The organism is Nocardioides sp. (genome assembly GCF_036267815.1).
In the GTDB taxonomy this organism is placed as follows: Bacteria; Actinomycetota; Actinomycetes; order Propionibacteriales; family Nocardioidaceae; genus Nocardioides.
This window is the reverse complement of record NZ_DATAVI010000038.1, coordinates 1-114,551: the sequence shown is the minus strand read 5'-3', so window position 1 is coordinate 114,551 and position 114,551 is coordinate 1. Positions and strand designations below refer to the sequence as shown.

The following is a 114,551-nucleotide window of genomic DNA, read 5'->3' as shown; positions in this document are numbered from 1 at the left end:
GCACCGCTGGCTCGCGGCCGGCGGCTCGGAGGGTGGCCTGATGGCCGTGGCGGGCTGGACGCGGCCGGACATGCTCATGCGGTACACCAAGGCCCAGGCGTCCGCGAGAGCGGCCGAGGAAGCGCGCAAGCTGAACCTGGGAGAACTCTGAATCCCCCCGTGACCTCCTGGGCCGCGTCGAGCAGCTCGAAACCGAGGTCGAGTCACTGAGGGGCTCGAAGGCATGAGGTCAAGAACGCTGGGGCGCCATGAGCTTCATCTGACGTGAACGCGCGCGCCTGCCCTTCGGTCTGCCAGAGGCCATCCTCAGGCTCGACACGGACGTCGCGCGGCTGGTCGACCAGGCACAGCGCGCACTCGACCAGCTTGTGTGGCAGGAGCAGACGTCGTGAACGACGACGGGCGGCGCGGGGTGACTTACGAGTCGAGCTCGCCACAGGCGTTACCGGCACAACCCATTGACTGCCGTGTCATGATCGGCACGTGTCTGAGGGAGACCCGGTGACGGCCCAGCAGGAGATCACCGTTTCGTGGAACGGTATCGAGTCCGTGCCCGTACACATGGCCAATCAGTTCCTCATGCAGATTGACGCAGCGGGCCTCAACCCAGACCAGGTGGTGCTGGCCGTCGGTCAGGCGACCCCTCCTGTCGTGCTGGGGACGCCTGAACACAAGGCAGAACAACTACGGGGAGTCGCCACGGTTCAGGTCATCCCGCTGGCTCGGTACAGCCTCACACCGACACGGCTGAAGGAACTCGTTGAGATGCTCACGAAAGTGGTCGACGCTTTCGAGCAACTCAAGGAGACCGGGAAGGTACCCGAGCTATGACAAGTTCCTACGCCCTTGAAACCGGGTACCTGACCATTGCTGCGGGTGGCTCTGTAACAGGAACGGCGAGCGATGCGTCGAAGGGTCCGGTCGACTTTGGAGCCGAGACATCTGAACCGCGGCATCTGCACGTGGTGGTGGCGGATCAAGACGCCGAGCGCGCGCGATTCACGCGGATGGCAGAGCGCGCTCGGCGACGCGCCGCGGAAACGCCGACGGAGCCGGATAGCGATGAACATGCCCGCCGGCAGTTGGAGATCACGACCGCTCTGACGGCTGGTCAGCAGCAAGCGCTCGGCCTCGAGTAGCCGTGCCGCTCGAGCGAGGTGCCGTCTACCTCGCACCCTTTGAGGGCATGGGGCCGGGCGGAGTAGGGACGCAGGTCATCGACAAGTATCACGTCATCCTTCAGGACGCTGCCTCGATGGACGTGAACGCTTCACAGTTCGCCTTCGCGGTTGGGTCTAGCCCCACTGAGGGACAACCCGTAAGGGCGTTCGAAGTTCTTCTGACCGTCGCCGAACCTGGCTTTCCACACGACACCCTGGTGGATGGCCGCTGGGTCTACACCCTGCGCAGGGACGGGCTAGACGAGGCGAACTACAAGTTCACGCTCGAAGAGAAGGCGATGGACGACATCTCAGTGGCCATCTTCATCGGTCTGCAACTCAACGCTCCGAGCGAATGAGACCGCCCGCCGGCAGAACCGGCGGACGTCGTTCTGTGTTCGCCACTCCCCGTGGATGACGAGTCACTCGGGAGGTTCGGCGCACGCCAACGATCGGATTGAAGTTGAGCTTGGGCACGCACCGGTCCAGCCTGGAGGGTCGCCCTTCCGGTTCGGGGCACGGCAGGGCGAGCTTCGCACACCACAACGCCCGCCGCTGCGAGAGCGACGGGCGTTGCTGCTGGTTGGCTGTGAACGTCCCCAGCCGGGTCAGGCTATAGGCTGCGCACCTTCCCGCCATCCTCCGCGCCCACGTGCCGGCCCAGCTCGAACGCGGCCTTCTCGCGCGTCACGACCGCGCCTCCTGGTCCGCCAACTGCTCGAGCCCTAGAAGCGTGTCGCGTGCCGCGGTCAGCGCCGCGATGGCCTGGGTCAGCAGATCTGACGTGAGGCCGTGGTGGCCGATCCCAGGCGAGTAGTGCACCTCGTCATGGTCGCCACGGTCGACCCCGATGGAGACGGCCACGAGCCCGGCGTCCTCGACGTTCGTGGGCACACGATGGCCCGACTCCACGTCCTCCTGTCCGCGATCCAGGATGACGCCCAGGTCGTCGTTGCGGACCATGCTCACAGGGCGCGACGAGCCCGCCATGTGAATGCTCATCTCATAGGGCTCCATGTAGTCGACCTCGTAGCGGCGTGGGCCCCAGGTGCTCGGGTCCGGGATGACGGGAGCCGCGCTCATGCCTGCGCCTCCAGCCACTCGGCCGCCGCCACGAGGGCGGCCTGAAGCTTGCCGGCCAGGTCTCGACACTCAGCCGCGGTCAGGTCGTCGATGTAGATCTCACCCGCTCCAGGGGTCTCGACCCTGATGTTCGCAAGCACGATGGCGAGGGACTCTGAGTGCGGATCGCCGTCCTGGAGGACACTGCCCCACGCCTGGACGATGGCTCGAACTGATGGGCTCTCGAAAAGCGTCCGCGTGTGGGGACGCTCGTCCCTGCCGTCGACCTCACCCTCGTAGGGATGACCCGGCGGCATCGCGCACCAAGGCGGGCACGCTGCCCTCGCGCGAGGGAGTTCGTCGATGAGTCGTGTGGTGGTCATGGCTTCCTCTCAATCGGAGATATTGCAGCCCACACCGCTCCTGACCTGCACGTTTGGAACGCTCAGGACTACAGCGCTCATGCGTCCCTAGTGCGCGACTACCTCGACTGAGGTCGTCGAGCCCTGCGGGGCTCCTTGTCGTATGACCGACGGCTGCCGGGTGCCGTTGCTCCGGCCGTTCGAGGACCTGAATCCCGACGGCAAGGTCTCGGTCCCGAGCCGTTCGACCGATCTCCCAGAGGTACGGAGTCCGAACCCCACGAGAACACCGGTTCACGCTCGTGAGAGGTACGCCTGTACCCAACCGCAGTAGCAGGCGACCACCTGGTGTGCGAGTGCCACGGCCTCCACGACTGCATCACCGTGACCGACCACCGAGAGACCGGATGAGCGCGCGGGTCATCTCTCTAGACGACCACCCTCGCAGACCGGCCGCCGGCCGCCGGCCCGCGGCTGTGCAAGACACCTGCTCGGCTCACTCGCCGCTCGGCCTGTGACCAGGCTCGGGGGTGCAGAGGGCGGACTGCGGGTCGCCGATTCGAGCCTGACGCTCTCGTCGAGGACGTCACAACCACGGTCACAGCCGCTTTCCAGGCAAGCGGGGTGGCCCGATAGCCGCCCGCTCGTTCCGCTGCGCTCTCCTCAGGCGGGGGCCTCTTCTGCGTCGGGGTTGGCAGGTGGCGTTGCACCCCGCGGGGGTGCGTCGGGCCCGAACTCGTCCTCGATGTCGTCGACGCGCTCTTGAGCCGCGGCAACAACCTCCTCCTCGTTCGCGCCTTCCGCGGGCATGTCCTGGCTCACAGGGTGTCGCTGCCGATCCAAGGCTTGTCCGGTCTCACCTGGGGTTCTGGCTCGTCGAGCTGTTCGGCGTGGTCGTCGGGGTCTCTCCGCTCGGGCGCTGGCAGGGTGCTGACTTCCTGCTCGTCGACCATGTCCACGCGGTCGAGGGCCTCCTGGAGGGTGCGACCCTCTCCGTCACCGGAGCCGTCGCCGTGCTCAGGGGTCTCCTCGTCCGGGGCTGGGTCGACGCCTGGGTCGTGGCCGGGGTCGACGGGTTCGGGCTCGGTGGCTGGTTCGGTCATGGGTGGCTCGTACCCCGTTCGGCGCGGTTGCGACGGGGATCGGTCTCGTGATCCTGACGCCTCGCGAACCCGGCTCTTCTTCGTCGTCCCGGAGAGGTGGCCATGCGCGCGCCAGGCTGGTGCCGCCGGCCCAGCCAAGCCCTGCGGCCGCGGGCTCAGGCCGTCGCGCGGGGCGTGCCCAGCCCGTACCATCCCCGACGTGCGCTCACATCGACTCGGCAGCATCGCAGGTGCCCTTCTGGCTCTCTGCATCTGCGCCACGGAGCTCCCCTCCGCATCGGCCGGAACGCAGCACAGGTCCGGAGGGGCGTCGAGCCTGTGGCCACGGTCCACCCGAGTCATCGAGTCGATCGGCCACTATCTGCTGTCGGTCGACCCGGCCACGGGCAAGCACGTGGTTCTTTACCACAGCCCGTCCAAGATCACGGACATCTCCACGTCCGCGGACGGCCGACACGTGACGTTCACCTCGGCTGGTCACGTGTGGGCTCGCCGCAGCAAGAACCACGCGAAGGTCCATCGGATCTACGGCGGGCACGGCTCCTTCGGCAAACCGGTCTTCCAGGAGATCAGAGGCGACCACCTCTACGTCATCACGAACAACACCAACTCCATCGTCAGGATGGACCTTGACGGAGCCCATCAGGAAGTCATCGGAAGGCTTCCCCGCGGTTGGCACACTTTCGACATCTCGCCGTCAGGGAAGAAGCTCATCTACGACGCCTACGGCAAGAACGTCAATCTCAAGGCGCCCCGGATCGAGTCACTGCGCACGGGTCGCAAGGGCAAGCCGCTCAGTCTGAGCAACGTCGATGGTTTCGACTGGAACCCCAACGGGAAGAAGATCGAATACTTCCTCCAAGGGCCGGCGCGCTACGGCGTCGGACTGATGAACGGTAACGGCACGCACGCCCACCTCGTCGTCCGTGGCGCCCAACTCGGGACATCGCCGACGCTCCCGCAGGTCGTCGGGCTCGAGTGGGCACTGGGCGGCCGACGTCTGTTGGCCGCCGTGGAGGACGAACAACACGACGGCTTGTATCTGGGCTGGATCAACCCCTTCGCGGCCCACCCCCACGTGACGTCGGTACCCGGCCAAGTACTGCACTTCCGGGGCGCGCCCCTCTACGACATGGACTGGGCGCGGGTCGGCCACTAACCCCCTGGCCACGCGGCTGGGGGCTCTGCGGCCGCCGGGGGTTGCGGCCCTTGAGCCGACTCCTCAGGGTTTGAGAAGAAGTCGCTCACATGAGCACAGATCTGCCGGACCAACGGCAAAGTCTCGGCGGTCGGGTCAGGGTCCTGGTCGGGAGAACCCGAACCCGCCCAGCAGTCGAACAACGACGACGACGACGAGAGTGATGACCAGCGTGTCGGCAGCAGCGCAGGTGGACCGAACGGAACTCCACCCGAACGGCTGAGACTCACCAGTCATGCCCGTGACCGAACATGACGATGCCCACCGCCATGGGAGTGCGGCGAGCATCGCTGCCGAACGGCGCGCGAGCCTGCGCAGCAGGTCGTCGACACTACGACGACGCAGCGCCCTCGACGTCACCAATAGGGTGGAGGTTCGTTGACGTCAGGTCAGCCAATCTCAGTGGATCGCGGGCTCCAGCACGTGGAACTGGAGCAGTTCGGGTGGGGTCAGCTGGGGTCGTTCGGGTTGGCCTCCGGGTCTCCGCCGGGGGGCAGGTCCGGGTCACCGTCTCCGCCGTCGGGCAGGTCAGGGCCGTCGCCAGGCTCTTGTGGTGTGGTGGTCATGTTCTGCTCCCTCCCAGACGTGGCCCGGGGATGACGCCCCGCCCCGAGCGTCCTCCAGGGCGAGGCGCCACCGTTTTCCGAGGCCCCTCGGACGTCTGCGCGCGGTGTAGAACGAGCACCCGGCAGACCCTCCCAGGGTGCGCCCAGGACGAACCCGCCACATCACCCAGGAAGGTGGACCATCCTTTACCTAGACCGAGGGTGCCGATCAGGTGGTCCGGCGTCGTCACCACAAGACGACGCTGGCGGTCAGGGCCAGCAAGAGGAACGTCAGGAGAGACGCCGGGCCATCCATGCTCTCGCGCCAGCTGACGTCTTCGTCGGTGCACCCTCGCGCGATCCGGTGTGCGCGGGACGGCATGGGGCGGTCCTCGTGCGGGCTATCGTGAAAGTCATGGTCTCGCTCCCCGGCGGAGACATCGCCCCCAACACCGGTTCGCACCGACACGTCTCGAACGCCCAGGACCACGGCGCTCCGGCGTTCCCGGCGTGCGTCCACCACACCTGAGTGCGCAGTCTCGACGGCGAGAGGTGGATGTGGACGAGCGCTACGAGCGGCTTCGAGCCAAGATGCTCGAGCAGGTCGCCGAACACGAGCGCGGAGACCTCGACGACGCCGGTCTGCGGCTCGCCGTGGAAGGCTTCCTGAGCTCCCTCGACCACACGCACGACGACGTGCGGCAGGTGCTCTTCGAGGCCGACATCGCGCTGGAGTACGCGCAGTACGGCCATCCGCTGGATGGCAGCGACCCGCGAGCGCCGCTGCGCAGGATGCGCCGAAACCTGCGGGAGGCCCTGCGGTGACCTGTGTCCGCGCCTCGGGACCGCCGAGGACATAAGGACGCCCGCCTCCGGCGGTCTCGTGGGGTGCACCGGGAGCAGCGCACGCACTGCACTGCTGACGCCGTTCCTCAAGTCAAGTATTCAGCTCGGAGTTCTCCCACGAGGATCAGCGGCACTCCTCCTTGACCAGCGGCAGCACCTTCGGCACAGGTCTGGGGTGGCCAGGAGACGACGACGCCCGCCGACCGAGGCCGGCGGGCGTCTGTGCCGATTCCCCGCGACACATGGGGAATGCCACGGAGTGTCGGACCTCCGGCACGGGGGTTGCCGGAGCACTCCAGACGCTAGGCCGTGCACACTCCTGGCCGGTTCGCCCATTCTGGGGAGGACCGTAAAATCCTGCGCGCCATGATCGCCAGGGCCGAGCGGCAGACGTGTTCGGACATAGAGAAACCCGCCGGCGTCTCGGGTCACCGGCGGGTTTCGTCCGCAAGAATAGGCAGATCGATCAACCGCAGAGAAGCCCCGTGGGCCGAGTCGGGTCGTTCGGTCTCGGCTGGGGGACCTTGGTCCCGCACGAGGGTCAGACGGAAGAGACCCCGCCCTCGCGCGCCGCGAGGTGTTCGGCACGCGAGGGGGTCCGAGCCCCTCCGCACGTTCGCGCGGCCCGGAGTGGCCTAGTCGGCGGCTCTGTCGTGCGGGCGCCCCATGCGCGGCCGCAGGACAGAGCCGCCGTCAGTCCGAGGCCTCCTCGTACGTGGCCAGAAGGGTGAGGGCGAGCGCCTCGGCGCCAGCCAGGGTCAGGCCACCACTCGTGGTGACGTAGACCTGCGGCTCGACGTCGACCGTCTGGCCCTCCGCGTCCGTCGCCGACGTGTGCCGGATCTCCCAGCCCTCGCCGGTGCGGGCGTCGCTCCAGTGGAGGGCACGCCCTTCCCAGCGCAGCTCGCGCAGGTGCGTGCTCTGGCTGACGCTGCACCATGCGGGGCAGACAACGGCCGACAGCGGGGTCGCGCCGAGCGCGGTCATGCCGCGCTCCTCGGGCAGTGCACTCCGAGCGCTGCACCATGACGGGGGGATGTACTCATGGTTCGGGCCTCCTCTGTGCAGATGAGACGAGGCCGACCGCAGAGCGTGACGCGGAACTGGCGCAGGAAAATCGAGAAACTTTTGCCGCCTGTCTCCCGACGGTGAACGGGGCCCTCAGCCGAGGGCGACCAGGACCACGGCGGCTCCGCACAGTGCCAGCCCCCAGGCCTGGACCCGGTGGATCCGTTCGTGGAGCACCAGGGCCGCCAGCAGGACCGTGAACGCCGGGTAGAGCGAGGCCAGGACGGCCGAGACGCTGAGCAGGCCGTGGTGGGTGGCCGCCACGAACGCTCCCGTCGCGGCGCCGCCGAGCAGACCGGCCAGGACACCGCCCCAGGCCCTCCCGCGCGGCACCCACACAGCCCCGAGCGCGGTGGCGCAGACCGCGATGACCACCAGACCGACCAGCTGGTTGAGGACCAGGGGCCAGAACCCCGCATGCGCCGGCACCTGGCCCAGGCAGGCAAACAGCGCGCCGAAGCCGAGCCCCGCGAGAACGCCGTCCCGAGCCCCCGAGCCCGCCGGGGGATCCGCGTCGTCCCCGGCCCGCCGACCGGGATCGGGCGCGCGGGCCACCAGCCAGATCGCGGGCACGGCCGCGGCGATGCCGAGCCAGACCAGCACCCCGGGTCGCTCGCCGGTCGCCACGCCGACCGCGACGGGCAAGGCGACCGCGAGCACGCCGCTCACCGGCGCGACCACTCCCATCCGGCCCGAGGACAGACCGCGGTACAAGAACGCCGTCCCGGTCCCGTTGCCGACGCCCGCTGCCGCGCCCCAGGCCAGGCCCGAGCCGACCGGGTCGCCGGCGGCGAGGAGCGCGAGCACCGTGGCGCTGACCGCGCCGCCCACCGCGCCCGCGGCAGCGACCGCCCAAGGGCTCGCGCGTTGACCGGTGACGCCGCCGACGAAGTCCGAGACGCCGTACGCCGCGGCGCCGAGCAGGGCCAGGAGCACCGCGATCACCGGGCCGGCACCCCGAGCGCGAGCGGGCACGAGGCGACGGTCCCGGACATGGGTGGAACCCTGGCACACCCGCTGTGGTCTACCGGCCCGGCCGGGTCGGGGACGACGAAGGCCCCCGACCTGGCGGTCAGGGGCCTCGGTGGGCTCTGCGTGATGGGAGCCCGACGTCTGTCGCGCTCAGCGCTCGTCGTTGGGAGCGGTGGGCTGCGTGTCGTGAAGCTTGGCGGTCTCGTCGGTCACGTGCGCGGCGACCTCGCGGAGCTTGTCGCCGTGCTCGCGGGCGTGGTGGGCGCAGAACAACAGCTCGCCGCCTGACTGGAGCCCCACCCGCAGGTAGGCCTGGGCTCCGCAACGGTCGCAGCGGTCTGCCGCGCTCAGTGCGGCGCTCGGGGCAACTGCGGTATTCACAATCGGCCTCATCTCTGGTTCGTCTGTGCCGGTTCCAACGTAGCCGGGAAGGCGAAGATTCCCCCGACCCCCCTGTCACGACGTGTCATCCGACACGCGGATCCCATCACGTCCGGCGCCCCCGGCTCGGTGGTTTCCCACTCTGCGGGAACCTCGGCGGCGAGCGTCGGATCCGTGCTGACGAGTGTGACGCGTCGTGCTCTGGTGCGGTGCACTTTGCCAGAATCGTTAACGGTTTTCTGTCCTGTTGATGACGCTGCCACGCTAGAGCAGGCCGACGGTCCACCCGGGCAGCGTGCCTGCGCCTGGCTCCGGCGTGTCGCGGGTAGGGTCGAGGTCTTGACGAGCCCCGCACCGGACGGGCTCGAGCTCGTCGGCCCGGCCGGACCGACGAGAGACCCGCAGGAGCCCGACCATCGCCGACAACACCTACACCGCAGCTCATCTCCTGGTCCTCGAGGGCCTGGAGGCGGTGCGCAAGCGCCCGGGTATGTACATCGGTTCCACCGACACCCGCGGGCTCATGCACTGCCTGTGGGAGATCATCGACAACGGCGTGGACGAGGCCCTGGCCGGGGCATGCGACCTGATCGAGGTCACGCTCCATCGCGACGGGTCGGCCGAGGTCCACGACCACGGGCGGGGCATCCCCGTCGACAAGGAGCCCAAGACCGGCCTGCCCGGCGTCGAGGTCGTCTTCACCAAGCTGCACGCGGGCGGCAAGTTCGGCGGCTCGTCGTACGTCGCGACCGGGGGCCTGCACGGCGTCGGCGCCTCGGTGGTCAACGCCCTGTCCGCCCGGCTCGACGTCGACATCGACCGCCCTCCCTCGCAGCAGGGCATGAGCTTTCGGCGGGGAGTGCCCGGCGTCTTCGACGGGGACGGGGTCGCCGCCGAGTTCACGGCCCGCTCGGGGCTGTCCCGCAAGGGGGCCCGAGTGGCCAAGGCCAAGACCGGCACCCACATCCGGTTCTGGCCCGACCGCCAGATCTTCACCAGGGATGCGCAGTTCGAGTGGGACGGCCTGATCGGGCGGGCTCGCCACACGTCGTTCATCGTGCCCGGCCTCGAGCTGGTCATCCGTGACCTGCGCGGTGGCCAGCCGGTCGAGGAGAAGTTCCGCCACGACGGCGGCATCGCGGAGTTCGCGGAGTTCCTGGCCCACGACGAGAAGGTGACCGACATCCTGCGCCTTCGGGGCACCGACACGTTCACCGAGACCGTGCCCCTGCTCGACGAGAAGGGCCACATGACGCCGCAGGAGGTCGAGCGCGAGCTCGGCGTCGACGTTGCAGTGCGCTGGGGAACGGGCTACGACACCGAGATCCGCTCCTATGTCAACGTCATCGCCACGCCCAAGGGCGGCACCCACCTCGCGGGCTTCGAGTCCGCGGTGACGAAGACCTTCAACGAGGTGATGCGGTCCACCAAGGCGCTGCGGGTCAACGACGACAACGTCGTCAAGGACGACGTCCTGGAGGGCATGACCGCGGTGGTCACCGTGCGCCTGGCGGAGCCACAGTTCGAAGGCCAGACCAAGGAGATCCTGGGCACACCCGCGGCTCGGGGGGTGGTCACCAAGGTCGTCTCGGCGGAGCTCAAGCGCTTCCTGACCTCGACCAAGCGCGACCAGAAGGCCCAGGCGCGGCTGGTGATGGAGAAGGTCGTCGCCGCGTCGAAGACGCGGCTCGCGGCCCGCCAGCAGCGTGACACCCAGCGCCGCAAGAACGCCTTGGAGTCGTCGGCGCTGCCTGCCAAGCTCGCCGACTGCCGGGCCACCGACAACGACCGCACCGAGCTGTTCATCGTCGAGGGCGACTCGGCCCTCGGGACCGCCAAGATGGCACGCAACTCCGAGTTCCAGGCCCTGCTGCCCATCCGCGGCAAGATCCTCAACGTCCAGAAGGCCTCGGTCGGCGACATGCTGAAGAACGCCGAGTGCGCCTCGATCATCCAGGTGGTCGGGGCCGGCTCCGGCCGCACCTTCGACCTCGAGGCACGACGCTACGGCCGGATCATCTTCATGGCCGACGCCGACTCAGACGGCGCCCACATCCGGTGTCTGCTGGCGACGCTCTTCTTCAAGTACATGCCCGACCTGATCCGCGAGGGCCGCGTGTACTCCGCCGTGCCGCCCTTGCACCGCATCGAGCTGACCAACCCCAAGAAGGGCACCGAGCGCTACGTCTACACCTACTCAGACGCCGAGCTGCAACGCAAGCTCGCCGAGCTGGCCCGCAAGAACCTGCGCTGGAAGGACCCCGTCCAGCGCTACAAGGGCCTGGGGGAGATGGACGCCAAGCAGCTCGCCGAGACGACCATGGACCGCCGGCACCGGACGCTGCGCCGGATCACCATCGACGACGCCGAGGCGGCCACCGAGGTCTTCGAGCTGCTGATGGGGTCGGAGGTCGCACCCCGCAAGGAGTTCCTGGTCAGCAACGGAGGTCACCTGACCCAGGAGGACCTGGACGTGTGAGCAGGGCGTGAGCACGTCGTACGACCTGGTCACCTCGGTGACCCAGGACGACGGTCGCGAGGTCTTCGCGGTCTACGACGAGGTGTTCGGCGACCAGCCCGACCAGACCGCCTGGCGCCGGGACGTGTGGGACCGGCACGCTCGGCGCGAGGGGTTCCGGGTCGCCCGGGCCCACGCCCGGGGTCGGCTGCTGGGGTTCGCCTACGGGTACACCGGGGCCGCGGGTCACTGGTGGACTGACCAGGCGTCGAGGGTGCTGGGGCCCGTGGTGGCGGGCGCCTGGCTCGGCGGCCACTTCGAGCTGGTCAGCATCGGGGTCAGGGCCGACGCGCGCCGGCGGGGCACCGGGCAGTCGCTGATGGAGCTGCTCTGTGACGGGCTGCCGCAGCAGCGGTGGGTGCTGATGACCACGGCGGACGCCGACGACCCGGCCCGGCGCCTCTACGCGCGGCTGCGCTGGGAGGTGCTCGGGCCGGGTCTTCGTGACGGTCAGGTGATCATGGGCAGGCGGCGCTGACCACGCAGGGCCCCTCTCAGATGCCCTGGGGGCAGTGAACCCTGGGGTTCCACATCGTGAAGCGACCCATCGGGTTGGGGTGCCACACCCAGGCGTGGAGCGAGAAGAACGCCGGGAGCCCGAACCTGTTGCCCTTGGGCGTCAGGTTGAACCGATGCCCGAACAGCGCCGGTCGCCCGGTGGGGTGGTCGACGCGCCAGGCCTGACGGGTCACGAGGTACTCCAAGGCGGCCAGTCGCAGGTGGCCGTTGGTCGTGAAGCGGTAGACCAGCGCCTCGGGGTGACGCAGCTGGATCTTCCCGTCCACCAGCGCCCCGTCGACGTAGTGCACCCCCATCGCCCCCATGCCTCTCATCGAGATGCAGGCGATGCCTTGAACGTCCTTGAACAGCGCGTAGCCGCCGGCTCGCGCGGCCGGCGTGTGCTGGAAGCCCCGTGTGGCGGACCTGGCGACGGCGACGTCGTGCCGGGTCGCCCGCGACTCGTGGTGGCCCATCCCGCCGCCCATGTGATGACCTGCTCCGGCGTCCGCCGGTGCGGTGAACGGCGCGAGCAGGGCCGCGACGCCGAGCGCGGCAGCCCCGAGGGTGGCCGCCCCGCGCATCACGACCCCTCCTTGACCTCGTGGACCTCGTCGGCGACCAGTCCGTGCGCCTCGCGGTGCACGGTCGTGGCGGCGTCCGCCGAGGGCGCCTCGACCAGGCAGAAGATGGTGTTGCTCGACTCGTCGACCCAGTAGCGCTGGTAGCTCACGTCGTACTTGTCCTGCACCTGGAGATCGGCCATGTGGGCCTTGGCGACGTCGTCGGCGCTGACCGGACCGTCGAGGCGGTGTACGTCCATGTAGAGCGGCATGAGGTGTCTCCTTGCTCGTGTGGTGTGAAGTCGCGGTGACTCACGAGCACGGTAGGGAGACTCGGCCCCTCGGCTCATCGGGTGAACTGCCCAGGTTCGGCCCGGACGACTACCCAGGTTCGGCAGGCTCAGGCCTGGGCGGGCACCAAGCCGAGGCGTCGAGCCTGCGCGGCGGCAGCCCCGCGTGAGCCGACGCCGAGCTTGCCGAGCACCGCCGAGACGTGGTGGTCGACGGTGCGCGGCGACAGGACGAGCCGCTCGGCGATCTCGTCGTTGGTCAGACCGTCGCAGACCAGTCCGAGCACCTCGCTCTCGCGGCGGGTCAGGCCGAGGGGGTGCTGCCGGGTGCTCGCGCGGGCACCCGACGGCACGGCGCGATGTCCGAGCTCCCGCATCTTCTGCCGGGTGCGTCGGGCCGCGGCCTGGGCGCCGATCGCCTCGAAGCCGGCGATCGCCCGTCGCAGGCTCTCGTCGTCCCCGGTGTCGTAGAGCGACATCGCGGCGTCGTAGGGGCAGCCCAGCCGGTCCCAGTGCACGGCTGCGGCGATGTGCTCCCCGGCCAGCGACGTCGCCCAGGGGCCCGGCGCAGGCGAGCTCGGGCTGGCCTGACCGAGCAGCCGCTGCTCCCAGACACTCAGGCGCGCGTCCTCGTGGTAGTCGAAGGCCGAGACCCGCGAGCGGACGACGGCGAGGTCGGCGACGGCGGCGTCCTCGTCGCCGGCGAGCCAGTGGGCCTCGGCGCGAGCGAGCCTGGTCGCCGCGACCCACTCGGTCTCGTCGAGGTCGTCGGCCGCGGACACCCCCGCGTCGAGCACGTCGAAGGCGCCCTCGGCGGCCCGACGCGCCAGGACCAGCCCCAGGGTGATCTGGGAGGTCAGCAGGTTGACCGGGCTCGCCTCCGTCGCCAGGACGCCTTCGGCGATGGCGACGGCGTCGTCCCATCGGCCCATGTCCATCAGGGCGACCGCCCGGTGTCCGCGCAGGCAGGTCCCGAACGTCGGAATGTCGCGCTCGTCGCAGTAGGCGATGCCGTCGCGGTAGAAGCGCTCACCCTCGGCGAAGCGGTACTGCATGCCGTAGAACGTGTAGGCGTTGGCGTAGGCCCGACCGGCCTGGGCCTCGGCGCCGGCCTCCAGCGCGAGCCGCAGTGCCTCGTGCATGGTGCGCGTCCAGTCGCGACGCAGCATGAGCTCGCCGGCGGCGACGTTGTTCAGCACGTCGCTCAGGACGACGGGGTCGCCGACGCGCCCGGCCATCGCCTGGGCCTTCTGGAGCATCGCTGCGGCCGCGTCGGGATCGCTCGGCCAGAGGTCGTAGGCCTCGATGGAGTAGGCGAGGGCGAGCTCCGGGTCGTCGCCGAGCGGCTCGAGCAGCTCGATCGCGGTGCGGATCGCCGCGACGGACTCCGGTCCTCGGCACAGCCTCCAGTAGACCGACGTCAGCTTGCGGTGGTCGTAGCCCTCGCGGCGGGCGTCTCCCAGGTCGTGCCAGATCGCGACGGCGCGCTCCCGCGCGGCCACTGCCTGGGGCCAGCTGTCGACGTAGGCGAGGACGTCGGCATAGGCGTCGTACAGGTCGGCCAGCGCTCGCTCGTCCACCGGTGCGTGGCGGAGGGCTCGCTCGTACTGGGCGACGGCCTCCCGGTAGGCGCCGAGCTCCGCGGCACCACGCGCCGCGACCGGGGCGAAGCGGCGTACGAGGTCGGCCTCGCCCGAGGCCTCGGCGTGGTAGGCCAGGCGGGCGTCGTCGTCACACCCCTCGTCGATCAGGGCTCGGAGCAGGTCCTGGTGTCCCGCCACGCGTCGGTGCGGCGGCACCTCCGACTCGATCGCCCGCCGGGCGAGCTCGTGCCGGAAGCGCAACGTGGAGACGTCGGCGGTGAGCAGTCCCGCTGTGATCAGCTCGTCGAAGGTCTCCAGCTCGACCCTGCCGGCGCGGGCCACCAGGCCAGGATCGACGCGCCAACTGTCGAGCGAGGCGAGGTCGAGCGCCGCCCTGGCGGCCCCCGACAGGCGCGCGGCCCTCGCGAGGACGGCATCGCGGGCCGAGGGCGGCACCTCGGTGCCCGGGTCGCTGACCACCTCGACGACGAAGAACGGGTTGCCGCCGGTCAGCTCGTAGAGCCGGTCGGGGGAGTACGCCGTGCCCTCGGCGAGGCGGCGGACGGCGGCCTTGGTGAGGGGAGGGACGTCGATCCGGCGGGTGTACCGCTGGCCGGCGAGCTCGCCGAGGGCGAGCCGGAGCGGGTCGTTCGGGGCGAGCGCGTCGTCGCGGAACGTCGCCAGCAGCAGGACCGGGAGCTTGGCGACCCGGCGGCCCAGGAACCGCAGGAGGTCCAGAGTCGCCTCGTCGGCCCACTGGACGTCCTCGATCACCAGGACCGTCAGGCCCTCGATCGCGGAGGCGCACTGGAGGACCGCGTCGAAGATCTCGTCGCGGGTGGCGACGCCGCGGACCGTGTCCAGCAGGCTGCCCCCGATCTCGCGGGCGATGTCGTGGAGGGGAGCCAGCGGTCGCGGGGTGAAGAGCCCGTCGCAGGCGCCCCAGGCCCACGTGGCGTCCGGCAGGCGCCGTTGGAGCTCCTCGACCAGGGACGACTTGCCGACTCCGGCCTCGCCGGAGACCAGCACGAGGCGCCCCGTGCTGGCACGGGCCTCGTCGGCGTACTGGAGCAACGTCCCGAGCTGCGGCTCTCTCTCGAGCAGTGGCACGACTGGATTCTCCCCCTGGCGGCTCGGAACGTCTATGGACATCCTCGGTGGCAAGGAGCCGCGGCATGCTCGGGTGGATACGAGGGAGGCGGGCTCGGGGTTCGCCCCCGGCTCGGTCAGGCGTGGACGGCGTGGCTCAGGCGTGCCGGGTCAGGAGCCCGGTGTCGACGTCGTACAGGAAGCCCCCGACCTTGGCCCGGTCGCCGATCAGCGGGTGAGCGCGGACCCGACGGACGTCCTCGGTCAGCGCCTCGAGCTGGTCGGCCACGACGTGGAACCGCTGCCACGACGCGTCGACGCCGGCGGAGGCCGAGACCCGCTCGTGGAGCTCCTCCTCGGTGCTCGACGCCATCGCGCAGCGGGTGTGCGGGACCACGAGGATCCGCTCGACGCCCAGCAGGTGCACGCCGAGCGCCAGCGCCTCGAGGGCCTCCGGCGTGACCCGGCCACCGGGGTTGCGGAAGATCTTCGCGTCGCCGTGCCCCAGCCCGAGCATCTCCAGCGGCAGGATCCGGGAGTCCATGCAGGTCACGATGGCCACACCCGCATGCGCGACGCCGTCGAAGCCGGAATGGTCGAAGTCTGTGGCGTACGCCGCGTTCGCCTCGAGCAGGTCGGCGAACTCGTCGGCACTGCCCGTTGTCAGGGATCCACCCACGGTCGCGAGGGTAGCGCCCTGACCTCGACTCCCCGGAACAGCACCAGCGCGAGCGCTCCCGCGATGAGCGCCAGCACCGCGGCGCCGGCGAAGACCGTGTGCTCCTGGGCGATCCCGGCCTCCTGGAGCAGGTGGTCGAAGGCATCGCATCGCGTCGTGCCGCCACCGCACACCTGGAGCGGCGGCGGGAGGTCGGAGGTCTGTTGGTAGTAGTGGCGCAGGCCGAGCGTCGTCAGGGCCGAGACCCCGACCAGCATCCCCATCATCCGAGACACCACCACCCCGGCGCCGGCCAGCCCGTGCACACCCGGCTCGGTCGCGGCCAGCACAGTGGCGTTGACCGGGGCGAGGGCGAGCCCGAAGCCGAGGCCGCCCAGGAGGAGGGGGAGGTTGGCCGGCCACGCCGACAGCGAGTCGAGGTCCCACCGGGTCATCAGCGCGAAGGACAGGCTCGCCAGCAGCATGCCCACCGCGGTGACGATCCCCGGCCGGAGGACGCGGGTGAGGTAGCCACCGAGCACGGCACCGGCCGGGAGAGCGACGAGGAAGCGGACCAGCACCAGCGCAGCGAGGACCTGGGAGTCGCTGTACACGGTGGTGCGCGCGAAGATCGGGATGTCGATCAGGGCCGCGACCAGCGCCGCCCCGACGAAGAAGCTCACCGCGAGCGCCCCCCAGGCGGGCGTGCGTCGCAGGGCGCCGGTCGGGACGAGGGGGTCGGGGTCGGTGCGCAGGTGGCGCACGAAGACCACGGTCGCGACGACGGCGACCAGGAGGTACCACCACCCCTGCCGGGCGAACACCTGCGTGCGGGGGTCGGCGGTCGAGAAGGCCAGGATGACCCCGCCGAGGGCGGCTGCGAGGTAGAGCGCACCGGGGAGGTCGGCCGATCGCGCGGCGACCCACCACCCGCGGGCGTCGACCAGGGGACGCCGGGCCGTGCCACACCGGAGCGCGAACACGAGCGCCGCGGCGATCGCGACGAGCCCCAGCGGCGTCAGCCAGCGCCCGCTGCCCCAGACCGGGATGAAGAGCCGGCCCCAGGTGACGTCCATGACCAGCGACGTGGGCGCGACCACGACCAGCCCCGCCGCCCCCAGCAGCACCAGGCCGGAGACGATTCCCAGCCAGTCCAGCTCCCGCAACCGGGAGTAGCGGTTGCGGGAGCCGGTCTCAGGCGACAGCGTGCGCAGCGCCGCGGCCAGGGCGAGGGCCACCAGCAGGTTGACCACGAAGATGACCCGCCAGTCGGAGACGGCCAGGATCAGCGCGCCGTACAACGGGCCGATGACGCTGCCCAGCTCCTGGACGGCGGAGACGACGCCGAGGGGGACCCCGCGCCGGTCGACGGGATAGAGGTCGGCCACCAGGGCCAGGGTCGCGGGCACCAGGCCACCGCCCCCGACTCCTTGGAGGAAGCGGCCGGCCACCAGGCTCGGAAGGTCGTATGCCGCGGTCGTGACCAGGGAGCCGGCAGCGAACAGGCCCAGCGACGCGACCAGCACCGGCAGCCGGCCGCGCAGGTCGGTGAGGCGGCCGATCAGGGGCAGCATCGCGACGTAGCCGAGCAGGAAGCCGGACACGATCGGAGCCCCGCGCTGGAGCTCGTCGAGGGGGATGCCGACGGCGTCCATCATGTCCGGCAGCGCGAGCACCACGACGTAGGTGTCGGCCGCCGCGAACGCGACCGCGACGGCGGCGAGGCCCAGCAGCAGGCGCGGCCGGCCCGTCACGAGACGCTCACGCGGGCTGTCACCAGGACTCTCACCAGGCCGTCACGGGGCGGTGACGTGCTTGGTGGCGCCGTAGTCGGTGAGCACGAGGGAATAGGTGTTCGCCGCGTGCCCGGAGTAGAAGACACCCTTGAGCTCGACCTGGCGCAGCTCGCCGTCGGAGGTCAGGGCATAGGTCGCGGTGAAGTCTCCGGTCGCTCCCGGGATGATCGCCGACACCGCGGACGCGGGGACGCTGCCGTGGACGGTGGAGAGCACCTCCTTGTTGTCGGTGCCGCCCCGGATCTGGCCGCCGCCGGTGGCGCCGGTGGTCGCCGCGAGGATCGAGGGCACCCCGTGGGCTGCGCTGATGAGCTGCGAGGGGTCGGGTGCGCCGTAGTCGGCGGGGTTGACCTCCGACCAGCCGGGGGTGAGCGGGATCTGGGCGTAGACCTTGCCGCCGACCGCCCGGACCGGGACCGAGAACGAGCCGATGCTGGTCACGACGCCCAGCGTGCCGTCGTACGCCGGGGCGTCGGTGACGGTGCCGGAGGCAGACCGGAGACCCTCGACCCCGCTCGGCAGGTCGTCGGTGCGCAGAGAGAGGGTCAGTCCGCTGGTCTGCTCGAGCTTGTGCTGGGCAGTCTTCAGCGCGGCGGCAGGATCCTTGGTCGAGCCGGACCCGCCGCCGCAGGCGCCCGCCAGAGCCGCGACCAGAGCCAGTGTGACCACCAGCCCGAAGCCTCGCCAGGAGGCACCTCTGAGCGGCATGGGGTCACCCTGTCACAGCTGCGCGGCCACCGGCCCGGCACACGCGGCGATCGGCTGTGGGGCGGGAACGCCGCTGCCGTCTCGGCGACCGACGGGCTCGGGGAGCTCCACCGGGGCGCCGCTCGAGGCGGCGGCGCGGGCCGGGGCGGTGCCCGCCCAGGCGAAGATCACGGTGTCCTCGCCCTTGAGGAAGCGGTGGCAGCGCACCCCGCCGGTGGCCCGCCCCTTGCCGGGGTACTCGGCGAACGGCGTGACCTTGACCGAGCCGGCCTCCGTGCCGGGGAGCGCTGTGGACGAGCCGCTCGCCGTCACCACGACCGACGACCCGGCGTCGAGGGCGCCGAACCACATCACCGACCCGCCGGCGACCAGCTTGATGCCGGCCATGCCGCCCCCACTGCGGCCCTGAGGTCGCACCCCGGCCGCGCCGAAGTGGAGCAGCTGCGCATCGGAGCTGATGAAGCACAGCTCCTCCTGGCCCGTGTGGAGCTCGACCGCCCCGACGACCTCGTCGCCGTCCTTGAGGCCGATGACCTCCCACTCGTCCTTGCCGAGCACCTCCGGGTTGACCCGCTTCACCACGCCCTGGCGGGTGCCCACGGCCAGGGCCGGCCCGTCGGCGCGCAGCGTGCACAACGCGAGCACGCGCTCTCCGGGCCGCAGCGAGCGCACCAGGTCGAACGGCAGCCCGCCCTGAAGGTGGGGGTGGGTCGAGGAGGCCGGAACCGCGGGGAGGTCGAGCACCTGGAGACGCACGACCCGTCCGCCGGAGGTGAGGGCGCCGATCTCACCGCGCGCGGAGGTGCGCACGGCGGAGACCACGACGTCGTGGTTGGTGCGGGCGCCCTCGCTGCTGGGTGGCTCGTCGGATGTCGAGCGGGCGAGCAGCCCCGAGGACGAGAGGTAGGCGAAGCACGGGTCGTCGGCGACCTCGAGCGTCGTCGCCGCGGCCGAGACGCTGACCCCGCCGGACTCGAGCAGGACCGTGCGCCGCGGTGTGCCGTAGGTCGTGGCCACCTCGGCCAGCTCGTCCGAGACGACCTTGCGCAGCAGCTTGTCGTCTCCCAGGATCGCGTCGAGCGCCTCGATGGTGCGCTCGAGCTCGGCCTTCTCCTTGTCAAGCTCGATCCGGGAGAACCTCGTCAACCGGCGTAGCGGCATGTCCAGGATGTACTCGGCCTGGATCTCGGAGAGCTCGAAGACGCTGATCAGTCGCACCTTGGCCGCCGCGGCGTTGTCCGAGGACCGGATCAGCTGGATGACCTCGTCGATGTCGAGGATCGCGACCAGCAGTCCCTCGACCAGGTGGAGCCGGTCGGCCGCCTTCTTGCGACGGAACGACGAGCGCCGGCGTACGACGTCGAAGCGGTGCTGGAGGAAGACCTGGAGCAGCTCCATGAGGCCCAGGGTGCGGGGCTGGCCGTCGACGAGGGCGACGTTGTTGATGCCGAAGGTCTCCTCCAACGGGGTCAGCCGGTAGAGCTGCTCGAGCAGGGCCTCGGGGACGAAGCCGTTCTTGATCTCGATCACCAGGCGCAGCCCGTGCTCGCGGTCGGTGAGGTCCTTGATGTCGGCGATGCCCTGGAGCTTCTTGGCCTGCACGAGGGCCTTGATCCGCTCCGAGACCTTCTCGGTGCCCACGCCGTACGGCAGCTCGGTGACGACGATGCCCTTGCGCCGGCCCACCGGCTCGACGCGCGCGGTGGCGCGCATCCGGAAGGTGCCGCGGCCCGTGGCGTAGGCGTCTCGCACGCCATCGAGGCCCACGATCATGCCGCCCGTCGGCAGGTCCGGACCCGGGATGAACCGCATCAGGTCGTCGAGGCCGGCGCCGGGATGCGTGATCAGGTGTCGCAGCGCCTGCACCACCTCGACCAGGTTGTGGGGCGCCATGTTGGTCGCCATGCCGACCGCGATGCCGCTGGCGCCGTTGACCACGAGGTGCGGGATCGCCGCGGGGAGGACGACCGGCTCGAGCTCGCGGCTGTCGTAGTTGGCCTTGAAGTCGACGGTGTCCTCGTCGATCGAGGCCGTCATGGCGACCGCGGGTGGCGCCATCCGGCACTCGGTGTAGCGCATCGCGGCCGGGGGGTCGTCGGGGGAACCGAAGTTGCCGTGACCGTCGACGGTCGGCAGGCGCATGGACCACGGCTGCGCCATCCGCACCAGCGCGTCGTAGATCGCGCCGTCGCCGTGCGGGTGGAGCCGGCCCATGACCTCGCCGACGACGCGGGCGCTCTTGACGTGGCCGCGGTCGGGACGCACGCCCATGTCGTTCATCGTGAAGAGGATCCGGCGCTGGACTGGCTTGAGGCCGTCACGGGCGTCGGGGAGGGCTCGGGAGTAGATGACGGAGTAGGCGTACTCCAGGTAGGACGCCTGCATCTCCTGCCGGATGTCGGTGTCGAGGATGTGCTCCTCGAAGTCGTCGGGGACGTCGTGTCGGGTGCTGCCGCGAGCCATGCGCGCATTCTCCCCGGTGCCCCCGACCCAGCCCCGCTGCCCACGCCGACCTGTGGATGGCCGGGTGTCGGAAACCCCGCTTCAGCGGGGGAGTTGACACTTATTGGCCGTTGCAACCCCCAATAAGTGTCAACTCCCCCGCTGAAGCGGGCTTTCCGACACCAGTCGTGTGCAACCGGAGGGTTGACCAGGGGGTGGGGTGGGGTGGGGTCGGGTGGGTCAGGTATTCAACCAATGAGATGAATACCTGGCGGATTCGTGGGACGAAGACCAGGAGACGCTCGTGGCCACCGTGATCGTGCAGGCCGTCGCCTCGCTCGACGGGTTCATCGCCCGTCCCGACGACCTGCCGGGCCGATCTTCGACTGGTACGACGCCGGCGGGGTCGAGCTGCGGTTCAACCTCCAGCACGTCTTCCACGTCTCGGAGCAGTCCGCGGCGTATCTCCAGCACGCCGACGTCCGGTGCCAGCCGATCGGACGGCGCCTCTTCGACCTCACCGACGGCTGGTCCGGCCTCCCGATCGTGGGCGACCGCGTCTTCGTCGTCACCCATCGAGACGACGTCGCGGAGTGGCGCTCTCGCTATCCCGAGGCGCCGTACACGTTCTGCATTGACGGTGTCCACGACGCCTGCCGACGTGCGGCCGAGCACGCACGGCGCCGTCATCGTCAGCGTGGGCGAGGTCGCTGGCCAGGTCGTGTCGGCCGGGTGGCCGACGAGCTCGCGATCGACATCGCCACGGTGCTGCTCGGCCGGGGCCGGCGCTTGCTCGGCTCGTCGACCGACGAGCTGGTCCTGGACGACCCGCACGTGGTGATCGCGGGGGAGCGGGTGCTGCACCTGCGCTACCGGCTCCGCTGAGCCCGACCACCTGGGGACCGATCGACGGGTCGGCCACCCGCGCGGCCCTAGTATCTCGGGGGTGAGCGCCAACGCCGACGAGCACGTCGCTCCGCGCCACTGGGAGTCCGATGTCCTGCTGCGAGACGGCAGCACCGCTCACATCCGCCCGATCCGCTCGGGCGACGCCGAGCTCCTGGTCGAGTTCTACGGCCGGGTCTCCGACCAGTCGAAGTACGACCGGTTCTTCTCCCCGATGCCCCATCTGTCCGAGCGGGACGTCGCCCGCTTCACCCACGTCGACCACGTCCACCGGGTGGCGTTCGTGGTGATGCTGTCGGGCCGGATGATCGCCCTGGGCAGCTACGAAGGGCAACCCGGCGACGCGGCCGGCCCGGAGTCGGCCCCGGCAGCGCAGGCGGAGGTGGCCTTCCTGGTCGAGGACGCGCAGCAGGGTCGCGGCATCGGCCAGATCCTCCTCGAGCACCTCGCCCAGGCGGGTCGGGAGCGCGGCGTGGAGCGCTTCGTGGCCGAGGTGCTGCCCGACAACCACCGGATGATCCAGACGTTCCGCGACGCCGGGTACCGCCTCGTCAGCGGCTTCGAGGACGGCGTGATCACCCTGGAGTTCCCGATCGAGCCCACCGACACCGCGATCGGGGTCATGGCCGGCCGCGAGCACCGCGCTGAGGCGGCGTCGATCGAGCGCTTCTTCAACCCGCGGTCGGTGGCGGTGATCGGGGCCTCCCGACGCCAGGACACCGTCGGCCGGGCGCTGGTGCGCAACCTGGTCCTGGGCGACTACACCGGCCGGGTCTACGTCGTGAACCCGACGGCCAACTCGGTGTCGGGCCTCCCGGCGTACTCCACGGTGGGGGACATCCCCGGCGACGTGGACGTCGCGATCGTCGCCGTGCCGGCGGAGTCGGTCCAAGACGTCGTGCTCGACTGCGCGGCCAAGGGCGTGCACGGCCTGGTGATCATCTCGTCGGGCTTCGCCGAGACCGGCCAGGAGGGGCGACACCGCCAGCGGCGGCTGGTCGGCCTCTCGCGCTCCTACGGGCTGCGGGTGATCGGGCCCAACGCGCTCGGGATCATCAACACCGACCCCGCCGTCAGCCTGAACGCGTCGCTCTCCTCGCAGAAGCCGGCGCGCGGACGCGCGGCCTTCTTCTGCCAGTCCGGGGCCCTCGGCACGGCGATCTTGGAGAAGGTCAACAACCGAGGGCTGGGACTCTCCACGTTCGTCAGCGCCGGCAACCGCGCCGACGTCTCGGGCAACGACCTCCTCCAGTACTGGGAGGAGGATGCCTCGACCGAGGTCGTCCTGCTCTACCTGGAGTCGATCGGCAACCCCCGGAAGTTCAGCCGGATCGCCCGCCGGGTATCGCTGCGCAAGCCGATCATCGCGATGCGCTCGGGCCGCACCACCCAGGGCGTGCCCCGGGGCCGGGCCGTGCACAAGGTCGGGGTCCCCCCACAGGCGGTCGACGCGATGTTTCGGCAGGCCGGCGTCATCCAGGTCGACACCCTCGACGAGATGTTCGACGTCGCCCAGCTCGTCGCCCACCAGCCCCTGCCGCGCGGACGCAAGGTCGCGATCGTCGGCAACTCCGACGCCCTGGGGCTCCTCGCCGCCGATGCCGCGGTCTCGGTCGGGCTGGTCGTGAGTCGCTCGGTGAACCTCGGAGCGGACGCGTCAGGACCGGACTTCGAGGATGCCATCGACGCGGCCATCGACGACCCCGAGGTCGATGCCGTGGTCGCGGTCTACATCCCGCCCATCGACGTCTCCGGCGTCGAGGTGGCCGACGTCCTGGCCGCGGTGGGGGAGCAGTCCGACAAGCCGCTCGTCTCGTCGTTCCTCGGCGCGGAGGGTGTGCCGGAGCTGCTCCGGGTGCCCGACGTCGCCGGCGCCACGGCCGGCCGCGGCTCGGTGCCCTCCTATCCCGCGGTCGAGGGTGCTGTCCGTGCCCTCGCCAGGGTCGTGGAGTACGCCGTGTGGCTGCGCACCCCGAACGGCCCGACGCTCGTTCCGCCGCGCGTCGACCAGGTGGCCGCCAAGGCCCTGGTGCATCGCCTCCTGGTGGAGCACCCGGACGGCACCGAGCTGGCGGCGGCGGACCTCACCGCCCTGCTGGCGGCGTACGGCGTGCCGCTGTGGGAGGCGCGGCCCGTCGTCACGCTCCAGGAGGCGACCAAGGCGGGCCGTGACCTGGGGTGGGGGGTCGTGCTCAAGGCGACCACCCACCGGCTCCGCGAGCGTCCGGACCTCGCCCACGTCTGGCGCAACATCGACCGGCCCGCGGAGATGAAGGACGCGTGGGAGAGCCTCGGCCACCTCATCGACGACGCCGACACGGCAGGCTTCGTGGTACAGAGGAACGCCCCGCCCGGCGTGCCCATCAGCATCCGCAGCACCGAGGACGCGCTGTTCGGCCCGGTGGTGTCCTTCGGCATCTCCGGCCCGCTGACCGAGCTGCTCGAGGACCGGTCGTACCGGATCCCGCCGCTGGGGGAGCGTGACCCCGCCGCGATGACGCGCGAGATCAAGGCGGCGCCGATGCTGTTCGGCTACCGCGGCTCGGAGGTCGTCGACGTCGAGCCGGTCGAAGACCTGATCTCCCGGGTCGCCCAGCTCCAGAACGACCTCCCCCAGGTGGCCGAGCTGGAGCTCTCGCTGGTGCTGGCCGGCGCCGACCACTGCACCGTCCTCACGGCCGCGGCACGCGTCGACCCGGTGGCCGACCCCCGCTCCGACTGGTTCGTACGGCGCCTCCCGGCCGCCGTCGAGGACACCATCCCCAACTGAGCCGGCGGCCGGCTCGTCGTGACAGACTCGGCACATGCAGGGTCTGAAGGAAGCGATCGACCGCACCGGGTACTACCCCGACGTCGTCGCCGACGGCGTCATGCGGGCGCTCTCCGGCGAGGACGTGGTGTCGTTCTTCGTCCACCACGAGCCCACCTTCGACCGCGACGAGGTACGCCGCCACCTCACGGTCGTCGTCCTCACGCCGAGCCGGCTGATCCTGGCCCACACCGACGAGCACGAGGGCGACGACATGCTGCCCGCGCCGTACACGTCGACCTCGACCGAGGCGATCGCGCTGGCGACGGTCAAGTCGGTCGTGGTCACCCGGATGGTGACCAACCCCAGCGACGGTCCGAAGCCCCCCGCGGAGGCCGTGCTGACGATCGGGTGGGGCGGCCTCGCCCGGGTCGATCTCGAGCCCGCCACGTGCGGCGACCCGGAGTGCGACGCCGACCACGGCTACACCGGCACCCTGTCGGCCGACGACTTCTCGATCCGGGTCTCGGCCGCCGCCGACGGGCCGGACGCGGTGCCCTCCCTGCTGGCGTTCGCGGAGTCGCTGTCGGCGCGGACGCGTGGCTGAGCACCGGCGCCGGTGACGGCATGACCGGGTTCCTCGAGCCGGCCTACGGCGACCGCTCGCTGGCCGATGTCCTCCCCTCGGTGGCCGCGGCGCTCGGCGTCGCCGTGCCCGGCTGGACCGAGGCCGCGCCGCTGGCGCTGCCGCCCGCACCCGCGTACGTCGTGTTCCTCGTCGACGGCCTGGGTGCCGACCTGCTTGCCGCCAACCCGCACGCCGCGCCGTACCTCAGCTCGCTACTGCTGCCCGACACGGTCGGGACGGCCGGTGTCCCGTCGACCACCGCGACCAGCCTGACCTGCTTGGGCACGGGCCTGACGCCCGGTCAGCACGGCGTCGTGGGGTTCACCTCACGGGTCCCCGGCTCGGACCGGCTGCTGAACGCGCTGTTCTGGGACAAGGACGTCGACCCGGTGCAATGGCAGCCGCATCGCACCGGCTTCCAGTCGCTCGCGGCCGCGGGTGTGCAGGTGACGACGGTCAACAAGCGGGAGTTCCGCGGCTCCGGCCTCACGCTGGCGGCCAGCCGCGGTGGTGACTGGGTCGACGCCGACCGGGTCGGCGAGCGGGTGGCCGGCGCGGTGGCGGCCGCGGCCGCCAGCCCCTCGCTGACCTACCTGTACGACGGAGACCTCGACTGGACCGGACATCGCTACGGCGTCGCCTCGGCGCAGTGGCTCCAGCAGCTGGCGATCATCGACGCCGAGGCCGAACAGCTCCGAGAGGCCCTGCCGACGCACGCCCGGCTCCTCGTGGTCGCCGACCACGGCATGGTGGACGCCGGCCCCGGCCACCGCGTCGACATCGACCAGGACGCCGCGTTCCGCGAGGGGGTGGTGCTGCTCGGAGGTGAGGCACGGTTCCGCCACGTCTACTGCGCCGCGGGTGCCGTCGAGGACGTCCGCCACTGCTGGCAGGAGCTGCTGTCGCAGGCCGCGCTGGTGCTGACCCGCGACGAGGCGATCGGGTGCGGGTGGTTCGGCGAGGTCTCGGCGCCGGTGCTGCCCCGGCTGGGCGACGTCGTGGCCGCCGCCCGCGGCGACTGGGGCCTGTTCTCCTCGGTCGACTTCGCCTACGAGACCCGGTTGATCGGGCTGCACGGGTCGCTGACCCCGGTGGAGATGCGCATTCCGCTGCTCGTCGACTGAGCGGCCGGACCGGCAGGTGAGACGCCTGACTTGCCACCCGACCGCCTCGGCGTGAACGCTCCGGCTGTGACCGATCGGGAGGCCTGCGTCGTCGGCATCGACTTCGGCACCATGTCGGGCCGGGTCGTCGTGGCCCGCGTAGCTGACGGCGCCGAGCTCGGCTGGGCCGTCCACGACTACCCCCACGGCGTGATGGAGGACCGGTTCGACCCGACGGGGCAGCGGCTCCCGCCCGCGTGGGCGCTTCAGGTCCCCGAGGACTACCGCGAGGTTCTGCGCACGGCCGTGCCTGCCGCGCTGGCCGCGGCCGGCGTCGAGGTCGACGCCGTCGTCGGCATCGGGATCGACTTCACCGCCTGCACGATGATCCCCGTGCTCGACGACGGCACGCCGCTGTGCGAGGTCGACCGCTTCGCCGACCGGCCGCACGCCTACGTGAAGCTCTGGAAGCACCACGCCGCACAGCCGCAGGCCGACCGCATCAACCGGCTGGCGTCGTCCCGGGCCGAGCCGTGGCTGCCGCGCTACGGCGGGCTGGTCTCCTCCGAGGGAGAGTTCGCCAAGGGCCTGGAGCTCTTCGAGGGCGACCGCGAGGTCTACGACGCCACGGCGCTGTGGGTCGAGGCCTCCGACTGGCTGGTGTGGCAGCTCTGCGGCCGCCTCGTCCACAACGCGTGCGCCGCCGGCTTCAAGGGCATCTACCAGGACGGGCGCTTCCCGAGCCCGGACTTCCTCGACGCACTGGCGCCGGGCTTCTCGTCGTTCGTCCCGGACAAGCTGCGGCCGACCGTCGTGCCGTTCGCCCCGCTCGGAGCGGTTGCCGGGCGGCTCACGGCCGAGGCGGCCGCCTGGACCGGGCTTCTCGCAGGCATCGCGGTCGCGGTGGGCAACGTCGACGCCCACGTGACGGCGCCCGCGGCGCAGGCTGTCGAGCCCGGCCAGCTCACGCTGATCATGGGCACGTCCACCTGCCACATCATCAGCTCCGAGGAGCGGCACGAGGTGCCGGGCATCTGCGGGGTCGTCGACGGCGGGGTCGTCACCGGCCGGTGGGGCTACGAGGCGGGGCAGTCGGGGAGCGGAGACATCCTCGGGTGGTTCACGCGCACCGGCGTCCCCGCGTCGTACCACCAGGAGGCGTGGGCCCGGGGCGAGTCCGTGCACGAGCTGCTCACCCGGCTCGCCGGCGACCAGGCGGTGGGTGAGCACGGCCTGGTGGCGCTGGACTGGCACGGCGGCAACCGCTCGGTGCTCGCCGACCACGAGCTGTCCGGTGCCGTGGTGGGGATGACGGTGACCACGAAGCCGGAGGAGGTCTATCGGGCCCTCATGGAGGCGACCGCCTTCGGGACGCGCGTGATCGTCGAGACCTACCGCGCCCACGGCGTGCCGGTGGGTGAGTGCGTGGTCGCCGGTGGACTGGCCAAGAACTCGCTGCTGATGCAGATCTACGCCGACGTGACCCGGCTTGCTCTCTCCGTGCTCGACTCCGAGCAGGGCCCGGCGCTCGGAGCGGCAATCCACGCCGCCGTCGCCGCCGATGCCTACCCCGACGTCCCGACTGCTGCGCGGGCGATGGGGCGGGTACGTCGCGACGTGTACCGCCCCGACGAGGCTCGCGCCCTGGCCTACGACGGGCTGTTCGCGCTGTACCTCGAGCTGCACGACCACTTCGGCCGCCACCCGCGCCTGATGCGCAGCCTCGCGGCGATCCGCCGCGACGCGAGGTCAGGCGCCGGTGGCGACCGGGCGTGACGGGTCGGTGATCCAGCCACTCCAGCTGTCGGGATACAGCGCCGCGTCGGCGAACCCCGCCAGCCGCAGGGCGAGCAGCGTCTGGGTCGCGGTCACCCCCGAGCCGCAGTAGGCAGCCACCTCGACGCCCTCGGCCACCCCGAGCCCCGAGAAGCGCTGCCGCAGGTCGGCGTCGGGCAGGAACCGCCCGGACGCGTCGGTGTTGCCGGTCAGCGGAGCGTTGACCGCGCCCGGCACATGTCCGGCGACCGGGTCGATCGGCTCGTGATCGCCGCGGAACCGCTCGGCCGCGCGGACGTCGATCAGCACGCCGTACCGGGCCAGCCCCGGTACCTCGTCGGAGCCGACGACCGCGAGGTGACCCGGCGTGCCCGTCCAGTCACCGGGCGTCGGGAGGAAGGGCTCGGTCGAGAGCGGCCGTCCCGACTCCGTCCAGGCCGCCAGCCCGCCGTCGAGCACCAGCACGTCGTCGTGGCCGTAGTCGCGCAGCAGCCACCACAGGCGTGCGGCCGCGGTGCCGGGCCCGTCGTCGTACACCACGACGCGCGAGCCGCGCCTGACCCCGGCCCGGCGGACCGCTGCGACGAGGTCCGCGGGCGCCGGCTGCGGATGCCGGCCACCGGTGCCCGGCGGGGCGGCCAGGTCGTGGTCGATGTCGAGGTACGCCGCCCCGGGGAGGTGGCCCGCGTCGTACTTGTCCCGTCCGCTGGTCCCGGTCAGTGCGAGGCGGGTGTCGACGAGGACGACATCTGTGCGGTCCACGTCGTCTGTGAGGTCGGTGAGGTCGGTGAGGTCGGTGAGGTCGTCGAGGTCGTCGACGGCGAGCAGCAGGCCCGGACGGATCACGGCCAGGACTCTAGTGGCGTGCGCGCCGCCCCAGGGTCGGCTGATGGCAGGATCGCTCCCGTGGCCGAACTGACGTTCTGGACCGGCACGATGGATGCCGGGAAGTCGACTCTCGCTCTCCAGACCAACCACAACCATGCCGCCCGGGGGCGGGTGGGGCGGCTGTTCACCTCCAACGACCGAGCCGGGGAGTCGGTGCTGTCCTCCCGGCTGGGGCTGACCCACGACGCCATCGAGGTCGGCCCGGAACTCGACTTCTGGCGCTTCGTGGTCGACTCGCTCACCGCCGGCGCCCGGATCGACTACCTCGTGTGCGACGAGGCGCAGTTCTACACCCCGACCCAGGTCGACCAGCTGGCGAAGGTCGTCGACGAGCTCCAGATCGACGTGTTCTGCTTCGGGATCCTCACCGACTTCCGGACGCGTCTCTTCGCGGGCTCGGCCCGGCTCGTGGAGCTCGCCGACCGCACCGAGGTGCTCCAGGTCGAGGCGCTGTGCTGGTGTGGCAAGCGGGCGACCCACAACGCGCGCACCGAGGACGGCGCGATGGTCATCGAGGGCGAGGTGATCGTCGTCGGTGACGTGGACGACGTGCTCGGCCCGCCCGCGGAGATCGCCTACGAGGTGCTGTGCCGCCAGCACCACCGCCGGCACCTCACCGCTGCGCGAGCGCGGGCCGTGTCGCTGAGTGCCGAGCCGCTCCCGTTCGGGTCCTAGCCGGACCGACGTGGCTATGGCGTGGTTCCGAGGGGCTCGGCCTCCCCGTGTCGGTCGAGCCCCTCGGCGTTCGCGCGTGTCTCTGAGCACCCCTCTGCCCAGAGCCAGATCTCGAAGGTAAACGCCTCTGGGGGCCTCGCATGGCGCTTCGCAGGTAAAGCGACCGTTCGGTCGACCGGTACTAGTCGACCCGGGTCAGACGGGCTCGGCGAGCGGCTACCGCCCGCTCCGACTCGATCGCTGGCCCGGCCAGACGGCACGCCGTCCCTGACTTCCTGGCCCGTTTTGGCACTTCTTGGCCGCTGCATCCCCCAAGAAGTGCCAAATCCCCCGCTTCAGCGGGGGATTTGACAGAGCCCGAAGCACCAGATGGGGGGTCACTCGTTGGGGCCACCGAACATGATCTCGTCCCAGCTCGGCACGGAGGCGCGGCCGCGGGTCTTCTTGACCGGCTTGCGGCTCGGCGGCTCGGAGCGGCGGGGGTCGTCGGGGTCCCGCTGGTTGGTGGCACCGGCGTCGTCGTCGTCGGCCACGCCCTCGAGCATGGCCTGCTCGGCCTCCGGCGAGTCGTCCGGCGAGTCGTCCGGCGAGGCATCTGGCGAGCTGTCCGCTGAGACCTCGTCCTTGGTGCCTGCCGGCGCGTCGAGGTAGGCCTCGACAGGGGCCTCGGAGCCGAGCGCCGCGGACGACTCCAGGTGGGTGCGGGCGGCCTCGTGCTCGTGGTCCTCGCTGACCAGCTCGATCGCGTCGTCGCCGAGCGGCAGCTCCTCGGCGGGTACGGCGGACAGCCGGCGCCGGCGGGCGTCGCTGAGGTCATCACGCGTGGCGTCGACGTCCTCGCGCGCCGAAGGAACGTCGTCGTCGGGGACCTCGCCGAGGAGCCAGTGCGCGTCCTCGTCGTCGGCGACGACGTAGTTGCCCGGCGCGTCGAAGGAGAAGTGGGCCGCGCCGACCCTGCTGGCGGACGTGAAGGAGCCGGTGAGGGTCCAGCGACCGTCCTCGCGCCGCCAGGCGTCCCACGCCACCGTCTCCGGGTCGACGTTGCGCGAGCGCAGGTGGCTGCCCACGGCCTCGTCGAGGGTGCGGGCCGACGGACCCGCGGCCCCCTCTGCGGGGCGGCGCCGGACCGAGGCGCGCTGGGCACGCTGGGCGACGTGGGCCCGCTCGGCCAGGACCGGCGCGGCGTACGGCATCACCTTGTCGACCGAGGTGCCGGCCACCTGCGCCACCGCCTCGGCGGTCTCCCCGGCGCGGATCCGAGCCTGGATGTCGCGTGGGCGGAGGGTGAATTCCATCGTTCTCTCCAACTTGCCGGTCGCTGGCTGCTCAGCTTCGGGTGCGGGCCACTCGCCCGCCACCGCGGCCCGGAGCCGGTCGTCGACGTCGACGGTGAACTCCACCCTGGCGTCGCTCACGAGCACGAGCCTCCGGCCGTCCCCGCTCACCCCGGTGAGCCTGAGGTGAACCATGGCCGTGTTCGCTCCCGCTTCGCTCCAGGCGTCCTGCTCCGGATGCGCCGAGCCTACGCCAGCGGGCGCTGCTCGCCCGGGTGCCCGCACGGCGCGCCCACGGCCTGTCTGACCTGCGAGATCAGGGCCCGGTCAGTCGCCCAGGACCCGCCGGAGGTAGTCGTTGGCGAACAGCCGGTCCGGGTCGAGCCGCTCTCGGAGGGCGACGAACTCCACGAAGCGGGGGTACGACGGGGCCAGGTCGGCCGCTGTCCGGGTGTGCAGCTTGCCCCAGTGCGGCCGGCCGTCGTGGTCGCGCATGACCGACTCCATCGCCGCGAGGTACGCCGCATGGGTGCGCCAGTCCGACCTGTGATGGGTGTGGAAGGCGAGGTAGAGCGCGTCGCGCTGGTAGGCGGTCGACAGGGCGACGTCGTCGGCAGGAGCGACGCGGATCTCGACCGGGAAGCTGATCCGCCAGTCGGACGCCTCGACGAGGCGGCGAGCCTCACGCAGCGCATCCAGGCCGGCCGCGCGCGGCACGGCGTACTCCATCTCGCGGAACACCACGCGGCGCGGGGAGGTGAAGACCCGGTGGGCGACGTCGCTGTACGAGCGCGCCGACAGCGCCCGGGCCGAGACCTGGTTCATGCGGGGGATCACGCCAGGAACCCGGTTGGCCGCCGCGGTGAGAGCGCCGAAGACGGTGTTGGACAGCAGCTCGTCGTCCACCCAGCCGCGCAGGCGAGACACGGGTTCGGCGTCGGAGACCTCGGCCGCGAGCCGGGTGTTGCGCTTGGTCAGCATCCGGTCGGTGTGCGGGAACCAGTACATGTCGCAGTGGTCGCTCTCCCCGACCATCTGGTCGAAGGACCCGAGGGCTGCGTCCCAGGACATCGGCTCCTCGTGTGCTCGCAGCAAGAACAGCGGCTCGACCGTGAAGCTGACCGTGGTCAGGATGCCCAGTGCACCGAGCCCGACGCGGCCGAGCTCGAAGAGCTCCGAGCCGTCGGCCCGCGAGGCCGACAGCACCTCCCCGGTGCCGGTCACCAGCTCGAAGCCCGCGAGCTGGGCGGCGAGCCCGGCAGCGTGACCCCCGGTGCCGTGCGTCCCGGTCGACACGGCGCCGGCGAGCGTCTGCTCGGCGATGTCGCCCATGTTGTGTAGCGAGAGCCCGAGCCGCTCCAGCTCGGCGTTGAGCACCTTCAGCTGGGTGCCGGCGTACGCCGTGACGGTCATCGCCTCACGGTCGACCGACACGACCCCGCTGAGCCGGTCGGGTCGGAGCATCACGTCGCCGGGGGACGCGATGCCGGTGAAGGAGTGCCCGGTGCCGACCATCTTGACCGTCGAACCGGACTCCCGAGCCGCGCGGACCGCGGCCACCACCGCGTCGGGCGAGGCCGGCGCGGCGACCTCCCGTGGCTCGGCCGACTCCAGGCCCGACCAGTTCTGCCACCTCACGGCGCTGAGCCTAGTGTCGCGTTCCCTAGGGGACGGGCTGCCGGAGACTAGGGCCGGGTTGGCTCGTCGCGGGCGGCGAGGGCGGCCACGGCCGCGACCAACCCCGCCGCCAGCGAGATGAGGTACGCCGTGGAGGGTCCGTGGCTGTCGATGACCCGGCCGGCGATCGCGGCGCCGGGCGCGATCCCGGCGACGAAGGAGGTCTCGAGGATGGTCATGCCCTCGGTGAGCCGCGACTGCGGCGCCGTCTTCTCCACCAGCGAGATCGCCGCGATGATCGTCGGGGCGATCGCGAAGCCGGCGACGAACAGCCAGCCGCCCATCACCCACATCGAGCCGATCAGGCTCAGCGGCACCATCGCCACGAACATCGCCACCGCGCCGAGGCGGAGCCGCCTCGCCGGGCCGACCCGCCAGCCCACCAGGCCGGTGACCACGCCCGCGATCAGGCTGCCCGCCGCCCACAGCGCGAGCAGCAGGCCGGCGTACCCCCGCAGGCCGCGGTCGGAGGCGAAGGCGACGGTGCTGACCTCCGCGGCACCGAACAGCGTCCCCAGGGCCAGGCCGACCAGGCAGACCGGCCCCATCACCGAGGCCTGAAGCCGCTCGCGGCGCTCGCCGCGCACTCGTGGGGTGGGCGCGGGGGCGGTGGCCCGCTGTGCGGCGAAGGCGAGGGTGCCGACCGTGCCCGCGATGATCGCCGCGCCCAGCCCGGCCACCGGCGACCAGGTCGTGGCCAGGACGGTGACCAGGATCGGGCCGGCGATGAAGACGACCTCGTCAGCCGCCGACTCCAGCGCGTAGGCGGTGTCGAGCTCGGCGCGGTCGTCGAGCACGTGCGACCACCGGGTGCGCACGCTCGACCCGAGCTGGGGGAAGGCGCCACCCGCGATCGCGACGCAGCCGAAGGCCGACCAGTCGGCACCTCCGGATCGCACGACGACGACGAAGGCCGACAGGGCGACGGCGAAGACCAGGCCGGCCACGGTCAGCACCCAGCCCTGACCGACGCGGTCGATCAGCCGCGCCTGGGGGATGGCCAGGGCAGCGGCGGCGACCAGGTAGGCGCCGGACATGGCGCCGCCGACGCCGTAGGAGCGACCCGACGCGGTCACCAGCAGGACGATGCCGATCGTGTCCATGGAGTTCGGCAGCCGCCCGAGGAGCGCGGTCGCACTGAACCGCAGGGTGCCGGGCAGGCCGAGGACGTGGCGGTAGCGAGCGAGCACTCAGACCACCGGCACGTCGTGGGCGGTCCCGTGCGCGGACGCCGCCGCCGTGAACGACGAGGGGAGGGCCAGCGATGCCAGGGCCGCCACCACCCCGCCTCCGAGCGCCACGAGGTACGACGGGGAGGCGCCGTGCGCGTCGATGACCCAGCCGGCCAGGCCCGCTCCGGGGGCCAGCCCCGCCGCGAGCCCGGTGTGCGACAGCGCGATGCCCTCGGTCAGCCGGGCCGCGGGCACTCCCTGCTCGATCGCCGAGAAGATCGCGATCAGCGTCGGGGCGATGGCGAAGCCCGCGACGAAGAGCGTCACTCCCATCACCGCCATCGAGCCGACGAACGACATCGGCACCATCACCAGGGCCAGCAGGAACGAGCCCACCCGCACGCGCGTGGTCGCCGAGCGACGCCAGCTCAGCGTGCCCGTCGCCAGCCCGGCCACCATGCTCCCGGCCGACCAGCACGCGAGCAGCACTCCGGCCAGGCTCTTGGCGTGCTGCTCGGCCGAGAACGCCACGGTGGCGACCTCGGCGGCGGCGAACATCGACCCGAGCGCGAACGAGACCCCCGCCAGCACCAGGACCGGGAGCCAGGGCATGGCCGGGCGAGGACCGCTCTGCTGCCGACCCTGGAGCGGCACCGGCTGCGAGTCGCGCAGGGCCGCCAGGACCAGGAGGCCCGGGACTCCGGTGACCAGGGCCAGCCCGAGGCCGGCCCACGGGTGCCACTGGGTCGCCAGCACGGTGGCGACGGTCGGGCCGATCACGAAGATCAGCTCGTCGACCACGGACTCCAGCGCATAGGCGGTCTGCACGTCGCTCGGTCGGCCGGTGAGGACGTGCGACCACCGAGCGCGCACCACCGAGCCGATCGGCGGGTAGGCGACCCCGGCGACGAACGCCGCGCCGAAGGCGAGGACGGCGGGGGAGTGGGACTGGGTGGCCGTGACCAGTCCCACGAGCCCGATCGCGTACACCCCGGTGACGACGGGCAGGACGACGGACTGGCCGAGCCGGTCCAGGAGCCGGCCCTGGACCACCGAGGAGAGGCCGTTGGCGATCGTGTACGAGGCGGAGAGCGCGCCCGCGAGCCCGTAGGACCTGCCCAGCCCGGTCACGAGCAGGACGATGCCCAGCGTCGAGATCGAGATCGGGAGGCGTGCGACGAACGCGGCGAGGCTGAACCGCCACGCCCCGCGGAACGTCAGCACGGAGCGGTAGCGGGTGAACATGCTGCTCGGAGCGTAGGGCACGATGGCGACATGCCGTCGTCCGCATCGAGCACTGTCGCGCCGTACGACGGCCTGCTCCTGGTCTCCTTCGGCGGGCCCGAGCGGCCCGAGGACGTCGTGCCGTTCCTGGAGATCGTCACCCGCGGACGCGGCATCCCCCGCGAGCGGCTCGAGGAGGTCGGCGGGCACTATCTCGGGTTCGGGGGCAGGAGCCCGATCAACGACATCAACCGCACGCTGCTCGACGCCATCCGCGCGGACCTGGCCGCACACGACGTCGCGGTGCCCGTCTACTGGGGCAACCGCAACTGGGACCCGTACCTCACCGACGCGGTCGAGCAGATGCGACGGGACGGGGTGACCCGGGCCGCGGGCTTCGTCACGAGCGCCTACTCGTCGTACTCCTCGTGCCGGCAGTACCGCGAGGACCTCGCCCAGGCGACCGGCTTCGGGCGCGGCCCCGAGGATGGGGCCGGCGGCCCGCAGCTGGACCGACTGCGGTCCTACTACAACCACCCCGGCTTCCTCGGTCCCGTCGTCGACGCCGTGGTCGCGGCCGTCTCGGGGCGCCCGGACGCGCGGCTGCTGTTCGTGACCCACTCCATCCCCGTGTCGATGAACGACGGCAGCGGGCCGCAGGGTGGGGCGTACCTCGCGCAGCACCGCAACGCCGCGGCGTATGTCGCAGGCCGCGTCTCGGCACTGACGGGTCGCGAGCACGCCCACGACGTCGTGTTCTGCTCGCGCTCGGGGCCGCCCCAGGTGCCGTGGCTGGAGCCGGACGTCAACGACCACCTCGAGAAGCTCGCCGGAGATCTCCCGGACGGCGCTTCCGGGTCGGTGGTCATCGTCCCGATCGGCTTCGTCTCCGACCACATGGAGGTGGTCTACGACCTCGACACCGAGGCCCTGGTGACCGCCCGACGGCTGGGGCTGGACGCGGTGCGCGTCTCGACGTCCGGCACCGACCCGCGGTTCGTGGCGATGGTCCGCGAGCTGCTGCTGGAGCGGGCGGCGACCGAGCGTGGCGAGCACGTCGACCGGGTCAGCGTCGGCGGCGACCCGCCCTGCTGGGACCTCTGCGTGCCCGGCTGCTGCCCCAACCCGCGCGGTGACCGCCCGGCCCTCGGCGGAGCGGCGTGAGCGCACCGCCCTCGGCCGCTGACCTGGGCGACCTCGCGCTGGGGACCGCTCGCGACGCCGGCGAGCTCGTGCTGCGCCTGCGCGACCGGGGGGTCGAGGTGGCGGGCACCAAGACCAGCGCGACCGACATCGTGACCCTGGCCGACCAGGCCGCGGAGGCGCTGGTGAAGGAGCGACTACTGGGCGCCCGGCCGGACGACGGGATGATCGGCGAGGAGGGCGATGACCTGCCCGGCACCTCGGGGGTGGTGTGGATCGTCGACCCGATCGACGGCACGGTGAACTACCTCTACGGCCACCCGCACTTCGCGGTCAGCATCGCGGCCGAGGTGGACGGCGAGGTCGTGGCGGGGGTCGTCGTCGCGCCCCGGCTCGGCCTGGAGTACGTCGCCACCCTGGGCGGCGGGGCGACCTGCAACGGCCGGGCCGTCCGGCCACGGCTGGGAGTCGTGCTGGCCGAGCGCCTGCTCGCCACCGGCTTCAGCTACGAGCAGCCCGCTCGAGCCCGGGCGGCGTCGTACATCGCGCGGCTGCTGCCGCGCGTGCGCGACCTGCGACGCCAGGGCTCGTGCGCCCTCGACCTGTGCGGGGTGGCCTCCGGGCTCCTCGACGCCTACGTCGAGGAGGGTCCCCACATCTGGGATCACGCCGCTGCCGGCCTGGTCGTCTTGGAGGCGGGTGGCATCCTCGAGGTCGCCCGGTCGCCGGTCGGCAAGCGCGTGCTGATCTGCGCTCCTCGGGATGGTTTCGCGGAGTTCCGGGAGGCCGTCGTCGAGGCCGGCTTCCTGGCCGGAGAGGGCCCGGAAGCAGGCGGGACGAGCGGATCGACCCGCGGGGAATAGGCAACCCTCACCCTCTGTTCATGAGACACCGCAGGGGCCGAGATGCGCACCGCGCGGTCTTGAGGCACAATGCGGCGCGCCGACGAGCGGCGGCGACACGGGCGCAGGATGGGGAGAGAGAACACACGAGCATGGCCACCGACTACGACGCACCTCGCAAGAACGAGGAAGACCAGTCCGAAGAGAGCATCGAAGAGCTCAAGGCGCGTCGGCACGACAAGAACTCCGGGAAGGTCGACGAGGACGAGGCCGAAGCGGCCGAGTCCTTCGAGCTGCCCGGCGCCGACCTGTCGCACGAGGAGCTGGCGGTCGAGGTGATGCCGCGCCAGGAGGACGAGTTCACGTGCATGAGCTGCTTCCTGGTGCACCACCGAAGCCAGCTGGCCGACGAGAAGCGCCTCATCTGCCGCGACTGCGCTGCCTGACCAACGCCGACCCGGTTCTGCCGGGTCGGCTCAGTCCTTCTGGAGCTGGGGTGGGAGGTGGCCGGCCGAGCGGCGGTAGTAGTCGGCGGCGCGCCGCTGGGCGAGCATCCGGGCGAGCGCCACGAAGGTGCCGCTGACGGCGGCCCAGGCCACGGCCTCGGCCATCCTGACGTCGGGGTCGGCGGGGTTCACCGGCGGCTGCTTGCCCGTGGCGGCCTTCCACCCCGTGTCGAGGGCCTTCTTCGCCAGGGTCGCGGCACCGAGCGCCGAGATCAGCGAGAACACTGTCCAGAGCTTGCTGCCACCAGAGTCAGCCATGCCCTCAGGCTATCGCGGCTCTCGCGGGCCGGTGATCACCCCGATGGCTGCCGCCAGGGCGGCGGGGTCGCGGGTGCTGAGCAGCCAGTACGGCGCCGGGTCGCGGTGGTCGCGCACGGTCACCCGGACGCTGCGCTTGAGGTAGGGCCGGATCAGCAGGTAGGCGCGGACGTCGGCGTCACGCCCGGCCACCCGCCGCGTCTCCGCGGCGTCCAGGGGCTCGGCCCGACCGAGGTACGCCGCGGGGATCCGGGCCCGGCCCGCACGCAGCCAGCCGTCGGCGACCTCGATCCGGGCCGAGCCGTAGCCCCAGAAGACCGCGATCATCACGAGCATCAGCACCGCGGTCGCCGGCCAGGCGACGACGGCGGGTGTCGAGACCACGAAGGCCAGCCAGAAGGTCGCCACCAGCATGGTTCCCTGGACCCACCAGCGCAGGGGCACGCTGAGCCGCTCGCGGTAACCGGTCGAGACGGTCCCGCCCGGTGTCTGCGGAGAACTGGGTCCAGGCACGGACCCAAGCCAACCATCCCGGTGTCCCGGCTGCGGCGGATAGGGTCCGCACATGGCAGATCCCGAGGCCGTACCCGGCCTGCCGGTGGCGGTCGTCAGGCTCGATCCCGGCCTTCCACTGCCGTCGTACGCCCATCCCGGCGACGCCGGCGCCGACCTGATGACCAGCGTCGACGTGACCCTGGCGCCGGGGGAGCGAGCCCTGGTGCCGACCGGGATCGCCCTCGCCCTGCCACCGGGGTTCGTCGCGCTGGTCCATCCCCGCTCCGGACTGGCGTTGCGGCACGGCCTCTCGATCGTCAACGCCCCGGGCACGGTCGACGCCGGGTACCGCGGTGAGATCAAGGTCCTGCTGGTCAACCACGACGCGACCTCGGCGGTCGAGCTGCGGCGCGGCGACCGGGTCGCCCAGCTGGTGGTCCAGCGGGTCGAGCAGGCGGTCTTCACCGAGGTCGAGACCCTGCCGGACTCGATCCGGGGCGCCGGGGGATACGGTTCGACCGGAGGCTCCGCCGGCCTCGCCCAGGCTCGGCGAGAGCCCGCACCCGACCACTCGTGACCCACAGCTGGGAGCAGCACTGATGTTCCGCCGAAAGGCTCGCTCGGAGCCTGACAAGGCCTCCGCCGACGAGGCGACGAACGACGACCTGGAGCACACCTCGGCGCGGGCCGGCACCGGTCCGTGGGACTCCGGCGAGACGCCCGACGACGGGCTCGACCGGGTCGACCTCGGCTCGCTGCGCGTGCCCGGCCGCGAGGGGGCCGAGCTTCGCCTCCAGGTCGACGAGACCACCGGGGAGGTGCAGTCGGTGATGCTGGCCGCGGAGGAAGGGGCCCTGGAGCTGCGGGCCTTCGCCGCTCCGCGGGGCGGCGACCTGTGGTCCGAGATCCGTCCCCAGATCGCGGCCGACGTCGCCAGGCACGGCGGCACGGCCACCGAGCGCGAGGGCCGGTTCGGTCCCGAGCTGGTCTGTCAGATGCAGGTCGTGATGCCCGACGGGACCCAGGCGCTCCAGCCCTCCCTGATCGTCGGGGTGAACGGCGCCCGCTGGCTGCTGCGCGCGACGTTCCTCGGTCAGCCGGCGGTCGAGCCCGAGCTCTCGCCGGAGTGGGAGGAGGCGCTCGCCTCCGTGGTGGTCCACCGGGGGACGCACGCGATGCCCTCCGGAGACGCCCTGCCGCTGAGCCTGCCCGACGATGCCCAGCGGCTCGCCTGACCTGGCCGGTATCCTGAGAGCATGGGCGAGAAGAGCAAGTTGCGACGCTCGATCAGCAGCTGGGCGAACGCCGAGGACCAGCACGCCCGCGAGCTCCGGGCGACCACCCGGGCCGGACGGTGCGACCTGATCGTCGACTGCGCGGAGCGCACGCCGGTGCGCCTGCGCGGCACCCTGAAGAACGTGACCCTGCGGCCGCGCGGCGGCGTCCCGGCACTCGAGGCCGAGCTGTTCGACGGGTCGGACTCCCTGATGCTGGTCTGGCTGGGCCGGCGCGAGATCGCCGCCATCACGCCCGGCCGCTCGATCGAGGTGCAGGGCCGGATCGGCCGGCAGGGCACGGACCGCGTGATCTACAACCCGCGCTACACGCTGCTGGCCTGACCGCCTGACCGCCAGCCGCCGTCCCGCGGGGACCCGGCCACCCGACGTACGGACACCCGATGACCTCTTCGCCGCCACCGACCGACACCGTCGAGGCCTTGGTGCGGCATCAGCTCGGCGTGGCCCTGGGCGGGGTGCGAGGCGTCGTCGAGACCGCGGTGCCGACCCTGACCTTCACCACCGTGTGGCTGCTGAGTCGCCAGCTCGGTGTCGCTCTCGGCGCCAGCGTCGCCGTCGGGGTCGTGGAGCTGGCGGCGCGCCTGGTGCAGCGGCAGACGGTGAAGTTCTGCGTCAACTCCCTGGTCGGCATCGCCGTGGGCTCGCTGTTCGTCTACCTCGCCGCACGCCGCGGCGGCAGTGCCGACGACCAGGCCCTGGCCTACTTCGTCCCGGGCCTGCTCTACAACATCGGCTACGCCATCGCGATCGCCCTGACCTGCCTCACCGGCTGGCCGCTGGTCGGCTTCGTGATCGGCAGCGTCACCGGCGACCCGACGGCCTGGCACGACGACCGGCAGGTCGTGCGGCTGTGCAGCCGGCTCACCTGGCTGCTCGTGCTGCCGTGCGCCGTGCGGGCCCTGGTCCAGGGGCCCATCTGGCTGGCCGGACACTCCGGCAGCATCTCGGCCGACAGCGCGGTCACCGCCCTCGGCGTGCTCAAGGTCGTGATGGGCTGGCCCCTCCAGCTGGCCGCGCTCGGGGCCATGTCGTGGCTGCTCAGCCGCAACCACACGCCACTGGACGCCGGGGAGCCGGTCAGTCCTGCGAGTGGTCGGGGTTGAGCAGCAGCTGGAGCTCGTCCTCGACGTCGGCCGAGACCACGAAGAGGAGCTCGTCGCCGGCCTCGAGCGGCTGGTCGCCGTCGGGCGCGTAGACCTGCCCGTCGCGCAGGATCGTCACCAGCGCGGCGTTGTCCGGGAACGGGATCAGGCCCGACGGCCGGCCGACGTACGGCGAGTCGTGCGGCAAGGTGAGCTCGACCAGGTTGGCGTTGCTCTGCCGGAACGTGAACAGCCGGACCAGGTCGCCGACCGTGACGGCCTCCTCGACCAGCGCCGACATGATCCGCGGGGTAGAGACGTTCACGTCGACCCCCCAGGCCTCGTTGAAGAGCCACTCGTTGTTGGGGTGGTTGACCCGTCCGACCGTCCGGGGCACGGCGAACTCGGTCTTGGCCAGCAGGGCCGTGACGAGGTTGGCCTTGTCGTCGCCGGTCGCGGCGATCACGACGTCGCACTGGTCGAGGTGGGCCTCCTCGAGGGAGGACAGCTCGCAGGAGTCGGCGAGGAGCCACTCGGCGTCCGGGACGCGCTCGGGCCTGATGGCCCGGGGGTCCTTGTCGACCAGGAGGACCTGGTGCCCGTTGGTGATCAGCTCCCGGGCGATGGAGCGGCCGACGGCTCCGGCCCCGGCGATGGCGACGCGCATGCGCTCAGTCCTCTTAGTCCTCGGGGCCTTCGTTGATGACGTGGTAGGCGCCGGCGGCGTTCTCCTCGCGCATCACCAGGTGGAGCAGGTCGCCCTCCTGGATGACGCTGTCGATCGTGGGCAGCATGCCCTCCCCGAGCCGGTCGATCCAGGCGATCCGTGACTTGGAGGCCGCCTGGAAGTCGATGGTGCGGTGGCCGACCCAGCTCGTCGGCGCGGGCACCTGGTCGACCCGGATCGTGCCGGACGGGTCGCGGAAGTCGGGCTCGGCCCCCACCGGCAGGAGCCGTCTGAGCACTTGGTCAGCGGTCCACTTCACCGTCGCGACGGTGGTGATCCCGAGCCGCTGGTACACCTCGGCCCGGCCGGGGTCGTAGATGCGGGCGACGACATGGTCGATGCCGAACGTCTCGCGGGCCACCCGGGCGGCGATGATGTTGGAGTTGTCACCGCTCGAGACGGCGGCAAACGCGTCTGCACGGCGGATTCCCGCCTTCTCCAGGACCTCCTGGTCGAACCCGTAGCCGGTGATCTTGTCGCCGTTGAAACCGGGCCCCAGCCGCCGGAAGGCGTCGGGCTCGCTGTCGATGACAGCCACGGTGTGGTTGCGCTCCTCGAGGCTGCGCGCCAGGGTCGAGCCCACCCGGCCACATCCCATGATCACGACGTGCACGGGGGAACCGTATCCTGTCCACTCGTGGGTGTCGGCGATGTATCGAAGCGGATCCTGTTGGGCAGGAAACTCCGCAGCTCTCAGCTCGGTGAGACGCTCCTGCCCAAGCGGATCGCGCTCCCGGTGTTCGCCAGCGACGCGCTCTCGTCGGTGGCCTACGCGCCGGACGAGGTGTTCATCATGCTCTCCCTGGCGGGGGCCTCGACGTACGTCTGGTCGTGGAAGATCGGCATCGCGGTCGCGGTCGTGATGCTGACCGTGGTGGCGTCGTACCGGCAGAACGTCCACGCCTACCCCAGCGGTGGCGGCGACTACGAGGTGGCCACGGTCAACCTCGGCCAGACCGCCGGCGTCACCGTCGCCTCCGCGCTCCTCGTCGACTACGTGATGACCGTGGCCGTGTCGGTCTCCTCCGGCGTGCAGAACGCCGGCTCGGCGATCCCCTGGGTGGCCGGGCACGAGGTCGTGACAGCCGTCGTGCTGGTGGTCGTGCTGGCCTCGCTCAACCTGCGCGGCGTCCGCGAGTCGGGCGCCTACTTCGCGGTGCCGACGTACAGCTTCATGGTCGGCGTCATCGGCATGGCGCTGTTCGGAGCCATCCGCAGCGCCCACGGCACGCTGCCACAGGTCCAGAGCGCGCATTACCAGATCATCCCGGCCCCCGGGCACAGCGGGAACCTGACCGGGCTCGCCCTGATCTTCCTGCTGGCGCGGGCGTTCTCCTCGGGCTGCGCGGCACTGACCGGTGTCGAGGCGATCTCCAACGGCGTGCCGGCGTTCCGCAAGCCCAAGAGCAAGAACGCCGCCTCGACCCTGCTGCTCCTCGGCACGATCGCGGTCACGATGCTGCTGAGCATCATCGTGCTCGCCCGGCACATGGGGCTGCGGTACGTCGACCCCACCGACCTGTCTCGCCTGCGCGACGCGCACGGCCACCCGATGCCGAGCGGCTTCGACGAGCCGACCGTGATGGCGCAGCTGTCCAGGGCCGTCTTCAACGACTTCACGCCCGGCTTCTACTTCGTCCTGGCCACCACCGGGGTCATCTTGATCCTGGCGGCCAACACGGCGTTCAACGGGTTCCCCGTGCTCGGCTCGATCCTCGCGCGCGACGGGTTCCTGCCGCGGGCTCTCGGGTCGCGCGGTGACCGGCTCGCCTACAGCAACGGCATCATCCTGCTCGCCGGCTTCGCCATCGTCTTGATCATCGCCTTCGACGCGCAGACGACCCGGCTGATCCAGCTCTACATCGTCGGGGTGTTCGTCTCCTTCAACCTCAGCCAGCTCGGGATGATCCGGCACTGGACCCGACATCTGAAGACCGAGACCGACCCGCAGACACGCCGCCGGATGATGCGCTCGCGGCTCATCAACACCTTCGGGCTCGCGATGACCGCCGTGGTGTTCGTGGTCATCCTGCTTACCAAGTTCCTCGCGGGCGCCTGGATCGCCATCCTCGCGATGTGCGTCTTCTTCGCCCTCATGAAGGCCATCCGCCGCCACTACGACAACGTCTCCCGCGAGCTCGCCGCCGACGACGAGGACAAGATCCTGCCGACCCGCGTGCACGCCGTCGTGCTGGTCTCCAAGCTGCACAAGCCGACGCTGCGCGCGCTTGCCTACGCCAAGGCGAGCCGGCCCAACGTGCTCGAGGCGGTCTACGTCTCCTCCGACGACGCGACGACGAAGGCGCTGGTGCAGGATTGGGACGACCGCAACCTCGGGGTGCCCCTGAAGGTGCTCTACTCGCCGTACCGCGAGATCGTCCGGCCCATCGTCGAGTACGCCATCCAGATCAGGAAGGCCCAGCCGCGCGGCGTCGTGGCGGTCTACATCCCGGAGTACGTCGTGGGCCGGTGGTGGGAGCAGGTGCTGCACAACCAGACCGCCCTGCGCCTGAAGGGCAAGCTGCTGTTCACACCGGGCGTCATGGTGACCTCGGTGCCCTACCAGCTCCAGTCGTCCCAGATCGCGCGCGACCGTGCTCGTCGCGACCTCGACCGGGTCAAGGCCGGCGACCTGCGGCGCGGGACCGTGCGCACCGGCGGCCAGGTGCCGCCGCCCCGCACCCGCGTCCCCCGGTGAGCCGGTCCGGTCGGTGAGCCGGGCATCGCGTCCCCGCCGGTCGCGGGGGATCTCCCACGCCGGGGAGACCTTCGAGGTGGAGGTCGGCCCCGTCGCCCACGGTGGGTTCTGCGTGGCTCGCCACGGTGGCCGCGTCGTCTTCGTCCGGCACGCGCTGCCAGGGGAGCGGGCCGTCGTCCGGGTCACCGAGGGCCACGAGGGCGACTCGTTCTGGCGAGCCGACGCCATCTCCGTCGTGGTCGCGTCGCCGGACCGCGTCTCGCCGCCGTGCCCCTACGCGGGTCCGGGGCTGTGCGGCGGCTGCGACTTCCAGCACGCGTCGGCTACGGCGCGGCGTGCCCTGAAGGCGGCGGTGGTGCGCGAGCAGCTCCAGCGCCTGGCCGGGCTGGAGGTCGACGTCGCTGTCGAGGAGGTGCCTCCCGACCTGAGGTGGCGCACCCGGATGCGGTACGTCGCACTGCCCGGCGGTGCCCGGGGGCTGCACGTGCACAGGTCGGACGAGGTCGTCGAGCTCGACGACTGCCTGATCGACGCGCGCCACGCCGAGGTGGCGCGCGAGACCGTCTCCACGTCGTACGGCGAGCACGGCTTCGAGGTCGAGCCGGACGGCTTCTGGCAGTCGCACGTCGAGGCGCCACGGCTGCTGGTCGAGACCGTGCTGGGCATGCTCCACCCGGAGCCGGGGGAGTCGGCCCTGGACCTCTACGCCGGAGTCGGGCTGTTCGCCGCCTATCTCGCCGACGCCGTGGGCCCCGAGGGCCGGGTGGTGGCCGTCGAGGGCTCGCATGCCGCCTGCCGCAACGCCCGGGCCAACCTTCCGCTCTGGGCCCGGGTCGAGCACGGACCCGTCGACCGGGTCCTGGCCTCGGCGCACGACGCGCCGGTCGACGTCGTGGTCCTGGACCCTCCGCGCGAGGGGGCCAAGCAGCGGGTGGTGCGCCAGATCGTCGACCGCGCGCCTCGAGCGGTCGCCTACGTCGCCTGCGACCCCGCAGCGCTGGCGCGGGACCTGGCCACGTTCGCCGAGCTCGGCTACGCCCTGGACGCCCTCCGGGTCTTCGACCTGTTCCCGATGACTTCCCATGTGGAGGTCGTTGCGCATCTTGTCAAAGGCGACTCTGGCCTGCGGTGATGTGATCGGGGCTCGTGAGTTCGGGCCCCGAGGACGGGCCATCAGGGCTCGCTTTGGCTCGCTTTGCAATCCCGGGCGGTCTTCCACAATCCTTGAAACTCTTCTAGGATTGTGGGCATGGGAGCAGTCAGCGTCGCGCAGGCCGCGGAGCGGCTGGGCGTCAGCGTGCCCCGGATCCACCAGCGCATCGCGGACGGTTCGTTGTCTGCTGAGCGGATCGGCTCCCAGTGGGTGGTCGATGAGCGCTCTCTCCTGCGTATCCAGGAGCGCAGCAAGGCAGGCCGTCCGTATTCGGCCCGTTCTGCGTGGGCGGTCATCGCGGCGTCCGAGGACGCCCGCGACCGGGTGGGCGTCAGCGGGCTTGCGGTGTCGGCGCGGGCGCGGGCGCAGTTGAGGCGTTTGCTCGAGCCGGCCGTGGAGCCCGTCGCCGATGAGGAAGTCGTCAGGCAACTTGTGGTGTCGCTCCGGTCGGTCTTCCGCAACCGGGCCCACCGGCGACTTCTTCGTGCGGCGCCGGCAGATCTTGCCGATCTCAGGGCCGATGGTCGCTGGGCGATGGTCGTAGACCTTGGGGCCAGCGGTATCGCCTCTGCAGATGTCGAGGGATACCTGGCCGAATCGGATGTGGACGGATTCGTGAGGGACTATCTCTTGGTGGAAGCCGACAACGATGCGAACGTCGTGCTCCACGTCATCTCCGACTCGCAGGACCCCTATCCGAATTCACGACTCCGACTCGCGGCCGATCTCGCGGAGCATCGTGGGCCGCGCGAGGAGGCCAGAGCAGTTGAGCTGCTCCATGAGTTGGCGGTCGCGTGGAAGGAGGTAGACCGATGATCGTCCTGCCTGCGATGCCGGCGGAGCAGACCGCCTCCTGGCTGGGCTTGCTGGACTTGCACGAGCAGCTCGCCGCGGGCTGGACCCTGATTGGCGGCCAGCTCGTCCACCTGCATTGCGCCGAGCGTGGCCAGTTCCCGGTGCGACCGACGAACGACGCAGACACGGTGATCGACGTACGAGCCGACCCGACGATGCTCGCCACCTTCACCGAGACACTGGCTGACCTCGGGTTTGAGTCGGCTGGCATCTCGGCAGAAGGCCTCCAGCATCGCTGGGTCCGGGGCGACGCTTCGATCGACGTTCTCTTGCCGGACGGGATCGGTGAACGAGCCAGCCTTCGTCAGGGAGTTACGGGAAGTCCGACCCTCCCGACGGCCGGCGGGACCCAAGCGCTGCAGCGCAGTGAGACGATCGCGGTGATGGTCGCCGGCCGCGAAGGCGCCGTACGGCGGCCGAATCTCGTCGGCGCTCTCATCGGCAAGGCAGCAGCGCTCAGCAACGCGGGCGACCCCGGCCTCGGTCGGCACCGGCGCGACTTCGTCATTCTCGCCGGTTTGCTGACGGCCCGCGATTTCCGGGGCGTGGAGCTCACGAAGAAGGACCGCCAGCGACTGCGTGCGATGGTGGCCGCGGCCAGAAGGGACCGCGCGATGCTGCTCGAGATGCACGACGCCGAGACGGCACTCGATCGGCTCGTCACGGCAGGGGAGTTGTAGCCGTGCCGGACGATTTCGTCATCGCTCGCAACACCGAACCCGGATCAACGCTGCCCTACCTCCTCCGGATCCCGCTCGGGGACGGGATCATCCTCAAAGCCAAGGACACCTGGCCGCGCACCGGCAAGGTCTACTGCCACCGCGTCGAGGAGTGGCCGGCCGACGCGGAGGTCGTCGAGCGGGTGCCGGTGCGGTCCTGCGTGCGCCGTGGCGCCGCGATCGACCTCGTGCTCGACCGCGGCCGGGAGAACCGCTCCCAGGTCGTTGTCACCAACGGGCGGGGCCGGCAGCTGATCTTCTGGCAGACCGCCCGCACCTCAAAACAAGCTCGACCGGCGGTGCACCTTCCCGGTGCCCGTGCCAGTGGAGTCGCAGACCTGGAGATCGTGGTCGATGTCCGCGAGCGTTACCCGTTCACGTTCGCCGACCGGCAAGCTACGACTCGACGCGAGCCGCTCAGCGCCGGCGACTACGGACTCATTGTCGATGGGCTGCTGCGGGCGTCGGTCGAGCGGAAGTCACTGGCAGACCTCGTCTCGTCGCTGACGACGGGCAGGCTGAAGTTCCAGCTCACCGAACTGGCTGCGATCCCGCGCGCCGCGGTGGTCGTGGAGGAGCGCTACTCGCAGGTCTTCAAGCTCGACCGCGTCCGGCCCAGCGTCGTGGCCGACGGGATCGCCGAGTGCCAGATCCGGTTCCCGACCGTCCCGATCGTCTTCTGCGAGACCCGCAAGCTCGCCCAGGAGTGGACCTACCGCTTCCTCGCTGCCGCCCGGGTCGGGCTGTCGGAGGAGTTGGTCGGCGACCTCGCCGTGCGCGGCCTCGAAGCGGCCCCGCCGCTCTCGCCCGCGCCCCCTACACCGGCCGACGTACGTCGCTGGGCGACGGCGAACGACATCGTCGTCTCCGACCGCGGCCGAATCCCGGCGGCGGTGATGGACCGATGCCTCGAGGCCCGCGCTCGCGGCGAGATCTGAACCTGCTGTCGTTTGCGACCGTCGGCGCCCGATGACCGGAGGGCTCGGACTGGGCTCGGTTTGATTCGCAACCTCCCGCAAAGGCGTGCTGACGATGTCAAGGCGTCACAGCGGCATCGCCGCAGGTCAGGGGTTGGTTTCGCCTCCTGAGCGCAGCCGCTTGCAAAGGATCGCGTTTAGGCTCAGGACCGTCGGTGTCTTCCCGATGACCCACCACGTCGAATGTGTCGCTCTGCTGATGAAAACCGGCTCTGACCTGCGGTGATGCGGTTCGCGATCGCGCCGACGACCGCCCTCGACCCCCCCGATGGCTCACTGTGGGCACACTTTGCGCGGACGAGCCCAGGAGCTGTGCCAATGAGGACCGTTTGCAGGCCACAGCGAGGCGTGACGCCCGCACCCGGGCCCGGAGCACGCCAGTGGACTCTGGGGGTCCTTTGGGGGCGGCAGAAGGGGCCTCGGAGCCCAGCGCCGTCGCTCGCCCCGGAACCGGGAGCAAGGCGCTCGGTCGCCGCCGTCCGTCGAAAGGGCGGGGCCCGACATCGTCGAGATGCTCCTCGCTACCGGCCTTCGCATCGGTGACGTACTCGTCGAGGTTGCGGAGTCGGACGTGGGAATCGCCGGGGCGCGGCGCGAGCAACGCAGGGCCAAGGACCAGGAGCGACTGCGGCAGACGTGGGGCAGGCTCGGCGGGATTGCGATGGCGCTCTCCGACGAGAAGCAGAGCACGAAGACCTGGGCGACGGGTGCGGTCGGCGAGGAAGGCGCTTGGGTTGGGCAGAGGCCGGAAAGCCCCGGATCGGATGTCGAAGTTCTGACTTTGCACGTGGCCTGACCTGCACGGACACTCAAAGTTCGGTGCCTCGGGTTTCGCTAGGGCCGCCAGGGACCGAGAGGCAATACACCTTGTCGCCCGCCTGGGAGGCGATCGACCCACTGCGACGCGGTCGAGATCACAAGGGGTCGCTCACGGTGGGCTGATCCTGTGACCACTGTTCGATCGAGTGCGAGGCGATCAACGCGTCGATCTCGGGCTCGCCGTACCCGGCTCCGGCGAGGATCTCTCGGCTGTGTTGACCTAGGACGGGAGCGACCGCGATGTCGGGAAGCTCCCCGAAGGAGAACAGCAGCGGAGACCTCACCCGCCGGATGGTGTTGCCCAGGACGTCTTGTCGAGTCTCGAAGAGCCCGACGCCCTCGGAGTGCTCGTCGGTCACCACGTCAGTCAGGCTCTTGACCGGGCCGTGTGGGATGCCGGCAGTCTCGAGTGCCGAGGTCCACTCTGCCGACGTCCTCCGAGCCAGCTCGGCCTCGAGCAAACCGTAGAGATCGTCGAGGTGAAGGTTCCGCGCCGTGCCGGTCGCGAAGCGGGGATCGCCACTCAGCTCGGGTCGTCCGATGAGCTCGAAGAACGCCACCCAATGTCGGTCCGTGTTGGGGAGGACGCTCAGATAGCCGTCGCTGGTCCGGTAGGGGCGGCGGTACTCGGAGATCATCCGGGGATAGCGCTCCGCACCGTAGGGCGGCACGAAGGCCGAGCTCCCCATCTGCTCGGCCATCAGGTAGTCGACGAGCGTCTCGTACATCGGCACCTCGAGAATGGCGACCCGTCCGGTCCGCTGCCGTTCGAACAGCGCGGCTAGGATCGCATACGCCGCAACCGTGGCCGCGGTCTTGTCCGCGATCGCGGACTTAACATACTGCGGCTCGCCGGTGACGATCCCTTGGAGATGCGCCAGTCCGCTGATCGCCTGCATGGTGTCGTCGTAGGCCAACCGACCACCGTAGGGACCGTCCTTGCCGAAGCCGGTGATCTCGCAGTAGATGGTCTCGGGCGAGGCTGCGCGTACGTCGTCGGCGCTCAGCCCAAGGCCGGTGATCGCCCGGGGGCTCATGTTGTGGACGAAGATGTCCGCCGTCGGCAGGAGCCGGAGCACCACGTCGCGCGCCTCGGGTCGCTTCAGGTCGGCAACCAGACTCCGCTTTCCGTGGTTCAGGGCCAGGAACACGCTCGACAGCCCGGGAGTCGGGCTGGGCGCGGCGACTCGCATCAGGTCGCCCGCGGGAGGCTCGACCTTGATGACGTCCGCGCCCAGCTGGGCCAGCATCCGTGTCGTCAGGGGGCCGAGGACGAATGCCGTCAGGTCGAGGATCCGGATGCCGCTCAGTGGCCCTGCGTAGGGAGTGGAGACGTCTGCGGGCATGTGACCTCCAGCGGGTTGCGTACTTGCCGTTTCATTCTTAGTACCGTATACAGCATCCCAGAAGTCGAAGAGACCGTCGACCGTCCGGAGGAGTAGCTGATGGCAACACCCGCCGGCCCGATCCCCGACGTCCGGCCGGACCTCGCGGGCCAGGTCGCCGTCATCACCGGGTCGACGCGAGGAATCGGTCTCGCCTCGGCTCACCGCCTGGTCGCGGCAGGCGCGCAGGTGGTGCTCAACAGCCGGACGGGTGCCGATGAGTCCGACTCGCTCGGATCGTTTCCGCCGGATGCGCCGGTGGCCTTCTGTGCCAGCGACGTGTCGACCGTCGCCGGCGCGGAGCACTTGGCGCACTTCGCACAGGAACGCTTCGGTCGGATCGACCTCTTGGTGAACAACGCCTCGCCAGGGGTCAAGGTCGACTTCTTCGATCGTCTGACGCCCGAGGACTGGCGCTGGACGATCGACGGGAAGATGTTCACCACCATCAACTGCATCCACGCCGTCCTGCCGATGATGAAGGTGCAGGAGCGCGGCTGCATCATCAACATCGTCTCCGATGCCGCGCGCGTCGGGACGGCGGGCGAGTCGATGGTCTCGGCGGCGTACGGCGGGGTCATCGCGCTGACGAAGTCGCTCGCGCGCGAGTTCGCGCGGCACCAGATCCGGATGAACTGCGTCTCGATCACGTTGACGACCGACACGCCCGCCTACGAGCGCATCATCGCTGACGAGGTGCGCTCGAAGATCTTCACGAAGATCGCGAGCAAGATGCCGTTCGGCGTTCTCGACCCGGATGACACCGCCCAGGCCGTCGAGTACTTCGCTCTCGCCAGGCGCGTCACAGGTCAGACGCTCAGCGTCAACTCGGGGCTGAGCTTTCCCGGTTAGTCCCCTGCAGAAGGTGTGGTGAACTCATGACAGACTTCTCCCAGGCGCTGAAGGGCGTCACCGTCCTCTCGCTCGCCGAGCAGTTTCCAGGACCTCTGTGCACGCGACTGCTCGGTGACCTGGGTGCCGAGGTCATCCAGCTCGAGCGCCCCACCGGCGGAGATCCGCAACGAGACGCCAATCCGTGGTTGTTCCGCTTCGCAGGTATCGGCAAGCGCAGCGTGACGCTGGATCTGAAGGATCCCGCCGCGCTGTCGGCAGCCAGACTCCTGGTCGAGAAGTGCGACGTCCTCGTCGAGGGCTTCCGGCCAGGTGTGATGGAGCGGCTCGGGCTGTCCTACGAGGCAGTCCGCGAGCTCAACCCCACCATCGTCTACTGCTCCATCTCGGGATACGGGCAGGACGGGCCCTATCGCGGGCTGTCGGGGCACAACATCAACTACGAGGCGGTCAGCGGCTACCTCGAGCCCTACCTGTCGGGGGAGTACGAGTACTTCTCCGGCGGACCGCCCTGGGGTGATGTCCTCAGCGGCTCGCTGGCCACGTCCGCGATCATGGCTGGACTGCGACAGGCAGCGACGGGGGAGAGCTCCTACATCGACATCTCGATCACCGACAGCCTGGTCTTCGGCCTCGGCGGCGTGCTGACGCGCTACGAGAACGGCGGCCCCGCGTGGCAGCTCCGGGAGGGTGGCTACGGGCTCTTCGCCTGCCAGGACGGCCACCTGGCGCTGGGCATCTCGCACGAGGACACCTTCTGGAGGTCGATGTGCTCGCTGCTCGGTCTCGACGAGTACGCCGAGCTCGACCATCTGCAGCGCATCGAACAACGCCATGAGCTGCGCTCGAAGATCGCGGAACGGCTCGCCGTCGAGACCGTCGATCACTGGCTCGCCGCGATGGGCGAGGGGATCCCGTGCTCGCGAGTCAACCGGATCGCGGAGGTCTCCAGCGACCCTCAGCTCCGAGACCGCGGACTCTTCACCCAGGCACGCGCTCAGGACGGCGAGCCCTTCACCACCATTCGCTCGCTGTTCGGCACCGCGGACCTCAGGTCGACGACCGTGCCGGCCCTGGGAACCGCGACGATCAGCGTCCTGGAGGAGCTGGGTCTGTCGGAGCAAGACATCAGCGCCCTGCTGGCCCAGGACCGGCCGGGGGCGTGACGAGTGTCGTTGACGCGTTCTGGTGAATGCTGTAGACCACTGACATGCGAGGGCAGGCAACGACGCACTCGGCCTTCGTCCTCAGCTGTGGGAGTTCTGACGACTGTGAGCCACGACGTACGTCGGCACGAGTTGAGGCAAGCACCGTCCGATGCGCTCGCCCCGGGGCCAGCGCGGTCAGCGAACGGGCATTATTAGCGCATGGCAGCGAATAGCTCGGAGGTCATCACCCGCCACCACCTGAACGACCAGGTGGCTGCGCGCATCCGCGAGGAGATCCTCTCGGGCGCACTGCGTCCGGGTACGCGCATGGTCCAGAGCGACTGGGCGGCCCGACTGGGCACCAGCCGGATGCCGGTCCGTGACGCGCTGCTCCGACTGCAGTCCGAAGGCCTGATCACCGCGTTCGAGAACGGCATCGCCCACGTCGCCGATCTCTCCGAGGAAGACATCGTCGACGCCTACACCTTGAGCAGCATGGCCGCAGGCATCGCGGCCCAGCGCGCCGCGGAGCGGATGGCACCGGAACGCGTCGACCACCTCGCGGCACTCCACCAGGAGTTCGCGGCCGCCGTGGAGCGAGATGACGTCGATGCCGCGACCCTGGCCAACAACGCGTTCCACCGGCTCCTGACGGTCGAGAGTCGCTCGCCGCGGCTGATCGGCATGATGCGCGTGCTGTCCGCAGGCACCCCGCATGTCGGCACCCGGGAGTTGCCGAGCTGGCGTCGGCGGTCGGTCATCAGCCATGAGCTCATCCTGGCCGCGGTCGTGGCCCACGACGGGGACCTGGTCGCCAAGCTGATGAGCGAGCACGTGCTCGAGGCGGCCGAGGTAGTGAGCGGGTACCTGCGTTCGCGCGGGTTCTGGTCCGTCGACGGGGCGCCGTAGCGCGGCACCGGGCGTCGTCGAGGGGCGTGGCCCGACCGAGCCTGCCCGGGCGGCGTAGGCCCGTCGTGGCGCGGGCGGAGCGGCCCGGCACCTTCGAGCTCGTGGGCGGTCCGGCGACAGCGTGATGCCTAGCTCTCTTGACAAGATCGGTATGTTGGATACCGTATCCGAAGAGAATGCAACCGATGGCGAGCAGCCTTGTCCCGCCCGCGCATCCTGGGTCAGCGCCCGTCGTGAAAGGCACCATTGATGCTCACCGAGCCGATCGTGAACGAGCCGCGTGCCGCTGACATCAGCCCGGAGATGCTGGACCGTGCCGAAGCGCTCATCGGTGTATGGCTCCGCAGGGACGTGCACTGGCCAGCGATGGCCGAGGACCTTGCGCCGATCGACGTGCGGCGTTGGGCCCACTACAGCGTCGGTGACGACAACCCGCTCTGGTCCGACGAGGAGTACGCGCGCCGGACGAGGTGGGGTGGCATGATCGCGCCGCCGACCTTCCTGTACAGCGTCGACAGCACGATCGTGGCTCCCGGTCTCCCGGGGATCCAATGGATCTACGGCGGAACGCGGTGGGAGAACTTCCGTCCGGTCAGGGTCGGCGACCGGATCACCGCGCGTGCCCGACTGATCGGGATGAGGAGCAAGTCGGGCCGGCATGCCCGCAACCTGGTGATCCAGACCGGCGAGATCCTCTACTACAACCAACGTGACGAGCTGGTCTCGCGCGCCGAGTCCGACGTGCTCCGGGTTCCCCGTCGACGGAGCAGCAGTGGCCTCGTCGGCTTCGAGGAGCGGCGTACCGAGGGGCGGCACCAGTACTCCGCGGAGGAGATCGAGACCGTCCGTCAGGCCTACCTCAACGAGGAGCGGCGCGGAGCCGAGCCCCGCTACTGGGAAGACGTCGAGGTGGGTGACCAGCTGCCAACGATCCCCAAGGGGCCGCTCACGCTGGTCGACATCCTCGCCTTCTACGTCGGACGCAGGAACACCTACCCGCCGCTGAAGCTCGCGTTCGCCGAGCGCGAGCGTCATCCCGCGAACGTCTACGTCAGCCCTTCCACCGGCATCCCCGTGCACCCTGCCGCGGGTCACATCGACGACGAGATCGCCCATGAGGTCGGCATGCCGGGGCCCTACGACCAAGGCTGGATGCGTGCGAACTGGATGGGTCACCTGGTGACCAACTGGGCCGGCGACGACGCGTTCGTCCGTAGGCTCTCCGTCCGGCTGGCGACACCCAACCTGGTCGGTGACCTGACGTGGTGCAACGGAACCGTGACCGCCAAGCGGGTGGTCGATGGCGAGCATCTCGTCGATCTGGACTGCTGGGGCGAGACTCAGCGGGGCGAGCGCAACACTATCGCCAGGGCGACGGTGCGGCTGCCGTCCCGCTCACTCGACGTCGATGCCCACGAAGGCGGGTTCTGATGGCAGCGCTCGACGGCATCCGGGTCCTCGACCTGACTCACGGCGTGGCCGGTCCCTACGCGACCATGCTGCTGGCAGACCTCGGCTGCGACGTCCTCAAGGTCGAGATGCCAGGACGCGGCGACGCCAGCCGCTACATGAACGTGAGTACGCGCTTCGAGTCGCAGATCCCGCGGGTGGGCGGCGACTACTTCATGTCGATCAACCGGAACAAGCGGTCCGTCACCCTCGACCTGAAGAGCGAGCGCGGAGCTGATCTGGCGCGTCACCTGGCCGGCAAGGTCGACCTGGTGGTCCAGAACTTCCGGCCCGGCGTCGTCGAACGTCTGGGTCTGGGAGTGGAGGACCTGATGGCGCAGAACCCGGCCCTGATCTATGCCTCGCTCAGTGCCTACGGCAAGGTCGGCCCCCTCGCCGGACAGCCGGGGATGGACGTCGCCATCCAGGCTCGCTCCGGGGTCATGTCGATCACCGGCGACGCCTCCTCGAGCGACCCGATCAAGCCTGGGGTCTCCCTGGCGGACTTCTCCGGCGGTGCGCATCTGGTGATCGCGACCTTGGCCGCACTCGTCCAGCGTGGCGTGACCGGCAAGGGGACTCACGTCGAGATCTCGCTCCTGGACGCCACGATGTCGATGCTCAGCAACTACTGCGTCGCCGTTCGCGACGGTCATGCCGAGATCACCCCGATGGGGTCGGGTCACCCGCAGCTCGCCCCGTTCGAGGCCGTGCGGACCAGTGACGGCTACCTCGTCATCGCACCCGGGACCAACAGCCTCTTCCGCGAGCTGTGCCGCGTCCTGGAACGCACCGAGCTGACCGAGGACGAGCGCTTCAGCAGCAACCCGAAGCGAGTGCGGAACCGGCGCCAGCTCATCGACGAGCTGGAGATCGAGTTCACCAAGCGCACGATGGCGGAGTGGCTGGTGACCCTCGAGCGCGAGCGCATTCCGTGCGCGCCCGTCAACACCCTCCGCGAGGCCTATGACGAGCCGCAGCTGGTGGCCGACGGACTGCTTCGCGAGGTCGTGCACCCGGAGCTGGGTGCGATCAGCCAGCTCGGAGCGCCGTACCTGATGGGTGGCGAGCTGCTCCCGATCCGGATGCCGCCGCCCATGCTGGGTGAGCACACCGCACAGGTGCTGACCGAGCTGCTCGACCTGACCGGCGACCAGCTCCAGGAGCTGGCCGAGGCCGACGTGATCAGTGTTCTGGAGGACTTGCCGCACCACGCGTGACCGAGGAACCCGAACCCATGCACCACTGCCGGCACCTGTCGGCGACTCAGTGGAATTCAAGTGGGATACAGTAGCCAAGACCGGAAGGCGATTGTCCGTGGACTTCACGATCGACCAGGAGACGCAGGAGAAGGCGCGTCTGACCCGCCAGTTCTGCGAGAAGAACATCGACCCGTTCGCGGCTGGCTGGGACCAGGGCGAGACGATCTCGACGTCTGTGTTCGAGCAGATGGCAGAGCTCGGCCTGATGAGCCTGAGGATCCCGTCGGAGAACGGCGGTGACTCGGCCTCGTTCGTCGAGTGCGGGTCGCTGGTCTACGAGGTCGGACGCTCCGACGTCGGCCTCGCGCTGATGGTCGTCAACGGGGTCTTCTTCGGCGAGATCATGCCCCTGATGACCGAGGCCGTACGCGATCGCTGGGCACCCCGCGTCGCCGCCGGCGCTCCGTTCGCGATCACGCTGACCGAGCCCGAGGCGGGCTCGGATGCGGCCAACATCAAGACCACTGCCAGGCGCGACGGCGACGAGTACGTGATCAACGGGGAGAAGGGCTCGGTCAGCTACGCCGGCCTTGCCGAGTTCGGCCTGATCTTCGCTCGAACCGGTGGGCCCGGTGCCCGCGGGGTCTCCATGATCGCGACGCCGTGGGATGCCCCCGGCATCGAGAAGCGTCCCTACGCCTCCGTCGGAGAGCGCGTCACGAAGCGCGGCCAGGTGGTCTACACCGACCTCCACGTCCCCGCCGACGGTCTGGTCGGCGCCGAGAACGAGGGCTTCCGGCAGGCCATGCAGTTCTTCGACTACAACCGGGCCTTCCTGACCCTGGCGTGCATCGGCGCCGCGGAGCGCTCTCTGGAGGAGGTCAGCGAGCACGTCCGGACGCGGCAGGCCTTCGGTGGCCCGCTCGCGAGGTTCCAGGGCGTGAGCTTCCCGATCGCAGAGCACCTGACGAAGCTCGAGGCGGCCAAGCTGCTCGCCTACAAGGTGTTGTCGCTCAAGGACGCGGGGCTGCCGCACTCGAAGGAAGCGGCCATGGTCAAGTGGTTCGGGATCCGCGAGGCGTACGAGGCCATCCACGACTGCCTGCTGTTGGCAGGGTGGCCGGCCTACAGCGCCGAGCTCGAGCACGACCGCAGGATGCGCGACGTGATGGGTCTGGAGCTCGGCGACGGCACGTCCCAGATCATGAAGATGGTGGTCGCCCGAGAGGTCCTGGGTCGGGAGTCGCTTCCGTACAGCCGGCCGACCTCCGCCTGACCGACCATGACGCACACGGACCTCCTTACCCTCTTCCGGCAGCGCGTGGAGAAGGACCCTGGTCAGGTTGCCGTCCTCGACCACGACATCTACGCCTCTCGCGCGTCGGGCAGCCTCGCCGTCCGGAGCTCGACGACCGCCCGCGAGATGTGGGACGACGTCCTGGGACTCGCCGTGGCCTTGAAGGAGCTGGGCATCGAGCGCGGCGACGTCGTCGCTCTGCAGCTGCCGAATTGGCACGAGTGGCTGACGACCCACCTGGCGCTCTACGCGATCGGCGCGGTCACCATGCCCATCTCGCCGGTGTTCCGGACGCGCGACGTGTCCCGGCAGCTGGCTGTCGCCGACGTGCGTGCGCTCGTCCTGCCCGCGAGCTTCGGCAGCTTCGACTTCCTTGCCATGGGTGCTGAGCTCCAGCGGACCAATCCGGGCATCGCGCACGTGATCGCCATCGGCGACGTGGGGGACCGCCCGGTGCAGTCGTGGTCGGAGCTGGTTCGCGTAGGCTCCAGCAGTGATCACGACGCGCTGCGCGACGAGATCGCCGAGGGTAGGCACGCGAACGCGGTCGACGACTTCATGCTGCTGAACTTCACCAGTGGCACGACCGGCGAGCCGAAGGGCGTCATGCACACGACGACCACGATCAGCTCGGTCGTCGGCGCCGCTGCCGAACGGCTCGAGCTGTCCTCCGAGGATCTCGTCTTCGTGGCGGTGACCCTGGGGCACGCGGGAGGCTTCCTGAACGGGATCTACCTGCCCCTGCTTCTCGGATCCCCGATCGTCTACCTGGATCTGTGGGATGCCGGCTTCGCCCTCGAGGTGATCCAACGCGAGCGGATCACCTACGGGCCCGCCATGCCGCCGTTCCTGCTCGACATGATCAATCACCCGGACTTCGCCACGACCGACATCAGCAGCTGGCGGACGGCGAGGGTGAGTGGGGGGGTCATGCCCCGGCACGTGATCGCGGCGCTGCACCGGCAGATCCCCACGATCCGACTCTGCCCGGGATGGGGAATGAGCGAGCTGTCGTACGTCACCTGCGGGAGCCCGGACGACCCGATCGAGAAGATGAACTACACCGACGGTCGCCCGCTCGGGCCCTGCGAGATCCAGATTCGCGACGAGACGTGCACGCAGGAGCTGCCCGTCGGCGAGCCGGGCGAGATCGTCGTGCGATCATCCGGACTCACCTTGGGGTACATCGGTCGCGACGAGCTGACGAAGGCCTCGATCACCGCCGACGGGTGGTTCAAGTCGGGGGACATCGGCAAGATCGACGCCGAGGGCTACCTGACGGTCGTGGGACGCAGCAAGGACATCATCCTGCGGGGTGCAGAGAACGTCCCCGTCATCGAGGTCGAGCTCGCCATCACCGAGCATCCGCAGGTCAACGCCGTCGCCCTGATCGGCGTCCCGGACGAGCGGTTGGGCGAACGGGTGTGTGCCGTGATCGAGTTCGTCGACCGCGAGCAGCCGCTGACCGTGGAGGAGCTGCGCGACTTCCTGGTGAGCCAGGAGATGACCAGGCAGTTCATTCCCGAGTACGTCGTGCCGATCGGCGCGCTGCCTCGGACGCCGAGCGGGAAGATCCGCAAGATGATCGTGCGCGACCAGATCGCGCCGCAGTTCGCCGAGGGCACCACGACGGGCGGCATCTCGAGTGCCGGCACCGCGGGTCAGCCCCCTACGTCTCGCCCCAGCGATGGTCAGAACGGAACACCATGAGCACCGAGCAGACACCTCGTAGCACCGTCGAGTACGCGACGCGCGACTCGATCGCCTACATCACGCTCGACCGGCCCGAGGCCATGAACGCGTTCAACCATGCCCTGATCGCCGATCTCAGCAGTGCCCTCGACAGGGTGCGTGAGGACGAAGGCGTCAAGGCGGTGGTGATTACCGGCTCGGGCGAGCGGGCGTTCTCCGCCGGAGCGGACCTGAAGCAGCTGCACGGCGAGAACATGATGGAGGACGCGGGTCGGCATCTCCGCTTCACCGCCACGCTGCGCGACCTGTTCGTGAAGGTCGAGCAGACGCCGGTGCCGGTCATCGCGGTCATCCGCGGCTACGCCCTCGCAGGCGGACTGGAGCTCGCCCTGAGCTGCGACCTGATCCTGTGCAGTGATACGGCTCAGATCGGCGACCAGCATGCGAATCGCCTTCTGATCGCGGGCGCTGGCGGGACGCAACGGCTGCCGCGCCGAATCGGACAGCAGCGCGCTCTGGAGCTGCTGTACACCGGACGACGGCTGAGCGGGCCGGAGGCGGTTGCCTACGGTCTCGCGCTGCGGTCGTACCCCCCGGACGAGCTCGACGCGGGCGTGGAAGAGCTCGCCGGCCTGCTGCGCGACAAGAGCCGCACCGGCCTCGGGCTGACCAAGCAGGTCGTTCAGCGTGGCGCCGAGCTACCGCTTCGCGAGGCGCTGGATCTCGAGCGGCTGACGGTGCAGGAGTACTTCAGCTGCTACCCCGATGCCACGCAAGGCGTCACCGCGTTCAACGAGTCTCGGCCGGGTCATTGATGCCCGCCGACTCCCCATCCCACGCCCAAAGGATGCGACACGCATGGACCTAGGACTGACCGGCAAGACCGCCATCGTGACCGGGGGCGCGTCGAACATCGGGCGCGAGATCGCCTTGGGGCTGGCGCGCGAGGGCGCCCACGTCGTGGTGGCGGACATCGACCGGGCGCAGGCCGAGAAGGTCGCTGCCTCGCTCGGTGCCGACGTCTCGGGATCCATGGGCGTCGTCGAGTGCGATGTGACCGATCGAGCGCAGTGTGAGCGGGCCGTCGCCGAGGCGACGTCGATGTTCGGACCCGTCGAGATCCTGGTCAACAACGTCGGCTGGGCTGAGCATCAGCTGTTCGTCGACAAGGACTGGGCCGTCGCCGAGCGCGAGATCTCGATCAACCTCTGGGGCTCGCTCTACCTCACCAAGGCCGCGCTGCCCGCGATGATCGAGGGTGGTTCCGGCCGCGTGGTCTGTGTCGCCTCCGACGCGGGCAAGGTGGGCCAGTTCCGGGAGTCCATCTACTCGGCTGCGAAGGCTGGCGTGATGGGCTTCGTCCGGACCCTCGCCATGGAGGTGGGCAAGTACGGCGTGACCGTCAACGGCGTCTGTCCCAGCATGACGCTGCCTGCGACGTCGGACGACATCGGCGAGCACAGCATGCACCACGATCGCGACCATTCTGACGAGTTTCTCGCCAAGGTCGTCAAGAGCTACCCGCTTCGTCGTGTCGGACGCCCCGACGAGGTCGCACGACTCGTGGTGTTCCTGGCGTCCGAGGGCGGCTCGTTCATCACGGGCCAGAACATCAGTGTCAACGGCGGCTACGCGATGTGAGTCGCGATCGTCGTCGACAGCCGAGCAGCATGAGAAGGGAAATGTCTCCATGGGTTGGCAGGAATGGAAGGCCGTTGAAGGCTTCGAGTTCAGCGATCTGCTGTACGAGAAGAAGGATCGAGACGAAGGCGGTCGACTGGCTCGGGTGACGATCAACCGGCCCGAGAGTCTCAACTCGTTCACCGACCACACCGTCTCCGAGATGGTGGAGGCCTTCGACGACGCGAGCCACGATGGCCTGGTCGGCGTCGTCGTCCTCACGGGTGCCGGCGACCGGGCGTTCTCCGCAGGCGGTGACATCAAGTGGGAGGGCGTTCGCTCGCGTGCGCAGTTCTTCATGGACGAGCCTCTCAACCGCATCATCCGGTTCTGCCGGAAGCCGGTCATCGCGGCGGTGAAGGGTTACGCCATCGGTGGTGGCAACCACCTGGCGTACTGCTGCGACTTCACGATCGCCGGCGAGAACGCGATCTTCGGCCAGAACGGGCCCGTCGTCGCGAGCCCGGCGGACAGCTACATCGTGCGCTATCTCGCGAGTGTCGTCGGCACCAAGAAGGCGCGCGAGATCTGGATGCTCTGCCGCAAGTACAACGCGCAGGAGGCCCTCGACATGGGGCTGGTCAACGTCGTCGTCCCGGTCGACCAGGTGAGCGCCGAGGTGGATCAGTGGGCCGACGAGATCCTGGGCAAGAACCCGACATGCATCGAGGTCCTCAAGGCGACCTTCGACGCGGAGATCGACGAGATGTCCGGCTCCATGCGCCGCTACGTCCAGCTGATGGCGCCCGACTTCCCGCTCGGCCAAGAGGTCAAGGAGGCGCAGACCGCCTTCTGGGAGAAGCGCGCGCCCAACTTCTGGCAGTTCCGTGGTGAGGCTGCGAGCCAGACGCCATGACCGAGGCTCGCGCGTCGTCTCGCGGTGCCGACTCCAGCGGGCGCCAAGAGACGACGCTGCGATCCACGATCGACACCGAGAGCCTTGCCGAGGCGCGACGACTCATCGGCTACGACTACCGGGCCGCGCGCTCGACGATCGAGGTGTCTGCGGACAACACGCGTGACTACGCCAACTACATCGGGAGCAACAACCGGATGTATCTCGACCCGGCGTACGCGCGGTCGAGCAGGTGGGGAAGGCCGTTGGCGCCTCCGACCATCGTCGGGACGTCCATCATCGCGCCGGGCCTGCGAGGGGTCCAATGGATCTACGGAGGCGCACGGTGGCGGTTTCATCGCCTGTTCGGACCAGGCGACGTCCTGGCGCAGACGGGCCGACTCGTGGATGCCGAGGCCAAGAGTGGTCGCGCTGCTTCGTCGATGATCATGCAGAAGGGCGTGACCTCATGCGTGAACGCCGACGGCGAGACGGTGGTTGAGACCGAGGTCTACACGATGCGGATCCCGCGAAAGCGCGCGTCGTCGGGCGGTCTCAACTACGCCAAGCGTGAGACCACCTGGACGGTCGGTGAGCTCGACGGCTTCGCCGAGCGGCTCCTCGCGCAACGCCGGCTCGGGCGTGGACCCGAGATCCGCTACTGGGACGACGTCGATGTCGGCGAGTCCGTCGACGAGGTGCTGTGCGGGCCCCTGCGCCTCTCGGACATCGCTCTGACCCGAGGGACCGTCGTCTACGGGATCATCGGCGGTGGCCGCGACGAGAACGGCGGCTACTCCTACATGCTCGACCACTACCGGCGCCATCCGGCCCACAGCTATGAGAACCCGGAGACCGGCGTCACCGAGCACCCGCATCGCGGGCACTGGGAGCAGTACATGGCCGACGAGGTCGGGATGCCCGGCATCTACGACATCGGCTACCAGCGGCTGGGCTGGCTGTGCCGGGTCATCACGGACTGGATGGGTGACGACGGGAGGCTTCGCGCCTTGGAGGGCTGGCTGCGCCGCCCCAACGTGGTCGGCGACGTCACCTATGTCTCGGGGGTCGTCACCGAGAAGCGACTTGCCGACGGGGTCGGCACGGTGGTCTGCGCACTGTCCGGGAAGAACCAGCACGGCGAGGAGACGGTGCGGGGGTCGGCGGAGGTCGAGCTGCTCGCTCGTGGCACTGACACCGAGCAATTGCCATGACAGGCGTCGGCTTCATCCAGCTCACGGTCCACAACACGCGCGCGGACTTGGCGAGCATCCGATTCTGGGCGCGCACCATCGGTGAGCGGAACCCGCGCTACGTCGATGCGTCGTATGCTCCCGGACCCGGGGGGCGGCCGTTCGAGGCACACCCGTGCTGGCTCTACAGCGTCCACGACACCTGCGTCATCCACGGCCATCCTGGCCTGGTGCCGGTCCTGGCCGGGACGTCATGGAGCTTCCAGCGAGCGCTTGCTCCGGGTGAGACCGTCACGGTCGCTGCGAGACTCCTCGACGAGCGGATCGTGAATGGTCGCTTCGGTGGCGAGACACCCGTGCAGTCGATCGAGGTGGCCTACCTCGACGAGTCCGGTGGGACCGTTGCGATCGCGATGTCGACCGTCTTCGGCATCGACCCGAGCCGGTCGCGCACCGGCGAGAAGTTCGCCGGCTGGAAGCGACGCCGCTACACCCCCGAGGAGCTCAGGGAGATCGAGCGGGTCTCCGATCTCGAAGGCACCGACGACGGGGTCACGTCGGCCGTCCGATATCTCGAGGACGTGCAGCCAGGCGAGACCGTCGCGCCGATCGTGCGAGGCCCCCTGACCTCGGAGGAGATCACGCTGTACCTCGGAGCGACTCGCCCGGAGCGGAGTGTCGAGGAGTTCACCGCCGACCGACTGGCCGGGCGCGTTCCCGCGTTCATCCACCCCCGAACCGGTGTCTACGAGACCTACGGTGCCGGGCTCATCGATGACGACAGCGCCCAGCAGCTCGGGTTCCCAGCAGCACACGACCCGGGGACGGACCGGATCAGCTACCTGGCCAGTCTCGTCACCACCTGGATGGGGCCGGCGGGGGAGCTGCGCGAGCTCGACGTTCGGCTGACGGAGCCGCACATGCTCGGTGACACGAGCTGGTGCCGTGCCGTGGTGACGTCCATCGATCCGGCGTCGGATCGGATCGGGAGAGTGACCCTCACCCTCGAGGTCCGCAATCAGCGCGATCAGGTGACCGCGGTCGGCGAGGCCGAGGTCGACCTGCCACTGCGGGTCCTCGGACGGGCCAGATGACCGGCCCGCCGGGGGCGCTGAGCGACGTTCGAGTCGTGGAGTACGCCGATGACCTGGCCGGCGCGTTCGCGGGCAAGCTGCTCGCCGATCTGGGTGCCGAGGTGATCAAGGTCGAGATGCCAGGGTCCGGCGATCCCCTGCGTCGCAGCGCCCCGACGGCTCCTGGTCTCGCCGAGCCCACGGGCCGCGGCCTGTTCCCCTACCTCAACGGCAACAAGCTCAGTCTCACGCTGGACCCGGTCCAGCCGGACGGACGGGCGAGGTTCGAGGAGCTGCTGTCCGGCGCCGACGTCCTGATCGTGTCCGGCGTGCCGCGCGACATCAGCGCTCGCAGGGTCGGCTATCACGATCTCGAAGGCGACTTCCCGCAGCTGGTGGTGGCGACCCTGACGTCATTCGGCTGGATCGGGCCGTGGGCCGACGCGGCCGCAGACGACCTGACCATCTGCTCCCTCGGCGCCATCGCCAACGCGGTCGGAGAGGCGGGCCGACCGCCACTGAGCCCTCCGTTGTCGCTCTCCAGCTACCAAGCCGGCGTCGCAGCCGTCTCCGGCTCGTTGCTGGCGCTCCTCGCTCGAGAGCGGACCGGGCGTGGGCAACACGTCGACATCTCGCCGCTGGACGTCTGGGGAACGGTCCACCAGGGCAGCATCCTGGCGAACCAGGTGAACTTCGGGCATGCCACGACACGTGCCGGTCGCCGACGACGGGAGGCGTACCCCTTCCAGCTGATGGCGGCAGCCGACGGCTTGATGTGCATGATCGCGCGCGACGGCAAGCAGTGGGGTCGGTTCGTCTCCGAGGTTGTCTGCGACCCCAGACTGGTGGGCGACGAGCGCTATCGCGACCGCGTCGCGATGGGCCTGCGATACCCGGATGAGGTCGATGCGCTGCTCGAGCCGTGGTTCTCGAAGCACTCCCGGCAGGAGATCTTCGAGCTCTGCCGCGAGCATCGGGTCCCGTTCGCTCCGGTACGCCGTATCGACGAGGTCGCCGCCTGTGAGCAGCTCGCCTCGCGCCGCTTCTTCGTCGAGGCGCCCGCGCCCAGCTCCGAGGTCGTCACGACGGTCCCCGGTTCGCCCTATCTCATGAGCGCGACGCCTCCGGTGCACGGTCGAGCCCCCGCCCTGGGCGAGCACGACGCCATCTTCGCGGACCTCGCCTCCCGGAAGTCGCGGGTCACCACGCAGGGGAGCAGCACGGCGGAGTCTGTGCTGCCACTCGCCGGCGTCAGGGTGCTCGATCTCTCCTGGGTCCTCGCGGGTCCGGCGGTCGGGCGGATGCTCGCCGATGCGGGCGCGGACGTCATCAAGGTCGAGTCCAGCGGTCATCTCGACAACACCCGCCGAGCACGCGCCCTGCCGCCCGTCGACGGACAGGACAGTGCCCTGGCGGACGCCGTCAACCGGGTGCCGATGTTCCACAGCCTCAACGCCGGCAAGCGGAGCGTCGCGATCAACCTCCGTTCCGAGGAGGGGGTCGCGGTCCTCAAGGAGCTCGTCGCGACGTGCGATGTCGTGATCGAGAACTACGCACCGGGAGTCCTCCGGCGGCTCGGGCTGGACTACGCCGTGCTCCGCGAGGTCCGGCCCGACGTCGTGATGCTGTCCATGTCCGGGACCGGCCAGGAGGGCCCACTCAGTGACGTCGCCGCCTACGCACCGACCGTCACGGCACTCGCCGGGCTCGACTCCGTCGTCGGCTACCCCGGGGAGGACCCGCTGGGTGTCCTCGGCCTCAACTTCGCCGACTCCGTAGGCGCCCTCTATGGCACCTACGCCGTGCTGGCAGCCCTCTGGTTGCGCCGGCAGCGCGGGATCGGCCAGCACATCGACTACTCGGAGATGGAGGGGGTCATCACGATGATGGCGCAACCCCTCGTGGAGTTCGCGAGGTCCGGGGAGGTGATGGCTCCGACGGGGAGTGCTGCGCCGGGAGCCGCGCCGTACGGAGTTTTCCCGGTCGCCGGCGCGGACGACTGGATATCGCTCGCGATCAGGTCCGACGAGGAGTGGCGACAGTTCAGCGCAACTACGGCTGACCAGCCGTGGGCAAGCGACCCGGCGTACGACTCGGCCAGCGGCCGACTGGACGCTCAGGAGAAGCTGTACGAAGCCATCGCCGCGTATACCCGTGAGCACGACGCGGCTGAGCTCGTGGCGCGGTGGAGGGCTGCCGGTCTGGCCGTCGCGCCCGTCTACAGCGTGGCGGATCAGGTCGACGACGAGCACTTCTGGGAGCGAGGGATCTTCTCCCGGGTCGCGGTCGACGGGTTGGGAGACCTGCTCGTCACCGGATCGCCGTACCGGCTGACGCAGCCGATCCTCGTGCCGCGCGGGGAGGCACCCCGGCTCGGTGAGCACACCGACGCTGTGTTGCACGAGATCGGCCTGACGAGCGAGCGCATCGGTGAGCTTCGGGCCGCCGGTGCCCTGACATGAACAGGACCCTCTCATGTCCAAGCTGACCGATCTCGGATCGGCCGTGCGCGATGCCGTCGAGCCGGGTATCAGCCTGCATCTGACGACCGCGGGCCGCGCTGGCACGCGCGCCGTGCTGCGCGAGTTCCACGGAGAGGATCTCGGCCTGACCCTGATCATGTGCCGGGTCGGGGGCGGCCACGCCGGCGACCTGGTGGCCTCGGGATTGGTCAGGCGGGTCATCGCAGGCAGCTACGGCGCCCTCGGCAGTGGCTACGTCGGTCCGATGCCTCAGATCCAGGGCGCCTTCCAGAGTGGCGACGTCAGCTTCCAGCACTGGAGCTTCCTGTCGCTGACCCAACGACTCCAGGCTGCAGCCCAAGGACTTCCCTTCGCAACGACGCACTCGTTGGTCGGTGCCTCGATGGTGGAGGCAAACGCGGGCGACATCGTCAGCGCGCTCGATCCCTTCGGTCTCGCCACCGACACCGTGGCGATGAGACCGCTGACCCCCGACGTCTCGATCCTTCACGCGCTGGCAGCCGACGAGGACGGCAACACGATCGTCATCCCCCCGCAGGAGGACGGCGCCTGGGGCGCGCTGGCAAGCAGTCGAGGAGCGATCGTCACCGTGGAGCACATCGTGAGCCGCGACTTCATACGTCGGCACTCCCATCTCGTGCGCCTGCCCGGTCGGTACGTACGCGCGGTGTGTCATGTCCCCTTCGGCGCACATCCGGGTCGATTCGGGTCCCGCGTTCTCAGAGACCTCCGCCAGTACGAGGCGGATGAAGAGTTCGACAGCGAGTACGTCGCAGCCTCCCAGTCATCCGACGAGCTGACGGCTTGGCTGAGGCGCTGGGTCCTCGACATCGACCAGACCGGCTATCTCGCCCGGCTCGGGGCGTCGAGGCTCTCCGAGCTCCAGAGGCCGCGCCTGCTCGCAGCTCCGCCACGCGTCGTGGAGACGCAGGACCCACCGAGCGCGAACGAGACGCTGATGGCTCTGGCGATGCGCGAGGTGGCCGACCTCGTGCGCGCAGACGGACATGACGTGCTGCTGGTCGGAGTGGGGCTCTCCGAGGTGCCCGCTGTCGCCGCCCGCCGCGTACTCGCCGACGAGGGCATCGAGACGACGCTGGCGATGGGACATGGCTTCTTCGGCTTCGAGCCCAGCCCGGGCCAGTCCGAGCCGGACGTCGAGTCGGCGACAATGTCCGCCGATGCGGCCGAGATCTACGGGGTGATACTCGGGGGGGCCCGCAGATCAGGTCTGGCGATTCTGGGTGCGGCCCAGGTCGACCGCTGGGGCAACACGAACTCGACGGTGGTCGACGGCAAGCTGATCACAGGGTCGGGAGGGTCGAACGACGCCGCGTCCGTGTGTGATGTCATCGTGGTCACGCGGATGTCGACACGCAAGCTCGTCGACGAGGTCGCCTACATCACCTGCCCGGGACACCACGTCCGCGCCGTGGTGACTGACCGGGGTGTCTTTCGCAAGGCGGTGGGCTCCAACGAGCTGGAGCTGTGCGCGTACGTCGCAGGGCCCGAGGTCTCTGACGAGCGTGCGCTCGACGACATCGCCGAACGCTGCGGGTGGTCCCTGCGATGTGCTGAGGACGTCTGTCGGGTGCCCGACGCGTCGGCCGACGAACTGACCCTGATCCGGTGGTTGATGCCGGCGCGCTATCGCACGTGACACGGACCCGTGGGAGAGGTCGCGGCATCGGCCCGCGAGCTCGGGGTCTCGACTCGATCACTCATGCCCAAGGGGTTGCCGCCGCGTAACCGGGACGTTTCGACAACTCGCAGCGGCCCTTGACGGGCGTCGACAGGATGCCGTATACAGACAGCACTCGGGCACTATTGGAGCCCGCTGGGCGGTCCGGTCAAAAGGAGCAACAGGTGCATCGAACCTCAAGTAGCAGAAGATCGGCCAAGTTCGCCGCCACCTTCGTCGGTGTTGCCGCCCTCGTGGCCGCACTCGCGGCGTGCGGGAGTTCGGACAGTTCAAGTCCCAGCAGTGGTGGTAGTGGCAGCGGCTCGTCGAGTTCGACCGCGGCGGCAGAAGCTGCCAAGGCCACAGCCATCACGCAGAAGTGGATCAACGAGAAGCAGACGATCTCGGGAAAGACGCCCTTGAAGTCGCCGGCGCCCAGCGGCAAGACCTTCGTCTGGCTGAACTGTGAGATTCCTGCCTGCACCGAGATCGGCAAGGGCCTCAAGGAGGCCACCGACGCGATCGGGTGGAAGTTGCAGGTCATCCAGTACGACCAGGCGGACATCTCCGCCCTCGTGCCGGCGATGCAGCGCGCTCTGTCGTACAACCCGGTAGGGGTCGGTCTTAGCGGTCTTCCTCAGGCCGTGTGGCAGTCAGAGATCCCCGCATACCAGAAGGCCGGAGTACCGCTGATCGTAGGCTTCGTCGGGCCGACCACGAACGGCTCGACGCTGATCGGGAACATCGGTGACGGCCCGAACCTTCCGGAGTACGGGTCCATGATCGCCAACTGGTTCATCAGCGATTCCAAGGCCACGGGGAGTGCGCTCAACGTTCGTGTCGACTCGTTGCAGATCCTCAAGGGCATCTCCGACGGTGTCGCGAGCACGGTGAAGTCAGGTTGCACCGGGTGCTCGGTCACGGACCTGAACACCACGCTTCAGGACGTGGAGAGCGGCGCCATCAAGGGCCAGATCGTCGCTGCGCTTCAGAGGAACTCGTCGATCAAGTATGTGCTGTCTCCGCAGGGTGGCTTCATCTCGGGTCTGCCCGCAGCGCTGCATGCGGCTGGACTGAACGACATCAAGATCGCGGCGGTCGGTTCCTCGAGTGAGAACCTGACGGATCTGAAGGCCGGAACAGAGCATGCCATGGTGGGTGGCGCCTTCCAGGTTGGCGGCTTCGAGATGATCGATGTCGCTCTTCGACACCTCGAGGGGATGACCGTCGATCCTTACGACGGGGGGCTGCCGAAGCAGCTGCTGGTCCAATCGAGCGACTTCACCCCCGTTGACGACTACCCGCCGATCGAGCCGTTCATTCCTCAGTTCAAGGCGCTGTGGAAGGTCAGTTGAGCCCAGCTCACGCTGCGGGATCGGCGGGGTCCAAGACCCGGCCGGTCCTGCAGATCGTGGGCTTGGCCAAGTCCTTCGCGGCAGTCCGCGCGCTCGTGGACTTCGACCTGGGGATCGCGGCGGGCGAGGTCCACGCGGTGCTGGGTGAGAACGGTTCGGGCAAGTCGACGCTCATCAAGCTGCTGTCCGGGTTCCACCAACCTGACGCTGGTCGCGTGGAGCTTGACGGGGCACGGCTGGATCTGGGGTCGACGACGGGTGCCTACGACATGGGCTGTCGGTTCGTCCACCAGGACCTCGGCCTGATCGGCTCGCTCTCCATCGTGGACAACCTCGGCCTGAGCACAGGGTTCCCCACCCGGCTGGCGACCGTTCGCGACCGGGACGCTCGTCGTCAGGCTGGCGAGGACTTGCGGAAGGTCGGCCTCGACCTGGATCCCCGCATGCTGGTGGACCGCCTGTCTCCGGCGCAGAGGACCGGCGTGGCGGTCGCACGTGCGATGAGGGAGGATCCCGCCGCACCGGAGAAGGTCCTCGTCCTCGACGAGCCGACGGCGACGCTGCCCGCACATGAGGTAGACCATCTGCTCCGGATGGTGAAGCGGGCGGCGAACAACGGCGTGGCGGTCCTGTACGTCAGTCATCGCCTGGATGAGGTCTTCAGGATCGCTGACAACGTGACGGTGCTCCGCGACGGAGTCAAATTGACGACGACTCCGGTCGAGGGGCTGGATCGGCGCGAGCTGGTCAACCTGATGATCGGCGCGGAGTCTGAGCTTCCGGAGGCTCGCGTCGGGCCCTCGGCCGCTGCTGCCGGTCCACCCGTCCTCAAGGTGACCGGCTTGAGTAGCGGTCCGCTCGAAGACGTCGCCTTCGCCGCCGCGTCGGGGGAGATCGTCGGGATCGCGGGGATCACCGGCTCGGGCCGCGACCTGCTGCTCGGTGCCGTCTTCGGAAAGCGGGCACGCGACTCAGGCACGGTCGAGATCGGTGGTGTCGACATTCCGAGCAGACGTCCGGACCGGGCGATCGCCAACGGCGTCGCGTACCTGCCCGCAGACCGCCTTCAAGACAGCGGCGTCATGACGATGACCGCCCGCGAGAACATCACGCTGGCAGACTTGAAGCCGTTCCAGCGCGCTGGGTCGCTGTCCCGGCGTCGTGAGCGCAAGGAGGCGGGTCGACTCTTCCGAGAGCTCTCGGTGCGCCCACGTGACGCCGTCGAGCAGACGCTGGAGACGTTCAGCGGCGGCAACCAGCAGAAGGTGCTGTTCGGGAAGTGGCTGCGGCTGCGTCCGTCGGTGTTCCTGCTGGATGAGCCGACCCAGGGGGTGGACGTCGGAGCCCGCGCCTCGCTCCACCAGCTTCTGGTGTCTGCAGCTGCCGAGGGGATGGCCGTGGTGATCAGCTCCTCGGACGTCGACGAGCTCGCCTTCGTGTGCCATCGCGTCCTCATCATGCAAGAGGGACGGATCGCGCACGAGCTGGCCGGCGATGGAGTTTCCGTCGCCGGTATCTCCAGAGGCACCTTAGGGACTTCGGAAGGTGGATCGTCGAATGACGCTTGACGGCGGCAGGTTGAACTTCGGGTTCGACCGCTTCAGTGGGCTCTATCTGTGGGCGCTGTTCATCATCGTCTTCGGGATCTTGAAGCCCTCCACGTTCCTCACCCTGGACACCGCCCACTCCGTCGCCTCTCAGCAGGCGATCTCGGCGATGCTCGGTCTTGCGCTGATCGTCCCCCTGGCAGCCGGTGTGTACGACCTCAGCATCGGCGCGACGGCCAACCTGGCCGCCGTCACCGCCGCCTGGTTGCAGACCAACCACGGCATGCCCATCCTGCCGGCGATCGCGATCTCGATCCTTGCCGGCGTGGCGATCGGCATCGTCAACGGCTTCGTCACCGTCGTGCTCGGAGTCAACCCGTTCATCGCGACGCTCGGAATGGCCACCATCGTCTCGGCGGTCCAGAACATCGTCAGCGGCCAGGAACAACCCCTGCCCCCGACCGCGCCGTTCTGGTCGAAGCTCACCCAGCACCAGGTGTTCGGCTTCCAGATCGTCGTGCTGTACCTGGTGGTACTTGCCGTCATCTTGTGGTGGGTCCTGGACCACACACCGGCCGGCCGCTATCTCTACGCGGTGGGGGGCAACTCCGATGCTGCTCGGCTGTCGGGAGTCAGGACCCAGCGATGGGTCTGGCTCTCTCTCATCGCCTCGGGCGGCGTCTCGGCCCTTGCCGGCGTCCTGTTCTGCTCGCTGTCCGGACCGTCGTTGACGTTCGGCCCGGCGTTGCTCCTGCCAGCCTTCGCTGCTGCCTTCCTCGGATCGACCCAGCTGAAGCCGGGACGCTTCAACGTATGGGGGACCCTACTCGCCGTCTACATCCTCGCGACGGGAGTGCGCGGCATGGAGCTGCTCACGAGCGTCTCCTGGCTCAACGACATGTTCAACGGCGTCGCCCTCATCGCTGCAGTGGCATTCGCGGTCTGGCGTCAGGACCGGGTGAGGCATCCGCGGTTCGGTGACGCTGCGCCTGACGATACGGCACCCGGCCACGGCGACCCCGGGTCGGGCGAGCCCAGCCTGGCCGCCTCGCCGCGGACAGATCCCGGTGCTTCGAGCTGATGCCGCAACAGAGTCGAGGGACAACCCACGTCGTGGACTCGTTCTGTCGGGTCTGCAACAACCACTGTGCGATCAAGGTGGAGCTCGACGACAGCGGGTCACCGCTTCGAGTTCGCGGTAACAGCGAGAATCCGGTGTTCGGTGGCTACACCTGCGTCAAGGGCCGCTCGCAGATCGAGTTCTTGCGAGGGCCCGAGCGTCTGAGGCATTCGCTGAAGCGTGGACCCGACGGCGAGTACAGACCAATACCCGTCGAGGTGGCGCTGGACGAGATCGCGCAGCGACTCTCGGCGCTGCTCGCCGAGCATGACCCTCGGTCCATCGCGAGCTACGCCGGCATCATGGCCGCTGGAACCTTCCCGACAGCCATTCCCCTGCATGCGGCGTTCTTCGACGCGGTGGGCACGCGGATGCGGTTCGACCCCAACACGATCGACAAGGGCGGGAAGCAGACCGCGGCATCCTTCCTGGGGTCGTGGAGCGCGCCGTCCCAGGGCTTCCACCATCCGGAGGCGATTCTGCTCATCGGGATCAACCCGCTGATGACCTACACCGGCTTTCCGACCGGGTCACCCCACACCTGGCTGAAGCAGACCTTGGCATCCGGCTGCAAGCTCATCGTGATCGACCCGCGCCGTACCGACGTGGCCAAGCGTGCGACGCTGCATCTCCAGGCCGCGCCCGGGCACGACTGCCAGCTCGTCGCGTCTCTCATCCACGTGATCCTCCGCGAGCGCCTCTACGATCGCGAGTTCGTCGGCGCACACGTCTCCAACGTCGACGTCCTGGAGCGTGCCGTCGAGAGCTTCGACCCCTATCGGGTGGCGAAGATGGCGGGAGTGGAGCCCGAGTCCCTCGTCGAGGCTGCTCGGATGTACGCGGGGGCGAAGCGCGGCTATGCCATGGCGGGCACCGGGCCGAACATGGCCGGGAGTGGCACTCTGCTCGAGTATCTGGTCCTCGGCTTGGAGACGCTCTGCGGTCGTTGGATGCGGGAGGGCGAGGTCCTCACGACGGCACCGGCGCTACTCCCTGGACGGCGCCGTGCATCGGCGGGCGCGAAGGACCCCACCGACTGGCGAAGGCCGGAAGCCGTTCGTGCGCGGGGTCTGCACGAGAGTACGGCGGGCATGCCGAGTGCGGCGCTGCCCGACGAGATCCTGGCCGACGGGCCGGGGCGCGTCCGCGCACTTGTCAGCTGGGCCGGCAACCCCGCAGTCGCCTTCCCCGACCAGCGCCGGACGATCTCGGCGCTGGAGAGTCTCGACCTGCTCGTGCAGGTCGATCCGTGGATGAGTGAGACGGCGAGGCATGCGCATTACGTCATCGCACCGACGCTCCCGCTGGAGGTCCCGTCGATCACCACGAAGCTCGATGCCTTGGCCGGACGCGCGACGGGGTACGGCCTCGGCCAGGCCTACGCGCAGTACTCGCCGGCTGTCGTCGACAGACCCGCCGACTCCGACTTGATCGAGGACTGGGAGTTCTTCTACGGGTTGATGGTCCGGATGGGGTTCCCTGTCAGGTTCCGGCCGGCGGGGGCCCAGGTTGCGGAGCTGACCCTCACTTCCAAGCCCACGACCGACGAGCTGCTCGAGCTCGCCACGAACGGCTCGCGGGTGCCATTGAGTGTCGTGAAGACGCACCCTGGTGGTGACCTCTACCTCGACGACCTGCCGACGGTCGGCCCGCCCACCCCCGATGACAACGGCAGGCTGGATGTCGGGAATGCCGAGATGCTCGCCGCTCTCGCTGCCCAGGAGACGAAGATCCTGATGGCTCCCTCCGACCGCCACTTTCCGCTGCGGCTCCTGTGCCGCCGCAACGACCACGTCTACAACTCCTCGTGCCACTTTCCTGCAACGGATCGAGGAGTGCCCTACAACCCTGCCTACCTTCACCCCGAGGACCTCGCCGAGCTGAGTGTGCAGCCGGGCACCGTCGTGACGATCCGATCCGCCCTGGGAGAGATCAGTGCGGTGGCCGAGCCCGATGCCGACCTGCGACGTGGCGTCGTCTCGATGGCCTTCGGATATGGGCCGCAGGGCGACGACGGCGACGTGCGCAGGACCGGCAGCAGCACCAATCGACTGGTCTCCGCGAGCGACGTCTTCGACCCGTACACGGGGCAGCCGCGGATGAGCAACGTGCCCGTCTCCGTGACGCCCCGGAGCCCGAGGGGACGGACCGTCGAAGAGACGGGAGACCCTTCATGAAGGGTCTCGCGGGGCTCCGCGTGGTCGAGGTCGGAACGGCGGCCTCGATCCCGCTCGCCGGCGTGATGCTCTCCAATCTGGGTGCCCAGGTGATCAAGGTGGAGTCAGCGGCCCGTCCCGATCTCAACCGGATCCGACCGGGGCGGGCTCCGGACCCCCCGGAGCAGTCGGTCGGCGACGCCTTTCCCATGCTGCATGAGCTCAACGCCGGGAAGCTCAGCGTCACCCTCAACCTGAAGACGACGGGCGGCCAACAGGTCTTTCGCGAGCTGCTGGCGGTCAGCGACGTCTTGATCGAGAACTTCGCGCCCGGGTGGCTGGATCGACTCGGCATGTCGTTGGCTGACCTCGCGGCCGAGTACCCCCGTCTCGTCATCGTGGCGGCCAGCGCCTACGGAGAGTCGGGCCCTCGATCTCAACAACGGGCCTATGCCCCGATCATGACCTCCCTTGCCGGTCTGGAGGGTCTCATCGGGTACACGGAAGACGATGTCATCGGCATGGTGTCGACGGCGTTCAGCGACTCGAACTCGGCCTACTTCGCGCTGCTCGCCGTCCTCGCCGCCCTCAAGCATCGCGAGCAGTCAGGGTACGGCGGGCTGGTCGACCTGTCCCAGACCGAGTGCGCGGTGGCGGTGGTGGGCATCGCACTCGCGGAGTACCAGCTGACCGGTGTGGCCCCTTCGCCGCACGGCAACGACCATCCCTTCTACGAGCCGCGCGACACCTTCGCCTGCCGGGACGGTCAGTGGATCTCGATTGCCGTGGAGTCCAACGAGGAGTGGCTCGCTCTGTGCGGTGTGATGGCGGAGGTGGCGGAGCTGGCGGATCCGCGGTTCTCGACACACGGGGCGCGCCGAGAGGCACGAGACGAGCTCGCGGCGCTCATCAGCCGCTGGACAGCCACCCGTGACGCGTCCGACGCCGCGGCGAGCCTCCAGCGACGGGGGATCGCCGCTGCGCCGGTGCTCGAGCCCGAGTCCGTCGCAGAGGTCGATCCGCTCCAGGCGCGCGGGATCGTGGACTCACTCGTCCACGACGAGTTCGGAGCGTTTCGTACGACGGTCAAGCCGCCGTGGCGGATCGGCGGCTGGATGCCGCACGCGGCGTCGCCGGCTCCGGTGATGGGTGGGCAGACGCGTCACGTCCTGACGCAGATCCTGGGACGCAGCGCCGACGACGTCGACCGCCTCGAGGATGAGGGTGCACTCGCGTGAGCGTTCCGCCCGTGCTCGAGGGGATCACCGTGGTGCAGCTCGGGGCCTCGACCGCGGCACGGTACACGGCCAAGCTGCTCCTCCAGCTCGGTGCGGAGGTTCTCGTCGCGAGCCGCGGTGCCGAGACCGCGCCCGCGGAATCGCCCGATGCGCGCACCCGTCGCACCGCCATGGCCTTGTTCCTCGACGGCGGCAAGGTCGATCGGGCGATGACGCTCGACGAGGTCGCCGCGTGTGCGGACGTGGTGATCCGCGACGACACGTGGGACCTGTTCGCGACCTCGCCCGCCGAGGAGCTGGCGGCGCTGCACGCGGTGAATGCCGCGGCTGTGTACGCCGTCCTCTCGCCGTTCGGCGCGTCTGGTCCGTGGGCCGGCCGCTCGGGTGATGACCTCGCGATCCAAGCCGCAGGCGCCCTGAGCTCGCAGATCGGCAGACCCGGTGAGAAGCCACTCTCGGTGCCGTACGAGGTCGGTGCGATCACCCAGGGACTCCATGCGGCCGGAGCGGTGATGTACGCCCTGCTGCTCGATCCGGCATACCGACCCGACGCACCGATCGACGTCGCCGGGAGCGACGCCCTGGCGTCGTACACCAGGATGTACACGCACATCTACACCTTCTACGGAGCACCCGCCGTCAGAGCGGGCCGCCGAGCGCCGGGGTCTGGTGGCCAGTATCCGATGACGATCCTCCCGTGCGCCGACGGCCATGTCGTGATGATGAGCCGATCGCGCGACGAGTGGCGCCGCTACCTCGACATGATGGGGTCGCCCGCGTGGAGCTCGGATCCGGAGCTGCAGGATCCGGCGCTGATCGCCCGGCACCATGCCGACCGCATGGACGAGCTCATGTCCGAGTGGCTGAGTACGCGTACCCGCGCCGACCTCGCGACGCTGGCGCAGGAGTACGGCGTCGCCCTGGCGCCGCTTCGCGACCTGTCGCAGGTGCTCGCCGACGATCAGCTGGCCTACCGGGAGTTCTTCCAGGAGTCACCGACGGCTTCGCTGCGGCTGCCGACGTTTCCCGCCCGATTCACCTCGTCCAGACCCGAAGAGGCGACATGACCCACGCTGACCTAGATGCCGAGGTGACCGAGCTCCGGACGGTCAGGCTCGAGGTCTCCGACGGAGTGGCCGAGGTGACCTTGAATCGTCCCGAGCGACTGAACGCCATGGATCTCGCGATGCGCGAGGACCTCGTGCAGGTCTTCGTGGAGCTAGCCGGGATGCCGCTCTCGGCCGTGATCGTCACGGGCGCGGGTCGCGCGTTCTGTGCCGGTGGTGACCTCGGGGAGTTTGCGAGCCGTTCACCCCAGCAGGCTCACGAGGCGATGAGCCGGCTCAGCCATCGGTGGTTCCGCACCATGTGGCAGCTGTCCTGCCCCGTCATCGCCGCGGTCAACGGCGCGGCGGCCGGGGGAGGCCTCTCGCTGGCGCTGGCCGCGGACATCGTCTACGCAGCGGACGACGCCGAGCTCTCGTGCACCTTCGGGGCGATCGGGCTCACCGCCGACCTCGGCGCCCTCTACCTGCTTCCCCGGCTCGTCGGGCTCCGGCGGGCCCAGAGCATCGCTCTTCGCGGGGCGAGGCTCCTGGCGCCCGAGGCCCTCGAGCTCGGCCTGGTGACAGCAGTCCTCCCGCCCGGGGAGCTGCTGGCTCGGGCACGGGAAACCGCCGACCGGTTCCGGTCTGCGTCGCCGCACGCGCTGGCCGCAACCAAGCGGCTGCTCCAACGAAGCTACGAGTCCTCGATGGAGGAGATGCTCGGAGCGGAGCTGTACGCGCAGGCCTACCTGTTCGGAACCGACGAGCACCGCGCCGCCGTCGTGGAGCTGGTCGGGCATCAGGATCCTCGGTCACACGACTCCGTGACCGAGGCGCGGTCGCGCGGCTAGGAGTCGGAGGGCGAGACGCCGTCACTCACGCCCTGGTGGACCTCGCTGGTCGGCAACGTCGTCGCGAGCTCGCGCAAGCGGGTCTTGAGCACCTTGCCGGACACGTTCTTGGGAAGGTCCTCCACGAAGTGGATCCGTTTGGGGAGCTTGAAGCCCGCCAGGTGGTGACGAGCGCTGGAGATGATCTCCTCCTCGGTGGTCTCCTGTCCGGGCGCAACGACCACGAACGCCGTCACGGCCTCACCCCACTCGTCGCTCGGGGTGCCGACGACGGAGACCTCGGCCAGCGCCGGGTTCGCATTCATCAGACCGACCTCCACCTCCAACGAGTAGACGTTGAGACCCCCGGTCTTCACCATGTCCTTGACTCGGTCGGCGAAGAAGAGGAACTCGTTCTCGCTGTACACCAGGTCACCGGTGTGCAGCCAGCCGTTCCGCAGCATCTCGGCGTTGGCCTCGGGGCGCTTGTAGTAGCCCTTGAAGACGTTGGGCCCGCGCACCACCAGCTCGCCGACCTGACCGGGCTCCACGTCCTGGTCGTCGGGACCGACGACGCGGACGTCGTCGTACCAGACAGGTCGTCCCAGAGTGTTCTCGTGCGTGAGCATCTGCCCGGTGAACTCGGTCACCGCGACCAGTGCCGAAGCCTCGGTCAAGCCGTAGGCGAAGAGCATCGTGTCCAGCTCGAGCTCCTCCATGGCATGGGCCGCGAAGCTCGTCGTGTACTTCGCGGCTGCCGTCAGGACGAAGCGGAGTGACGAGAGGTCGTACTCCTTCCGCCCGTCGTACTGCATCAGCATCTGGAGCGGCGTGATCAAGATGGTGGCGTGACTGATCCGGTGCTTCGCAATCAGCCGACAGGCCTCCTGCGGCGAGAACGATCGGCTGATCACGATGGGCAACGCCCTGATCAGGAAGGCGGTCGCCTGGATGTGGAGGCCGGCGATGTGGTTCATCGGCATCGCGAGCAGGAAGCTGTCAGGGAGCTTCGGGCGGACGTACGTCAGGTAGCTGACGGCGTCCCAGCAGATACCACCGTGCGTGAGGACGGCACCCTTGGGCAGGCCCGTCGTCCCCGAGGTGTACATGATGACTGCTTCGTCCTCGCTGCCGACCTCCACATCGGGCTCGTCCTCCGACGCAGCGGCGAGCAGCTGCTCGTAGTCGTAGGCGTTCTCGAGGGTGACCGGTCCGCCGTACACGACGATGGTGATGTCGCCTAGGTCCTCACGGAACTCCGCGACCTTGTCCTGGAACGCCGCCTCGAGCAGCAGGATCCTCGCGTCGACGTCGGTGATGATGAACGAGATCTCTGCCGGCGCGAGCCGCCAGTTGACCGTGCAGAAGACCGCCCCCAGCTTCGCGCAGGCGTGGTCGACCTCGAAGTACTCGACCGAGTTCTCACCCAGGATCGCGACGTGCTCGGCGAAGCCGAGACCGATGCCAGCCAGGCTGTGGGCGGCTCGGTTGACCCTTCGGTTGTAGGCGTCGCACGTGTAGGAGCGGTCTTCGAAGATGATCGCCGTGCGTCGGGGGAACTGCTGGGCGTTCCGGCGAAGAATGTGGCCGATCGTCAGGTTGTCGATCATCGACGGCTTCCTGTCCTCCCAGACCTCCGAAGAGATCAGCAATGGCTCGTGCGCCGGTGGCTTCGAGCCGAGAGACCTCGCTGACAGGCGTGGAGGTCCCGTGACTTCACGTCCTCGAACGAAGTGTCAGTTATTTGACGTTGCTGACGCTTTGAACATTAACATCGCTATCGGGCCTGTCAAGGCCTGCGGCGACGCCCCCTCCGACCGGCGGTGATGACGCTTTGCGCGGATGGCTGGCGAGGCATCGTGGCCTCAGGTCTTCGATCCCTTGGCCGAGGGGGTCGAGACCAGGCGGCGCAGGAACTCCAGATCCTCGGTCATCCGCTGGATGACCACGGGGGCGGTCCCGTCGTGCCGCCGCTCGTCCGGGACGCGGATGCCGTCGAGCAGCAGGGACGTGATCGCCCGCACGGTCTCGTCCGGGCTCGCTCCGGTGGGCCGGTACCAGTCGGGAACGCCGGTGATGGCACCGAAGATGATCGACGTCGTGAGCTCGGGATCGATCGACCGCACCTCGCCGGCCTCGATCGCAGCTTCGAGCGTCCGGGTCAACGCGGCCCTGACGCGACGCCGTTGTGCGGAGAACTCGTGGCGGACGCTCTCGGGAACCTGGGCGAAGTTGCGGTTGATGATCCGCAGCCGGGCCGGCTGATCGACCACCTGCGCCCCGATCCGGAGGACCAGGTTCTCGAGGCGCTTCGACGGTGACTGCGCCGGATCGTCGACGGACTCCAGGACTCCGTCTTCGTTGATCAGGTCACGAAGGAGCGCGACGAGGATGTCTTCCTTGTTCGTGAAGTAGTAGTAGAGGGATGGTCTGGTCACGCCGGTCGCGACGGCGATGTCGCGCATCGGTGTCTCGGTGTAGCCGCGCTCGTCGAAGAGCCGGGTCGCCGCATCGAGGATCGACCGCGCCATGAGCGCGTTGCGCGCATTCTGCTCCGGCACGGCTGCCTCCCGGCTGCTGGACTCGTCCGCCTGCGTGGGGCCTCGTTGCCTCCGGCCCGGTGTCGGTGACCGCTCGAGCGCCGGAGCCTCGCTGCCTGGGGCGCCGCGTGAGGGTCGAGGCTCATGCTAGCCAACCGCAGCCCCATCCAGACCCGGTCGCCCGTGACGTTGATGTCGGACTATTGACACTCGTGATGGTAGCGTGGGACTCAGTTGTGGGCCATGCGGGAAGGATCGGTGGGCATGCGACACCCAGGCAGGGACGGCGGGCCGGCAGTCCGCCTTCGGGTCGAGGCGCCGTGGCCCATCCGTCCTCGAGGTGGAGCATCGTGGCGTCACGGCTGGTAGTGGTGGGCGGAGGGCTGGCTGGTCTGCGGGCCGCTGAGACACTCCGCGCCGCCGGGTGGGCAGGTGAGATCCGGATCGTGGGCGCGGAGGCCCACCTCCCCTACGACCGCCCCCCGCTGTCGAAGACCTTCTCGACGACCGAGCCCTCTTACTCGACGGTCGCGCTCCGAGGTCGCGCCTCGATCGCCGACGTGCGATGGGACCTCGGCGTTCACGTGCGCCGGGCTGATCTGGCGGGCCGGACTCTCGAGACGTCCACCGGATCCCGACTCGGCTTCGACGGTCTGGTCGTGGCGACGGGCCTGACTCCGCGTCGCCTCTCGGTCACCGCGGGCCGCTCGGACTGTCATGTCCTGAGGAGTCTGGACGATGCTGTCCGGATCCACCGGTCCCTGACTCCGCGCTGCCGGGTCGTGATCGTCGGTGCCGGATTCGTCGGCTGCGAGGTCGCCGCGGCTCTCCGGGACGCCGGCCACGTCGTCGATGTCGTCGATGTCGAGAGTGAGCCGATGCGCCGAGCGGTCGGACCGACCGTCGGCCGCGCGATTCGGCGACGACACGAGCAGCGGGGGGTCGCCTTCCATCGGCGCGCCCGCGTCGTCGCCGTCGAGGGCCCGTCCGGGAGACCGCTGGTACGACTCGACAGCGGAGCCGAGCTCAGGGCAGCTGTCGTCATCGAGGCCATCGGGTCCACAGCGAACACCGAGTGGCTGTCCGGAAACGGCCTGGACCTGACCGACGGCGTGCTCGCGACATCGTCGCTGGCGGTGACCGATGGTGTGGTTGCGGCGGGAGACGTGGCACGCTTCCCCAACAGCGTGTTCGACGACGTTCCGCGCCGGTACGAGCACTGGCAGATGGCGGCCATGAGCGCGAAGCATGCTGGCCGGACCCTCGTCGACCAGCTCAGTGGGCGCACGCCTGCCGAGTTCGCTGCCGTCCCGTGGTTCTGGAGCGTCCAGGGCGACGTCCGCCTCCAGGCCTACGGCCTGCCGTCGCTCGGCGCCGCGGCTGACGTCGTGGACGGTCGGCTCGAGGAGGATGTGGCGGTCCGTTTCACTCGCGACGGTCGTGTCGTCGGCATGGTGTTGATCGGGTTCTCCCACCTGGGTCCGACCTGTCGTGACCTCGTGGGGATGGCGGCGTGAGCCTGCAGCATCAAGGAGGAGACCTATGACCGAGCCGGAGACGACCGGGGGCTTCGATGGGCCGAGCCCCTTGCCCGAGACCACGAGGGGCGCAGTGCTACGGGAGCTAGGCCGGGCCCTCGACCTCGTGGATCTCGACCTGGCGCCGCCGGGCGAGGAGGAGGTCACGGTCCGGATGGGTGCCACGGGCGTCTGTCACAGCGACTTGTCTGTCTACCAAGGGCTGCTGCCCAACCCGTTGCCCATGGTGCTGGGCCACGAGGGCGCAGGGACGGTCGTCGCGGTGGGACCGGGAGTGGAGTCGGTGTCGGTCGGTGACCAGGTGGTGTTGAGCTGGCTGGCTCAGTGCAGCCGTTGCTTCTACTGCCGCGCGGGACAGCCGGCGCTGTGCGAGACCGCGACGAGGGCGATGGTGAGAGGAACTCTCCTCGACGGGACGACGCGGTTCTCCTTCCACGGCGAGCCGGTCTTCCACATGGCGGGCCTGGGGACCTTCTCCGAGTTCTGCGTGGTGCCCGAGAAGTGTGCGATCCGCATGGACCAGCCCATCCCCATGGAGTCCGCGGCGCTGCTGGGATGCGGCGTCCTCACGGGATTCGGCGCCGCGGTCAATGCCGGCCGGGTCCGACCGGGGGAGAGCGTCGCCGTGATCGGCTGTGGTGGAGTCGGGCTCAACGCCGTCCAGGGAGCGAGAATCAGTGGCGCCGAGACCATCGTGGCCGTCGACCTCCATCAGGAGCGCCTGGAGCTGGCCAGACGGCTGGGAGCAACCCACACCCTCACCCCTGACGGCGCGCTGTCCAAGACCGTGCGGCAGCTGACGCATGGGCGAGGCGTCGATGTGGCGATCGAGGTCGTCGGACGCAGTGAGGCGATTCGCGATGCCGTCGCCATGACCCGACGAGGAGGGCGCATCGTGCTCGTCGGTGCCGGGCCGGACGACGTCCGGCTGGACCTCCCTGCCTTCGGTGGCCTGGTCAGCACCGAGAAGACCATCGTCGGCTCCTTCTACGGATCGGCTCAGGTCGAGCGCGACCTGTCCGTCCTGGCGCGGCTGTACCGCTCGGGCAAGCTCGAGCTCGACGCGCTGGTCACGAGGACGTTCTCGTTCGGCGACACCAACGAGGCTGTCGCCTACTGCGCCGACGAGCAGGGAGCGCGAGCGGTCATCAGCTTCGCCGACGAGGCCCGCCCTGTCGGACCTGCGAACGCCGGAGATCGCGGCGATGACGACTGAGGAGCACGAGACCCGGCCTGACAGATTCGACCTGGCGGGCAAGATCGTGGTCATCACCGGCTCCACCCAGGGGGTCGGGTTCGCCACGGCGGAACGGATGGCTGTCGCCGGGGCCTCCGTGGTGCTCAACAATCGCAGCGGCGACGGGGCACGGGAGGCTGTGGACCGCCTCCAGGCAGTGACCCCCGGGGCCTCGGTCAGCTACGTGCGCGGCGATGCGATGCGGGCAGACGACATGGCGGCCCTCGTCGAGTCGGTCCTCGACCGCTACGGCACGATCGACGTGTGGGTCAACAACGCCTCTCCGGAGGTGCGTGTCGACTTCTTCGAGCGACTGACGACTGATGACTGGAAGGCCACCATCGACGGCAAGCTCTACTCGGTCCTGACCGCTGTGCAGGCAGCGCTGCCGGCATTGAAGGCCGCGGGTGGTGGCAGCGTCGTCAACGTCGTCTCCGATGCCGGCCGGGTGGGAACCGCGGGCGAGTCCCTGGTCTCCGCGGCGTACGGCGCGGTCATCGCGCTGACGAAGTCCTGGGCGCGCGAGTTCGCGCGCTACAACGTGCGGGTCAACTGCGTCTCGATCACGCTGACGCGAGACACGCTCGGGTACGACCGTCTTCTCGCTCGACCAGAGGCAGCGAAGATCTTCGACAACCTCGCCCGCCAGCTCCGTCTCGGGATACCCGACCCTGACGACGCCGCGCAGGCGATCGTGTCGTTGGCTGCGGCGACCCGCATCACCGGCCAGACGCTGAGCGTGAACTCCGGTCTGTCCTTCCCGTCATGACCTCGACGACCTCTCTCTCCGCATCCCGGCCCGTCCCGCAGCAGCGGACGCGACCGACCACGCCTACAGATCTGAGGCACGAACGATGACCGACCACGCCCTGCCCCTCACCGGCGTCCGCGTTCTCTCCCTGGCAGAGCAGCTCCCTGGGCCGGTCTGCGGTCTCCTCCTGCGTGAGCTGGGTGCCGACGTCACCCTGCTGGAGCGCCCGGGCGTCGGTGACCCGCAGCGCGAGGTGGGGACCTGGCTGTTCCGCTTCGCCTCGCTCGACAAGAAGAGCGTCGCGCTCGACCTGAAGGACCCCTTGTCCAGATCTGCCGCTCAAGGGCTGGCCGCCGAGGCGGACGTGCTCGTGGAGGGGTTTCGTCCCGGCGTCGCCGATCGGCTCGGACTGGGCTACTCCGAGCTGAGCGCCTCGAACCCTGGACTGGTCTACTGCTCGATCTCGGGCTACGGGCAGACCGGACCTTCTCGACTCCTGGGGGGACACAACCTCAACTACGAGGCCGTGAGCGGCCTGCTGACGCCGTTCGCGCTCGACCATCGGCTGAGCTACTTCACCGAGGCCCCTCCGTGGGGTGACGTGTTGTCAGGCGTGCTGTCGGCCCTCGCCGTTGTCGCCGCTCTTCGTCGGGCTGAGTCCACGGGTCACGGCACCTGCATCGACCTGTCGATCACCGATGCGCTCGTCTTCGCCATGGGACCGAGCCTCACCCGGCACTTCAACGGCGGTGAGGCCTTCGACCGGCGCGAGGCCGGCTACGGCGTGTTCCGATGTGCCGACGGCATGCTCGCCCTCGGCGTCCACCATGAGGACCACATGTGGCGAGCGCTGTGTGCTGCGCTGGGCCTGGAGGCGTACGACGCGCTCACGCATCAGCAACGGCTGGAGCGCGCCGACGAGATCCGCGCGGCGATCGTCGAGGCGGTCGCCCACGACACCGTCGACCACTGGCTGGAGGCGTTGGGAGACATTGCGGCGTGCTCGCGCGTCAACACTGTGGACGACGTCGCGACGGACCCGCAGCTGATGACGCGCGGCATGTTCGCGCACGCCACCACCGAGACCGGTGAGGACTTCCTGACCGTCCGCTCGCCGTTGGCCCCGTCCGACTCATCACCGGGCGCGGTGCCCGCCCTCGGGGCGGACACCCGCGTGGTCTTGGAGTCCCTGGGCCTAGAGCCGGCTGTCGTCGACGAGATCGTCGCCCATTCCGCCGAGATCGCACGGCGCGGCGGACCGCGCCACTCGGGGGACGCCGGATGACGACCCAGCTCGAGGACCTGCTGGCGCTGACCCGAACCGGGACCTCCACCTTCCGGGGGCGGGCGACCGACAACCGCGGTATCACCCGGCTCTACGGTGGGCATCTCGTCGCCCAGAGCCTGGCGGCTGCATGCCAGACGGTCGATCCCAGCCGGCATCCCCACTCGATCCAGACGACGTTCCTGCGGCCGGCTGGCACCGAGGACGACGATCTCGACTACCAGGTCGACTCGACTCGGGAGGGTCGGCTCTTCAGCACCAGGTCAGTGCGCGTGGTCCAGGCTGACCGGCTGGTGGCGACGTCCTCGGTCTCGTTCGCTGCGGTGGAACTGGGGGAGGACGTCGCGGGCGGGATGCCGGCGGTGCCGGCTCCGGACCAGCTCGCCAGCCTCCAGGCCAACGTCGCCGCTGACCCCGGAGCGTGGAGCGCGCGCTACCGGACCTGGCGGCACGTCGACGTACGACACGTGCAGACGCCGAGGCAGCGGCTGGAGGCGCCGGACGTCGACAGTCGTGGAGCCCAGCAGGTATGGCTGCGCGTGACCGAGAGGCAGCCGGACGATCCCGGATGGCATCGCGTCCTGCTGGCCTTCGAGACGGACATCACCTTGCTCTCCGCGGCGCTCCCAGCCCTCGGCCTGGGGTCCGGTGAGCCAGAGGTCGCGATGGCGTCCCTCGACCACATCATCTGGTTCCACAGACCGTGTCGGGCCGATGACTGGCTCCTCCACGACCAGGTGCGCGAAGCCTCGTCCGGTGTCCTGCACCTGGTCCGAGGAAGGATCTTCGACGAGAGCGGGCGGCTCGTCGCCTCCGTGGCGCAGCAGGGGCTGATCAGGAGTGGCTCGCGTTGACGGCTGCCGACACCAGTGTCAGAATATAGACATCAGAGAAAACGCCGAATCGACGTCTCACGGTGGAGGCAGCTATGCACGAGGTCGACCTCTCCGCATCGATGGACCCCGGTGACGAGCTCTCCCTGGATCCGATGCACGCCTCTCACCGGGAGTGCCCCTTCCCGCTGTACGAACGGCTCCGAACCGAGGCGCCCGTCGCCTACGTGCCCGAGCACGACTTCTACACGGTGGCGACCCACGACCTCTGCATGCGGGTGCTGCGTGACCCGGCTACGTTCCGACAGTGGGACGGCGACGAGATGTTCGAACCCGGACAAGGACCGCCTCTGGGCCGACCCAGCAACTGGTCACCCGAGGTACGCGCGGCCATGGACGGTGCGCACCGCCCCGTCTCGACGCTGGTCAACGCGAACCCTCCGCGCCACACGCGCTACCGAAAGCTGGCCAACAGCCTCTTCTCCGCGCGCCGTACCGCGGACGCGATGGATGCGCGCATGCACGAGCTCGTCCATGAGCTGATCGACGCGTTGCCGCGAGACGGCGCCGAGTTCGTCTCTGCCTTTGCCGTGCCGTTCCCGATTCGCGTGATCTCGGAGGTGCTCGGGTTCCCGAGCTCCGAGTACGCGACGTTCAAGCGATGGACGGACTCCGCGATGGTGGCCATCGCGGGCGGCGTCCCCACAGAGCGGCTGGTCACCGCGGCGTCGAACCTCGTGGAGTTCCAGGACTACCTCCTCGACATCGTGGAGAAGCGTCGAGAGCAGCCGACCGATGACGTCGTCGGCTATCTGGCGAACGCCACGGTCGAGGACACCGACGGTACCCGTCTCCTCAGACCGGAGGAGACGATCGGTCTGGGACTCCATCTGTTGACGGGAGGCGGTGAGACGACGACGAACCTGCTGGGATCCCTCATGCTCCGGCTCGCCGAGACCACCGGACTCGCTGGCTGGCTCGGAGCCGACCTCACCAGGATCCCCGGGTTCATCGAGGAGACCTTGCGCATGGACTCGCCCTTCCAGTCGCTGTTCCGCAGGACCACGAGGCCCGTGAGTCTCGGCGGGGTCGATCTCCCCGAGGGCGCGAAGGTGCTGGTGATGTTCGCCTCGGCGAACCGAGACGAGCAGTACTTCACCGACGCTGCGGAGTTCGACGCCGGCCGCACCGGCCCCTCCCACATCGCCTTCGGGTTCGGCACCCATTTCTGCCTGGGTGCGCCGTTGGCCAGGCGAGAGTCGCTGATCGCCGTCGAGGCGATCGTGACCCGACTTCCCGAGGTGCGGGTCAGACCGGGCTCGGCGGTCATCCAGAACGACCACGCCTTCCTGCGGGGGCTGCGGCACCTCGAGATCGAGTACGACGGGGTGCGGCCGGCCGCGCCGCTGCCGGTTGGGTAGAGGAAGACACGGTGCTCGACCACTCGGCACTCATCGAGGGACTTCCAGAGCCTCGGATGCTGTTCGGCGACCACTGGCAGGGGACCGGAGCCGAGTCCCCCTTCACCATGGTGGACCCTTCGACGGGGAAGGCAGTGGTCGAGGTTCCGATGGCGGGACCCGCCGAGGTCGACCAGGCCGTCGAGGCCGCGGCCGGTGCCGCTGCGGGCTGGCGGGCCGTGCCGCCGCACCGTCGGCGGGACATGCTGTGGCGACTCGGCGAGCTGGTGCTGCGTGACCGGGAGCGGTTCGGCCAGATCGCCGCGGTCGAGCAGGGTCTGCCGGGTGGCTCGCAGTACGCGAGGTTCTGTGCGGAGTGGGTCAAGTACTACGCGGGCTGGGCCGAGAAGATCCACGGCAGCATCAGCCCGTCGTATCCCGTCGATGCCCTGGCGTACGTGCTCAAGGAGCCGTTCGGAGTCGTCGCGGTCATCACGCCCTTCAACGAGTCGCTGGCCGCTCTCGGCATGAAGGCAGCGCCAGCACTCGCGTCGGGGAACTGCATCGTCATCAAGCCTCCGGAACAGACCCCCGTCCAGACGGTCCTGTTCGCCGAGCTCTGCCTGGAAGCCGGCATTCCGGCGGGGGTCGTCAACGTGGTCACGGGCGGACCGGCTGCGGGTGAGGCGCTCGTCAGCCATCCGAAGGTCGGCAAGGTGACCTTCACCGGTGGTTTGCCGACTGCGCGTGCGATCCTGCGATCTGCAGCCGCGAACCTCACCCCTGTCGTCTCCGAGCTCGGCGGCAAGTCCGCGAACATCGTGTTCGCGGACGGAGACTGGAAGGCGGGTGCCGCTCTATCGGCGCTGAACGCCTGCGTGAACCTCGCGGGGCAAGGATGCATGTTCCCGACCAGGCTTCTCGTGGAGGGCTCGATCCACGACCAGGTGGTGAAGGAGGTCGTCGATCTCGTCACGCGGGCTCGGATCGGAGACCCCGCCGAGCGCGGAATCCAGATGGGACCGGTGATCAGCGCGGAGTCCGCGGAGCGCATCCACGGCATCATCGGCCGGGCTCGGGGCGAGAGTCGCCTGGTCACCGGCGGCGACCGTCTCGGCGGCGACCTGGCCGACGGGTACTTCATCGAGCCCACTGTCTTCGACGACGTCGACCCTGGCTCCGAGCTGGCTCAGAACGAGGTGTTCGGACCGGTGCTGGCGATCTCGACCTTCGAGTCCGAGCACGGGGCGGTCGACGTTGCGAACGGGACATCGGCGGGACTGGCGGCGTACGTCTTCACCGACGACCTACGACGCGCACATCGCATGGCTCGGGAGCTCCAGGCCGGGTCGATCGGGATCAACGGGATGTCGACGGTCCCGCCCACGCTTCCCTTCGGGGGCTACAAGGGCAGCGGCAGCGGCCGCGAGGGCGGCATCGAGGGTCTGCTGGAGTTCCTTCAGACCAAGAGCGTGTTCGTGCCGCTCTCGCCGCCCGCGAGCACCGGACCGTGATGAATGACCGGGTCTCGCTCTCCGAGAGCCCGAATCCAGCTCGTCCGACAACTGAGGAGGCGTCGTGCGCGTCACCGTAGACCGAGCCACCTGTGAGCAGCACGGGCAGTGCACCTTGTCGGCTCCCGACGTCTTCCACTTCGACGATCACGGAGACCTGGAGTACGACGGGGAGCCAGCCGATGACCAGGTCGACGTCGTGGAGGAGGCGGCCGATGTCTGCCCGGTGCAGGCGATCATGGTGCTGCATGACTGACGTCATGACTGACGGTCCGCCACCGAGGACGAGCGCGCATGCATGACCGGCGGGCGTGGCAGCAGCTCGGGATCACCGAGGTCGCAGCCGAGACGTGGCGGGTTCCGCTCACGCTGCCTGACGCCGGGCTGGGTGCGGTCAACGCCTACGTGGTCGTCGATGGCGACGGGATCGTCGTCATCGACCCCGGACAGGCGTTCACCGACGCGACCGAGCAGCTGGGTGCTGCGCTCGACAGCATCGGCTTCAGCCTTCGCAACATCCGTGGCTGCCTGATCACGCACGTACATCTCGATCACTACACCAATGCGATCACGCTGCGCCGCGAGCTGGGTCCGGATGTGTGGCTGGGCGTGCACGAGCGGCCCTCGCTCATGCTGTTGTCCCGGCCGGACGAAGGGCGGCTCGGCACGCTGATGCCGACCCTGCACAGATGCGGCGCGGGCTATCTCGCCGACCAGCTCGGTGCGGTGAATCGTGGTGGTGATCTGCCGATGGACATCTGGGAGGAGCCGGACATCTGGCTGGAGCCCGGTCGACAGATCGCGCTGTCGTCGCGCACGCTGTCCGTCGTCCACACCCCCGGCCATACGCAGGGCCACATCGTTCTCCATGACGCTGAGAACGCCCTCCTGTTCGCCGGTGACCACGTGCTCCCGGACATCACTCCCAGTGTCGGGTTCGAGCCGATCCCCGGGGAGGCGCCGCTGGCGGACTACTTGAGCTCGTTGACCCAGATGCTGGCTCTGGATGACGCCCGGTTGCTGCCGGCGCACGGACCTGTCCGAGACAGCGTGCACCGGCGGGTCGATGAGCTCCTCGACCATCACCGGCTCCGGCTCGACGCGACGGCCGAGCAGGTTGCGGCGGGGCATCGCACGGTGGTCGAGATCGCCCGCGCTCTGCGCTGGACGCGCCGGCTCGTCGCGGTCGACAGCCTCGACACCCTGAGCCAGGCGCTGGCGGTGCTGGAGACGAAGGCCCATCTCGACGTACTCGTCGCACTCGGGCGAGTCGAGGAGGACTCGTCCGACGGCACCCTTCGCTACGTCCCAAAGCGGGAGCGGAGATAGCTGTGTGCGGCTGGCCGTCGCTCACAGCCAGTGCACGGGATCTCGCCAGATCCGCTCGGAGCAACCGCTCACATCGGGGGTCCTCGTGTCCAGCGCCGTTGCTCAGCTCACTCCTGCAGGCGAGGACGAGCCCCGCCCCGTACTCAGCATCCTGCGGTGAGCTGGCCGACACGACGCCCCGAGGGCTCGACCGATGTCCATCTACGGTCCAGAGACTGCGGATCTTGTCAGTACCCCGGACGCCTGGTCGCGTCCCGCGGGGTGGTGCAGCTCGTCGTGTGTGACTTTGCGAGTTGGGTCAATCATGCACCAGCGAGTTCGGGCGCGTCCTCGACGGTGGTCACGGTGGTGATCAGGGCGGTCGGGTTCGGTCGCATGGAGCAGTGCCGTGGAGGCCTCGGAGAGGTAGCGGCGGTTCGACAGCCTCAGCGGCGAGACTGGATCCGCGACCTTCGCGCTGGGCGCTGGGCGTCGTTGCCGAACCTCGGCAATGTGCAGGTGCTGTGTCGCAGTAGTGATGGCGCGTCCACGGCGGTCCGCTCCTTGAACGTCTCGGCGGTGCCGGTGACGGCGATCAGCTGAGGCCAGTTCGGCCCGGGAGCACGCTCGCCAGCTGACTGCGCGAGTGGACGCCGAGCTTGGTGTAGCACCGCGACAGGTGGGTCTGGGCGGTGCGTACCGACATTCCCAGGCGGCTGGCGATCTCGGCATCGGGGAGCCCCTCCATCGCGAGAGCTGCTACTTGCCGTTCCCTGGCGGTGAGGCTCACGCTGGATGCCGCACCTGTGAGCCACGGTGAGCTGGCCTCCTCGCATCGGTCCCTGAGGTCTCGGCCGTGCCAGGCGCTGCGCGTGGCGGCGCGTTCCTGCTGGCCCTGTCGGTGTGCGAGCGAGGCCTCGTCGGCGGCCTCGACGGCATAGCCGAGCGCGCCGACTCCCTCGAATCGTCGCGCGACCGCATCCAGGGCGTCGCCGTCGTTGGCGGCCAGCGCGACGACATGCTCGAGGTAGCAGGCCGGGAGTTCGCCGTCCACGAATGGCACTGACTGGATCGCGGGCAGAACGACGCGTGCGGCGCCGTAGCGTGCTGCGTCGTGGTAGCCCGCGATGGCGACGTTCCACTCGCCCCAGTCTGCGGCGACGCTCGCGGCCCAGGTGGCACGGTCGATCGCCTCGGTGATGTTCAGGCGGGATGCCAGCACGGCGGCCTCGGCGAGGTCCCATTCCGGCTCGTAGGGCTTCATCTGGATGAGGTCGGCTCCGGCGGCCAGAGCCTCCTCGGCGCCGGCATGGTCGCCGAGCGTTGCTGCCGCCCGGGCCACCATCGACCACAGGTGCCGGACGATGAACTGGTCGAAGGGACCAGCCGTGGCGACGGTGCGGCGGAACCGGCGAACGGCCGTCTCGGCTTGTCCGCGGTACAGGGCCAGCCGGCCGAGCAGATATTCGGTCCTGGGCATCGCGAACGGGTCGCTGTCGGCCTCAGCCTGCCGCCGCATGGTGAGGGTACGGCGTTCGGCCCCGAGGTGGTCGCCCTTCTCGATCAGGGCGGTGATCGCGATCAGGTTGAGCGATGCCTCGCCGTACGGAACCTCGGAACGCGCTGCCCTGGCAACCGGAAGAAGCTGGTCGGCGTAGGAGACCGCGCGGTCGAAGTGCCCTTGCCAGTACGTCGCGCCTACCACGCCCACGGCGCCAAGAGTGCGGGCCGGAGCGGCCACGCCCTGGTCCTCGACGAGGTCGCCTCCGCGCGTCAGGGCATCAGCGAACCTCGCGTCGAAGGCGAGCAAGGACGCATGCAGTGCCCGGAGATGGTCGGTGGCAGCACGGTCAGCGGCCAGCACTCCCTCCACCATGGCCACGCCCTGTCCGGGGTCGCCGACCGCTAGCCCCTGTCCCAGCGCCATGCAGTAGAGCACCGCCGCACGGTCCTCCTGCGCAAGCGAGTCCGGGGGCAGTGTCGCCAGCAGCCCCGAGGCCTCTTCGCCGCGCCCACGGTGCGTCAAGATCTCGGCCAGGAGCAGCACAGCGGGCAGCGAGCTGCCATCGGTCGTCGCAGCCCGCGCGAGACGTTCGGCGGCCTCCAGGCTGTAGGCGCGCGCCGCCCGCGCGGCGACGAGCAACCGCTGCGGGTCGGGCCGCTGACCGTCCTCGAGCCGCCACAGCGCCGCGCGCACCACGTCGTGGGCCTGGCCGTCACCGGCGGCCTCGAGCCGGCTCGCCACCGACAGCCGGAAGCGTCGCAGGCGCAGCGCCGGCATCGCGTCCCGCAGGACCTCGCCGTACATCGGGTGCCCGATGGCGAGCTCGGGCGCACCTGACCCTGTGTCAACCCCGACGAGCCCGTCGGTCTCGAGTCGGTCCAGGACCTTCTCGTCCAGCAGCTCCAAGGCCACCGGAAGCGCCAGCGGCTCGGTCGCCGCGAGCAGCTCCATCGCGTCGCGCTCGGGCTCGTCGAGCCCCTCGAGTCGTTCCCGGACCAGGTCGGCGATGCCGCCGCTGATCGGTGGAGGCCGCACCAACACCCACGCCGCGCGTCGCTCCAGGGACCCGTCTTCACGTGCCGCGCCGACGAGCTCGCGCAACATCAAGGGGTTGCCTTGGGAGCGTTGGGCGAACATGCGGACGGTGGCGGCGTCGACCGGCCCGTCCAGGGTCTGCTCGAGCAGCTCGAGGACCTCCTCGAGGTCGAGTCCACGGAGCTCGAGGCGCTCGCAGTGCCCGTCGCGCCACAGTCGGCCCGCGACCGTAGCTCTCGTCGCGTCCTGGGTGGTCGCGACCACCACAGCTCGGCGTCCGGCGGCAAGCTCGAGCACGGCTCGCGCCGACTCCTCGTCGACGAGTTGGACGTCGTCGATCACCAGCAGTGGTGGGACGTCACCCGGGGCTTCCAAGGCGTCGAGCAGCGCTCGGACAGTGTGGCCGGGAGCCAGCGTCGAGGTGTCACCGAACGCACCCGACAACGCCGAGAAGGGGGTGTCGCGCGAGGCGGCCCGTCCCATGACGTAGTGGACCCGCCGACCCGTCTCCTCCGCCCGACGAGCGAGCGCGCGAGCCAGGGCGGTCTTTCCGACGCCTGCGTCCCCGAGAACCAGGACGCCGTCTCCGACCTTGATCCATGACGCGGCGAGGTCGAGCTCCTTCCGCCGTCCAACGAAGGTCCATCCGCTGCCCACGCTCGAAAGATAGCGCCGTAGGCGCACAGGGCGCAGGCGAGCGTCGTCGCGCTCTCGGGCCGTCTACGTAGTGACTACGGATGTTGGTGGCGAGGCGGGCTGCCAGGCTTGCGCCCGTCATTTGGGGAGGGAGCGTCATGCACACACATCGGCGCCTGGTCGTCGTGCTGAGCCCGCTGGTCGCGGCCGGGCTGGTCCTGGCCGTCCCCGCGACGTCGACCGGGAGGTCGCCGGGCGCGAGAAGCGGGTCCGCGCACGGGTGGGTGACGGTCTCGGGAAAGAACGTCGACAGCAGCCTGACCGTGCCTTCCATCGCTCGCTTTGGGCACGCCTACGAGGTGGTGTGGCAGGCCCGCACCGGCGCCGCCACGGAAGCGATCCAGGGACGTCGGCTGACCAGCAGCGGGAAGACGTCGGGTGGCGTCGTCACCGTCGTGGGAGCCTGGCCTTCCCTCCGGGGTGACCCGACGATCCTGGGCTATGCAGGTCAGCACCTGGTCGCGTTCGCCGGGGCACAGAACTCCGGGCCTTACACCACCGGCGCTGAGTTCTACACGACAAGCGCGTCCGGGACCGTCTGGACGCTCAGCACCGGTAGCCTGTCCGCGGCGAATGGCGCCGACCAGGACACGGGAAACGCCGTCACCAACGACGGCGGGACGCTCATTGCCGGCATGGCCGAGGCCAACGGTGTCCGGTACCACGCAGGGATCTCAGCATCGAACCCCGCCCCGGGCACCGATCCTCTCACCTCGACCACCGGCAACTCCTCGTACACGCCCGGTCTCGGCCTCGACAGGTCGACCTCGCGCGTCTGGGCGCTGTGGTTCTCCAACGACGGCGCCGGCGGGCACGACGGTGTGTGGGCACAGCCGGTGCGGCCGGCACTTGGCTCGTTGATCCACGCACCCGGCTCCTCGGCCAAGGGCGGCACCACCGCCCGCGGCGTGGCGCAGGACCTCAGCGCAGCCTCCCGGGTCGGCGGCGGCGTCTACACGGCGTACGTCACGCCGGCGAGCCGATCGGTGGACGTGTGGAAGGTAGGCGCCGCGAAACCGCTGGCCACGCTCAAAGACCTTAAGGGACCCAGCAACGTGACGGTCACGGCAGCCCCGAAGGGCAGGATCTGGGTCTTCTGGCGCGACAACGACGGCTGGCGTGCCACCCGCAGCAACCGCACGGCCACGCGATTCGGGGCCGTCGTCAAGCTGCGCCCACCCAGCGGCATGCAGGTGGGGTTCGGTGTCGCCGGAGACGGGTCAAGAGGGCCGCTCGAGGCGGTCGGCATGGTAGCCACCAGCTCCGGACAGACCCGAGTGGTCGCGCAACGGGTGCGGCCCCACCTCTCCGTGCACCGCTCGCCGAAGTCCGTGAAACCTGGAGGATCGTTCACCGTCACCGTCACCGACGCCGGTGACGCCGTCATCGGCGCTCACGTGCACTTCGCCGGCAAAACCTACAAGACCGGTCGGAAGGGCTCGGTGAAGATCAAGATCGCCCGATCCACGGGCAGGGGCAAGCGGGCGGTCACGGTCACCGCGACCGGGTACGCAAAGGCGACGGTCACGGTCAAGGTGAGCTGAACAGGGGTAGACCAGACCCTGGGAGGGTTCGGCGCTTGCAGCACCGGAACCACCAGGGCGGCCGGCTCGGCGGCCAGCCCGAGGAGCGTGAACAGGGCCGCGGGTACGAGCCACCACGCCCAGCTTGCCCGTGGAGCCGGCAGTGTGGGGGCTATGCGGGCGGCGACGGAGCGGGTCGCGGCTCCGGTCAGTACCGCCATGGGTGTTGAAGGTGGCTGCCGCCAGCCAGCCGGGCCCCAGGAGGCAGTTCCGAAGACGACCTCGCCAGTGATGCCTCGCGGCAGCGCGACGTAGACGAACCCGTAGCGCGAGTCCGGCAGCGACACCGACGGCGGGGCCGACGAAGATCATGAACCCGATCGCGCCGCTCACAGGTGATGCGGCCGACGGCTTCCTGGGCTTCCGCCGGGAGGCCCTGCTCACGGCCATTGCCGGGATCTGGTGTCTTCGCGGGCGGTGCTCTCGAAGGTGCCCTCGATGACGTCTTGGGCAAGTTGCCGGACCTTGACGTTCCGGTCGTTGGAGTTGCGTAGCAGGAACGCGAACGCCTGCTTGCGGTCGATCCGGTAGCGCTCCATGAGGATGCCGACAGCGGTGCCGATGTCGGTGCGGGTGTGAACGGCCTCGGTCAGCTGCTCGACCTGCACGGCGTAGTCGAGCAGCGCCGCGGCCTGGGCCGCGAAGAGCTCGGCCAGCTGGACCGTGGAGGGGTCGAAGGCCTTCGCGCGTCGGGCGTAGAGGTTGAGGCCCGCTCGTTCGCCGTCGTGGGTGAGCTGGAGAGCGGCCTGCGATCGCACGCCGAGCTCAGCCGCGCGCGGACCGTAGCGTGGGAAGTCGCTGGAGCCCGCGACATCGTTGACGAGCACCAGGCGTTCGCGGGTAACGGCTGCGTAGCAAGGACCTTCGTGCAGGCCGTACTGGATCGCGTCCGTCCGCTCGGCGAGCGGGTCGGTGGCGGCGACGGTGCGCAGCGTCCTGTCGGCGCCGTACACAGTGATGCTGGCGAAGTCGACCCCTGGGATGTTTCGAACCGCCGAGGTGGAGAGTTCTCGAAGGGCCGCCTCGCGGGCAGGCTCGTCTTGGGGCGTCCCGTTGTCGGGTGGCACGGCTGGCTCACTTCGGGGGACGCCGAGCCGCCCTCCCGGCTTCGGCTGCCGGGCCTGGCTGACGGGATACGTCTGTGGTGGTGGAGCCGCTGCCTCGTCTCGACAACGGCTCGTCGATCGTACGCTTTGCCCGGACTTCCATCCGGGTGGGCAGGCCCGGCGCCGTTGTCCCGGCGCCGTTGTCTCGACGCCGGAACCTCGGCTCGTGAGCATCCCGCGGCCCGATCAGGGCCGCACCTCTCGTTACCCAGCAGGCGACGTGGTACTCCGGCGGTCATCCCCTCGTCGCGACGTAGGAGGGGCCGCCCGCGCGTCAGGGTGTGCGCGCCTGGTGGCACCCGAGCGGCCCCGGAGGTCGGGACGGTGCGTGACCGGCGCCTGACCTGACCTTGAGTACCCGTCGCGCCTCGCGACTAACGTCTGCGACCGAACGGACCCAGAGGGGCGCATCGGATGGCTCGGCCCACCCATCGGGGGGGTTGAGACGATGCCGCCTCTTGCCTAACCTTGATGACGGGTTTCATGGGTCCCGTTGCGCTGCTTCGTTGAGGGCGTTGCGGAGACCGTGATCGCTTGCCTCAAGACGCGGGGCATGGCAACCGAGCAGTGCACTCGGGAGGCAACGTCGTGTCAACCGTCGCAAGAGAGTCGTGCGGCCACACATCTGAGCAGGTGCTCGAGGCGGGGAGCCTGTCACGAGGCGAGAGGACCCAGCGACTCCTCCAAGCGGTTCATGTCGCCACCTCGGCCAAGGAGCGTGCCCAGCTCGAGCTGTGCGTCGTCGAGACGAACATGGTGGTGGCGGCTCAGATCGCGGCGAGGTATCGGGGTCGTGGCATCGCTCACGATGATCTGGAGCAGGTGGCCTACCTGGCGCTGGTCAAGGCGGTGAGACGCTACGAGTTTGCCGAGGACCGCAACTTCCTGTCCTTCGCCGTCCCGACGATCCGCGGCGAGATCCGCCGGTACTTCCGAGACCAGGGCTGGACCATCCGCCCGCCCCGGAGCGTCCAGGAGGCGCAGACCCGGATCCGGGGGGTCGAGGACGAGCTCCTGCATGAGCTCGGTCGCGCCCCGAGACCGAGCGAGATCGCGGAGCGCAGTGGGCTGGACGCCGGGCTGGTCGTGGAGGCATTGGCTGCGACCGGATGCTTCCGTCCGAGCTCGCTCGAGGGATCGGCGACCGACGAGGGCGGACGAGTCCAGGAGTGGCTCGGTGACGACGACCCCGAGTTCGGAAGCGCCGAAGCTCGGACCGTGCTCGCCCCGTTGCTGGCAGGGCTGACCCGGCGGGAGCGACTGATGCTGGAGATGCGTTTCTTCCGGGGCGCGACGCAGAAGGAGATCGGCGACACGGTCGGCGTCACCCAGATGCAGGTCTCACGTCTGCTGTCGGACCTCATGGGCCGGTTGCGCGCGCAGCTCGTATCTGCCGATGAGCGGGACGAGCACGAGCGTCGCTCGACGACCCTGGCCTGAGCACTCACCGCGGCGATCGCCGTCGCTCGGCTCGGGCCATGCTCTCCGCCGTCGCGGGAAGGATCTGCTCGACGTAGAACTCGATCGTGTCTCGATAGAGCGCGTCGTTCCGCCCGCGCCGACGCTGTCCATGGTGGACTCCAGGGTCACCAGCTCGCTGGCCTGCTCGACGTGCTCGGGATCGGGGAGCACCTGGTACAGCTCACCGGGCGGTCCGGGGCTCGACCAGAGTCGATGCGCGTGCTCCCAACCCTCGTCAGCGGTGGCCGCGAACGCCACCTTCGCCCCGGCTTGGGCGGGCTTGCCTCCCGAGGCGTCCTTGAAGCGACGGACCATGTCGGCGTCTGGCGCGGTGTTGAGCTAGCGGTCGCGGATCTTCGCCGAGCAGCTCACAGCCGGCCATCGGAGGCAGGCCGAGTCACTCGCGGCGTCGGAGAGGTCGATGGCGCGTGGGGCCTCATGGCCGGCCAGTCGATCTGGTGACCTGCGGTGAATCGCCGAAGGCCGAGCGCGTCCCGCACCCAGTCGAGGAGGCTGCGTACGTCGAGGAAGATGGTTCACCCTTTCGTCAGGATACGAGGGCCGGTCGCCAGGGAGATGGCGACCGACCCACCCGAGCCGTCGGCTCGGGAACCGACGTCAGGACGCAGGCCGCAAGAGGACCTTGGTCCAGCCGTCGAGCCGCTGGTCGAACTTCTCGTAGGCATCCACGGCCTCTGCGAGGCCGAGCTCGTGGGAGACCAGTTCGGCGGGCCTGGCCCGCCCTTCCACGATGAGGTCTCGTAGCTGGCGGTTGTACCGCTTGACCGGCGCCTGCCCGGTGCCCATCTGCTGGCCCTTGGTGAAGAACGTGCCGTAGTCCCATGCAGGACGTCCGTCCTTGGCCAGGTCGTTCGGACCGTCGGGATCCTCCGGCACGTAGACGCCGACGACGCCGATCCCACCGTGGGCCTTGACCACCTGCACGAGGTTGTCGAGCACCATCTCCGGGTGCTCCTCGCCCTGCGGGTCATGGGCTTGCCACCCGACTGCCTCGACGCCGCGGTCGACGCCCCGGCCGCCGCTGGCGTCCATGATCAGCTCGACCGGGTCGCCTGTCGACGCGTCCACCGGTGTGCAGTCGAACCGCTCGGCGAGCGAGAGGCGATCAGCGTGCTGATCCACGACGTAGACCTCGCGGGCGCCCTGGAGGCGGGCGCTGTGTGCGGCCAGCAGGCCTACGGGGCCGGCACCGAACACGGCGACGGAGTCTCCAGCCTCGAGACCGGCGAGCCTTGTTCCGTGCCAGCCGGTGGGGAAGATGTCGGAGAGCATCGTGAGGTCGTTCTCGTGCTCTCCGCCCGGCGGCAGGACGAGCAGGTTGAAGTCGGCGAACGGCACCCGCAGGTACTCCGCCTGCCCGCCACGATAGGGACCCATGTTGGCGTAGCCGTAGGCCGCACCCTGCATGCCCTCGATGGGATTGGTGCGCTCGCAGAACGACGTCCAGCCCTCGTTGCAGCTGCGGCAGGTGCCGCAGGCGATGTTGAAGGGCACCGAGACCCGATCGCCCTTCTTCACCCGGCCGACCGCGCTGCCGACGTCCTCGACGATGCCCATGTTCTCGTGGCCGAGGACGGTGCCCTCCTCGACCGCGGTGCGGCCTTCGTACATGTGAAGGTCCGATCCGCAGATGTTGGTGGTGGTGATCCTGATCAGGGCGTCGGTGGGATCCTCGATCGTCGCGTCGGGGACCTCCTCGACCGCCAGCTCACGCGGACCCTTGTACACAACGGCCTTCATCGGTACCTCCTGGTTGCAACGGGCATGTCCACGTCCTGTAACCGATGCCCGCGATTCCTAACCCTTCGAGCCGGGCGTTGGTCATCTGGTCAGCTCGCTGAGACCCTGGGAACTCGTGGCGACGGCGGCTGCGGCTGCTCGGGCTGGCGGACCCGGACCCGGAGCTCGACCCTCAGGTGGCGCGGGAGCATGCCGCGGTCGTGGCGACTCGGTCGCACGCATGGTGATCCAGCTCCATCGTGGGCGAGGACGCGGCAGCGACGGTCAGTGGTTGCGTAGAGCCTCGATCAGCTCCGACTTGGACATCGTCGAACGGCCCTCGATGCCGATCTCGCGGGCTCTCCGGACCAAGTCCTGCTTGGTCCACTCGTCGTAGGCCGGCGACTTTCCGCCCCGCCTGCCGACAGTCTTGCGTGACGACCTGGCGCCGGCATTGGCGATCCGCGCCGACTTCTCCTTGCTCGCCCCTTCACGGCGCAGGGCCTCGTAGGTCTCGTCGTCCTTGACCGACGGGCCAGGCTTCTTCGATCCGGGCATGGGGTCTCCTCCTTCGGATGGCGGTGTCGTACCCGGCCCCCGCTCGTTCCATGTGAGGGCGGGGCGACTCATGTCGAGCGGGCCAACGGGTAAGGACGGACATGGCAGGGTCCGACTCAGCCCGAGGAGAGGGCATCGAACGCCCAGGGGCACAGCAGTGGATCCCCGAGACGCTCACCAAGTCGTCCCTCTCCGCGGGAGTCCAGGCCTGCCGCGGCTGCGAGCTCTACCGTGATGCGACCCACGGCGTGCCCGGTCAGGGCCGCCTCGACGCGTCGGTGATGGTCGTGGGAGAGCAGCCGGGCGACCAGGAGGACCGTCAGGGGAAGCCGTTCGTCGGGCCCGCCGGGAAGCTGCTCGTACGCGCGCTCGAGGACGCGGACATCGACGCCCGTCTGGTGTTCCGGACCAACGCGGTCAAGCACTTCAGATGGGACCCGGGCAGGGCCGGCAAACGCATCCACAAGGGTCCGAGTCGCGTGCACGTCGCTGCCTGTACGCCCTGGTTGTTGGCGGAGCTGGACCTGGTCCGCCCCGAGGGCGTCCTGCTGCTCGGAGCCACCGCTGGCGCCGCGGTCTTCGGGTCGTCGTTCCGCGTCGGTGCCTCGCGAGGTCGTGCTCTGGACTGGCCCGCTGACGGGGTCAGGTCCAGCTGGACGCCCTCCTGGGCGGTCGCCACCGCCCACCCCTCGGCGGTGCTCCGCTCCCGGCAGCGCGAGCAGGACTATGCCGCGTTGGTGGCGGACCTCGAGGTCGTGGCCGGGCTGGTGTCTGCTCGGTGACCGGTCACACCTGCGTCCGGAGCGGCAGGCTCCAAGACGCAGAGGACGTGCAGGGGCACCGCCGCGGCGTCGGCCCTCACAATCACAGGACGATGCAGTGACGACGGTGCCCCTGCGACCTCGTCGAGCCGTCCGGCGTACGTCGGACGGCTCGACGAGGCGGCCTCAGGCCTCGATGGCAGCCGGCTCCTCAGCGCCGCCGACCTGGATCCTGCGGGGCTTGGCCCGCTCGGCGACCGGGATGCTCAGACGCAGGACCCCGGCCTCGTAGCGAGCCTCGATCCGATCCAGGTCAAGGTTGTCCCCCAGGACGAGCTGACGGCTGAACATGCCACGTGGCCGCTCCGACGCCAGCATCTCCCAGTCGCCGTTGCGGGAGACCCGCTCGGCGCGAACGGTCAGTACGTTGCGCTCGACGTCGAGGTCGATCGAGTCGCGGGACACGCCGGGCAGGTCGAACTCGATCTGGAAGACGTCTCCCTCGCGCCAGGCGTCCATCGGCATCACGGCCGGCCGGTTGGTCGTGCCCAGCAGCTGACCCGCGAGGCGGTCGATGTCACGGAACGGGTCGGCGGTGCGAAGCAACATGGTGATCCTCCTCGTCGTTGACTGGTATGTATCATGCGATACAGGTTTTATTTAGCGCGCGATAGAGGGCGTGTCAACTGGGAGGCGTGTGATGGCCGACACTCGTGGCGTCTTCGCCATCTCGGTGGCTGCCGAGCGCGCGGACATGCAGATCCAGAACCTCCGGGTCTACGAGCGCCGGGGACTGCTCGAGCCCGCTCGCACCCGGGGCGGCACCCGCCTCTACAGCGAGGCGGACATCGAGGTCCTGCTCCGTATCGGCGAGCTGCTGGGACAGGGCCTCAACCTCGCCGGCATCCGTCGGGTTCTTGCCCTCGAGGCCGAGGTCGGCGTTCTGCGATCTCAGCTGGGCGATGCCCGACCTAGCCCTTGAGCTACGGCGTCACGGTTCGCCGACCTCGGCCAGTCGGTCGGCTGCGGCACTGTCCTCGCGGAGTCGTGCAGCCAAGGCTGCGTCGAAGGCGCTCTCCCGGGCTCTCCAGGTCCAGTTGCCCCCGGTCGTCCCGGGCGTGTTCATCCTGGCCTCGCTCCCCAGGGCGAGCACATCCTGACCGGGTACGACGACCAGGCGGGCGCGGGACGCCTGGGCGAGTCGCACCAACGACCATGGCATCCCCTCCCGCGGCTCCAACAGGTGGCCGCGCACGAGGGCACGTGTGTCGTCGGGCAGCGAGCGCCACCAGCCCAGGGTCGTGTCGTTGTCGTGGGTCCCGGTGTAGACGACCGACTGCTCCTCGTGGTGTGCGGGCAGATGCGGGTTCGCGGGGTCGCCGTCGAAGGCGAACTGCAGCACCTTCATCCCCGGCAGCCCGGCCGCACGCCGTAGCTGCTCCACGGCCGGCGTGATGACTCCGAGATCCTCGGCGACGAGCGTGCCCCGGCCGGCGGCGTCCACGACGGCAGTGAGCAGGGCGAGGCCGGGGCCAGGCTCCCACCACCCGTCCTTCGCAGTGGGTGCGTCCACCGGCACGTGCCACGCGGCCTCGAAGCCGCGGAAGTGATCGATCCGGACCAGGTCGAACAGCTCGCGTTGCCGCGCGATCCGCCGCCGCCACCAGGCGTAGCCATCGGCTGCCATCGCATCCCAGTCGTAGTGCGGGTTCTCCCACCGCTGCCCATCCGCGGCGAAGTAGTCGGGCGGGACGCCGGTCACGTCCGTCGGCCGCCCGGACGCGTCGAGTCGGAAGAGGTCGGGATGTGCCCAGACGTCGGCGCTGTCCTGGGCCACGAAGATCGGCAGGTCGCCGTAGAGCAGGACCCCGCGGTCCTCGGTGTACACGCGCAGCTCGCGCCACTGCTGGGCGAACCGCCACTGCTCGCTGCGCGCCCGGTCGGCCAGATCCGGCGCCTCGGCGAGGACCTCGGCCACCCGCCGTGGCTCGCGGTGGCGCAGCGCCGGCTCCCATTCGGTCCAGGGCGTGCCACCGAGCAGGGTGCGGATCGTCAGGTACTCGACGTAGGGCACGAGCCACTCCGCCTGCTGCTCGCACCAGCTCCCGTAGCTCGGATCGTCGTTCTGTGTCGGTGGCCCGCCGGGGTCGAGCAGGCCGGGATGGCCGGCCATGGCCGACAGAGCGCGGTACGGCGACCCGTCCGCGCCGGGCGGCACCAGCGGCAGGACCTGCCACACGCTGCACCCCGCCGCCGCCAGGAAGTCGACGAACGCGTAGGCGCCGGCCCCCAGCGTGCCGCCGGGGAGGGAGGAGACGTGCAGCAGGACCCCGGCACGGCGGCGCTCGAGGGGACCAGCGCTCGGCGCAGTGTCCGGGATCATCCGGAGAAGGCTAGCCACACTCAACCCGACGTACGCGGGGACCGTCGAACCCATCGACCGAACTCTCCCGACTAGGGTCGGAACGGTGGGAGTACGCGAGCTGCTGCTGGTGCGTCACGGTGAGAGCGAGGGCAACCTGGCCGCAGCCGAGGCGAATGCGGCCCGGGCCGAGGAGATCGCCGTGCCTGCTCGTGACCCGGACGTGTGGCTGTCCGACCTGGGCAGGTCGCAGGCGCAGGCCGTCGGGACGGCCCTGGCCCGGTTGCCGGCCCAGGAACGCCCGGAGGTGGTGGCGTGCTCGCCGTACGTCCGTGCCCGGGAGACCGCCACAGCGGCCTGCGACACGGCGGGGTTGCTGCTGCCGGCCCAGGTCGACGAGCGGCTCCGCGACCGCGAGCTGGGCGTCCTGGATCGCCTGACCGAGGTCGGGGTCCTCACGCGATACCCGGGCGAGCATGCGCGCAGGCAGTGGCAGGGCAAGTTCTACCACCGGCCCGCGGGCGGCGAGTCGTGGGCCGATGTCCTGCTACGGCTACGCGCCTGGCTGTCGGAGGCGGACGACGTCCTGTCCGGGAAACGGGTACTGGTGGTCAGCCATGACGTCGTGATCGTGCTGCTGCGCTACGTGTGCGAGGGACTGGACGAGGAAGAGGTGCTCGAGTTGGCGCGCGAGACGCCGTTGCACAATGCCTCACTGAGCCGATATGTCCGCGACTCCGACGAACGCTGGAACATCGTCGGGTACGACGATGTCACCCACCTCGAGGCTGCGGGCTTGTCGGTGACCGAGCACCGTGGAGCGCCACATGCAGGCGCCTGAGGTCATCACCCCGGAGCTGCTGCGCGAATGGCGGCTCCCCGATCCCGCGGGGTCGAAGCGAGCGCGGGGCCAGGTGATCGTGGTCGGAGGCGCCGCCCGGACTCCCGGAGGCGTCGCGCTGGCCGGCCTGGGGAGTCTGCGTGTGGGGGCCGGGCACGTGCAGCTCGCCTTGGCCGGGTCGGTCGCTCCCTCGATGGCGGCGGCCTTTCCGGAGGCAGGTGTGCTGTCCCTTCCCGAGACTGACGGTGGATCCATCCGTGGCACGGCGGCTGCCGAGGTGCTCTCCGAGGCGGTCGCGGACGCGGACGCCGTGCTGATCGGTCCGGGGCTCGATGACGCCGCAGAGGCAGCGGACCTGCTCGTAGCCCTGCTCCCGCAGGTCCGCCGAGATGCAGGGCTCGTGCTCGACGCCTACGCACTCGGGGCACTCTCGCGGTCACAGGAGGCCGCTGACGCGCTGATGCAACGCGACCTGTCGACCGTGCTGACCCCCAACTCCCAGGAGCTGGGTCTGCTGGCCGGGAACGACGAGCCCGGGGAGGACGACGTGCCGGACGTGGCGGAGCGCTACCGCAGCTGCGTGACATCCCTCTCGACGGTCGCCTCGAGCAGCCGGCGTGTCTGGCGGATCCCGCAGGGACACGCCGGGCTCGCGACGGCTGGCAGCGGGGACGTCCTCGCCGGTCTCGTCGTCGGCGTGCTCGGCCGAGGCGCAGACCCAGGACAGGCTGCCTGCTGGGGCACCTACCTACACTCGACGGCCGGTGAGCGGCTGTCGTCCGCAGTGGGTGGCATCGGGTTCCTGGCGCGGGAGCTGGTCGACCAGGTTCCCTCGGTGCTTGCCGAGCTCGGCTGACCCGGACCTCGACCGCGGTTTCCGTCACACCGCTCGGGGTACTTCCTCGATACGTGGCGCGACGAGGAGGCTGCCTGTGGATGTCCCGATCACCCTCAGGGTCGACGGACGCGACTGCGATGTCACCGTCGACACCCGGACCACCCTGCTCGACGCCCTCCGAGAGAGACTCGGCGTCACCTCGCCGAAGAAGGGATGCGATCACGGCCAGTGCGGCTCCTGCACGGTGCTGCTCGACGGGCGCCGCCACCTGACCTGTCTTGCCCTGGCCGTCGCCTACGACGGCGCGGACATCACGACGGCGTCCGGTCTGGCGGAGGCCGACCAGGATGCTCTGCATCCGGTCCAGCAGGCGTTCCTCGACCACGACGGGTACCAGTGCGGCTACTGCACGCCGGGACAGGTGTGCTCCGCGGTGGGGATGCTCGAGGAGGTGAAGGAGGGCCATCCGAGCCAGGCCACCGCGGATCTGGAGGCGGAGCCGGAACTGACCGACGACGAGATCCGCGAGCGAATGAGCGGCAATCTCTGTCGATGTGGCGCCTACGTCGGAATTCTCGACGCCATCCGTGAGACATCGGGGAGAACCTCGTGAGAGAGCTCGCGTACCTCCGCCCCGCCGACGTGGCCGAGGCAGTGGCCGCCATGGCGGCCAGCCCGCAGGCGCAGTTCCTCGGCGGAGGCACCAACCTCGTCGACCACCTCAAGCTCGGGATCGCGTCCCCCGACCTCCTGGTCGACATCGGCCGGCTGCCGCTGGACACGATCGAGGAGTACGACGACGGCGCCCGACTGCGCATCGGAGCGAACGTCCGCAACAGTGACCTCGCGGCCCATCCGCTGATCAGGAGCGGCTTCCCGGGGGTGGCGCGTGCCCTGCTAGCGGGGGCGTCCGGACAGATCCGCAACCAGGCGACCACAGGAGGCAACCTCCTGCAGCGCACCCGGTGCGTGTACTTCCAGGACGCCTCGACGCCGTGCAACAAGCGCCAGCCAGGCGCCGGCTGTTCGGCGCTCGATGGCTACGGGCGCTACAACGCGATCCTGGGTGCCAGTAGCGACTGCGTCGCGGTCCACCCGTCCGACCTCGCGGTCGCCCTGGCCGCACTGGACGCCACGCTCGTCATCCTGGGGCCGGACGGAGAGCGTCGCCTCCCGGTCGGCGATCTGCATCGGCTTCCCGGCCACCAGCCGGATCAGGACACGACCCTCGCCCATGGCGAGCTGATCACCGGCGTGGAGCTCGAGTCAGGCGCGCTCGCCCGATCCTCGACGTACCGCAAGGTCCGCGACCGAGCGTCGTACGCCTTCGCACTGGTCTCGGTCTGTGCGGCGCTCGATCGCGACGCAAGGGGGAGGGTGCGCGACGTGCGCATCGCGTGGGGCGGTGTCGCCCATCGACCGTGGCGAGCCACGCGGGCCGAAGCGGCTCTGCGAGGTGAGCTGTTGACCGAGGAGGCCGTCCGCGACGCGTGCGCTGCAGAGCTCGAGGTCGCCACGACCACCGAGCAGACCGCCTACAAGGTGCCGATGGTGCGCAACGTCACCGTCCACGCCCTGATGGGCGTTGCCGACCGGAGCGAGTCGTGAGCGCCCAGTCGAAGGAGCAGCCGACCCAGCAGGCCACGGAGCCGGTGGCCCCGCGGTCCATGGGCACGGCACACGACCGGGTCGACGGGCTCGAGAAGGTCACGGGCCGCGCCGCGTACGCCGTCGAGCACACGGCTGACGACCCTCTGCACGTGTGGCTGGTTCAGTCCACGGTGGCCAAGGGGCGGGTGCTGCGAGTCGACACGGGTCTCGCCCTGGCGCACCCGGGTGTGGTCTCGGTCGTCGACCACACGACTGCTGCGAAGCTCGAGGACACCGAGAATGCCGAGCTGGCCATCCTGCAGGACGACGCCGTCGGCTTCCGCGGTCAGATCGTGGCGCTCGTGCTCGCCGAGACACCCGAGGCTGCCCGGGAGGGCGCCGCGTTGGTCTCCGTTCACTACGAGGAGCAGCCGCACGAGGCCGAGCTCCGCGAGGACAACGCCACCTACCGACCGGACCACGTGAACCCCGAGCTCGAGACGGACACCGAGGAGGGCGATGTCGAGACGGCGCTGCGTGAGGCCGAGGTCGTCGTCGCCCAGACATATCGCACGCCGTACGAGCACAACAGCCCGATGGAGCCGCACGCCACCCTCGCGACGTGGGCCGAGTCAGCAGAAGACTCCGGCGACTCCGTCGTCCTGGACCTCTACGACTCCACGCAGGGGGTCGTCGGGGTCGTGTCCGCACTGGCGCCCATGCTGGGTCTGCAACCCGAGCAGATCCGGGTCCGGGCGCCCTACGTGGGCGGGGGCTTCGGCAGCAAGGGGCAGCCGCACAGCCACGTGATGGCGGCGGCCCTGGCAGCCCGGGCCGCCCGCGGCCGACCCGTGAAGCTGGCGGTCACCCGGCAGCAGATGTTCGCCCTCACCGGCTACCGCACCGCGACGATCTCCCACTTCCGCCTCGGAGCCCGAGCCGATGGCACCCTGCTCGCGATCGAGCATCGGGTGCAAGAGCAGACCTCGGCGATCGTGGAGTTCGCCGAGCAGACAGCCTCGCCCACGCGGATGATGTACGCAGCCCCGCACCGTCGTACGAGCCATCGCCTGGCCCGGCTCGACGTGGCGGTCCCGTCCTGGATGCGGGCGCCTGGCGAGATGCCGGGCATGTTCGCCCAGGAGGTCGCGATGGACGAGCTGGCGGAGGCGTGCGCGCTTGATCCCATCGAGCTCCGGGTGCGCAACGAGCCCGACGTCGATCCGGAGACCGGCCGACCTTTCAACAACCGACGTCTCGTCGAGTGCCTGCAGCGCGGTGCCGAACGCTTCGGGTGGGCGTCACGTCCGAGGGAGTCGCGCGGCCGGCGCGAGGGCGACTGGTGGGTCGGCACCGGCGTTGCCTCGGCGACATACCCGATGATGACGATGCCGGGCAACAGCGCGCGCGTTCGATCGCTGGGGCGTGGCCGTTACTCCGTGAGCATCGGCTCGGTCGACATCGGAACCGGCGCCCGCACCGTGCTCCAGCAGATCGCGGCCGATGCCCTCGCCCGCGAGCCCCACGACATCGACCTCGAGATCGCCGACTCGAGCCTGCCACCGGCCTCCGTGGCCGGCGGCTCCTCGGGGACCAGCTCGTGGGGAGGCGCGATCGTCGCTGCCGCTCAGCGCTTCCGTGCGGACCACGGCGAATCACCGGACGCCGGACCCGAGACGACGGCCTCCGCGACAGCCAACCCGGCAGAGGCGACGCACGCCCTGCACTCCTTCGGTGCCGTGTTCGCCGAGGTCCGGATCCACCGGTGGACCGGTGAGATCAGGGTCCCGAGGCTGCTGGGCGTCTACTCGGTGGGCCGGGTGATCAACCCGATGACGGCGAGGTCGCAGTTCCTGGGCGGCTTGGTGATGGGGCTGTCGAGCGGACTCTTCGAGGAGTCCTGGCGGGACCCGCGGTTCGGTCACATCGTCACCCAGGACCTGGCGTCCTATCACGTTGCGTCGCACGCCGACGTCCTCGACGTCCAGGCGGAGTGGCTCGACGAGGAGGACCACCTGGCCACGCCGATGGGCTCACGCGGGATCGGCGAGATTGGCATCGTCGGGACGGCCGCCGCGGTGGCGAACGCGGCCTACCACGCAACAGGCGTACGCGTGCGGAGTCTGCCGGTGACCGCAGATCGGTTCCTCGAGGTCCCGGGGAGTCGCATCTAGCACGGCTGTCTACAGTGCGCGCGAGGTCGCGGACGGCGTCCTCGGTCAACCCGCGGTGGCACGGACCGTGCTGGCCGTTGAACAGGTGCAGGCATCGCGGGGTGTGGGGACGTCCGCACAAGTCGCCAGGTGCGTTGTCGACCGACGCGCCCACATCCGGCCGCACCAGCTTCTGGCACGAGGCGGCCGCCGGGTCTCACTCGAACGTGTCCGTCGACGCCGGCCGGCGCCCTGATGCGCGGCTGCTGTCTGGTACCTGCGGAGGTTGGCGCACATGCCGTTGCAGACCCAGGAGCTTGTCAGTCGTCTTGTCGGGTACTTGTCGAGCAGAACCCCCTCATGAACCATGGCCACTGAAAGCAGGTCCGAGGATGACCACGACACCGCAAGAGCCCGTCGGCGACCCGGCTCTCACACCGAGCGGCGAACCGGACGAGGCCCCTCTCGACCCGGTCGCTCCCGGCCAGCCGACCGACCCCGAGACCGGCAACCCCGACTAGGGCCCGCCTGGCTGTGTGCGCCTGATCCGACGCGTGTCGTCCGGGAGACGGACCGTCGAGCCGATGCGATCGAGGCGAGCGAGCAGGGGCAGGACGACGCGTCGGCTCGTGCCGAGCGCCTGTCTCGCCTGGCTGGTCGTGAACGGCTGAGCAAGCGCGGCCAGCACGTCGTACGCCGTGGAGTCGGCGCCCGGAAGCAGCACGACTCCCGCTTCCAGCACGAGCAGGTGACCTTCGCGCCCGAGGCGAGCCAGATCCGCCCGGTCGAGACCGAGCTGGCTCAGCCGCTCCTTGTCAGGAGCCTGGAAGGGCCTCGCGACCAGTTCGGGCGTCAGCTCATCGAGCGCAATGCGCAGGTGCTGGGGGAGGGGCTCGTCCAGCACCAGGCGCCCGCCTCTCAGCGCAACCGGCTCGGCCAGGAGGGCGGGCACCAGGCCGACGTCGGGAACGTGGGCGGCAGCGGCCGCTGCTTCCGGCGAGATCCCGTCCGGCGAGCGGCGAACGACCTCGATGAGCGCGGCCCTCAGCTCGGCAGCGCGACCAGCGGAGACCACCCAGCCGCCGATCTCGACGGCCTCGGCAGGGAGGTCTCCGCTGACACCTGAGCGGGTGAGCAGATCACGGTGAACGGCGCCGCGGCGCTCGACCTCTCCGGCGAGGTCAGCGCGCCAGGCTTCCAGCGCACTGGCGCGCTCGCGAGCCGCTCCGCGACGGTTCAGCGGTGGCGGATCGGCGTCCAGGACGTCCGCCCCCCACAGCGCCCGGCTCCCCGGGTCGCGCAGCACCAACCGGTCGCCGTGTCGCACGGGCATCGGCTGATCCAGCCGCAGTCGTGCATGCTGCTCACCGATCGGGCGGGCGTGGGCGCTGACCCGGGCCGAGCCCAGATGCAGGAGGGGCCGTTCGGGAAGTCTCTGACCGCCACGGAGCCGCACGTCCATCTCGGTGACATCGGCGTACGCACCCGGGGTGACGAGCACGGAACCACGCCTGACGTCGCCAGAGGCGGGCCGTCCGAGCCGCACTGCGACGCGCGCCGGGCCGGTGCTCTCGGTGACCTCCCTGCCCAGGGACTGCATCCCGCGGACCTGCAGCAGTCTGCCTTCGTGCACGAGGTCGTCTCCCGTCCGGATCACCCCGCCCGGCAGGGTGCCGGTCGCGACCGTCCCGACTCCCGGGACGCTGAAGACGCGGTCGACCCAGAACCGCACGTCGGCGCCGGACGCCGTCTCCACTGTCTGGAGCACTGCGGCCAAGGCGCTGCGGAGGCCGTCGAGACCCGCTCCGGTACGCCCGCTCACGACGAGCCCGGGAGAGCCCGCCAGCGAGGTGCGATCGACCTCTTCCCTGGCGCGTGCCATGGCCGGCCACGGGTCGGCCAGGTCCGAGCGGGTGACGACGAGAAGGCCGTGCCGGATCCCCAAGGCGTCGATGACGGCGAGGTGCTCGGCTGCCTGCGGCATCCAGCCGTCGTCCGCGGCGACGACGAGCATGACGGCCGGCGCCGGCGCCAGACCCGAGATCGTGGTCGACAGGAACCCTTCGTGCCCGGGTACGTCGACGAAGGCGACGTCGCGCATTCCGTCGAGGTCGGTCCAGCAGTAGCCGAGCTCGATGGAGAGTCCCCGACGGTGCTCCTCCTCGAGTCGGTCGGGTTCCTGACCGGTCAGGGCCCGGACCAGCGTGGACTTCCCGTGGTCCACGTGCCCCGCGGTGGCGACGACGGGCACTCAGCTCTCCCGAACGTCGGCGGCCTGGCGCACGGCCTCGATGAGGGCGTCGTCGAGGTGCTCGGGAACGGTCAGCACGTCCAGCAACAGTCGCCCACCCTTCACGTGTCCCACGACCGGTGGCTGACCGGTCCGGAGGCGATCGGCCAGCGGTGGAGGGAGGGAGATCGCCGCGCTCCGCAGCACCACGCCGGGCGCCCCGCCCCCACCAACGGCGCCCTCGGACGGCACGGCACGGGCCGTGCCGACGCCCAAGTCGTGGCAGAGCGCGTCGGCGATGCGCCTGGCCCGGCGCATCAGGACATCCGCCTGGGCCGCCAGTGCCTCGAGAACCGGTGGCGTGGGTCCGACCAGGGTGGCTTCGAGCGCCGCCAGGGTGAGCTTGTCCACGCGCATCGCCCGCGCCAGCGGGAAACGGCGTACCCGCTCCACCAGCGATGCGTCACCGAGCAGCAGCCCGCACTGGGGGCCGCCGAGGAGCTTGTCACCCGAGGCCGTCACCAGCGCCGCGCCCGATCGCAGCGTCGAGGCGGCGTCCGGCTCCTCGGGTAGCCGCGGGTGCGGAGCCAGGAGTCCCGAGCCGATGTCGGCCACGACGGGGACGCCGAGAGCGGCCAGATCGTCGACCGGAACCGACGACGTGAAACCCTCCACCCGGAAGTTCGACGGATGGACCTTCAGCACGAATGCCGTCTCCGACTCGATCGCCGCCTCGTAGTCCGAGAGACGGACCCGGTTGGTCGTCCCGACCTCGCGCAGCCGTACTCCGACCGACGCCAGGAGCTCCGGGATGCGGAACCCGTCGCCGATCTCCACCATCTCTCCGCGCGCCACCACGACCTCGCGCCCGGCCCCGAGCGCACACCCCACCAGTGCGAGCGCCGCCGCGCCGTTGTTGACGACGTGCACGGCTCTCGCGTCCGGGACCGCGGCGGCGAGCGCGGCCAGGGCTCCACGTCCGCGTGGGCTCCGTCTTCCCGTGAGCAGGTCCAGCTCGACGTCGGTGTGGCCCGCGACAGCCACCGCCGCCTCCACCGCTGCCGCCGAGAGGGGCGCGCGCCCGAGGTTGGTGTGCACGACGACGCCGGTCGCATTGATCACCGCGCGCAGCGACGTTGCGGACGCGGGCAGGCCGAGGAGCACGTGATCGACGACCTCGTCCGGCGCCAGGACACCGGTTCGAACCCGATCGAGGGCGTCGGTGACGACGCCCTTGACCACCGCCCGGCCGAGCCGCGCAGCAGCGTCCACCAACCGCGGATCGGCCAGCACGACATCGGTCCGCGGCGTCTGGCGCCGGGGGTCGTCGGACACCGCAGCTGCTCCTTTCTGCACCGGTCGTGACAATGGCGGAGGCGGACGGGAATCGAACCCGCCTGACTGGGGTACCCAGTCACTACGGTGTTGAAGACCGCGCCCGTCACCAGACGAGGAACGCCTCCGGGGCGAGCCTAGGGTGAAGACGCGTCGGCCCGCGAGGAGGTGCGGATGGGCGTCAGCGAATGGCCGTTGGTGCGCCAGCTCACCGGTCGCGACCGGCTCGGGCGCGGAGCGGCAGCACAGTCCGACCGCAGTCGATCACTCGAGCCGCGCACTGCCGGAGCCGACCGTGTCGTGGACTCCGTGTGCCCCTACTGCGCCGTCGGCTGTGCGCAGAAGGTGTTCGTCGAGGACGGCCGGGTCACCCAGATCGAGGGCAGCCCGGCGAGCCCGATCTCGCGCGGCCGGCTGTGCCCCAAGGGCAGCGCGTCGCTCCAGCTCGTGACCTCGCCCACCCGGGTGACCAAGGTCCGCTACCGGCGGCCACACGCTCGCGAGTGGGAGGACCTCGACCTCGACACGGCGATGGACATGATCGCCGACCGGGTGATCAAGACGCGCAAGGAGTTCTGGGAGTGGGAGAGCGAGGGCCGTCGTACCCGCCGCACCCTCGGCATCGCGAGCCTCGGAGGAGCGACCCTCGACAACGAGGAGAACTACCTCATGAAGAAGCTGTACACCGCGATGGGCGCCCTCCAGATCGAGAACCAGGCCCGGATATGACACTCCTCCACGGTGCCCGGTCTGGGTGCCTCGTTCGGCCGCGGTGGGGCAACCACCAACCTCCAGGACCTCAGCAACGCTGACTGCATCCTCATCGAGGGCTCCAACATGGCCGAGGCCCACCCGGTCGGCTTCCAATGGGTGATGGAGGCCAAGCGCAAGGGTGCGACGGTGATCCACGTCGACCCCCGCTTCACCAGGACCTCCGCCATGGCCGACATCCACGTGCCGATCCGCGCCGGATCCGACATCGCCTTCCTGGGAGCTTTGGTCAACCACGTCTTGAGCAATGACCTCGACTTCCGCGAGTACGTCGCCGCCTACACCAACGCCGCGAACATCATCGACGAGGAGTTCCGAGACACCGAGGACCTCGACGGGCTGTTCTCGGGCTTCGACGAGGAGTCCGGCCACTACGACCCCCTGTCGTGGCACTACGAGCCGCCCGAGCACATGTCGGACGACGACCGCCGCACTGCCAAGCTGCTCTCGGAGGACGAGAGCGAGGGTGAGCGCTCGAAGCAGTCGCACCAGGCAGCTCATTCAGAATCCCATGGCTCGGGTGGGGCCCCGGTCGCCTGGAAGGGGCGTCGCGACGAGACCCTCCAGCACCCCCGGTGCGTCTTCCAGATCCTCAAGCGGCACTTCGCGCGCTACACCCCCGAGCTGGTGCAGGAGGCCTGCGGCATCGCACCCGAGGACTTCGCGAAGGTCGCCGACGCGCTGACCCGCAACAGCGGTCGTGAGCGCACGTCGGCCATCTGCTACGCCGTCGGCTGGACCCACCACAGCGTCGGCACGCAGATGATCCGGACGGCCGCGATCCTGCAGACGCTCCTGGGCAACATCGGCCGGCCCGGGGGCGGCATCCTGGCGTTACGTGGCCACGCCTCGATCCAGGGCTCGACCGACATTCCGACCCTCTTCAACATCTTGCCCGGCTACCTCCCCATGCCCCAGGCCGACCAGCACCAGTCGCTCGACGAGTGGGTCGGTGACGACGAGGGCAAGGCCGGCTTCTGGGGCAACATCCGTCCCTACGCCGTCAGCCTCCTCAAGGCCTACTGGGGAGATGCCGCGACCGCCGACAACGACTTCTGCTTCGACTACCTGCCGCGGCTCACCGGTGACCACTCGACGTATACCACCGTCAAGGCGATGATCGAGGGTGGCTGCAAGGGGTACTTCCTCGTGGGGGAGAACCCAGCCGTCGGCTCGGCCAACGGCAAGATGCAGCGACTCGGACTGGCGGCCCTGGACTGGTTGGTCGTCCGCGACCTGCAGATGATCGAGTCGGCGACCTTCTGGAAGAACGGCCCGGAGATCGAGACCGGCGAGCTGGTCACCGACGAGATCGGCACCGAGGTCTTCTTCCTTCCCGCCGCCTCCCACGTGGAGAAGGCCGGCTCGTTCACCCAGACCCAGCGGATGCTGCAGTGGCGCGACAAGGCCGTCGACCCTCCTGAGGACTGCCGTAGCGAGCTGGAGTTCTACGTCGACCTCGGCAACCGGATCCGCGAGAAGCTGGCCGACTCGACCGACGAGATGGACCGCCCGCTGCTCGACCTCGCCTGGGACTACCCGTGCGACGAGAGCGGTGAGCCGGACGGTCAGCAGGTGCTCCGTGAGATCAACGGCACCGGGCCGGACGGCGCAGCGCTGTCGGCGTACACCGAGCTGAAGGACGACGGGTCGACCGCCTGTGGGTGCTGGATCTACTGCGGGGTCTACGCCGACGAGGTGAACCAGGCGCGACGGCGTAAACCCCACTGGGACCAGGACCTGGTGGCCGCGGAGTGGGGGTGGGTCTGGCCGGCCAACCGACGGATCCTCTACAACCGTGCCTCGGCGGCACCCGACGGCACCCCCTGGAGTGAGCGCAAGAAGTACGTCTGGTGGGACGCCGAGGCGAAGACGTGGACCGGGCTCGACGTGCCCGACTTCATTCCCGACCGCGCGCCGGATCACGTCCCCGAGGAGGGGGCACACGGTCCCGACGCCATCGGCGGGCATGACCCCTTCATCATGCAGACCGACGGCAAGGCGTGGCTCTTCGCGCCGCTCGGTGTCGCCGACGGCCCGCTGCCCACCCACTACGAGCCACCGGAGTCACCCATGGCCAACCTGCTCTACGCACAGCAGAAGAACCCGTCACTGCGTCGGCTCGACCAGGCGGCGAACCCGGTCAACCCCAGTGAGAGTGAGGTCTTCCCCTACGTCTTCACCAGCTACCGCCTGACCGAGCACCACACCGCCGGCGGCATGAGCCGCACCCTGCCGTTCCTCAGCGAGCTCCAGCCCGAGGCCTTCTGCGAGGTGTCCCCGCGTCTGGCCGAGGAGCGCGGGCTGGAACACGGCGGGTGGGCCACGGTCGTCACGGCCCGGTCCGCGATCGAGGTGCGGGTGCTGGTGACCGAGCGGATGCGGTCGCTGCGCCTCGGCGACCAGTGGGTCGAGCAGGTCGGCCTGCCGTACCACTGGGGCGGGAACGGGATCACGACAGGTGACTCCCAGAACGACCTGGTCAACGTGCAGATGGAGCCCAACGTGTACATCCAGGACAAGGTCGGCACCTGTGACATCCGGCCAGGCCGGCGGCCGCGCGGGGCTGCGCTGACGGCGTACGTCGCCGAGTACCGTCGCAGGGCCGGCATCCACGAGACGCCGGCCGAGGGGAGTGGCCACTGATGGGCAGGCTGTCCGGCCCGCTGTCCGACGTCTCCGGCGATGCCGGGTACGACGCGTCGCACCCGCCGCGCATGGGCTTCTTCACCGACACCTCGGTGTGCATCGGCTGCAAGGCGTGCGAGGTGGCCTGCAAGACCTGGAACGACGTCCCCGAGGACGGCTACCTGCTGACGGGGATGTCGTACGACAACACCCAGGAGCTGGATGCGAGCACGTGGCGTCATGTCGCGTTCATCGAACAGCCGGTGGTCTCGACAGGCTCGACGGGCGGTTCGGCC

100 protein-coding genes, 1 tRNA gene and 1 pseudogene are annotated in these 114,551 nt (G+C 69.8%); 68 read left to right on the top strand and 34 right to left on the bottom strand.

Going from position 1 to position 114,551, the window contains the following annotated elements; translation table 11 throughout:
- Positions 1 to 483 precede the first annotated feature (483 nt).
- Genes VHW64_RS07735 through VHW64_RS07725 form a run of 3 tightly spaced genes read left to right on the top strand, consistent with a single transcriptional unit; the run spans position 484 to position 1,519 of the window.
- A complete protein-coding gene (locus VHW64_RS07735) occupies positions 484 to 831 on the top strand; it encodes a hypothetical protein (RefSeq protein WP_329649948.1) in 348 nt (115 codons plus the stop codon).
- Positions 828 to 1,139 (top strand): hypothetical protein, encoded by a 312-nt coding sequence (locus VHW64_RS07730; RefSeq protein ID WP_329649947.1) that lies wholly within the window; start codon positions 828 to 830, stop codon positions 1,137 to 1,139. Before VHW64_RS07735 ends, VHW64_RS07730 begins: the two co-directional genes overlap by 4 nt.
- Before the next feature lie 2 nt (positions 1,140 to 1,141).
- On the top strand, positions 1,142 to 1,519 hold the full coding sequence (locus VHW64_RS07725) for a hypothetical protein (protein ID WP_329649946.1): 378 nt from the start codon (positions 1,142 to 1,144) through the stop codon (positions 1,517 to 1,519).
- 328 nt (positions 1,520 to 1,847) lie between these two features.
- Here VHW64_RS07725 and VHW64_RS07720 read toward each other — a convergent pair whose 3' ends face one another.
- From VHW64_RS07720 to VHW64_RS07710, 3 genes are all read right to left on the bottom strand, one after another.
- Complete coding sequence (locus VHW64_RS07720; RefSeq protein ID WP_329649945.1) at positions 1,848 to 2,243, bottom strand: hypothetical protein; 396 nt, start codon at positions 2,241 to 2,243, stop codon at positions 1,848 to 1,850.
- On the bottom strand, positions 2,240 to 2,383 hold the full coding sequence (locus VHW64_RS07715; protein WP_329649944.1) for a hypothetical protein: 144 nt from the start codon (positions 2,381 to 2,383) through the stop codon (positions 2,240 to 2,242). Before VHW64_RS07715 ends, VHW64_RS07720 begins: the two co-directional genes overlap by 4 nt.
- Before the next feature lie 1,019 nt (positions 2,384 to 3,402).
- Complete coding sequence (locus tag VHW64_RS07710) at positions 3,403 to 3,687, bottom strand: hypothetical protein (RefSeq protein WP_329649943.1); 285 nt, start codon at positions 3,685 to 3,687, stop codon at positions 3,403 to 3,405.
- Between the two features lie 457 nt (positions 3,688 to 4,144).
- Between VHW64_RS07710 and VHW64_RS07705 the strand changes: the two genes are divergently transcribed.
- Together VHW64_RS07705 and VHW64_RS07700 are read left to right on the top strand one after the other, a co-directional pair.
- Positions 4,145 to 4,846, top strand: a complete 702-nt coding sequence (locus VHW64_RS07705; RefSeq protein WP_329649942.1) for a hypothetical protein — start codon at positions 4,145 to 4,147, stop codon at positions 4,844 to 4,846.
- 1,142 nt (positions 4,847 to 5,988) lie between these two features.
- On the top strand, positions 5,989 to 6,255 hold the full coding sequence (locus VHW64_RS07700; protein WP_329649941.1) for a hypothetical protein: 267 nt from the start codon (positions 5,989 to 5,991) through the stop codon (positions 6,253 to 6,255).
- Positions 6,256 to 6,969: 714 nt separating this feature from the next.
- On the opposite strand, the gene VHW64_RS07695 is transcribed toward VHW64_RS07700, so the two are convergent.
- From VHW64_RS07695 to VHW64_RS07685, 3 genes are all read right to left on the bottom strand, one after another.
- Complete coding sequence (locus VHW64_RS07695; RefSeq protein WP_329649940.1) at positions 6,970 to 7,263, bottom strand: hypothetical protein; 294 nt, start codon at positions 7,261 to 7,263, stop codon at positions 6,970 to 6,972.
- A 174-nt stretch (positions 7,264 to 7,437) separates the two neighbouring features.
- A complete protein-coding gene (locus tag VHW64_RS07690) occupies positions 7,438 to 8,319 on the bottom strand; it encodes an EamA family transporter (RefSeq protein WP_329649939.1) in 882 nt (293 codons plus the stop codon).
- A gap of 147 nt (positions 8,320 to 8,466) precedes the next feature.
- Positions 8,467 to 8,709, bottom strand: coding sequence for a DUF7455 domain-containing protein (locus VHW64_RS07685; RefSeq protein WP_329649938.1), 243 nt, complete (start codon positions 8,707 to 8,709; stop codon positions 8,467 to 8,469).
- A 403-nt stretch (positions 8,710 to 9,112) separates the two neighbouring features.
- Here VHW64_RS07685 and VHW64_RS07680 point away from each other — a divergent pair, with 403 nt between their 5' ends.
- Together VHW64_RS07680 and VHW64_RS07675 are read left to right on the top strand one after the other, a co-directional pair.
- Complete coding sequence (locus VHW64_RS07680) at positions 9,113 to 11,176, top strand: DNA topoisomerase IV subunit B (protein ID WP_329649949.1); 2,064 nt, start codon at positions 9,113 to 9,115, stop codon at positions 11,174 to 11,176.
- 7 nt (positions 11,177 to 11,183) lie between these two features.
- Positions 11,184 to 11,693, top strand: coding sequence for a GNAT family N-acetyltransferase (locus tag VHW64_RS07675; RefSeq protein WP_329649937.1), 510 nt, complete (start codon positions 11,184 to 11,186; stop codon positions 11,691 to 11,693).
- A 16-nt stretch (positions 11,694 to 11,709) separates the two neighbouring features.
- On the opposite strand, the gene VHW64_RS07670 is transcribed toward VHW64_RS07675, so the two are convergent.
- The 7 genes from VHW64_RS07670 to VHW64_RS07640 all read right to left on the bottom strand — a co-directional run bounded on the left by VHW64_RS07670 (position 11,710) and on the right by VHW64_RS07640 (position 20,863).
- The gene (locus VHW64_RS07670) at positions 11,710 to 12,297 is read right to left on the bottom strand and encodes a hypothetical protein (RefSeq protein WP_329649936.1); all 588 of its coding nucleotides are present in this window, start codon (positions 12,295 to 12,297) and stop codon (positions 11,710 to 11,712) included.
- Positions 12,297 to 12,548 (bottom strand): DUF4242 domain-containing protein, encoded by a 252-nt coding sequence (locus VHW64_RS07665; protein ID WP_329649935.1) that lies wholly within the window; start codon positions 12,546 to 12,548, stop codon positions 12,297 to 12,299. Before VHW64_RS07665 ends, VHW64_RS07670 begins: the two co-directional genes overlap by 1 nt.
- 128 nt (positions 12,549 to 12,676) lie before the next feature.
- Positions 12,677 to 15,259: an ATP-binding protein gene (locus VHW64_RS07660; RefSeq protein ID WP_329649934.1), complete on the bottom strand. Its 2,583-nt coding sequence runs from the start codon at positions 15,257 to 15,259 to the stop codon at positions 12,677 to 12,679.
- A 136-nt stretch (positions 15,260 to 15,395) separates the two neighbouring features.
- A complete protein-coding gene (locus VHW64_RS07655; RefSeq protein WP_329649933.1) occupies positions 15,396 to 15,917 on the bottom strand; it encodes a carbonic anhydrase in 522 nt (173 codons plus the stop codon).
- Complete coding sequence (locus VHW64_RS07650) at positions 15,902 to 17,650, bottom strand: MFS transporter (RefSeq protein WP_329649932.1); 1,749 nt, start codon at positions 17,648 to 17,650, stop codon at positions 15,902 to 15,904. Before VHW64_RS07650 ends, VHW64_RS07655 begins: the two co-directional genes overlap by 16 nt.
- Positions 17,651 to 17,692: 42 nt before the next feature.
- The gene (locus VHW64_RS07645) at positions 17,693 to 18,400 is read right to left on the bottom strand and encodes an LppX_LprAFG lipoprotein (RefSeq protein ID WP_329649931.1); all 708 of its coding nucleotides are present in this window, start codon (positions 18,398 to 18,400) and stop codon (positions 17,693 to 17,695) included.
- Positions 18,401 to 18,412: 12 nt separating this feature from the next.
- Complete coding sequence (locus VHW64_RS07640; RefSeq protein WP_329649930.1) at positions 18,413 to 20,863, bottom strand: DNA topoisomerase IV subunit A; 2,451 nt, start codon at positions 20,861 to 20,863, stop codon at positions 18,413 to 18,415.
- 258 nt (positions 20,864 to 21,121) lie between these two features.
- Between VHW64_RS07640 and VHW64_RS07635 the strand changes: the two genes are divergently transcribed.
- The 5 genes from VHW64_RS07635 to araB all read left to right on the top strand — a co-directional run bounded on the left by VHW64_RS07635 (position 21,122) and on the right by araB (position 28,004).
- The gene (locus tag VHW64_RS07635) at positions 21,122 to 21,727 is read left to right on the top strand and encodes a dihydrofolate reductase (RefSeq protein ID WP_329649929.1); all 606 of its coding nucleotides are present in this window, start codon (positions 21,122 to 21,124) and stop codon (positions 21,725 to 21,727) included.
- A 61-nt stretch (positions 21,728 to 21,788) separates the two neighbouring features.
- A complete protein-coding gene (locus tag VHW64_RS07630) occupies positions 21,789 to 24,518 on the top strand; it encodes a GNAT family N-acetyltransferase (RefSeq protein ID WP_329649928.1) in 2,730 nt (909 codons plus the stop codon).
- 34 nt (positions 24,519 to 24,552) lie between these two features.
- Positions 24,553 to 25,104, top strand: coding sequence for a DUF5998 family protein (locus tag VHW64_RS07625; RefSeq protein WP_329649927.1), 552 nt, complete (start codon positions 24,553 to 24,555; stop codon positions 25,102 to 25,104).
- 20 nt (positions 25,105 to 25,124) lie between these two features.
- On the top strand, positions 25,125 to 26,249 hold the full coding sequence (locus tag VHW64_RS07620; protein ID WP_329649926.1) for a nucleotide pyrophosphatase/phosphodiesterase family protein: 1,125 nt from the start codon (positions 25,125 to 25,127) through the stop codon (positions 26,247 to 26,249).
- A gap of 66 nt (positions 26,250 to 26,315) precedes the next feature.
- The gene (araB, locus tag VHW64_RS07615) at positions 26,316 to 28,004 is read left to right on the top strand and encodes a ribulokinase (protein ID WP_329649925.1); all 1,689 of its coding nucleotides are present in this window, start codon (positions 26,316 to 26,318) and stop codon (positions 28,002 to 28,004) included.
- Here araB and VHW64_RS07610 read toward each other — a convergent pair.
- On the bottom strand, positions 27,978 to 28,850 hold the full coding sequence (locus VHW64_RS07610) for a sulfurtransferase (protein WP_329649924.1): 873 nt from the start codon (positions 28,848 to 28,850) through the stop codon (positions 27,978 to 27,980). The two genes, araB and VHW64_RS07610, sit on opposite strands and share 27 nt — an antisense overlap.
- A 60-nt stretch (positions 28,851 to 28,910) precedes the next feature.
- Here VHW64_RS07610 and VHW64_RS07605 point away from each other — a divergent pair, with 60 nt between their 5' ends.
- On the top strand, positions 28,911 to 29,567 hold the full coding sequence (locus VHW64_RS07605; RefSeq protein ID WP_329649923.1) for a thymidine kinase: 657 nt from the start codon (positions 28,911 to 28,913) through the stop codon (positions 29,565 to 29,567).
- Between the two features lie 377 nt (positions 29,568 to 29,944).
- On the opposite strand, the gene sepH is transcribed toward VHW64_RS07605, so the two are convergent.
- The 4 genes from sepH to VHW64_RS07585 all read right to left on the bottom strand — a co-directional run bounded on the left by sepH (position 29,945) and on the right by VHW64_RS07585 (position 34,935).
- Positions 29,945 to 31,036, bottom strand: coding sequence for a septation protein SepH (sepH, locus tag VHW64_RS07600; protein WP_329649922.1), 1,092 nt, complete (start codon positions 31,034 to 31,036; stop codon positions 29,945 to 29,947).
- 132 nt (positions 31,037 to 31,168) lie between these two features.
- Positions 31,169 to 32,479 (bottom strand): D-arabinono-1,4-lactone oxidase, encoded by a 1,311-nt coding sequence (locus VHW64_RS07595; RefSeq protein ID WP_329649921.1) that lies wholly within the window; start codon positions 32,477 to 32,479, stop codon positions 31,169 to 31,171.
- Positions 32,480 to 32,526: 47 nt separating this feature from the next.
- Complete coding sequence (locus VHW64_RS07590) at positions 32,527 to 33,708, bottom strand: MFS transporter (protein WP_329649920.1); 1,182 nt, start codon at positions 33,706 to 33,708, stop codon at positions 32,527 to 32,529.
- Positions 33,709 to 34,935, bottom strand: coding sequence for an MFS transporter (locus tag VHW64_RS07585; RefSeq protein ID WP_329649919.1), 1,227 nt, complete (start codon positions 34,933 to 34,935; stop codon positions 33,709 to 33,711).
- A 30-nt stretch (positions 34,936 to 34,965) separates the two neighbouring features.
- On the opposite strand from VHW64_RS07585, the gene VHW64_RS07580 reads away from it, so the two are divergent.
- The 3 genes from VHW64_RS07580 (at position 34,966) to VHW64_RS07570 (ending at position 37,345) form a co-directional block, all read left to right on the top strand.
- Positions 34,966 to 36,078: a ferrochelatase gene (locus tag VHW64_RS07580; protein WP_329649918.1), complete on the top strand. Its 1,113-nt coding sequence runs from the start codon at positions 34,966 to 34,968 to the stop codon at positions 36,076 to 36,078.
- Positions 36,075 to 36,920 (top strand): inositol monophosphatase family protein, encoded by an 846-nt coding sequence (locus VHW64_RS07575; protein WP_329649917.1) that lies wholly within the window; start codon positions 36,075 to 36,077, stop codon positions 36,918 to 36,920. Before VHW64_RS07580 ends, VHW64_RS07575 begins: the two co-directional genes overlap by 4 nt.
- Before the next feature lie 131 nt (positions 36,921 to 37,051).
- Positions 37,052 to 37,345: a DUF4193 domain-containing protein gene (locus VHW64_RS07570; protein ID WP_329649916.1), complete on the top strand. Its 294-nt coding sequence runs from the start codon at positions 37,052 to 37,054 to the stop codon at positions 37,343 to 37,345.
- A gap of 30 nt (positions 37,346 to 37,375) precedes the next feature.
- Here the strand turns inward: VHW64_RS07570 and VHW64_RS07565 are convergent, their stop codons facing one another.
- Entirely contained in the window at positions 37,376 to 37,663 is a 288-nt protein-coding gene (locus VHW64_RS07565) for a DUF4235 domain-containing protein (RefSeq protein WP_329649915.1), read from the bottom strand.
- A 9-nt stretch (positions 37,664 to 37,672) separates the two neighbouring features.
- Entirely contained in the window at positions 37,673 to 38,176 is a 504-nt protein-coding gene (locus VHW64_RS07560) for a DUF3093 domain-containing protein (protein ID WP_329649914.1), read from the bottom strand.
- Between the two features lie 52 nt (positions 38,177 to 38,228).
- Between VHW64_RS07560 and dut the strand changes: the two genes are divergently transcribed.
- The 4 genes from dut to VHW64_RS07540 are packed head-to-tail and all read left to right on the top strand — an operon-like array spanning position 38,229 to position 40,559.
- Complete coding sequence (gene dut, locus VHW64_RS07555; RefSeq protein ID WP_329649913.1) at positions 38,229 to 38,735, top strand: dUTP diphosphatase; 507 nt, start codon at positions 38,229 to 38,231, stop codon at positions 38,733 to 38,735.
- A 22-nt stretch (positions 38,736 to 38,757) separates the two neighbouring features.
- On the top strand, positions 38,758 to 39,393 hold the full coding sequence (locus tag VHW64_RS07550) for a DUF3710 domain-containing protein (RefSeq protein ID WP_329649912.1): 636 nt from the start codon (positions 38,758 to 38,760) through the stop codon (positions 39,391 to 39,393).
- A 21-nt stretch (positions 39,394 to 39,414) separates the two neighbouring features.
- Positions 39,415 to 39,777 (top strand): OB-fold nucleic acid binding domain-containing protein, encoded by a 363-nt coding sequence (locus VHW64_RS07545; protein ID WP_329649911.1) that lies wholly within the window; start codon positions 39,415 to 39,417, stop codon positions 39,775 to 39,777.
- 59 nt (positions 39,778 to 39,836) lie between these two features.
- Complete coding sequence (locus VHW64_RS07540) at positions 39,837 to 40,559, top strand: DUF3159 domain-containing protein (protein ID WP_329649910.1); 723 nt, start codon at positions 39,837 to 39,839, stop codon at positions 40,557 to 40,559.
- Here the strand turns inward: VHW64_RS07540 and VHW64_RS07535 are convergent.
- Positions 40,534 to 41,205: a TrkA family potassium uptake protein gene (locus VHW64_RS07535; RefSeq protein WP_329649909.1), complete on the bottom strand. Its 672-nt coding sequence runs from the start codon at positions 41,203 to 41,205 to the stop codon at positions 40,534 to 40,536. The genes VHW64_RS07540 and VHW64_RS07535 overlap by 26 nt on opposite strands.
- 13 nt (positions 41,206 to 41,218) lie before the next feature.
- On the bottom strand, positions 41,219 to 41,863 hold the full coding sequence (locus VHW64_RS07530; RefSeq protein ID WP_414690468.1) for a potassium channel family protein: 645 nt from the start codon (positions 41,861 to 41,863) through the stop codon (positions 41,219 to 41,221).
- A gap of 39 nt (positions 41,864 to 41,902) precedes the next feature.
- On the opposite strand from VHW64_RS07530, the gene VHW64_RS07525 reads away from it, so the two are divergent.
- From VHW64_RS07525 to VHW64_RS07500, 6 genes are all read left to right on the top strand, one after another.
- Entirely contained in the window at positions 41,903 to 43,963 is a 2,061-nt protein-coding gene (locus VHW64_RS07525; RefSeq protein ID WP_329649907.1) for an APC family permease, read from the top strand.
- A 13-nt stretch (positions 43,964 to 43,976) separates the two neighbouring features.
- Complete coding sequence (locus VHW64_RS07520; protein WP_329649906.1) at positions 43,977 to 45,095, top strand: class I SAM-dependent RNA methyltransferase; 1,119 nt, start codon at positions 43,977 to 43,979, stop codon at positions 45,093 to 45,095.
- A 117-nt stretch (positions 45,096 to 45,212) separates the two neighbouring features.
- Positions 45,213 to 45,932, top strand: a complete 720-nt coding sequence (locus tag VHW64_RS07515; RefSeq protein ID WP_329649905.1) for a helix-turn-helix domain-containing protein — start codon at positions 45,213 to 45,215, stop codon at positions 45,930 to 45,932.
- The gene (locus tag VHW64_RS07510) at positions 45,929 to 46,651 is read left to right on the top strand and encodes a hypothetical protein (protein ID WP_329649904.1); all 723 of its coding nucleotides are present in this window, start codon (positions 45,929 to 45,931) and stop codon (positions 46,649 to 46,651) included. The genes VHW64_RS07515 and VHW64_RS07510 overlap by 4 nt, the downstream gene beginning before the upstream one ends.
- Before the next feature lie 2 nt (positions 46,652 to 46,653).
- Entirely contained in the window at positions 46,654 to 47,628 is a 975-nt protein-coding gene (locus VHW64_RS07505; RefSeq protein ID WP_329649903.1) for an ERCC4 domain-containing protein, read from the top strand.
- A 550-nt stretch (positions 47,629 to 48,178) separates the two neighbouring features.
- Positions 48,179 to 48,463, top strand: a complete 285-nt coding sequence (locus VHW64_RS07500; RefSeq protein ID WP_329649902.1) for a hypothetical protein — start codon at positions 48,179 to 48,181, stop codon at positions 48,461 to 48,463.
- Positions 48,464 to 48,581: 118 nt separating this feature from the next.
- On the opposite strand, the gene VHW64_RS07495 is transcribed toward VHW64_RS07500, so the two are convergent.
- Complete coding sequence (locus VHW64_RS07495; protein ID WP_329649901.1) at positions 48,582 to 49,832, bottom strand: CoA transferase; 1,251 nt, start codon at positions 49,830 to 49,832, stop codon at positions 48,582 to 48,584.
- A 99-nt stretch (positions 49,833 to 49,931) separates the two neighbouring features.
- Between VHW64_RS07495 and VHW64_RS07490 the strand changes: the two genes are divergently transcribed.
- The 21 genes from VHW64_RS07490 to VHW64_RS07390 all read left to right on the top strand — a co-directional run bounded on the left by VHW64_RS07490 (position 49,932) and on the right by VHW64_RS07390 (position 76,678).
- The gene (locus VHW64_RS07490; protein ID WP_329649900.1) at positions 49,932 to 50,723 is read left to right on the top strand and encodes an SDR family oxidoreductase; all 792 of its coding nucleotides are present in this window, start codon (positions 49,932 to 49,934) and stop codon (positions 50,721 to 50,723) included.
- 26 nt (positions 50,724 to 50,749) lie between these two features.
- Complete coding sequence (locus VHW64_RS07485) at positions 50,750 to 51,889, top strand: CaiB/BaiF CoA-transferase family protein (protein ID WP_329649899.1); 1,140 nt, start codon at positions 50,750 to 50,752, stop codon at positions 51,887 to 51,889.
- A gap of 201 nt (positions 51,890 to 52,090) precedes the next feature.
- A complete protein-coding gene (locus tag VHW64_RS07480; protein WP_329649898.1) occupies positions 52,091 to 52,780 on the top strand; it encodes a GntR family transcriptional regulator in 690 nt (229 codons plus the stop codon).
- A 249-nt stretch (positions 52,781 to 53,029) separates the two neighbouring features.
- Positions 53,030 to 54,211: an FAS1-like dehydratase domain-containing protein gene (locus VHW64_RS07475; RefSeq protein ID WP_329649897.1), complete on the top strand. Its 1,182-nt coding sequence runs from the start codon at positions 53,030 to 53,032 to the stop codon at positions 54,209 to 54,211.
- Positions 54,211 to 55,449 (top strand): CoA transferase, encoded by a 1,239-nt coding sequence (locus tag VHW64_RS07470; RefSeq protein ID WP_329649896.1) that lies wholly within the window; start codon positions 54,211 to 54,213, stop codon positions 55,447 to 55,449. The genes VHW64_RS07475 and VHW64_RS07470 overlap by 1 nt, the downstream gene beginning before the upstream one ends.
- A gap of 97 nt (positions 55,450 to 55,546) precedes the next feature.
- The gene (locus VHW64_RS07465; RefSeq protein ID WP_329649895.1) at positions 55,547 to 56,707 is read left to right on the top strand and encodes an acyl-CoA dehydrogenase family protein; all 1,161 of its coding nucleotides are present in this window, start codon (positions 55,547 to 55,549) and stop codon (positions 56,705 to 56,707) included.
- Between the two features lie 6 nt (positions 56,708 to 56,713).
- Positions 56,714 to 58,438: an AMP-binding protein gene (locus VHW64_RS07460; RefSeq protein ID WP_329649894.1), complete on the top strand. Its 1,725-nt coding sequence runs from the start codon at positions 56,714 to 56,716 to the stop codon at positions 58,436 to 58,438.
- A complete protein-coding gene (locus VHW64_RS07455) occupies positions 58,435 to 59,235 on the top strand; it encodes an enoyl-CoA hydratase/isomerase family protein (RefSeq protein WP_329649893.1) in 801 nt (266 codons plus the stop codon). Before VHW64_RS07460 ends, VHW64_RS07455 begins: the two co-directional genes overlap by 4 nt.
- 43 nt (positions 59,236 to 59,278) lie before the next feature.
- Complete coding sequence (locus VHW64_RS07450) at positions 59,279 to 60,061, top strand: SDR family NAD(P)-dependent oxidoreductase (RefSeq protein ID WP_329649892.1); 783 nt, start codon at positions 59,279 to 59,281, stop codon at positions 60,059 to 60,061.
- Between the two features lie 49 nt (positions 60,062 to 60,110).
- Positions 60,111 to 60,956 (top strand): enoyl-CoA hydratase-related protein, encoded by an 846-nt coding sequence (locus VHW64_RS07445; RefSeq protein ID WP_329649891.1) that lies wholly within the window; start codon positions 60,111 to 60,113, stop codon positions 60,954 to 60,956.
- A complete protein-coding gene (locus VHW64_RS07440; RefSeq protein WP_329649890.1) occupies positions 60,953 to 62,149 on the top strand; it encodes an FAS1-like dehydratase domain-containing protein in 1,197 nt (398 codons plus the stop codon). Before VHW64_RS07445 ends, VHW64_RS07440 begins: the two co-directional genes overlap by 4 nt.
- On the top strand, positions 62,146 to 63,222 hold the full coding sequence (locus tag VHW64_RS07435) for an FAS1-like dehydratase domain-containing protein (protein WP_329649889.1): 1,077 nt from the start codon (positions 62,146 to 62,148) through the stop codon (positions 63,220 to 63,222). The genes VHW64_RS07440 and VHW64_RS07435 overlap by 4 nt, the downstream gene beginning before the upstream one ends.
- On the top strand, positions 63,219 to 65,663 hold the full coding sequence (locus VHW64_RS07430; protein ID WP_329649888.1) for a CoA transferase: 2,445 nt from the start codon (positions 63,219 to 63,221) through the stop codon (positions 65,661 to 65,663). Before VHW64_RS07435 ends, VHW64_RS07430 begins: the two co-directional genes overlap by 4 nt.
- Before the next feature lie 13 nt (positions 65,664 to 65,676).
- Positions 65,677 to 67,344 carry a CoA-transferase gene (locus VHW64_RS07425; protein ID WP_329649887.1) on the top strand — a complete coding sequence of 556 codons (1,668 nt, stop codon included), beginning with the start codon at positions 65,677 to 65,679 and terminating at the stop codon, positions 67,342 to 67,344.
- A gap of 206 nt (positions 67,345 to 67,550) precedes the next feature.
- Complete coding sequence (locus tag VHW64_RS07420) at positions 67,551 to 68,720, top strand: sugar ABC transporter substrate-binding protein (protein ID WP_329649886.1); 1,170 nt, start codon at positions 67,551 to 67,553, stop codon at positions 68,718 to 68,720.
- Positions 68,717 to 70,288 (top strand): sugar ABC transporter ATP-binding protein, encoded by a 1,572-nt coding sequence (locus tag VHW64_RS07415; RefSeq protein ID WP_329649885.1) that lies wholly within the window; start codon positions 68,717 to 68,719, stop codon positions 70,286 to 70,288. Before VHW64_RS07420 ends, VHW64_RS07415 begins: the two co-directional genes overlap by 4 nt.
- Positions 70,278 to 71,348, top strand: coding sequence for an ABC transporter permease (locus tag VHW64_RS07410; protein WP_329649884.1), 1,071 nt, complete (start codon positions 70,278 to 70,280; stop codon positions 71,346 to 71,348). The genes VHW64_RS07415 and VHW64_RS07410 overlap by 11 nt, the downstream gene beginning before the upstream one ends.
- Positions 71,349 to 71,380: 32 nt before the next feature.
- Positions 71,381 to 73,564 (top strand): molybdopterin-containing oxidoreductase family protein, encoded by a 2,184-nt coding sequence (locus tag VHW64_RS07405; RefSeq protein WP_329649883.1) that lies wholly within the window; start codon positions 71,381 to 71,383, stop codon positions 73,562 to 73,564.
- Entirely contained in the window at positions 73,561 to 74,781 is a 1,221-nt protein-coding gene (locus VHW64_RS07400) for a CoA transferase (protein ID WP_329649882.1), read from the top strand. The genes VHW64_RS07405 and VHW64_RS07400 overlap by 4 nt, the downstream gene beginning before the upstream one ends.
- Complete coding sequence (locus tag VHW64_RS07395) at positions 74,778 to 75,848, top strand: CoA transferase (protein ID WP_329649881.1); 1,071 nt, start codon at positions 74,778 to 74,780, stop codon at positions 75,846 to 75,848. The genes VHW64_RS07400 and VHW64_RS07395 overlap by 4 nt, the downstream gene beginning before the upstream one ends.
- Positions 75,845 to 76,678: an enoyl-CoA hydratase/isomerase family protein gene (locus VHW64_RS07390; RefSeq protein ID WP_329649880.1), complete on the top strand. Its 834-nt coding sequence runs from the start codon at positions 75,845 to 75,847 to the stop codon at positions 76,676 to 76,678. The genes VHW64_RS07395 and VHW64_RS07390 overlap by 4 nt, the downstream gene beginning before the upstream one ends.
- Here VHW64_RS07390 and VHW64_RS07385 read toward each other — a convergent pair.
- Both VHW64_RS07385 and VHW64_RS07380 read right to left on the bottom strand, forming a co-directional pair.
- Entirely contained in the window at positions 76,675 to 78,267 is a 1,593-nt protein-coding gene (locus VHW64_RS07385) for an AMP-binding protein (protein WP_329649879.1), read from the bottom strand. The genes VHW64_RS07390 and VHW64_RS07385 overlap by 4 nt on opposite strands.
- Before the next feature lie 255 nt (positions 78,268 to 78,522).
- Positions 78,523 to 79,218 (bottom strand): TetR/AcrR family transcriptional regulator, encoded by a 696-nt coding sequence (locus tag VHW64_RS07380; RefSeq protein ID WP_329649878.1) that lies wholly within the window; start codon positions 79,216 to 79,218, stop codon positions 78,523 to 78,525.
- Positions 79,219 to 79,547: 329 nt separating this feature from the next.
- Here VHW64_RS07380 and VHW64_RS07375 point away from each other — a divergent pair, with 329 nt between their 5' ends.
- The 9 genes from VHW64_RS07375 (at position 79,548) to VHW64_RS07335 (ending at position 89,084) form a co-directional block, all read left to right on the top strand.
- Positions 79,548 to 80,714, top strand: coding sequence for an NAD(P)/FAD-dependent oxidoreductase (locus VHW64_RS07375; protein ID WP_329649877.1), 1,167 nt, complete (start codon positions 79,548 to 79,550; stop codon positions 80,712 to 80,714).
- 25 nt (positions 80,715 to 80,739) lie between these two features.
- The gene (locus VHW64_RS07370) at positions 80,740 to 81,951 is read left to right on the top strand and encodes a Zn-dependent alcohol dehydrogenase (protein WP_329649876.1); all 1,212 of its coding nucleotides are present in this window, start codon (positions 80,740 to 80,742) and stop codon (positions 81,949 to 81,951) included.
- Positions 81,941 to 82,741, top strand: a complete 801-nt coding sequence (locus VHW64_RS07365) for an SDR family oxidoreductase (protein WP_329649875.1) — start codon at positions 81,941 to 81,943, stop codon at positions 82,739 to 82,741. The genes VHW64_RS07370 and VHW64_RS07365 overlap by 11 nt, the downstream gene beginning before the upstream one ends.
- 85 nt (positions 82,742 to 82,826) lie before the next feature.
- Positions 82,827 to 84,008: a CaiB/BaiF CoA-transferase family protein gene (locus tag VHW64_RS07360; RefSeq protein ID WP_329649874.1), complete on the top strand. Its 1,182-nt coding sequence runs from the start codon at positions 82,827 to 82,829 to the stop codon at positions 84,006 to 84,008.
- On the top strand, positions 84,005 to 84,862 hold the full coding sequence (locus VHW64_RS07355; protein ID WP_329649873.1) for an acyl-CoA thioesterase: 858 nt from the start codon (positions 84,005 to 84,007) through the stop codon (positions 84,860 to 84,862). Before VHW64_RS07360 ends, VHW64_RS07355 begins: the two co-directional genes overlap by 4 nt.
- A gap of 74 nt (positions 84,863 to 84,936) precedes the next feature.
- A complete protein-coding gene (locus VHW64_RS07350; protein ID WP_329649872.1) occupies positions 84,937 to 86,262 on the top strand; it encodes a cytochrome P450 in 1,326 nt (441 codons plus the stop codon).
- Positions 86,263 to 86,273: 11 nt separating this feature from the next.
- Positions 86,274 to 87,755: an aldehyde dehydrogenase family protein gene (locus tag VHW64_RS07345; RefSeq protein WP_329649871.1), complete on the top strand. Its 1,482-nt coding sequence runs from the start codon at positions 86,274 to 86,276 to the stop codon at positions 87,753 to 87,755.
- 64 nt (positions 87,756 to 87,819) lie between these two features.
- Positions 87,820 to 88,011, top strand: coding sequence for a ferredoxin (locus tag VHW64_RS07340; protein ID WP_329649870.1), 192 nt, complete (start codon positions 87,820 to 87,822; stop codon positions 88,009 to 88,011).
- A 38-nt stretch (positions 88,012 to 88,049) separates the two neighbouring features.
- Complete coding sequence (locus VHW64_RS07335) at positions 88,050 to 89,084, top strand: MBL fold metallo-hydrolase (protein ID WP_329649869.1); 1,035 nt, start codon at positions 88,050 to 88,052, stop codon at positions 89,082 to 89,084.
- A gap of 574 nt (positions 89,085 to 89,658) precedes the next feature.
- Here the strand turns inward: VHW64_RS07335 and VHW64_RS07330 are convergent.
- On the bottom strand, positions 89,659 to 92,259 hold the full coding sequence (locus VHW64_RS07330) for a LuxR C-terminal-related transcriptional regulator (protein ID WP_329649868.1): 2,601 nt from the start codon (positions 92,257 to 92,259) through the stop codon (positions 89,659 to 89,661).
- 137 nt (positions 92,260 to 92,396) lie between these two features.
- Here VHW64_RS07330 and VHW64_RS07325 point away from each other — a divergent pair, with 137 nt between their 5' ends.
- On the top strand, positions 92,397 to 93,842 hold the full coding sequence (locus tag VHW64_RS07325; protein WP_329649867.1) for a hypothetical protein: 1,446 nt from the start codon (positions 92,397 to 92,399) through the stop codon (positions 93,840 to 93,842).
- A 419-nt stretch (positions 93,843 to 94,261) separates the two neighbouring features.
- Here VHW64_RS07325 and VHW64_RS07320 read toward each other — a convergent pair whose 3' ends face one another.
- Entirely contained in the window at positions 94,262 to 95,161 is a 900-nt protein-coding gene (locus tag VHW64_RS07320) for a GAF and ANTAR domain-containing protein (protein WP_329649866.1), read from the bottom strand.
- Positions 95,162 to 95,620: 459 nt separating this feature from the next.
- Between VHW64_RS07320 and VHW64_RS07315 the strand changes: the two genes are divergently transcribed.
- The gene (locus tag VHW64_RS07315) at positions 95,621 to 96,427 is read left to right on the top strand and encodes a sigma-70 family RNA polymerase sigma factor (RefSeq protein ID WP_329649865.1); all 807 of its coding nucleotides are present in this window, start codon (positions 95,621 to 95,623) and stop codon (positions 96,425 to 96,427) included.
- A gap of 639 nt (positions 96,428 to 97,066) precedes the next feature.
- Here VHW64_RS07315 and VHW64_RS07310 read toward each other — a convergent pair.
- The gene (locus VHW64_RS07310; protein ID WP_329649864.1) at positions 97,067 to 98,209 is read right to left on the bottom strand and encodes a glutathione-independent formaldehyde dehydrogenase; all 1,143 of its coding nucleotides are present in this window, start codon (positions 98,207 to 98,209) and stop codon (positions 97,067 to 97,069) included.
- A gap of 264 nt (positions 98,210 to 98,473) precedes the next feature.
- Positions 98,474 to 98,746 (bottom strand): DUF7218 family protein, encoded by a 273-nt coding sequence (locus tag VHW64_RS07305; RefSeq protein ID WP_329649863.1) that lies wholly within the window; start codon positions 98,744 to 98,746, stop codon positions 98,474 to 98,476.
- A 101-nt stretch (positions 98,747 to 98,847) separates the two neighbouring features.
- On the opposite strand from VHW64_RS07305, the gene VHW64_RS07300 reads away from it, so the two are divergent.
- Complete coding sequence (locus tag VHW64_RS07300) at positions 98,848 to 99,528, top strand: UdgX family uracil-DNA binding protein (protein WP_329649862.1); 681 nt, start codon at positions 98,848 to 98,850, stop codon at positions 99,526 to 99,528.
- 165 nt (positions 99,529 to 99,693) lie between these two features.
- On the opposite strand, the gene VHW64_RS07295 is transcribed toward VHW64_RS07300, so the two are convergent.
- Positions 99,694 to 100,116 carry an Hsp20/alpha crystallin family protein gene (locus VHW64_RS07295; protein WP_329649861.1) on the bottom strand — a complete coding sequence of 141 codons (423 nt, stop codon included), beginning with the start codon at positions 100,114 to 100,116 and terminating at the stop codon, positions 99,694 to 99,696.
- Positions 100,117 to 100,207: 91 nt separating this feature from the next.
- Between VHW64_RS07295 and VHW64_RS07290 the strand changes: the two genes are divergently transcribed.
- Entirely contained in the window at positions 100,208 to 100,489 is a 282-nt protein-coding gene (locus tag VHW64_RS07290) for a MerR family transcriptional regulator (protein ID WP_329649860.1), read from the top strand.
- Positions 100,490 to 100,498: 9 nt separating this feature from the next.
- Here the strand turns inward: VHW64_RS07290 and malQ are convergent, their stop codons facing one another.
- Entirely contained in the window at positions 100,499 to 101,890 is a 1,392-nt protein-coding gene (malQ, locus tag VHW64_RS07285; protein ID WP_329649859.1) for a 4-alpha-glucanotransferase, read from the bottom strand.
- 85 nt (positions 101,891 to 101,975) lie between these two features.
- Between malQ and VHW64_RS07280 the strand changes: the two genes are divergently transcribed.
- The 6 genes from VHW64_RS07280 to VHW64_RS07255 all read left to right on the top strand — a co-directional run bounded on the left by VHW64_RS07280 (position 101,976) and on the right by VHW64_RS07255 (position 107,812).
- Positions 101,976 to 102,710: a histidine phosphatase family protein gene (locus VHW64_RS07280; RefSeq protein ID WP_329649858.1), complete on the top strand. Its 735-nt coding sequence runs from the start codon at positions 101,976 to 101,978 to the stop codon at positions 102,708 to 102,710.
- Positions 102,697 to 103,566 (top strand): NAD(P)H-hydrate dehydratase, encoded by an 870-nt coding sequence (locus VHW64_RS07275; RefSeq protein WP_329649857.1) that lies wholly within the window; start codon positions 102,697 to 102,699, stop codon positions 103,564 to 103,566. The genes VHW64_RS07280 and VHW64_RS07275 overlap by 14 nt, the downstream gene beginning before the upstream one ends.
- A 76-nt stretch (positions 103,567 to 103,642) precedes the next feature.
- Positions 103,643 to 104,161, top strand: a complete 519-nt coding sequence (locus tag VHW64_RS07270; RefSeq protein ID WP_329649856.1) for a 2Fe-2S iron-sulfur cluster-binding protein — start codon at positions 103,643 to 103,645, stop codon at positions 104,159 to 104,161.
- Complete coding sequence (locus tag VHW64_RS07265) at positions 104,158 to 105,156, top strand: xanthine dehydrogenase family protein subunit M (protein WP_329649855.1); 999 nt, start codon at positions 104,158 to 104,160, stop codon at positions 105,154 to 105,156. The genes VHW64_RS07270 and VHW64_RS07265 overlap by 4 nt, the downstream gene beginning before the upstream one ends.
- Positions 105,153 to 107,312 (top strand): xanthine dehydrogenase family protein molybdopterin-binding subunit, encoded by a 2,160-nt coding sequence (locus VHW64_RS07260; RefSeq protein ID WP_329649854.1) that lies wholly within the window; start codon positions 105,153 to 105,155, stop codon positions 107,310 to 107,312. Before VHW64_RS07265 ends, VHW64_RS07260 begins: the two co-directional genes overlap by 4 nt.
- 371 nt (positions 107,313 to 107,683) lie before the next feature.
- A complete protein-coding gene (locus tag VHW64_RS07255) occupies positions 107,684 to 107,812 on the top strand; it encodes a hypothetical protein (RefSeq protein WP_329649853.1) in 129 nt (42 codons plus the stop codon).
- Here the strand turns inward: VHW64_RS07255 and VHW64_RS07250 are convergent.
- The 3 genes from VHW64_RS07250 to VHW64_RS07240 form a co-directional block, all read right to left on the bottom strand.
- Positions 107,809 to 109,542, bottom strand: a complete 1,734-nt coding sequence (locus tag VHW64_RS07250) for a SelB C-terminal domain-containing protein (protein WP_329649852.1) — start codon at positions 109,540 to 109,542, stop codon at positions 107,809 to 107,811. The genes VHW64_RS07255 and VHW64_RS07250 overlap by 4 nt on opposite strands.
- Positions 109,543 to 110,856 (bottom strand): L-seryl-tRNA(Sec) selenium transferase, encoded by a 1,314-nt coding sequence (gene selA / locus VHW64_RS07245; RefSeq protein ID WP_329649851.1) that lies wholly within the window; start codon positions 110,854 to 110,856, stop codon positions 109,543 to 109,545.
- 33 nt (positions 110,857 to 110,889) lie between these two features.
- Positions 110,890 to 110,984 (bottom strand) — tRNA-Sec (locus VHW64_RS07240).
- A 46-nt stretch (positions 110,985 to 111,030) separates the two neighbouring features.
- On the opposite strand from VHW64_RS07240, the gene fdh reads away from it, so the two are divergent.
- Together fdh and VHW64_RS07230 are read left to right on the top strand one after the other, a co-directional pair.
- Complete coding sequence (gene fdh, locus VHW64_RS07235; protein WP_329649850.1) at positions 111,031 to 114,273, top strand: formate dehydrogenase; 3,243 nt, start codon at positions 111,031 to 111,033, stop codon at positions 114,271 to 114,273.
- Positions 114,273 to 114,551, top strand: a pseudogene (locus tag VHW64_RS07230) (hypothetical protein); the annotation flags it as partial. The gene fdh and the pseudogene VHW64_RS07230, both read left to right, overlap by 1 nt.

Excerpts from the sequence above, each read along its gene's own strand:
- VHW64_RS07455 (WP_329649893.1), top strand. The coding sequence starts at position 58,435 with ATGAGCACCGAGCAGACACCTCGTAGCACCGTCGAGTACGCGACGCGC.
- VHW64_RS07670 (WP_329649936.1), bottom strand. The coding sequence starts at position 12,297 with ATGCGCGGGGCGGCCACCCTCGGGGCTGCCGCGCTCGGCGTCGCGGCC.
- VHW64_RS07470 (WP_329649896.1), top strand. The coding sequence starts at position 54,211 with ATGGCAGCGCTCGACGGCATCCGGGTCCTCGACCTGACTCACGGCGTG.
- VHW64_RS07510 (WP_329649904.1), top strand. The coding sequence starts at position 45,929 with ATGATCGTCCTGCCTGCGATGCCGGCGGAGCAGACCGCCTCCTGGCTG.
- VHW64_RS07430 (WP_329649888.1), top strand. The coding sequence starts at position 63,219 with ATGACCGGCCCGCCGGGGGCGCTGAGCGACGTTCGAGTCGTGGAGTAC.
- VHW64_RS07440 (WP_329649890.1), top strand. The coding sequence starts at position 60,953 with ATGACCGAGGCTCGCGCGTCGTCTCGCGGTGCCGACTCCAGCGGGCGC.
- VHW64_RS07300 (WP_329649862.1), top strand. The coding sequence starts at position 98,848 with ATGGCAGGGTCCGACTCAGCCCGAGGAGAGGGCATCGAACGCCCAGGG.
- VHW64_RS07665 (WP_329649935.1), bottom strand. The coding sequence starts at position 12,548 with ATGCCGCTCTACATGGACGTACACCGCCTCGACGGTCCGGTCAGCGCC.
- VHW64_RS07535 (WP_329649909.1), bottom strand. The coding sequence starts at position 41,205 with ATGCGCGTCGCCATCGCCGGGGCCGGAGCCGTCGGCCGCTCCATCGCC.
- VHW64_RS07460 (WP_329649894.1), top strand. The coding sequence starts at position 56,714 with ATGACGCACACGGACCTCCTTACCCTCTTCCGGCAGCGCGTGGAGAAG.
- VHW64_RS07390 (WP_329649880.1), top strand. The coding sequence starts at position 75,845 with ATGACCCACGCTGACCTAGATGCCGAGGTGACCGAGCTCCGGACGGTC.
- VHW64_RS07485 (WP_329649899.1), top strand. The coding sequence starts at position 50,750 with ATGACAGACTTCTCCCAGGCGCTGAAGGGCGTCACCGTCCTCTCGCTC.
- VHW64_RS07685 (WP_329649938.1), bottom strand. The coding sequence starts at position 8,709 with ATGAGGCCGATTGTGAATACCGCAGTTGCCCCGAGCGCCGCACTGAGC.
- VHW64_RS07290 (WP_329649860.1), top strand. The coding sequence starts at position 100,208 with ATGGCCGACACTCGTGGCGTCTTCGCCATCTCGGTGGCTGCCGAGCGC.
- dut (WP_329649913.1), top strand. The coding sequence starts at position 38,229 with ATGGCAGATCCCGAGGCCGTACCCGGCCTGCCGGTGGCGGTCGTCAGG.
- VHW64_RS07530 (WP_414690468.1), bottom strand. The coding sequence starts at position 41,863 with ATGGGATGTGGCCGGGTGGGCTCGACCCTGGCGCGCAGCCTCGAGGAG.
- VHW64_RS07540 (WP_329649910.1), top strand. The coding sequence starts at position 39,837 with ATGACCTCTTCGCCGCCACCGACCGACACCGTCGAGGCCTTGGTGCGG.
- VHW64_RS07355 (WP_329649873.1), top strand. The coding sequence starts at position 84,005 with ATGACGACCCAGCTCGAGGACCTGCTGGCGCTGACCCGAACCGGGACC.
- VHW64_RS07435 (WP_329649889.1), top strand. The coding sequence starts at position 62,146 with ATGACAGGCGTCGGCTTCATCCAGCTCACGGTCCACAACACGCGCGCG.
- VHW64_RS07370 (WP_329649876.1), top strand. The coding sequence starts at position 80,740 with ATGACCGAGCCGGAGACGACCGGGGGCTTCGATGGGCCGAGCCCCTTG.
- VHW64_RS07360 (WP_329649874.1), top strand. The coding sequence starts at position 82,827 with ATGACCGACCACGCCCTGCCCCTCACCGGCGTCCGCGTTCTCTCCCTG.
- VHW64_RS07645 (WP_329649931.1), bottom strand. The coding sequence starts at position 18,400 with ATGCCGCTCAGAGGTGCCTCCTGGCGAGGCTTCGGGCTGGTGGTCACA.
- VHW64_RS07275 (WP_329649857.1), top strand. The coding sequence starts at position 102,697 with ATGCAGGCGCCTGAGGTCATCACCCCGGAGCTGCTGCGCGAATGGCGG.
- VHW64_RS07350 (WP_329649872.1), top strand. The coding sequence starts at position 84,937 with ATGCACGAGGTCGACCTCTCCGCATCGATGGACCCCGGTGACGAGCTC.
- VHW64_RS07720 (WP_329649945.1), bottom strand. The coding sequence starts at position 2,243 with ATGAGCGCGGCTCCCGTCATCCCGGACCCGAGCACCTGGGGCCCACGC.
- VHW64_RS07255 (WP_329649853.1), top strand. The coding sequence starts at position 107,684 with ATGACCACGACACCGCAAGAGCCCGTCGGCGACCCGGCTCTCACACCG.
- sepH (WP_329649922.1), bottom strand. The coding sequence starts at position 31,036 with ATGGTTCACCTCAGGCTCACCGGGGTGAGCGGGGACGGCCGGAGGCTC.
- VHW64_RS07550 (WP_329649912.1), top strand. The coding sequence starts at position 38,758 with ATGTTCCGCCGAAAGGCTCGCTCGGAGCCTGACAAGGCCTCCGCCGAC.
- VHW64_RS07480 (WP_329649898.1), top strand. The coding sequence starts at position 52,091 with ATGGCAGCGAATAGCTCGGAGGTCATCACCCGCCACCACCTGAACGAC.
- VHW64_RS07695 (WP_329649940.1), bottom strand. The coding sequence starts at position 7,263 with ATGACCGCGCTCGGCGCGACCCCGCTGTCGGCCGTTGTCTGCCCCGCA.
- VHW64_RS07400 (WP_329649882.1), top strand. The coding sequence starts at position 73,561 with ATGAAGGGTCTCGCGGGGCTCCGCGTGGTCGAGGTCGGAACGGCGGCC.
- VHW64_RS07410 (WP_329649884.1), top strand. The coding sequence starts at position 70,278 with ATGACGCTTGACGGCGGCAGGTTGAACTTCGGGTTCGACCGCTTCAGT.
- VHW64_RS07500 (WP_329649902.1), top strand. The coding sequence starts at position 48,179 with ATGCTCCTCGCTACCGGCCTTCGCATCGGTGACGTACTCGTCGAGGTT.
- VHW64_RS07565 (WP_329649915.1), bottom strand. The coding sequence starts at position 37,663 with ATGGCTGACTCTGGTGGCAGCAAGCTCTGGACAGTGTTCTCGCTGATC.
- VHW64_RS07325 (WP_329649867.1), top strand. The coding sequence starts at position 92,397 with ATGCACACACATCGGCGCCTGGTCGTCGTGCTGAGCCCGCTGGTCGCG.
- VHW64_RS07490 (WP_329649900.1), top strand. The coding sequence starts at position 49,932 with ATGGCAACACCCGCCGGCCCGATCCCCGACGTCCGGCCGGACCTCGCG.
- VHW64_RS07730 (WP_329649947.1), top strand. The coding sequence starts at position 828 with ATGACAAGTTCCTACGCCCTTGAAACCGGGTACCTGACCATTGCTGCG.
- VHW64_RS07385 (WP_329649879.1), bottom strand. The coding sequence starts at position 78,267 with ATGATCGACAACCTGACGATCGGCCACATTCTTCGCCGGAACGCCCAG.
- VHW64_RS07305 (WP_329649863.1), bottom strand. The coding sequence starts at position 98,746 with ATGCCCGGATCGAAGAAGCCTGGCCCGTCGGTCAAGGACGACGAGACC.
- VHW64_RS07545 (WP_329649911.1), top strand. The coding sequence starts at position 39,415 with ATGGGCGAGAAGAGCAAGTTGCGACGCTCGATCAGCAGCTGGGCGAAC.
- VHW64_RS07495 (WP_329649901.1), bottom strand. The coding sequence starts at position 49,832 with ATGCCCGCAGACGTCTCCACTCCCTACGCAGGGCCACTGAGCGGCATC.
- VHW64_RS07515 (WP_329649905.1), top strand. The coding sequence starts at position 45,213 with ATGGGAGCAGTCAGCGTCGCGCAGGCCGCGGAGCGGCTGGGCGTCAGC.
- VHW64_RS07570 (WP_329649916.1), top strand. The coding sequence starts at position 37,052 with ATGGCCACCGACTACGACGCACCTCGCAAGAACGAGGAAGACCAGTCC.
- VHW64_RS07710 (WP_329649943.1), bottom strand. The coding sequence starts at position 3,687 with ATGACCGAACCAGCCACCGAGCCCGAACCCGTCGACCCCGGCCACGAC.
- VHW64_RS07625 (WP_329649927.1), top strand. The coding sequence starts at position 24,553 with ATGCAGGGTCTGAAGGAAGCGATCGACCGCACCGGGTACTACCCCGAC.
- VHW64_RS07450 (WP_329649892.1), top strand. The coding sequence starts at position 59,279 with ATGGACCTAGGACTGACCGGCAAGACCGCCATCGTGACCGGGGGCGCG.
- VHW64_RS07295 (WP_329649861.1), bottom strand. The coding sequence starts at position 100,116 with ATGTTGCTTCGCACCGCCGACCCGTTCCGTGACATCGACCGCCTCGCG.
- VHW64_RS07445 (WP_329649891.1), top strand. The coding sequence starts at position 60,111 with ATGGGTTGGCAGGAATGGAAGGCCGTTGAAGGCTTCGAGTTCAGCGAT.
- VHW64_RS07475 (WP_329649897.1), top strand. The coding sequence starts at position 53,030 with ATGCTCACCGAGCCGATCGTGAACGAGCCGCGTGCCGCTGACATCAGC.
- VHW64_RS07640 (WP_329649930.1), bottom strand. The coding sequence starts at position 20,863 with ATGGCTCGCGGCAGCACCCGACACGACGTCCCCGACGACTTCGAGGAG.
- malQ (WP_329649859.1), bottom strand. The coding sequence starts at position 101,890 with ATGATCCCGGACACTGCGCCGAGCGCTGGTCCCCTCGAGCGCCGCCGT.
- VHW64_RS07585 (WP_329649919.1), bottom strand. The coding sequence starts at position 34,935 with ATGTTCACCCGCTACCGCTCCGTGCTGACGTTCCGCGGGGCGTGGCGG.
- VHW64_RS07365 (WP_329649875.1), top strand. The coding sequence starts at position 81,941 with ATGACGACTGAGGAGCACGAGACCCGGCCTGACAGATTCGACCTGGCG.
- VHW64_RS07620 (WP_329649926.1), top strand. The coding sequence starts at position 25,125 with ATGACCGGGTTCCTCGAGCCGGCCTACGGCGACCGCTCGCTGGCCGAT.
- VHW64_RS07580 (WP_329649918.1), top strand. The coding sequence starts at position 34,966 with ATGCCGTCGTCCGCATCGAGCACTGTCGCGCCGTACGACGGCCTGCTC.
- VHW64_RS07335 (WP_329649869.1), top strand. The coding sequence starts at position 88,050 with ATGCATGACCGGCGGGCGTGGCAGCAGCTCGGGATCACCGAGGTCGCA.
- VHW64_RS07310 (WP_329649864.1), bottom strand. The coding sequence starts at position 98,209 with ATGAAGGCCGTTGTGTACAAGGGTCCGCGTGAGCTGGCGGTCGAGGAG.
- VHW64_RS07425 (WP_329649887.1), top strand. The coding sequence starts at position 65,677 with ATGTCCAAGCTGACCGATCTCGGATCGGCCGTGCGCGATGCCGTCGAG.
- VHW64_RS07320 (WP_329649866.1), bottom strand. The coding sequence starts at position 95,161 with ATGCTCACGAGCCGAGGTTCCGGCGTCGAGACAACGGCGCCGGGACAA.